The sequence below is a fragment of the Shewanella vaxholmensis genome (genome assembly GCF_031932135.1).
Lineage (GTDB): Bacteria > Pseudomonadota > Gammaproteobacteria > Enterobacterales > Shewanellaceae > Shewanella > Shewanella hafniensis.
Map to the genome: position 1 here is coordinate 1 of NZ_JAUOEV010000006.1, position 115,343 is coordinate 115,343.

General features: G+C 47.3%; 103 protein-coding genes (1 of these 103 running past the window's edge). 66 read left to right on the forward strand and 37 right to left on the reverse strand.

Going from position 1 to position 115,343, the window contains the following annotated elements:
• Positions 1–750: restriction endonuclease (locus Q4Q46_RS07250; protein ID WP_311905599.1), on the reverse strand; the 750-nt coding region annotated here is incomplete at its 3' end.
• Positions 751–1,470: 720 nt separating this feature from the next.
• Between Q4Q46_RS07250 and uvrD the strand changes: the two genes are divergently transcribed.
• Both uvrD and ubiA read left to right on the forward strand, forming a co-directional pair.
• A complete protein-coding gene (uvrD, locus tag Q4Q46_RS07255; protein WP_259504428.1) occupies positions 1,471–3,639 on the forward strand; it encodes a DNA helicase II in 2,169 nt (722 codons plus the stop codon).
• Between the two features lie 139 nt (positions 3,640–3,778).
• Complete coding sequence (ubiA, locus tag Q4Q46_RS07260) at positions 3,779–4,639, forward strand: 4-hydroxybenzoate octaprenyltransferase (RefSeq protein ID WP_311891018.1); 861 nt, start codon at positions 3,779–3,781, stop codon at positions 4,637–4,639.
• Here the strand turns inward: ubiA and torT are convergent.
• Positions 4,636–5,718, reverse strand: a complete 1,083-nt coding sequence (gene torT, locus Q4Q46_RS07265; RefSeq protein WP_311905600.1) for a TMAO reductase system periplasmic protein TorT — start codon at positions 5,716–5,718, stop codon at positions 4,636–4,638. The two genes, ubiA and torT, sit on opposite strands and share 4 nt — an antisense overlap.
• Before the next feature lie 334 nt (positions 5,719–6,052).
• Between torT and Q4Q46_RS07270 the strand changes: the two genes are divergently transcribed.
• From Q4Q46_RS07270 to Q4Q46_RS07285, 4 genes are all read left to right on the forward strand, one after another.
• Positions 6,053–6,448 carry a VOC family protein gene (locus tag Q4Q46_RS07270; RefSeq protein WP_012197687.1) on the forward strand — a complete coding sequence of 132 codons (396 nt, stop codon included), beginning with the start codon at positions 6,053–6,055 and terminating at the stop codon, positions 6,446–6,448.
• Positions 6,449–6,482: 34 nt separating this feature from the next.
• Complete coding sequence (locus tag Q4Q46_RS07275) at positions 6,483–7,532, forward strand: NAD(P)H-dependent flavin oxidoreductase (protein WP_311905601.1); 1,050 nt, start codon at positions 6,483–6,485, stop codon at positions 7,530–7,532.
• A gap of 221 nt (positions 7,533–7,753) precedes the next feature.
• The gene (locus Q4Q46_RS07280) at positions 7,754–8,671 is read left to right on the forward strand and encodes a TlpA family protein disulfide reductase (RefSeq protein ID WP_311891014.1); all 918 of its coding nucleotides are present in this window, start codon (positions 7,754–7,756) and stop codon (positions 8,669–8,671) included.
• Between the two features lie 85 nt (positions 8,672–8,756).
• Positions 8,757–9,839 carry an AI-2E family transporter gene (locus Q4Q46_RS07285; RefSeq protein ID WP_063883686.1) on the forward strand — a complete coding sequence of 361 codons (1,083 nt, stop codon included), beginning with the start codon at positions 8,757–8,759 and terminating at the stop codon, positions 9,837–9,839.
• 3 nt (positions 9,840–9,842) lie between these two features.
• On the opposite strand, the gene Q4Q46_RS07290 is transcribed toward Q4Q46_RS07285, so the two are convergent.
• From Q4Q46_RS07290 to Q4Q46_RS07310, 5 genes are all read right to left on the reverse strand, one after another.
• On the reverse strand, positions 9,843–10,139 hold the full coding sequence (locus Q4Q46_RS07290) for a helix-hairpin-helix domain-containing protein (protein WP_011845653.1): 297 nt from the start codon (positions 10,137–10,139) through the stop codon (positions 9,843–9,845).
• Between the two features lie 124 nt (positions 10,140–10,263).
• Positions 10,264–10,842, reverse strand: coding sequence for a nucleoside triphosphate pyrophosphohydrolase family protein (locus tag Q4Q46_RS07295; protein ID WP_311905602.1), 579 nt, complete (start codon positions 10,840–10,842; stop codon positions 10,264–10,266).
• Positions 10,843–11,035: 193 nt separating this feature from the next.
• Entirely contained in the window at positions 11,036–11,620 is a 585-nt protein-coding gene (locus Q4Q46_RS07300; protein ID WP_311905603.1) for a TlpA family protein disulfide reductase, read from the reverse strand.
• A 35-nt stretch (positions 11,621–11,655) separates the two neighbouring features.
• The gene (locus Q4Q46_RS07305) at positions 11,656–12,069 is read right to left on the reverse strand and encodes a cytochrome c-type biogenesis protein (RefSeq protein WP_311905604.1); all 414 of its coding nucleotides are present in this window, start codon (positions 12,067–12,069) and stop codon (positions 11,656–11,658) included.
• Complete coding sequence (locus Q4Q46_RS07310; RefSeq protein WP_311905605.1) at positions 12,069–14,135, reverse strand: heme lyase CcmF/NrfE family subunit; 2,067 nt, start codon at positions 14,133–14,135, stop codon at positions 12,069–12,071. The genes Q4Q46_RS07305 and Q4Q46_RS07310 overlap by 1 nt, the downstream gene beginning before the upstream one ends.
• 510 nt (positions 14,136–14,645) lie before the next feature.
• On the opposite strand from Q4Q46_RS07310, the gene sirA reads away from it, so the two are divergent.
• From sirA to Q4Q46_RS07370, 12 genes are all read left to right on the forward strand, one after another.
• Positions 14,646–16,775, forward strand: coding sequence for a dissimilatory sulfite reductase SirA (gene sirA, locus Q4Q46_RS07315; protein ID WP_311905606.1), 2,130 nt, complete (start codon positions 14,646–14,648; stop codon positions 16,773–16,775).
• 58 nt (positions 16,776–16,833) lie between these two features.
• Positions 16,834–17,277: a rhodanese-like domain-containing protein gene (locus Q4Q46_RS07320; protein ID WP_012090330.1), complete on the forward strand. Its 444-nt coding sequence runs from the start codon at positions 16,834–16,836 to the stop codon at positions 17,275–17,277.
• Positions 17,278–17,370: 93 nt separating this feature from the next.
• Positions 17,371–18,150, forward strand: coding sequence for an FKBP-type peptidyl-prolyl cis-trans isomerase (locus Q4Q46_RS07325; protein WP_012090329.1), 780 nt, complete (start codon positions 17,371–17,373; stop codon positions 18,148–18,150).
• Positions 18,151–18,227: 77 nt separating this feature from the next.
• Positions 18,228–18,902: a tetratricopeptide repeat protein gene (locus Q4Q46_RS07330; protein ID WP_268649839.1), complete on the forward strand. Its 675-nt coding sequence runs from the start codon at positions 18,228–18,230 to the stop codon at positions 18,900–18,902.
• Between the two features lie 86 nt (positions 18,903–18,988).
• Entirely contained in the window at positions 18,989–19,696 is a 708-nt protein-coding gene (locus Q4Q46_RS07335; RefSeq protein ID WP_311898512.1) for a 4Fe-4S dicluster domain-containing protein, read from the forward strand.
• Between the two features lie 2 nt (positions 19,697–19,698).
• On the forward strand, positions 19,699–20,646 hold the full coding sequence (gene nrfD / locus Q4Q46_RS07340; RefSeq protein ID WP_063883673.1) for an NrfD/PsrC family molybdoenzyme membrane anchor subunit: 948 nt from the start codon (positions 19,699–19,701) through the stop codon (positions 20,644–20,646).
• Positions 20,647–20,762: 116 nt separating this feature from the next.
• On the forward strand, positions 20,763–21,254 hold the full coding sequence (locus Q4Q46_RS07345) for a nitrous oxide reductase accessory protein NosL (protein WP_063883672.1): 492 nt from the start codon (positions 20,763–20,765) through the stop codon (positions 21,252–21,254).
• Positions 21,255–21,264: 10 nt separating this feature from the next.
• The gene (gene nosD / locus Q4Q46_RS07350) at positions 21,265–22,551 is read left to right on the forward strand and encodes a nitrous oxide reductase family maturation protein NosD (protein WP_311905607.1); all 1,287 of its coding nucleotides are present in this window, start codon (positions 21,265–21,267) and stop codon (positions 22,549–22,551) included.
• Positions 22,548–23,585 (forward strand): ABC transporter ATP-binding protein, encoded by a 1,038-nt coding sequence (locus Q4Q46_RS07355; RefSeq protein ID WP_311905608.1) that lies wholly within the window; start codon positions 22,548–22,550, stop codon positions 23,583–23,585. Before nosD ends, Q4Q46_RS07355 begins: the two co-directional genes overlap by 4 nt.
• Complete coding sequence (locus tag Q4Q46_RS07360; protein ID WP_126492854.1) at positions 23,582–24,457, forward strand: ABC transporter permease; 876 nt, start codon at positions 23,582–23,584, stop codon at positions 24,455–24,457. The genes Q4Q46_RS07355 and Q4Q46_RS07360 overlap by 4 nt, the downstream gene beginning before the upstream one ends.
• Before the next feature lie 220 nt (positions 24,458–24,677).
• The gene (locus Q4Q46_RS07365) at positions 24,678–25,961 is read left to right on the forward strand and encodes a winged helix-turn-helix domain-containing protein (RefSeq protein WP_126492852.1); all 1,284 of its coding nucleotides are present in this window, start codon (positions 24,678–24,680) and stop codon (positions 25,959–25,961) included.
• A 236-nt stretch (positions 25,962–26,197) separates the two neighbouring features.
• Positions 26,198–28,312 carry a M13 family metallopeptidase gene (locus Q4Q46_RS07370; protein WP_311905609.1) on the forward strand — a complete coding sequence of 705 codons (2,115 nt, stop codon included), beginning with the start codon at positions 26,198–26,200 and terminating at the stop codon, positions 28,310–28,312.
• Between the two features lie 51 nt (positions 28,313–28,363).
• On the opposite strand, the gene Q4Q46_RS07375 is transcribed toward Q4Q46_RS07370, so the two are convergent.
• The gene (locus Q4Q46_RS07375; protein ID WP_311905610.1) at positions 28,364–30,757 is read right to left on the reverse strand and encodes a fatty acid cis/trans isomerase; all 2,394 of its coding nucleotides are present in this window, start codon (positions 30,755–30,757) and stop codon (positions 28,364–28,366) included.
• Between the two features lie 262 nt (positions 30,758–31,019).
• Here Q4Q46_RS07375 and Q4Q46_RS07380 point away from each other — a divergent pair, with 262 nt between their 5' ends.
• Positions 31,020–31,649 carry a flavin reductase family protein gene (locus Q4Q46_RS07380; protein ID WP_311905611.1) on the forward strand — a complete coding sequence of 210 codons (630 nt, stop codon included), beginning with the start codon at positions 31,020–31,022 and terminating at the stop codon, positions 31,647–31,649.
• Between the two features lie 222 nt (positions 31,650–31,871).
• Entirely contained in the window at positions 31,872–32,753 is an 882-nt protein-coding gene (locus Q4Q46_RS07385; protein WP_006084283.1) for a LysR family transcriptional regulator, read from the forward strand.
• 19 nt (positions 32,754–32,772) lie between these two features.
• On the opposite strand, the gene Q4Q46_RS07390 is transcribed toward Q4Q46_RS07385, so the two are convergent.
• From Q4Q46_RS07390 to ubiD, 3 genes are all read right to left on the reverse strand, one after another.
• The gene (locus tag Q4Q46_RS07390; RefSeq protein ID WP_259577728.1) at positions 32,773–34,464 is read right to left on the reverse strand and encodes an amidohydrolase; all 1,692 of its coding nucleotides are present in this window, start codon (positions 34,462–34,464) and stop codon (positions 32,773–32,775) included.
• A gap of 697 nt (positions 34,465–35,161) precedes the next feature.
• A complete protein-coding gene (fre, locus tag Q4Q46_RS07395; RefSeq protein ID WP_006084281.1) occupies positions 35,162–35,872 on the reverse strand; it encodes an NAD(P)H-flavin reductase in 711 nt (236 codons plus the stop codon).
• A 114-nt stretch (positions 35,873–35,986) separates the two neighbouring features.
• Positions 35,987–37,468 carry a 4-hydroxy-3-polyprenylbenzoate decarboxylase gene (ubiD, locus tag Q4Q46_RS07400; RefSeq protein WP_006079949.1) on the reverse strand — a complete coding sequence of 494 codons (1,482 nt, stop codon included), beginning with the start codon at positions 37,466–37,468 and terminating at the stop codon, positions 35,987–35,989.
• 159 nt (positions 37,469–37,627) lie between these two features.
• On the opposite strand from ubiD, the gene Q4Q46_RS07405 reads away from it, so the two are divergent.
• Together Q4Q46_RS07405 and Q4Q46_RS07410 are read left to right on the forward strand one after the other, a co-directional pair.
• The gene (locus Q4Q46_RS07405; protein ID WP_311905612.1) at positions 37,628–38,437 is read left to right on the forward strand and encodes a hypothetical protein; all 810 of its coding nucleotides are present in this window, start codon (positions 37,628–37,630) and stop codon (positions 38,435–38,437) included.
• Between the two features lie 109 nt (positions 38,438–38,546).
• A complete protein-coding gene (locus tag Q4Q46_RS07410; RefSeq protein WP_311905613.1) occupies positions 38,547–39,770 on the forward strand; it encodes an MFS transporter in 1,224 nt (407 codons plus the stop codon).
• 88 nt (positions 39,771–39,858) lie between these two features.
• On the opposite strand, the gene Q4Q46_RS07415 is transcribed toward Q4Q46_RS07410, so the two are convergent.
• The 4 genes from Q4Q46_RS07415 to arfB all read right to left on the reverse strand — a co-directional run bounded on the left by Q4Q46_RS07415 (position 39,859) and on the right by arfB (position 42,249).
• Complete coding sequence (locus tag Q4Q46_RS07415) at positions 39,859–40,536, reverse strand: SDR family NAD(P)-dependent oxidoreductase (RefSeq protein WP_311905614.1); 678 nt, start codon at positions 40,534–40,536, stop codon at positions 39,859–39,861.
• 81 nt (positions 40,537–40,617) lie between these two features.
• Positions 40,618–41,067, reverse strand: coding sequence for an acetyl-CoA carboxylase biotin carboxyl carrier protein (gene accB / locus Q4Q46_RS07420; RefSeq protein WP_259528010.1), 450 nt, complete (start codon positions 41,065–41,067; stop codon positions 40,618–40,620).
• A 35-nt stretch (positions 41,068–41,102) separates the two neighbouring features.
• A complete protein-coding gene (gene aroQ, locus Q4Q46_RS07425; protein ID WP_006084274.1) occupies positions 41,103–41,543 on the reverse strand; it encodes a type II 3-dehydroquinate dehydratase in 441 nt (146 codons plus the stop codon).
• A gap of 274 nt (positions 41,544–41,817) precedes the next feature.
• Complete coding sequence (gene arfB, locus Q4Q46_RS07430; RefSeq protein WP_220591225.1) at positions 41,818–42,249, reverse strand: alternative ribosome rescue aminoacyl-tRNA hydrolase ArfB; 432 nt, start codon at positions 42,247–42,249, stop codon at positions 41,818–41,820.
• Positions 42,250–42,385: 136 nt separating this feature from the next.
• Here arfB and Q4Q46_RS07435 point away from each other — a divergent pair, with 136 nt between their 5' ends.
• The 7 genes from Q4Q46_RS07435 (at position 42,386) to Q4Q46_RS07465 (ending at position 50,548) form a co-directional block, all read left to right on the forward strand.
• Positions 42,386–42,751 (forward strand): SpoIIAA family protein, encoded by a 366-nt coding sequence (locus Q4Q46_RS07435; RefSeq protein WP_011845671.1) that lies wholly within the window; start codon positions 42,386–42,388, stop codon positions 42,749–42,751.
• Between the two features lie 36 nt (positions 42,752–42,787).
• Positions 42,788–42,997 (forward strand): DUF3012 domain-containing protein, encoded by a 210-nt coding sequence (locus Q4Q46_RS07440; protein WP_006079957.1) that lies wholly within the window; start codon positions 42,788–42,790, stop codon positions 42,995–42,997.
• Positions 42,998–43,199: 202 nt separating this feature from the next.
• The gene (locus Q4Q46_RS07445) at positions 43,200–43,643 is read left to right on the forward strand and encodes a hypothetical protein (RefSeq protein WP_311905669.1); all 444 of its coding nucleotides are present in this window, start codon (positions 43,200–43,202) and stop codon (positions 43,641–43,643) included.
• Positions 43,644–44,011: 368 nt separating this feature from the next.
• Positions 44,012–45,469, forward strand: a complete 1,458-nt coding sequence (locus Q4Q46_RS07450; RefSeq protein ID WP_311905615.1) for a TolC family protein — start codon at positions 44,012–44,014, stop codon at positions 45,467–45,469.
• A gap of 10 nt (positions 45,470–45,479) precedes the next feature.
• The gene (locus tag Q4Q46_RS07455) at positions 45,480–46,802 is read left to right on the forward strand and encodes an efflux RND transporter periplasmic adaptor subunit (RefSeq protein WP_311905616.1); all 1,323 of its coding nucleotides are present in this window, start codon (positions 45,480–45,482) and stop codon (positions 46,800–46,802) included.
• A gap of 30 nt (positions 46,803–46,832) precedes the next feature.
• A complete protein-coding gene (locus tag Q4Q46_RS07460; RefSeq protein ID WP_311905617.1) occupies positions 46,833–50,054 on the forward strand; it encodes an efflux RND transporter permease subunit in 3,222 nt (1,073 codons plus the stop codon).
• A gap of 170 nt (positions 50,055–50,224) precedes the next feature.
• Positions 50,225–50,548: an antibiotic biosynthesis monooxygenase family protein gene (locus Q4Q46_RS07465; RefSeq protein ID WP_311905618.1), complete on the forward strand. Its 324-nt coding sequence runs from the start codon at positions 50,225–50,227 to the stop codon at positions 50,546–50,548.
• Positions 50,549–50,641: 93 nt separating this feature from the next.
• Here the strand turns inward: Q4Q46_RS07465 and mscL are convergent, their stop codons facing one another.
• Positions 50,642–51,052, reverse strand: a complete 411-nt coding sequence (gene mscL / locus Q4Q46_RS07470; RefSeq protein ID WP_220591220.1) for a large-conductance mechanosensitive channel protein MscL — start codon at positions 51,050–51,052, stop codon at positions 50,642–50,644.
• Between the two features lie 217 nt (positions 51,053–51,269).
• Complete coding sequence (locus tag Q4Q46_RS07475) at positions 51,270–52,214, reverse strand: LysR family transcriptional regulator (RefSeq protein ID WP_006084264.1); 945 nt, start codon at positions 52,212–52,214, stop codon at positions 51,270–51,272.
• A gap of 94 nt (positions 52,215–52,308) precedes the next feature.
• Here Q4Q46_RS07475 and Q4Q46_RS07480 point away from each other — a divergent pair, with 94 nt between their 5' ends.
• From Q4Q46_RS07480 to Q4Q46_RS07510, 7 genes are all read left to right on the forward strand, one after another.
• Entirely contained in the window at positions 52,309–53,367 is a 1,059-nt protein-coding gene (locus Q4Q46_RS07480) for an HlyD family secretion protein (RefSeq protein ID WP_311905619.1), read from the forward strand.
• 1 nt (position 53,368) lies between these two features.
• Positions 53,369–54,997, forward strand: coding sequence for a DHA2 family efflux MFS transporter permease subunit (locus tag Q4Q46_RS07485; protein WP_311905620.1), 1,629 nt, complete (start codon positions 53,369–53,371; stop codon positions 54,995–54,997).
• A gap of 163 nt (positions 54,998–55,160) precedes the next feature.
• Complete coding sequence (locus tag Q4Q46_RS07490) at positions 55,161–55,616, forward strand: GNAT family N-acetyltransferase (protein WP_311905670.1); 456 nt, start codon at positions 55,161–55,163, stop codon at positions 55,614–55,616.
• A 60-nt stretch (positions 55,617–55,676) separates the two neighbouring features.
• Positions 55,677–56,003 (forward strand): putative quinol monooxygenase, encoded by a 327-nt coding sequence (locus tag Q4Q46_RS07495; RefSeq protein WP_311890991.1) that lies wholly within the window; start codon positions 55,677–55,679, stop codon positions 56,001–56,003.
• Between the two features lie 28 nt (positions 56,004–56,031).
• Positions 56,032–56,919: a radical SAM protein gene (locus Q4Q46_RS07500; RefSeq protein WP_259520528.1), complete on the forward strand. Its 888-nt coding sequence runs from the start codon at positions 56,032–56,034 to the stop codon at positions 56,917–56,919.
• 469 nt (positions 56,920–57,388) lie between these two features.
• Complete coding sequence (locus tag Q4Q46_RS07505; protein ID WP_311905621.1) at positions 57,389–58,084, forward strand: cysteine hydrolase family protein; 696 nt, start codon at positions 57,389–57,391, stop codon at positions 58,082–58,084.
• A gap of 91 nt (positions 58,085–58,175) precedes the next feature.
• Positions 58,176–59,183, forward strand: a complete 1,008-nt coding sequence (locus Q4Q46_RS07510) for a GlxA family transcriptional regulator (RefSeq protein ID WP_311905622.1) — start codon at positions 58,176–58,178, stop codon at positions 59,181–59,183.
• Positions 59,184–59,429: 246 nt separating this feature from the next.
• Here the strand turns inward: Q4Q46_RS07510 and Q4Q46_RS07515 are convergent, their stop codons facing one another.
• Complete coding sequence (locus tag Q4Q46_RS07515; protein ID WP_259577767.1) at positions 59,430–60,296, reverse strand: LysR family transcriptional regulator; 867 nt, start codon at positions 60,294–60,296, stop codon at positions 59,430–59,432.
• A gap of 99 nt (positions 60,297–60,395) precedes the next feature.
• Between Q4Q46_RS07515 and Q4Q46_RS07520 the strand changes: the two genes are divergently transcribed.
• From Q4Q46_RS07520 to Q4Q46_RS07560, 9 genes are all read left to right on the forward strand, one after another.
• Positions 60,396–61,007: a LysE family translocator gene (locus Q4Q46_RS07520; RefSeq protein WP_311905623.1), complete on the forward strand. Its 612-nt coding sequence runs from the start codon at positions 60,396–60,398 to the stop codon at positions 61,005–61,007.
• A gap of 501 nt (positions 61,008–61,508) precedes the next feature.
• Positions 61,509–61,874: a metalloregulator ArsR/SmtB family transcription factor gene (locus Q4Q46_RS07525; protein WP_311905624.1), complete on the forward strand. Its 366-nt coding sequence runs from the start codon at positions 61,509–61,511 to the stop codon at positions 61,872–61,874.
• A 148-nt stretch (positions 61,875–62,022) separates the two neighbouring features.
• Positions 62,023–63,018 carry a permease gene (locus tag Q4Q46_RS07530; protein ID WP_012090296.1) on the forward strand — a complete coding sequence of 332 codons (996 nt, stop codon included), beginning with the start codon at positions 62,023–62,025 and terminating at the stop codon, positions 63,016–63,018.
• Positions 63,019–63,027: 9 nt separating this feature from the next.
• Complete coding sequence (locus tag Q4Q46_RS07535; protein WP_006079976.1) at positions 63,028–63,264, forward strand: thioredoxin family protein; 237 nt, start codon at positions 63,028–63,030, stop codon at positions 63,262–63,264.
• Positions 63,265–63,506: 242 nt separating this feature from the next.
• On the forward strand, positions 63,507–64,520 hold the full coding sequence (locus Q4Q46_RS07540) for an ArsJ-associated glyceraldehyde-3-phosphate dehydrogenase (RefSeq protein ID WP_311905625.1): 1,014 nt from the start codon (positions 63,507–63,509) through the stop codon (positions 64,518–64,520).
• Between the two features lie 10 nt (positions 64,521–64,530).
• Positions 64,531–65,799, forward strand: a complete 1,269-nt coding sequence (gene arsJ / locus Q4Q46_RS07545) for an organoarsenical effux MFS transporter ArsJ (protein ID WP_259523083.1) — start codon at positions 64,531–64,533, stop codon at positions 65,797–65,799.
• Positions 65,800–65,805: 6 nt separating this feature from the next.
• Positions 65,806–66,690: a DUF2927 domain-containing protein gene (locus tag Q4Q46_RS07550; RefSeq protein WP_259504377.1), complete on the forward strand. Its 885-nt coding sequence runs from the start codon at positions 65,806–65,808 to the stop codon at positions 66,688–66,690.
• A 117-nt stretch (positions 66,691–66,807) separates the two neighbouring features.
• On the forward strand, positions 66,808–68,250 hold the full coding sequence (locus Q4Q46_RS07555; protein WP_006084249.1) for an MBL fold metallo-hydrolase RNA specificity domain-containing protein: 1,443 nt from the start codon (positions 66,808–66,810) through the stop codon (positions 68,248–68,250).
• A gap of 290 nt (positions 68,251–68,540) precedes the next feature.
• A complete protein-coding gene (locus Q4Q46_RS07560) occupies positions 68,541–69,917 on the forward strand; it encodes an alanine/glycine:cation symporter family protein (protein WP_006079981.1) in 1,377 nt (458 codons plus the stop codon).
• Between the two features lie 85 nt (positions 69,918–70,002).
• Here the strand turns inward: Q4Q46_RS07560 and Q4Q46_RS07565 are convergent, their stop codons facing one another.
• Positions 70,003–71,358: a flavohemoglobin expression-modulating QEGLA motif protein gene (locus Q4Q46_RS07565; protein ID WP_063883966.1), complete on the reverse strand. Its 1,356-nt coding sequence runs from the start codon at positions 71,356–71,358 to the stop codon at positions 70,003–70,005.
• 278 nt (positions 71,359–71,636) lie between these two features.
• On the opposite strand from Q4Q46_RS07565, the gene Q4Q46_RS07570 reads away from it, so the two are divergent.
• Positions 71,637–72,599 (forward strand): PDC sensor domain-containing protein, encoded by a 963-nt coding sequence (locus Q4Q46_RS07570; protein WP_311905626.1) that lies wholly within the window; start codon positions 71,637–71,639, stop codon positions 72,597–72,599.
• Between the two features lie 182 nt (positions 72,600–72,781).
• Here the strand turns inward: Q4Q46_RS07570 and Q4Q46_RS07575 are convergent, their stop codons facing one another.
• Positions 72,782–72,958: a PA3496 family putative envelope integrity protein gene (locus Q4Q46_RS07575; RefSeq protein WP_006079984.1), complete on the reverse strand. Its 177-nt coding sequence runs from the start codon at positions 72,956–72,958 to the stop codon at positions 72,782–72,784.
• A gap of 324 nt (positions 72,959–73,282) precedes the next feature.
• On the opposite strand from Q4Q46_RS07575, the gene Q4Q46_RS07580 reads away from it, so the two are divergent.
• The 4 genes from Q4Q46_RS07580 (at position 73,283) to rimK (ending at position 78,677) form a co-directional block, all read left to right on the forward strand.
• Positions 73,283–75,436, forward strand: a complete 2,154-nt coding sequence (locus tag Q4Q46_RS07580; RefSeq protein ID WP_311890106.1) for a CHASE domain-containing sensor histidine kinase — start codon at positions 73,283–73,285, stop codon at positions 75,434–75,436.
• Positions 75,433–75,867: a response regulator gene (locus Q4Q46_RS07585; protein WP_006079986.1), complete on the forward strand. Its 435-nt coding sequence runs from the start codon at positions 75,433–75,435 to the stop codon at positions 75,865–75,867. Before Q4Q46_RS07580 ends, Q4Q46_RS07585 begins: the two co-directional genes overlap by 4 nt.
• Positions 75,868–75,876: 9 nt before the next feature.
• Positions 75,877–77,610, forward strand: coding sequence for a putative bifunctional diguanylate cyclase/phosphodiesterase (locus Q4Q46_RS07590; RefSeq protein WP_311905627.1), 1,734 nt, complete (start codon positions 75,877–75,879; stop codon positions 77,608–77,610).
• A gap of 161 nt (positions 77,611–77,771) precedes the next feature.
• Complete coding sequence (rimK, locus tag Q4Q46_RS07595; protein WP_006079988.1) at positions 77,772–78,677, forward strand: 30S ribosomal protein S6--L-glutamate ligase; 906 nt, start codon at positions 77,772–77,774, stop codon at positions 78,675–78,677.
• Between the two features lie 100 nt (positions 78,678–78,777).
• On the opposite strand, the gene Q4Q46_RS07600 is transcribed toward rimK, so the two are convergent.
• The 4 genes from Q4Q46_RS07600 to Q4Q46_RS07615 form a co-directional block, all read right to left on the reverse strand.
• Positions 78,778–79,470: a TorF family putative porin gene (locus Q4Q46_RS07600; RefSeq protein WP_311905628.1), complete on the reverse strand. Its 693-nt coding sequence runs from the start codon at positions 79,468–79,470 to the stop codon at positions 78,778–78,780.
• 290 nt (positions 79,471–79,760) lie between these two features.
• Complete coding sequence (locus Q4Q46_RS07605) at positions 79,761–80,033, reverse strand: HU family DNA-binding protein (RefSeq protein WP_006079990.1); 273 nt, start codon at positions 80,031–80,033, stop codon at positions 79,761–79,763.
• Between the two features lie 148 nt (positions 80,034–80,181).
• The gene (locus tag Q4Q46_RS07610) at positions 80,182–80,979 is read right to left on the reverse strand and encodes a response regulator (RefSeq protein ID WP_311905629.1); all 798 of its coding nucleotides are present in this window, start codon (positions 80,977–80,979) and stop codon (positions 80,182–80,184) included.
• Between the two features lie 83 nt (positions 80,980–81,062).
• Positions 81,063–81,443 (reverse strand): hypothetical protein, encoded by a 381-nt coding sequence (locus tag Q4Q46_RS07615; RefSeq protein WP_006079992.1) that lies wholly within the window; start codon positions 81,441–81,443, stop codon positions 81,063–81,065.
• A 129-nt stretch (positions 81,444–81,572) separates the two neighbouring features.
• Here Q4Q46_RS07615 and Q4Q46_RS07620 point away from each other — a divergent pair, with 129 nt between their 5' ends.
• A complete protein-coding gene (locus Q4Q46_RS07620) occupies positions 81,573–82,082 on the forward strand; it encodes a DUF4240 domain-containing protein (protein WP_311905630.1) in 510 nt (169 codons plus the stop codon).
• Between the two features lie 12 nt (positions 82,083–82,094).
• Here the strand turns inward: Q4Q46_RS07620 and Q4Q46_RS07625 are convergent, their stop codons facing one another.
• Positions 82,095–82,400 carry a hypothetical protein gene (locus Q4Q46_RS07625; RefSeq protein WP_311905631.1) on the reverse strand — a complete coding sequence of 102 codons (306 nt, stop codon included), beginning with the start codon at positions 82,398–82,400 and terminating at the stop codon, positions 82,095–82,097.
• A 135-nt stretch (positions 82,401–82,535) separates the two neighbouring features.
• On the reverse strand, positions 82,536–82,844 hold the full coding sequence (locus tag Q4Q46_RS07630) for a hypothetical protein (RefSeq protein ID WP_012090285.1): 309 nt from the start codon (positions 82,842–82,844) through the stop codon (positions 82,536–82,538).
• A 277-nt stretch (positions 82,845–83,121) separates the two neighbouring features.
• Between Q4Q46_RS07630 and Q4Q46_RS07635 the strand changes: the two genes are divergently transcribed.
• Complete coding sequence (locus Q4Q46_RS07635; RefSeq protein ID WP_006084240.1) at positions 83,122–83,646, forward strand: DUF3016 domain-containing protein; 525 nt, start codon at positions 83,122–83,124, stop codon at positions 83,644–83,646.
• Between the two features lie 66 nt (positions 83,647–83,712).
• On the opposite strand, the gene Q4Q46_RS07640 is transcribed toward Q4Q46_RS07635, so the two are convergent.
• Both Q4Q46_RS07640 and Q4Q46_RS07645 read right to left on the reverse strand, forming a co-directional pair.
• Complete coding sequence (locus tag Q4Q46_RS07640) at positions 83,713–85,470, reverse strand: GGDEF domain-containing protein (protein WP_311905632.1); 1,758 nt, start codon at positions 85,468–85,470, stop codon at positions 83,713–83,715.
• A gap of 160 nt (positions 85,471–85,630) precedes the next feature.
• The gene (locus Q4Q46_RS07645; protein WP_311905633.1) at positions 85,631–85,939 is read right to left on the reverse strand and encodes a prephenate dehydrogenase; all 309 of its coding nucleotides are present in this window, start codon (positions 85,937–85,939) and stop codon (positions 85,631–85,633) included.
• Positions 85,940–85,987: 48 nt separating this feature from the next.
• Between Q4Q46_RS07645 and Q4Q46_RS07650 the strand changes: the two genes are divergently transcribed.
• Complete coding sequence (locus tag Q4Q46_RS07650) at positions 85,988–86,890, forward strand: TraB/GumN family protein (RefSeq protein WP_311890111.1); 903 nt, start codon at positions 85,988–85,990, stop codon at positions 86,888–86,890.
• Between the two features lie 34 nt (positions 86,891–86,924).
• Here Q4Q46_RS07650 and Q4Q46_RS07655 read toward each other — a convergent pair whose 3' ends face one another.
• The gene (locus Q4Q46_RS07655; protein WP_311890112.1) at positions 86,925–87,698 is read right to left on the reverse strand and encodes a methyltransferase domain-containing protein; all 774 of its coding nucleotides are present in this window, start codon (positions 87,696–87,698) and stop codon (positions 86,925–86,927) included.
• A 415-nt stretch (positions 87,699–88,113) separates the two neighbouring features.
• Between Q4Q46_RS07655 and Q4Q46_RS07660 the strand changes: the two genes are divergently transcribed.
• Positions 88,114–88,944, forward strand: a complete 831-nt coding sequence (locus Q4Q46_RS07660; protein ID WP_106651707.1) for a MaoC/PaaZ C-terminal domain-containing protein — start codon at positions 88,114–88,116, stop codon at positions 88,942–88,944.
• A gap of 80 nt (positions 88,945–89,024) precedes the next feature.
• Here the strand turns inward: Q4Q46_RS07660 and Q4Q46_RS07665 are convergent, their stop codons facing one another.
• A complete protein-coding gene (locus Q4Q46_RS07665; protein ID WP_311890113.1) occupies positions 89,025–89,915 on the reverse strand; it encodes an aldo/keto reductase in 891 nt (296 codons plus the stop codon).
• Positions 89,916–90,119: 204 nt separating this feature from the next.
• Here Q4Q46_RS07665 and Q4Q46_RS07670 point away from each other — a divergent pair, with 204 nt between their 5' ends.
• Complete coding sequence (locus Q4Q46_RS07670) at positions 90,120–91,877, forward strand: formate--tetrahydrofolate ligase (RefSeq protein WP_311905634.1); 1,758 nt, start codon at positions 90,120–90,122, stop codon at positions 91,875–91,877.
• 122 nt (positions 91,878–91,999) lie between these two features.
• On the opposite strand, the gene Q4Q46_RS07675 is transcribed toward Q4Q46_RS07670, so the two are convergent.
• Positions 92,000–93,649, reverse strand: a complete 1,650-nt coding sequence (locus tag Q4Q46_RS07675) for a mechanosensitive ion channel domain-containing protein (protein ID WP_311890115.1) — start codon at positions 93,647–93,649, stop codon at positions 92,000–92,002.
• Positions 93,650–93,894: 245 nt separating this feature from the next.
• Here Q4Q46_RS07675 and Q4Q46_RS07680 point away from each other — a divergent pair, with 245 nt between their 5' ends.
• A complete protein-coding gene (locus Q4Q46_RS07680; RefSeq protein WP_006084232.1) occupies positions 93,895–94,224 on the forward strand; it encodes a hypothetical protein in 330 nt (109 codons plus the stop codon).
• 115 nt (positions 94,225–94,339) lie between these two features.
• Here Q4Q46_RS07680 and Q4Q46_RS07685 read toward each other — a convergent pair whose 3' ends face one another.
• Complete coding sequence (locus Q4Q46_RS07685) at positions 94,340–94,465, reverse strand: hypothetical protein (RefSeq protein WP_106651706.1); 126 nt, start codon at positions 94,463–94,465, stop codon at positions 94,340–94,342.
• Positions 94,466–94,755: 290 nt separating this feature from the next.
• Here Q4Q46_RS07685 and Q4Q46_RS07690 point away from each other — a divergent pair, with 290 nt between their 5' ends.
• From Q4Q46_RS07690 to rraB, 6 genes are all read left to right on the forward strand, one after another.
• Complete coding sequence (locus Q4Q46_RS07690) at positions 94,756–95,046, forward strand: ABC-type zinc uptake system zinc chaperone (RefSeq protein ID WP_311905635.1); 291 nt, start codon at positions 94,756–94,758, stop codon at positions 95,044–95,046.
• A gap of 82 nt (positions 95,047–95,128) precedes the next feature.
• Entirely contained in the window at positions 95,129–96,313 is a 1,185-nt protein-coding gene (locus Q4Q46_RS07695) for a hypothetical protein (protein WP_311905636.1), read from the forward strand.
• Positions 96,297–97,205 carry a metal ABC transporter solute-binding protein, Zn/Mn family gene (locus Q4Q46_RS07700; RefSeq protein WP_311905637.1) on the forward strand — a complete coding sequence of 303 codons (909 nt, stop codon included), beginning with the start codon at positions 96,297–96,299 and terminating at the stop codon, positions 97,203–97,205. Before Q4Q46_RS07695 ends, Q4Q46_RS07700 begins: the two co-directional genes overlap by 17 nt.
• A 4-nt stretch (positions 97,206–97,209) precedes the next feature.
• Entirely contained in the window at positions 97,210–98,010 is an 801-nt protein-coding gene (locus tag Q4Q46_RS07705) for a metal ABC transporter permease (RefSeq protein ID WP_006084227.1), read from the forward strand.
• A gap of 161 nt (positions 98,011–98,171) precedes the next feature.
• A complete protein-coding gene (locus tag Q4Q46_RS07710) occupies positions 98,172–98,915 on the forward strand; it encodes a 1-acylglycerol-3-phosphate O-acyltransferase (RefSeq protein ID WP_311905638.1) in 744 nt (247 codons plus the stop codon).
• A gap of 40 nt (positions 98,916–98,955) precedes the next feature.
• Positions 98,956–99,366, forward strand: coding sequence for a ribonuclease E inhibitor RraB (gene rraB / locus Q4Q46_RS07715; RefSeq protein WP_012090273.1), 411 nt, complete (start codon positions 98,956–98,958; stop codon positions 99,364–99,366).
• 80 nt (positions 99,367–99,446) lie between these two features.
• On the opposite strand, the gene Q4Q46_RS07720 is transcribed toward rraB, so the two are convergent.
• Together Q4Q46_RS07720 and Q4Q46_RS07725 are read right to left on the reverse strand one after the other, a co-directional pair.
• Entirely contained in the window at positions 99,447–100,433 is a 987-nt protein-coding gene (locus tag Q4Q46_RS07720) for a sensor domain-containing diguanylate cyclase (protein ID WP_106648221.1), read from the reverse strand.
• 18 nt (positions 100,434–100,451) lie between these two features.
• Entirely contained in the window at positions 100,452–101,447 is a 996-nt protein-coding gene (locus Q4Q46_RS07725) for a response regulator (protein WP_006080020.1), read from the reverse strand.
• 542 nt (positions 101,448–101,989) lie between these two features.
• Here Q4Q46_RS07725 and Q4Q46_RS07730 point away from each other — a divergent pair.
• A complete protein-coding gene (locus tag Q4Q46_RS07730) occupies positions 101,990–102,796 on the forward strand; it encodes a crotonase/enoyl-CoA hydratase family protein (RefSeq protein ID WP_311905639.1) in 807 nt (268 codons plus the stop codon).
• Positions 102,797–102,831: 35 nt separating this feature from the next.
• Here the strand turns inward: Q4Q46_RS07730 and Q4Q46_RS07735 are convergent, their stop codons facing one another.
• Both Q4Q46_RS07735 and rapA read right to left on the reverse strand, forming a co-directional pair.
• Complete coding sequence (locus tag Q4Q46_RS07735) at positions 102,832–103,734, reverse strand: DUF3530 family protein (RefSeq protein WP_311905671.1); 903 nt, start codon at positions 103,732–103,734, stop codon at positions 102,832–102,834.
• 257 nt (positions 103,735–103,991) lie between these two features.
• Complete coding sequence (gene rapA / locus Q4Q46_RS07740; RefSeq protein ID WP_311905640.1) at positions 103,992–106,898, reverse strand: RNA polymerase-associated protein RapA; 2,907 nt, start codon at positions 106,896–106,898, stop codon at positions 103,992–103,994.
• A gap of 406 nt (positions 106,899–107,304) precedes the next feature.
• On the opposite strand from rapA, the gene Q4Q46_RS07745 reads away from it, so the two are divergent.
• The 3 genes from Q4Q46_RS07745 to Q4Q46_RS07755 all read left to right on the forward strand — a co-directional run bounded on the left by Q4Q46_RS07745 (position 107,305) and on the right by Q4Q46_RS07755 (position 115,166).
• Complete coding sequence (locus tag Q4Q46_RS07745) at positions 107,305–108,699, forward strand: PhoH family protein (protein ID WP_006080025.1); 1,395 nt, start codon at positions 107,305–107,307, stop codon at positions 108,697–108,699.
• A gap of 215 nt (positions 108,700–108,914) precedes the next feature.
• Complete coding sequence (locus Q4Q46_RS07750; RefSeq protein ID WP_311905641.1) at positions 108,915–112,631, forward strand: response regulator; 3,717 nt, start codon at positions 108,915–108,917, stop codon at positions 112,629–112,631.
• Between the two features lie 120 nt (positions 112,632–112,751).
• On the forward strand, positions 112,752–115,166 hold the full coding sequence (locus Q4Q46_RS07755) for a zinc-dependent metalloprotease (RefSeq protein ID WP_311905642.1): 2,415 nt from the start codon (positions 112,752–112,754) through the stop codon (positions 115,164–115,166).
• Between the two features lie 20 nt (positions 115,167–115,186).
• Here the strand turns inward: Q4Q46_RS07755 and Q4Q46_RS07760 are convergent, their stop codons facing one another.
• Positions 115,187–115,343: the 3' portion of a protein kinase domain-containing protein gene (locus tag Q4Q46_RS07760; protein ID WP_011845712.1), read on the reverse strand. Its footprint extends 1,652 nt past the window's final position; 157 of the gene's 1,809 nt are visible here — the last part of the coding sequence; the start codon falls outside the window, past its right edge; the stop codon is at positions 115,187–115,189.

The following is a 115,343-nucleotide window of genomic DNA, read 5'->3' on the forward strand; positions in this document are numbered from 1 at the left end:
AACTAGACTGTTTCCCCGACCAAACGCATGTAATCCTTCTTCAGTAAAACCACTATTACTCACGAATAAGCCTCTTGACCAAGCTGCTTTATCTTGAACTTTAGCGTTAAAGGAACGTAAATCAGCAGCGTTTACCGGCAAATTGGTCCATTTTGCCTCAAGAAGATATGTTTCCCCATCAAACTCAAAGCTCCCGTCAATTTGCTCGCCGAGCAAACGGAAAGATGCTCTACCAGACATCCCGCTTACATCAAAAAGATTTTTAAGGAAAGATTCAAACGCGTAACCTCTAGGATGAGGATCCATTGCTGCCAGTTGCATCAGAGCTTCCAGTAATTCTTTGGCTGTACTTTCATCAATTGCTTCATCATACGGAACGAATGATGATTTACTATTATTCACTGGGGCTTTCCCGCCAAGGCGAACCAAGAGTTCATTAAACTCTGATACTAACTCTGGTTTTTTCTCGTCGATGCTCGCTCGTTTCCGTTTAGTCTCTCGATACTCCCACAACGAAGCTAGCACTCTCAAAACTTCTTCTGTTTCAGATTTTTTTAAATAACTGCGCAGCCTCTTCCCTTTACTTGTACCTGTATCGCAGAACCTATCATCGTCGATGTTTATTCCTAGCTCATCATTAAAAAACTCAGAGTACGTTTGATTAGAGAAATCTAAAACATACCCGCCTCCCATTTCAAAGATGTAATCTAGCAAATCGAAATCTAGCCTTTTAAGTGAATATGTAGTCATAAATAATCCTTATTTTTTCTTAGTATATAAGCATCGATTTCGATACCTGCCTAACGTCTTAGTATTTATGCGCTGCGCTGTTTGCAGTGGATAAATCGCTTGTTGGACTTGTCCGCTGCCACATCCATGTAAATGGGTAAGAATGATGCCGATAAATCTGAACGCTCAATATAAAACAATAACTTAATTCACTTTTGTTCAGTGTTCAAGTAACGAAAAGTCACTTAGCAACAAAAAGGCTTACAAGGTAGGGTTCCAAGAAATTAACTAGCTACCATCTTTAAATTTACAGAGTGTATGCTCGTAAGAAAGGGTTCAGATTACTATCGGGGTTGGTAAGATTAAGCACTGTCATGTAAGTGACCGTTGACGGCATGGATGCCGTCGTCGAGCCCTCAGGGATGAGTTAATGGCGTGTCACTGGAATGACAGTGCTTAATCGTTGAAACAGAATGATGAACACCCTCTCTATGAGTCATTAATACAGCCTTGTATTTGTTCAATTCCTACCCTAAAAACAAAGTTCTGTTACCGAAAAGCTGGATTCCCGCCCACAAGTATTGCGTGAATGACAGTGCTTAATCAATGTCGTCATTACAACACAAGCGCAAAGCAAGATGCGGCAACTTGTCATTCGTCTTGTGGCTCTTGTCTTGAGGATCAAGCGCGCAGTCGAGTTTTCTTCTGTTATAATGCCTCCTCGATTTTTTGGAGGCGAGAATGGACGTATCTTCTTTACTAGACGGCCTGAATGATAAGCAGCGCGAGGCTGTCGCGGCACCGCAATCTAGCATGTTAGTGTTGGCGGGCGCGGGCAGTGGTAAAACTCGGGTGTTGACCCACCGCATTGCGTGGCTGATGCAGGTTGAACAGCAGAGTCCTTACTCGATTCTCGCGGTGACATTTACCAATAAAGCTGCGGCTGAGATGCGCGAGCGAGTTGAAAAAGTCGCTGGCACTAATATGGGCCGCATGTGGATTGGCACTTTCCACGGCTTGGCGCATCGCTTGTTGCGCACTCACTTCCAAGATGCGGGTTTACCGCAAAGCTTCCAAATCCTCGATTCTGACGATCAAGTGCGTTTGATCAAACGTATTCTTAAAAGCTTGAATTTGGATGAGAAACAATATCCTCCACGCCAAGCTCAGGGTTATATCAATGGTAAAAAAGACCAAGGATTACGCCCTAAACATATCGATGCGGGCGGTTTTCCGCTTGAGCAAAATCTGTTAAAAATCTATCAGGTTTACCAAGAGTCTTGTGATCGCGCTGGTTTAGTCGATTTTGCCGAAATTCTATTACGCGCCCATGAGTTATGGCTCAATAAGCCGCACTTGTTGGCCCATTATCAGGACAGATTTAAGCATATTTTGGTGGACGAGTTTCAAGATACCAACGCGATCCAATATGCGTGGATCCGTGTGCTCGCCGGTCAAACTGCCAATGTGATGATAGTGGGTGATGACGACCAATCGATTTACGGCTGGCGCGGCGCTCAGGTTGAAAACTTACATAGATTCTTAAAAGATTTCCCGAGTGCGACTACGATTCGTCTCGAGCAAAACTATCGCTCTAAGGGCAATATTCTTAAAGCTTCCAACGCCTTAATCGCTAATAACCCAGAACGTATGGGCAAAGAGTTGTGGACGGATGAAGCCGATGGCGATCCAATTTCGCTCTATTGCGCCTTTAATGAAATGGACGAGGCGCGCTTTATTGTCGGTCGAATTAATGATTGGCACGAAAAGGGTGGCAATCTCAGCGATTGTGCGATTTTATATCGTTCTAACGCTCAGTCGCGGGTATTGGAAGAAGCCTTATTACACAAAGGCTTAGCTTATCGAATCTACGGCGGTTTACGCTTCTTCGAACGCCAAGAAATTAAAGATGCCATGGGTTACCTGCGGCTGATAAATAACAAAGACGACGATGCGGCTTTTGAGCGTGTGGTTAACACACCGCCCCGTGGCATTGGCGATCGCACTTTGGATATTTTGCGCTCCACGGCGCGCCAGCATGAGTTAACCCTGTGGCAGGCGAGTGTGCGTTTGCTCGACGAGAAAGTGCTCGCGGGCCGCGCGGCGAATTCTGTGCGTGGTTTCATGGACTTAATCATGACGATGCGTGAAGACACTCAAGATATGGTGCTGTATCGCATGGCCGATACTGTGATCCAAGCTTCGGGTCTTAAGGCCATGTATGAGGCCGAAAAGGGCGAAAAAGCCCACGCTAGAATCGAAAACTTAGAAGAATTAGTCACGGCGGCACGTACCTTCGAAATGCCAGAAGAGCTAGAGGACATGGGCGAACTTAACGGTTTCCTCTCCCACGCGGCGCTCGAAGCAGGCGAAGGTCAAGCCGATGCCTTTACCGATGCGGTGCAGCTAATGACGCTGCATTCTGCCAAAGGACTAGAGTTCACTATGGTGTTCATGGCGGGCGTAGAAGAAGGGATCTTCCCGAGTAAAATGGCACTCGAAGAGGGCGATAGACTCGATGAAGAACGCCGTCTCTGCTATGTGGGCATGACCCGCGCGATGGAAAAACTCTACATTACCTATGCGGAATCACGGCGCATTTATGGCCGCGAAGATTACGCTCGGCCATCGCGTTTTATCAAAGAGATCCCACCGCAATATGTGGATGAAATCCGCCTCAAGGCGCAGGTTTCAACCCCAATGGCGAATAATCGTTTTAGCACTCAAAAGTCGGCTGCCACAAACGATACCGGTTTTAACGTCGGCCAACGAGTCAATCACCCTAAATTTGGTGAAGGCAAGGTGACCAACTTTGAGGGCAGCGGTGCCCAAGGGCGCGTGCAAGTCAGCTTTACTGACTTTGGCAGCAAGTGGTTAGTAGTTGCTTACGCTCGTTTAGAAGCGCTGTGATGACTGACATCATCGCGATAAATGTCAGCTTTTTGTGACACGCTTTTAGGGGATGAATTCGCATCGGGTGAAGCATGGGTATATGATGCTAAGCCTGAAAACCGAGTGGAAACTTGAGGGTATTGGGAGTACCTAGTTAATGAATTTAAAGCAAAAGTGGGATGTGTATTCCCGTCTTACTCGAATCGACCGCCCCATAGGTACGCTATTATTGCTGTGGCCATGTTTGATGGCGCTAATGTTAGCTGCGGGTGGCATGCCGGATCTTAAGGTCTTGGTTATCTTCATTATTGGCGTAGTGATCATGCGTGCCTGTGGCTGCATTATTAACGACTATGCCGATCGCGATCTCGACTCTTTTGTTGAACGCACTCGATCACGCCCGCTAGCCAGTGGCGAAATCAGCACCAAAGAAGCGCTGATACTGTTCGTCATTTTAGGTTTATCCGCTTTTGGTTTAGTTTTATTACTCAATGGATTAGTCGTTAAACTATCCGTTGTTGGCATTATCCTCACGATTATTTATCCCTTCACTAAACGCATCACCAACATGCCGCAGATGTTTTTAGGCATAGTGTGGAGTTGGTCTATCCCTATGGCTTATGCCGCGCAAACGGGTGAAGTGCCGATGGAGGCTTGGTGGTTATTTGCCGCCAATTGGTGTTGGACTGTCGCCTACGACACTATGTATGCCATGGTCGATAGGGACGATGATTTAAAGGTGGGCATTAAATCCACTGCGATTTTGTTCGGTGAATATGATCGCCAAATCATAGGGTTATTTCAGCTTGCCGCCTTGGCTTGTTTTATCGCCGCCGGTTGGAGCGCTGACCGTGGTTTGCTGTATGGTTTAGGCATACTGACTTTTGTCGGTTTTAGTACTTACCAGCAAATGCTGATTTTTGATCGTGAACGAGCCCCTTGTTTTAAAGCCTTCCTCAATAATAACTGGGCAGGTTTAGCCTTATTTGTTGGGCTGGGTGCGGACTATTTGATTTAACGAGTACCGTTTACGCTGGGCAGATCTTGATGGATCATCCATTGATTTTCCGGCGCTAATATTTGTTCTAAATCGATTTGGTGGATGTTGTCTTGGGAGATGACCTTGATAACAGGGCTCACTCTGCGGGGATAAGGCGCACCTTCGAGTGCGCGCACCGCCAGATCGATAGCAATGCGAGCCTGCAATACCGGTGAGTCACTGACTGTCGCGAGTAGCTGCTTTTTCTGCACTAATTCTATAGTTTGCGCATTAGAGTAAAATGCGATGACTTTGCCGGTTTGATTCCGGCGTCCATCTAAAAAGCGCGCCGCGAACGTGGCCGCCACCGCATTGGCAATTACATAATCTACGCTTTGTTTTGCAAGTACTTTTCGCACCAAATCCGCTTGAACAAATAACTCCGTCGTACCGTAACCGCCTTCAATTGTGTCGAACTCTTGTTTAGCTGCCGCCCGTCTAAATCCTTGTTCCGCCGCCATCACCCAAGATGCACCCTTAGGCCCAGGAAACCACGCCACCTTAAGCTTAGGTGACTCCTGATTGATAGCTTCTCGCTGCTGCGCCGCAATATATTCTGTCGCCGCAACGGACATATCTTCAAAGCTGACTAAGGAGCGACTCGTGAGTTTGTCGGTCGCGATACCATTGACTAAATCGATAACCGGAATGCCCGCAGCGCTGAGTTGTTCAATATCCGCAATCAGTCCGTCAGCGGTATTGGCGGCAATAATATAAGCTTGAGCCTTGAGTGCATAACAATCATGGAGTAGCTGTTTTTGCTGCTCAATCTTGTCATATCCACCAGCATCATAAATGCCAAGCGTTACCCCTTGGCGCTCGGCTTCTTGTGATAATCCAAAGGCGACGCCCCACCAATATTGATCTTTCCCGTGGGGAAGTAAGGCGCAGATCCGCCATGCTTGATTGGCCTTAGTGAGTGGCGTGTAGAGGGTCTTTTGACCGTCGGCAATGACATCGGCGGGATACCAAGCTGCCTGCACTGCAAAGACGAAACAGCTAAGGGTTAAGAGGAGGCATATCCTGAGGGAACGGGCGAAGAATGCAGTCAAGTGCATAGGCTCATGATGTTAAGTGAACAGTGAACTAAGCATAGAACAAGGATCCGTAGTTGCTTAATCATAGTTAAATAAAGCTAATTTATTGTTTAATAACAAGCGTAAAGCAGTACTGTTATGGTTTGGCCGCAAAGATATAAAATGACTTAAACGCCATGGGGCAACGCATCTGCAGGCTTTACGCTTTGGCTCGTTCACTGAATGCTTAAGTTTACATTTCACGTTGAAGGCTTAATGGCAGCGGGCTAGTTTTCGCCCTCGTGCTTAGTCTATAGTCATTGGCTTATAGTGGTTTTTTATGATCAATTTCATGCTTAGGTAACAAGGAGTCGTTATGTTTATTCCGCCAGGATTTTCACGGGTTAGCCCGTATATGATTATCAACAATGCCGATAGTTTAGTGGCCTTTATGCAAAAAGCCTTTGATGCTAAAGCGCTACATATTTCCCATCGATTGGATGGCAAAATAGCCAATGCGCAGATGCAAATCGGCGACTGCCTATTTATGTTAAGCGAGGCGAGTGAAGCGTTTCCGCCAATGCCAGCATCCTACTATTTGTATGTGGCAGATGCCGATAAATCGGTAGCTCAGGCGCTTGCTGCTGCGGGCGAGTTAATCATGGAAGTGGCGGATAAACCCTATGGCGATCGCCAAGGTGGAGTGCGGGATCCCGTGGGTAATCTGTGGTGGATCTCCCAACGTTTAGCCGCAGGGCCATATCAGGATTGATCGTCAAGTGATAACCAGTCAAAGGAGATGATGTATGCCGTGCCAGTTAACCCGATTATTTGGAATCGAATTGCCAATTATTCAAGCGCCGATGGCGGGTGTTCAGGGCAGTGCCTTAACGATAGCCGTGTCGCAAGCCGGTGCGTTGGGAACTTTGCCCTGCGCCATGTTATCCCTTGAAGCCTTAGATGCCGCATTGACACAGATCCGCGCCCAAACGACTAAGCCCATCAATGTAAACTTCTTTTGTCATCACGAGCCCGAACCGCAAGCGGCGAAACAAGCTGCATGGCTCAAGCAACTCGCGCCTTATTTTGCTGAGCTGGGTATCCATCCTGATACCCAAACTGCGGGAGCACAACGCGCGCCCTACACAAGCGCTCAAGCTGAAGTGTTAGCCAAATTCAAACCTGAGGTTGTGAGTTTTCACTTTGGTTTACCCAATGAAGACTTGTTGCTGGAGATAAAGTCTTGGGGATCTAAGATCATCTCGACGGCGACCACAGTGGAAGAAGCGCTCTGGTTAGAAGCGCGTGGCGTAGATGCCATTATTGCGCAGGGTTTAGAAGCGGGCGGCCATAGGGGACATTTTTTATCCGATGATTTAACCGAGCAGCTCGGCACTTTTAGTTTATTGCCGCAAATCATCGCCGCCGTGGATATTCCTGTTATTGCAGCGGGTGGCATAGTCGATGCCAAAACCGTGCGTGCCGCTATGGCGATGGGCGCTTCGGCGGTGCAAGTGGGGACGGCCTATTTACTTTGTCCTGAATGCACCACCAGTGATATTCACCGTGCCGCCCTGCAGAGTGAGGCGGCGCAACATACGGCTCTGACTAACTTATTTTCCGGTCGCCCCGCCCGTGGCATAGTGAACCGTTTTATGGCAGAACTTGGACCTATCAATAACGCCGTACCGGATTTTCCGCTCGCCTCAAGTTCCGTCGCAGGATTGCGAAGCGCCGCCGAGCAACAAGGGTTCGGTGATTTTAGCCCGCTCTGGTGCGGCCAAAATGCAACCGGCTGTCAGACTATTCCTGCCGCAGAGCTAACAAGACAATTGGCGTTAGGCTTGATAGTTTAAGATGTTGTATTAATAGACGATTAATACTCATTGATATGCTCACCAAGGCTTACATTTTACATGGCTAAATTAGCGGATTGTTAGTTTATACTCACTGGTTAAAGGTTGGCTGCTGGGTAGACTGTCACTCCCTTTAATTATGTATTTTCTGTGTAAATGGCTGCAAATCACTGGCCCCATAGTCGTGGATGCGAGTGATCTATCAATTTAAGGAAAACACTATGTTGTTACGTCAAATCATTGTTATGTGCCTTGCCGTCGTGAGTTTTGCTACGTTTGCGGGCGACAAAGCCTATCAAGATATTGCACTTAAAACCTATCCCGATCAGCAGCAAGTGACCTTAGCCAGCGTTGCGGGTAACAAGCCGATATATCTAAAGTTTTGGGCAACTTGGTGTCAGCCCTGTATGGAACAAATGCCGCATTTTGAAGCCTTACAGAAGAAGTATCAGGACAAGATTAATATCGACGCAGTGAACATCAATATTAATGAAGAGCAACCTAAGATCGCTGACGTTATCGCGCGCTTCGGGCTAACTATGCCAGTGTGGTTGGATAATGAAGGTGAGTTGGGTGTGGCTTTAGGCTTGGTCGGCACGCCCTATAGTGTATTAATCAATCGTGCCGGTGATGTGGTTTACACTAGCCACGAGTCAGATGCTAATTTAGATAAATTTATCGATATGTTGGCGAATGGCCAAGAGTTGACCGCGCAGACAACAGAGGCGCCTAGTGCCGAGCAAACGGCTAAGTTACTCAAGCCTTGGGAACAAGGTGAGCATCTACTCTTTTTCACCGCAACTTGGTGTGATTGGTACTTGGCAGAGAGCCGTCCAGAAATGTCGAAAGAGTGTATTGCCGTCCAAAAAGGCTTAAATAATCTCGCGCAAAAAGTGCCGAATAAAGCGTGGCACGGTGTGGTCAATCACCTGTGGACAGACGATAAAGCACTCGAAGATTTTAAGCAGCTTTATCAGACTAAAATCGATTTTAGTATCGATGAGTTAGGCGTGTTATTTAATCATTTTAAAATCCGCAATATCCCGACGTTACTTTGGGTTAAGGACGGGAAAGTCATTCAGCGCATTACCGATTTTAGTCAACCAGAGCAGCTCGTTAAGCAACTCTCGGCGCAATAAGCTCATTTCAACTGTTAGGCTTTTGATAGAATGCCGAGTGTTTTCGATCTTATCGTTGGATTGTATTGTGGGGAGTGTTATCACTATGACGCCGATTTTCAGTAATGCCGCTATTGGTCGTAGTTTGTTGGTTTTGCTCTTGTGTGCTGGCGTATTCTTTTTTATCGATTTTTTAGTGCCCGCCTTAGCTGCATTGATTGTGTGTTTTTCGAGTTGGCCTCTTTATCAAAAACTATTGGCAAAATGCGGTGGTCGTTCGGCGTTGGCGGCAACCATTGCCCTATGTTGTATTGTGCTCGGGCTGATTATCCCGCTGGTGTTTGTATTTTCCTATGCGTTACAAGAAATTAGAACTTGGGTTGATTGGTTGGTGTTTACTAACCAACATGGTTCGCCCGTGCCCTTGTGGATCAAAGATTTACCTTGGATGGGTGAATGGTTAACCCTGCAATGGCAGCAATTTATCGGTGAACCCCACGAGCTAGGCAAAATCATCAGTGCCATCAGTGGTCAGAACCTGAGTGGCATTTCCCGTTGGGTGCTGCAATTGGGCTGGAACACACTAGGCCTGCTACTGACCTTACTTTTTATGTTGATCACGTTGTTTTTCCTCTATAAAGATGGCGAGCAAGTGGCCAAACAGTTAGATATTGTCGGCGAGCGAGTATTGCCCGCCCGCTGGCATAGCTTCTCCCGTGTGGTGCCAGCTACGGTCAGTTCGACGGTGATCGGCATGACGCTTATCGCGATTGGTGAGGGCATAGTGCTGGGGATTGCCTATTGGATTGCGGGTGTGCCATCGGCCGTGGCTTTTGGGGTGTTAACCGCCTTTATGGCCTTGGTTCCCGGCGGCGCGCCAACCATGTTTACCTTGATTTCACTCTATCTTGTCGGCACTGGCGATATGACGGCGGGCGTCGGCTTGTTCCTTTGGGGCAGCATAGAGCTGTTTATTGTCGATAAAACCTTAAGGCCTAATCTTGTCGGCGGACCGATTAAATTGCCTTTCTTACCGACTTTTTTCGGGTTGATCGGCGGTGTGAAAACCATGGGTTTTGTCGGTTTGTTTGTCGGCCCAGTATTGATGGCCTTGCTGGTGGCAATTTGGCGGGAATGGTTAAGGGAAGAGCCTGAAATAATACAAAGTGATAAACAGGCGGGAAGCTAAAAGCTAAGGTTTAGTCTGCCCTAAGGTATTTTTACGCTCATCGGTGTAAAACCACCAAGGTTTAGCATCTTCGCCCGCCATAAAACGGGTGATGGAGATAAACACATCGATCATGCACGGGTCGTGTCGCTGGCCCGTTTTGTTACACAGGGTTTGATACAGGTCGTAGGGATTTTGCCCCAGCAGTTGCTCTGGTTTATCTATACCAAGCAAACGTAAATCCGCCGCACAAGCTTTGCCAATATTCGGCAAATCAGTTAATTGCTTCACCTCGGCACGCACTACTTTCGCAGGATTCATACGGATTGCCTCGTTAAAACACACGCTGAAAAGTCATTACTGCAGGATAATCGCTTAGGCGAGATAATTGCCTTGGCTAAATAAGAGCCTGCAAATAACAGGCTCATAAACAAAGCTATCAAATCTAGGCTTTAACCAGTGTTGTCAGATCTGCTGGGCGGTAGTATACCGATTTTAGTACCTTACCTTGGCGCACCACTTTACCCGCCATTTCTACATCTTTGGCGCATTTGGCTATGATGAAGTCGCCTTTTTTGCTGCCGACAATTTCAACACCTTGCTTAGCATAAAAGGCAACTGTCTCAGCCAGTTCTTGCTCGTTGCGGCACACTTTGCTCATGTTGCTCGAATGTACTTCGTCCCAGCAGGCGATAAAGTCAATTTCACGGTTTTTAGCCACACACAGCAGTAAGTCAATCAGGTAGCTGATTTCGAGTCTGTCGGTCATGGCTTGTGCGCCTAAATGCACTAAACGTCCCATTAATACATACACAGAATCGACAATGGCATCGGCCTGCTCGATACGGCTATCGGCTTCGGCAAGTTCAGTTAACTCTTCAATAATCAGCGAAGTATGTAAAGTGTCTGCCTTGTCATCTAAGGAATCAACATCATTAACGGGCAAGTCGAAGGTGCTGCGAAACTCACTGATATCACGATATAAGTGGTCATAAATAGGTTGAGTTAAGCGGGTGAGTTTCATCTGGATAGCCTTGGGATCAATAAACAATAAGTAGTTGGCGGCAATTTTAAAGAAATGCGCCGCAGAATACAAAGCTCAGGTATTTGCTCTTAAGTGTAAAAAATACCCGCTGCAAATTCGGGTGCAGCGGGTTTCGGCAAATGTAGGGTGGGCTACCGAACGGAGATGTAAACTGGCTTTTAGTACAAAATGATTACTGGCCGTATTTAGCGATTAATTTATCAAGATAAGGGATGACGTCTTTATCGCCCCAATCGAGATACCCGCGTACGAAACCAACAAGATTACCTTTAGCATCAAAAAAATACGTCGCAGGAACGACGTTTGCAGGAATGATCTGTTCTATGTTTTGTGTTGGATCGAACCAAGTTTGGTAGTCGCTAAAATTATGTTGAGTGAGGAAAGGTCGCACATCCTTAGGTTCCTCATCGATGGAGATTGGGACTATGGCGATATTTTTCCCTTGATATTCTTGTTTAAGATGTTGAAGCTCTGGGATTTCACGCAGGCAGGGGGCGCACCAAGTTGCCCAAAGATTAACGAGAACCAGTTTACCTTGATGTTGTTTTAGGGTTTGAGTTTTTCCCGCTTCATCAATGAAAGGCACATCCGGTACGCCGCGTGCGTGCTGCATTTCAACGAAGCCTCTCATTACCCTAGGTTTAGGAATCGCTTCGCCAGTGTCGTAAAGCTTATTCTGTAATGAATGGGCTTGGACTGCGTTGTTTAACAGGACAAAACTGCATAGCAGAATGAGTCGCATAGAGCATAGTTTCATGGTGAATCCTTAATTTGAGATAGGGAACTCAGTGCTCAGCGCTTAATGAGTCCAAGGCAAATACCTACACCGAGTAATAGCAAGAGTAGCGGGCCAAACCAAAGTGCGACCGTAGAGCCTTTCAGTTCGGGTTGATAACGAATTTTTTCACCATAGCGCTGTACCATAAAAAAAATGATTTCATCTTGGCTATCTCCTTGTTCTAACATGGAAAAAATTTGAGCTTTAAGCTCATGTGCGATAGGGGCTTGTGATTCAAACAAGCTTAGATTTGTTGCCATAGGACAGCGAAGCAGTTTACTGATACCCATAGCTTGTTGTTGATGAGCAGTGTTAGAGACAGGTTGCTCTTGCGCCATAGCGAGGAATGCAGTCCCGCCTAGAAACAGCGTGGTAAAAAGCAACCAGATAAAAGCACTGAGGTAAGGTGAGCGAAATAATGGATTCATTAGGCAAGCATTTCCCTTTGCAATGAATGGGATGAGTTAGGTAAGGCTGCTGGTTTCGGGTAATAACTCAGGCTGCGAGTAGGCCAAGCGGCGACAGTTCCACCTAACATCATTAGCAGTGCCCCAAGCCAGATCCAACTGGCAAGGGGTTTATAGCTGATGCGGATCAGGTATTCGTTATCACTAAGTTGCAATCCCATCGAGACATAAATATCCCGCCATAGGCCGTGATCAATACCAGCATGGGACATTTCCATGGCATTGCTTTTGAAGGTTTGTCGTTGTGGGGTGATATAACCTAGTACCAGCTCATCTTGGGCTGTATCACGGATACTGATATTGGCTTGAATCGCAGTAAAACTCTTGGTCTCGATATTCTCGGTACTTTCATAAACTAAGACATAACCCGCTAACGGCTTACCTTGGCCTGGGCCCATTCTTAGCAGGGCTTCTTGTTCAAAGAAAGAGACGGCCGTCGCACCTATTATAGTTACAGCCACGCCTAAATGAGCAAGCAGCATGGCCATGAGGCGTCGTTTAGGGAGAGGCTTAGCTGTATTTATATTTTCTTTAACAGGCTGTTTATTTTGGTGATTTTTATTTTTTAATCCTAATGCTGCTATCAATGTTAATAATAAGCAAACGAGTAACCAAAGCGCTGCTGCAGTGCCAAGTAATAGAAATAAATTGTTGCCAGTTGCTGCCTGTAAGCTTATCCACAGAGCTGCAGTTAAGATCAGTGTACCGGGTATGATCAAAGGCTTAACTTGAGCTTTGGATGCTTTTTGCCAACCAGCTAAAGGGGCGACACCCATCAAGAGTACGAGTAAGAAGGTCAGAGGTACAAAGATCGCATTAAAATAAGGGGCACCGACAGAAAGTGTACCTAAACCAAGTAATTCATAGAGCAAGGGATAGAAGGTACCGAGTAGAACGGAAAATGCCGCTACGACTAATATTACAATACCGAGTAGCAACAGCGTTTCTTTACTGAAAATGCTATGCCGAACTGAGTGTCTGAAGTTATTGGCTTTAAGTGCAAAGGTGAGCAGAGCTACGCTAACAAAAAGTATTAATAAACAGAGGATTGACATACCACGGGTAGGATCAGCGGCAAAGGCATGCACCGATTGCACTATGCCGGAACGTACCAAAAAACTGCCCAGCAAACTGAGTGAGAAAGCTAATAGGCACAGCAGCAATGTTGTGATTTGAAAGCCATTAGTGCGTTTCGTCAGAACAATGGAATGGACTAATGCTGTAGCGACAAGCCAAGGGATAAATGACGCGTTTTCTACAGGGTCCCAAAACCACCATCCGCCCCAGCCCAGTTCGTTATAGGCCCACCAAGAACCAAAGGCATTGCCACCAGTAAGGAAAATCCACGCCAGTAACACCCAAGGGCGAAGGTAATCGAGGTGGCGAGCAGGTAATTTGCCCCCAATGAGTGATGCCAGTGCTGCGGCAAAGCAAACCGTTAGCCCGACATAACCTAAAAACAGCATTGGTGGATGCAGTATTAAGCCAATGTCCTGCAATATGGGGTTAAGGTCGCGTCCTTCGACTGGAATGTTTGGGAGTAAGCGGGCAAAGGGATTGGAGGTAAAGAGTAAAAACAAATTAAAGCCGAGGATCACTAAGGCCAAAATAGCGAGAACTCTGCCAAAGTAAGCCCTATCAGCCTGTAAATTGGCGAGCTTGGCGTTATGCGTCGCTTGACGCCAATTGATCACCGCACCCCACAGGGCAATGGCGAACACCCAAAATAACATTGAGCCTTCGTGGCTGCCCCACACCGCCGCGATTTTATAACCGAGGGCGAGCTGACTATTAGAATGATTGGCAACATAGGCGACTGAAAAGTTATCGGTAATAAAGCTAAAAATTAAGCTAAATAATGCTGCCAGCAAGGTAAAAAAGAGAGCGTAGAATAATTTATTGCCAAAGCTGATTAGGTAAAAGTTATTCCGGTAGCTACCGATTAAATGATGGCTAGCCGACAATAATGCCAACACAGTACTCATGATCAGCAATATGTGCCCTAGCTCTGGAATCATATTTGTCATAGATATTTCCTGCATAGCATTGGTTGTCGAATCGCATTAATTCTGGAATTAATAATGGGTTAACTTTTTTAGCGGTTAATCGCTACTAACTTATTTATTTTTATTGTTGCCTGGCTAAATTGGATATTGAGTCTTTAACCATTTAACGATTGACTCGCAGGGTAGCTGAGTTTTTGTGGAAGGAATGTGATCTGTCTCGGCATTAAAATGGTCATTTATGACTTTGTTTATTTTTGAAAAATCAAAGCCATTTTTAGATTTTTTTAGAGTTCAAAAAACATCTTTTAGATCTAATTAACTACTGTTTTTCATTGTTTAAGGTGTTGATTTGTTATGATTTAATTATTTTGGCTCCTCTTGATTTCTGAATTAAAATTTAATGTGCTCTAGCGCAGATTTTTTGTTTTTCCACTCCGTCATCATGCAGCCACTGGTCAATTGTTTATGTCGTTCAGTGAACAGTTAGGTTCAGTGGAGAATATAAAACTAATGATAAATTAGGAGTGAATGATGAAGCGATGGAAAATCAAAACAGCCTTAGGCGTGCTGTTTTGTTTAGGTTCTGCCGTAAGCGCTACCACAATCGCATCCGATGCTAAATCGGATGGTAAAGTGGTCCCTGGAGTGGGTAATAAACAGCAATCCCACTATACTCAAGATATTTTGGCTAATCCCAATTTAAATGACAATTTAATGGAGAAATCCCGTGGTGTTAAAACACTGCAGGATTATATTGTTCAAGAGCAAGAATTATTTGATTTTTTATTTGAAAATCACCCCGTTTTTAAATATGACGCGGAAGGTCGATTAAAGGGCACTTATAAAGTCAGTGACCGCGGTGAAGAATATTTACACGGTGGTGACAGTGTTGCTTACAGTAAACACAGTAAAGAAGTGAACTCAACTGATGGCACCGCTGTACGTTATAGTGCCTATAACGATGGTCAACGTCCAAAAGCACTGCAATATCGTTTAGGGGCAAAATCGATTTTAGATTTCCCTAACAAGTTTGTTGGCCCCGAAAAATGCGGTGAGTGCCATGGTCCGCAATACGAAAAATGGAGACGTTCACGTCACTCTAAGACGATTCGCTTCCCTGGCGAACATCCAGAAGTCGATAACGACCTGAAAAAAACCATGTATACCACCAAAGATACCTCGATTCTGCCATCGGGTATTACGCCAGACGCTATCTATGCAACTGTGGGGACGCCACGTACCAAATATGGTTTTATCGACGCCTATCTGGTGCGCGGTACTTACCACGTGAAAGACGGTCTGCTGAAAGATGGCACTGGTACTATGGTCGCCGGTGGTAACCAATTCTCCCGCGGTTGGGCTGAGTGGTTAACCCCTGAAATGGCTGCAAAAATTAACAAAGCTATCCCAAGTTTCCCTGTCAAAATGGAAGATTTTGGTACCAGCGGTTCACACCAATGGGGCATGAGCTCATACGGTGCTAAGTACGAGAAGGAATTCCTATTCCAACCAGCTAGCTCCTATTGCGAAATGTGCCACAGCTTTAAGTTTGACTTCCAAACTAAAGATGAATTCTTCGCTGCCTTAGGTAACCCAAAAGAGCTGCAAAAACACACGATTTCTAAAGGGATTACCTGTGAAGAGTGTCATGGCGCAGGCGGCCACTTAGACGGCGGTATTGGTGGCGGTATGCCATCTAACTGTGAACGTTGTCACCAACGCTTCAATTTTGTTGAAGAGCTAGCTGAAACGCCACAGGGTAAAGAGAAACTGGAATATGCCTTCAACGTGAAGATGAAATCTTCTTGCCCATCTTGCGGTACTGAAGGTTCGCAAATGTTTGCCTCTGCACACTATGACAAAGGCATGCGTTGTTCAACCTGTCACGATCCACACGAAGTGACTGATGGTGATTGGAAATCTGGTACTACCAAGCCAAAAATCATCAAAGAGTGTACTGACTGTCATACGGCTCAAGCCGAGATCGCCAAGAACACCAACACCCACAGCAACCAAACTTGCCAAAGCTGTCACATGCCAAACATGGGAAGCTGTGAAAACTTCACTGCGATCCAATTCCCAGATATGGCGGGCTTCGACAACGTGCGTAAGTCACACATGTGGAAGATTGATGTCGACCCACTGCGTAAGACCCTCAACCCACCTGAAGGTAAGTCGCGCGATGCGACGACCAAGGGCTGGACTGTGGCGAAAGATGAAAACGGCTACAACTACCTCGACTTGATGTGGACCTGCGCCCGTACTTCAGCTTCAGACCACGATGTGACCGAAAACAAAGGTTGTCATAGCCAGTTCCAATCTGAACTTGAAGTGGGTCTGCACTTTGAAGACCAGATGGAAATCTATGGCGAAGTTCAAAAGTGGCAAAAACCAGTTAAAGAAACTTTTGCCCTAGTAGAACAAGCCCTTGCCCGTATCGACAAGCTGTTAGAAGTCACCAAGCTGTCGGTTGAAGACAAGACGCTAGTGTTGATGTTGACCGACAAAGCCCAAGATGTTGTTCGCCTGATTAAGGCTGACGGTTCATGGGGTGCGCACGGCCCAAGTTACTCACTGAAACGTCTTGATGCTGCCTTAACCTATGTGACTCAAGCCCAAGCCATTATCGATGGTAAAGGTCTGAGCGCACAGAAAATGTAGTTCGACTCGAGTCTAACTTGTCCCCGACACACCCGTGCCGGGGAATATACGAGGCCAAATGATGAATAACGTGATCCGACAAAGCCTTATCGGCGGCTTAATGGCTCTGAGCTTAGGGGGCATTAGCCTACCCGCCATCGCAGGGGGAGGTTCTGATATCTCTGAAGCGCCCTATAACGAAATTCAGTTAAATCCTATTTCCATGCGGGAAGCTGAAACCTTAGTCGGCAAGCAAGAGGTTTATTTTTTCGACGTAAACACGCTGGAAATCTGGGCGGAAGGTTTTGTCCCCGGAGCGGTTTTTTTCAATGTTCAAAATTGGAGAGAGTTACTTCCAAAGAATAAAGATGCGGTGATGGTGTTCTATTGCGCTAATCGCCTTTGTACCGCTAGCAACATGGCCGCTCGGGAGACCATGAAGCTAGGTTACACCGGAGTTCGCCATATGGCCGATGGTATTTTCGGTTGGCGTATGTCCGGAAGAGCAACAGAAAAACCATAGTAATCAAATAAATATTTTAATCGGTTATGGGTAATGCCCATACGTTTTCGGCTAACGCACTAAGCCCAAGGGCTAAATAGAAGAGAATATAAAATGAAAACATCTATGCCAACGTCTTTTATCCCAAAAACCATCACAGTGGCGACCTGCGCCGCACTGTTTGTATCTATGGCGAGCTTTGCCGCCCCAAGCCTTAAAACCGATGCAGAAAAAGCGTCTTACAGTATCGGTGCATCCGTTGGTAACTACATTTCTGGCCAGGTTTATAACCAAGTAGAACTGGGCGCAGAAGTGAATGTGGACTTAGTTGTTCAAGGTTTTGTGGACGCGCTGAAAAAACAACAGCAATTAACCGATGAAGAAGTACTGACATACCTCAATCAACGCGCCGAAGAATTAAATCAAGTGAGAAAAGCCAACGCTGAAAAATTAGCTGCTGAAAATATCAAAGCGGGTGAAGCCTTTCTTGCTGAAAACAAAAAGAAGTCTGGCGTCAAAGTGACTGATTCTGGTCTGCAATATGAAGTGCTGGTTACGGGCGAAGGCAAAAAGCCTAATCCAGAAGATGTGGTGACCGTTGAATACGTCGGCAAGCTTATCGATGGTACTGAATTTGAAAACACCGTTGGCCGCAAAGACCCTACGCGTTTTGCCTTAATGACAGTGATCCCCGGTTGGGAAGAGGGCTTAAAACTGATGCCTATGGGCTCTAAATACCGCTTTGTCATCCCCGCAAACTTAGCCTATGGCAATGAATTTGTGGGTGAAATTCCACCGCAATCTACCTTGATCTTTGAAATCGAACTGAAAAATATCGAAAAGCCAAGTGAGAAAAAAGAAGCCCGCATGATGGGCATGATGCCTGCTCACTAAGAGCAAACATCGGGGACTGAGCGTTTAGTTTTGTTCGCTCAGTCATAAGCTTGGAGCGGCAAACAAAGAGGTTAGGTATGGCAAGTTTAGGGTTCACCATCGCACTCCTATTAAGCGGATTTGTTGCTTGGATTTTTTGGCAACACGCACGCTTAAACCAACTGCAAACCGTGGCGAGCTTGCCTCTAGCCTCCCATGGGTTGCCAGTGCTGTGCAGTGGTGTATTGCTTGTCATGACGCTCGCCATCTACAGCCAAACGGGGCGTTATCAGGATTGGGATAAGGGCATAGTCAATGAGCATATTGACTACTTAGTCGCTGCCGACATCACCAAAGCCCAGCGTCTCGTGGATGAACAACCACAAAACCCGTTGGCATTACAGGCGCTTGCCCAGGCTTACAGCGCGGGTGGTTTATATAGCGATGCGGTGCAGACCTTAGACAAGTTGCTTGCGCTAGTGGGTGAGGACGCCGAGGTGCTCGGCGCTAAGGCCAATGCCCTGTATTACCGCGATGCGCGCCAAATGACGCCGCAAACCCAAGCGCTGATTGCACAGATCTTGGCGTTTGCGCCCTTTGAGCCACAAACCCGCATGTTACAGGCCACCGATGCGTATCTGCATGGGCGTTACCAAGAGGCGATAGACCATTGGCAGGCACTACTGTCACAGCCAACGGCAGAGATTAATCGTGAGGCCATTTTAAATGCCATTGGCAAGGCCCAAAGCAAATTGAATGAAAGTGGATATTAATCAAGTCGCTAGCCATTTTCAGGCATGTAGGAACGATAACGATATAAATAAAAACGTCGGTATAAAACCGATAGATGGAGGATGTTGTGAGTGAAAATATAGAGAGACGGAGGTTCCTTAAAAGCGCTGGCATGTGCTCTTTGATGTTAACGCCTTTAGCCGGGTGTTCGGTCAAAGAAGATGCTGACAGCGCCCATAAGCCCCATTACGTCATGGTCTTTGACCAAAATAAATGTGTCGGTTGTGGTGATTGTAAAACCGCCTGTAACCAAGCAAACAACTTACCCGCGGGTGTTTCTCGGGTGATCCTTGAGCAGCAAAGTGGTCGTGTTGAAGGTCAAGCCTGCCCTCACTGTGGCAAGATGAGTTGCGACTGTGAGCGTAAGTTTGTGCGGGTTTCCTGCCAGCAGTGTAAAAACGCCCCCTGTGTCACTGTTTGCCCAACGGGCGCCGCGCACCGCGACGCCAAAACCGGCATTGTGACTATGGATGCAAGTAAATGCGCGGGCTGCAAATATTGTATTGGCGCATGTCCTTACAATGCACGTTACATCAACAAAGAGACGGATGTGGCGGATAACTGTGACTTCTGTTTGCATAGCAAGCTGTCTAAGGGCGAGCTACCCGCCTGCGTACAGAGCTGTAAGTACGACGCGCTGATCTTTGGTGATGCCAATGATCCTCAGTCCTATGTGAGTAAGTTATTGGCGGTAAAAGACTCAGTGCGGATTAAGCCGCAGTTTGGTACTGAGCCGAGCTTACGTTACATACCAATCGTCAAACTGGGAGTGTAAATATGGATACCAGTATGGAATTTACCCTCGGCTTATCCCAAGGCGTTGCTTGGCCTTGGCCGATTGCAGTGTATTTATTTTTCGCGGGGATTTCGGGCGGGGCGTTAACCATTGCGCTGGCGCTGCGTTTTTACCTAGGCCAGGTTGAAAACACCGCCTTCTTAAAAGCCGCGACCTTGCTGTCCTTTGTCACCATTAGCTTAGGGATGTTATGTCTGGTACTCGACTTGACTAACCCCTTATTCTTTTGGCGAATTTTGGTGTTCTATAACTTAAATTCTGTGATGTCGATTGGTGTTATTGCGCTGTCGGTGTATATCCCGTTAGTGGCAGTGGTAGCGCTTTTAGCCCTCGAAAAAGAGCTGATGGTCATCCCACAATTGAAGTTTTTAGCGCCAATTATTGCCAAGTTAAAAGGCTTTAGACGCCCAATGGAAGCGCTCGTTTTAATACTGGCGTTATCAGTATGTGCTTACACAGGCTTCTTGATTTCTGCGCTGATCCGCTTCCCACTGATCAACACCTCGGTACTCCCAGCACTGTTTATTGCCTCGGGTTTATCCGCGGGTGGCGCCTCGGCCAAAATGCTGGCGGTGTGGTTATTTAAAGAACCCCTGCACAGCGGCGAAATGAAGATCCTACACGGCGCCGAGTGGCCGATTATGTTCGCCGAAGCCATGTTTATTTTCATGATCGCGACAGCACTATTAACGGGTAATGCCGGTGGTCAATTTGCTTTTGCCGCTTTCCATGAAGGTGTGTGGGCGAGCGTATTCTGGATTGGTGTTGTGGGTATCGGCTTTGGTGCGCCACTGCTACTGAACTTTGCGACGGGTAAACATTTTAGCCATTCGGCCAAAGCGTTTTATATGTCGGGAATGTCTGCGGTGGTGGGCATGATGTGTCTACGACTCTTCATCCTGTTAGCGGGTCAAAACTACGCGATTTAACTATGTACTAAGGCCTCGGCCTTTGATGAACCATTTTTTATCAACCCTCGTCGCAAGAGGTCTGTCCCTGCAAGGTGCCTTGGCGAGGCGTTGATATTTTTCAAAGGATTAACAGCATGAAAAAGTTCTTTGGGTTGTTACTACTCGCTCCTTTGTTATTAGGCTGCAATAAGAGTGAAGCGACCGATCACCAACATAAAGCCGAGATGATCCACGAGCACGATCGTTGCCATCTGTGCGGTATGGTGATCACTAAATATCCTGGACCAAAGGGGCAAGTACATCTTAAGGCCGAGAAGATGGTACCTAAGTTTTGCTCTAGCCGCGATATGTTTAACTTTGCCTTACAGCCTGAAAATAAAAGACAAATTGCTTACATGATGGTGCATGACGCCGCGATAACCGATTGGGAACAGCCTGATGATGGCGCCTTTATCGATGCCGCCAGCGCATTTTATGTTTACGGCACCAGTAAAAAGGCCGTGATGGGGCCAGCAGTCGCACCTTTTAGCACTAAAGCCGCCGCCGAAGCCTTTGCAAAGGAATACGGTGGACGCGTATTAACCTTTAACGATATCACCCTCGAATTGCTCGCTGGCGATAAGTAGGCGATTGCTCATGCTGCGTTTATTGCTTATCTGTTGGCTCTGCACCTTATCCTTTATCGGGGTAGCGCAGGAGCTAAGGGTTAAAGATACCGTCTCTTTAACCCAAGCATTAGCGCAGGCGCAGGATGGTGACACGCTCGTACTTGATACCGCCGTGTTTGAAGGCAATTTTAATGTTACCCGTTCCATTCATATCAAGGGCGAAGCGGGCGCGGCCCTCGATGCCCTGCGCCAAGGTAGCGCCCTCACCATTACTGCACCCAAGGTGATTGTTGAAGGGCTTAATATCCGCCATTGGGGACGGGATCTTTATTACCATGATGCGGGGATCCTGCTATTACCGGGGGCAGACGAGGTGCTTATCAAGGGCAATCGTCTTGTCGGGGATGGCTTTGGGATTTATGGCGAGCAACTTGCTGCGCCGCGCATCATTGAAAACAATATCAGCGGTAATGGCGCCATTTATGTGTTGGATCGGGGTGACGGTGTCTTTCTCAAGCATGTGAGTGCGCCCCAAGTGCAAGATAACCATTTTATTTTTGTCCGCGATGGCGTGTATCTCGAGTCGGTGACGGACAGCCAAATTCACCATAATCAATTCGCTAAGTTGCAATACGCCATCCATTACATGTACACCCGAGGCGATGAAGCCGCGCACAATCAAGCTATCAACGTCGATGGCGGTTATGCCCTGATGAGCTCAAAGCAAATCTACCTGCACCATAATCACGTTAGCCAAGCGCGGGACTTTGGTATTCTGCTCAATATCACCAACGAGTCCCATATTCAGGCCAATACCGCCACAGACGTTAAGCATCCCCAAGGTTCGGTGGAGCTGGGTAACGAAGGCAAAGGCATTTTTATTTACGCTGCTCAAAATAACCGTATTCAAGATAACGAGTTTAGTCATAGCGATACTGGGATCAGTATGGCCATGGGCGGAGAGGAAAACCGTCTTTGGCATAATCGAATCATTGCGAATCAAAACCAAGTGAAATATGTCGGCGACACACAGTTAGAGTGGAGTTATCAAGGACAAGGCAATTATTGGTCAGAATACCAAGGCTGGGATCTGGATCTAGATGGGATAGGTGATTTGGCCCATAGGCCCAATGACAGCTTAGACAAACTATTTTGGCTTTATCCTGAAGCAAAACTGTTAATGGAAAGTCCAGTTGTTTTACTGCTGCGTTGGGTTGAACGCCAATTTCAACCCCAAATGACGACGGGGATTATCGATAGCTTTCCCTTAATGCAATCGGTCTCGCCCGCACTTATTGATGGAGGTTCGCAATGAATCAGACTTTCACATTCTCGACGAATAAGCCTGTGGCTAGTGCTGATATTGCCGTTAAAGCGATAAATGTCAGTAAGTTTTATAACAACTTTAAGGCATTGGAAGACGTGAATTTTGAGGTCCTAAAAGGCCAAGTTATCGCACTCCTTGGCCATAATGGTGCAGGTAAGTCTACATTACTTAAGCTTATTTTGGGATTGCTGACACCCACAAGTGGCCAGATCCAAGTTCAAGGACATAATGTGGGATCTATGAGTGCCAGGTTGAGCTTATCTTTAGGTTATTTACCTGAAAATGTGAGCTTTTATGACAACATGACCGCTTTCGAACTACTCGGATATTTCGCTAAGCTTAAGGGTGTTGCTCTTACAAAAGTACATGAATTACTTGCTGAATTTGGTTTAGACGCCGCTAAAGATAAACGTCTGAGTACATTTTCCAAGGGAATGCGGCAGCGTCTTGGGCTCGCTCAGGCAATATTGGCTGATCCTCAGGTATTGTTACTTGATGAGCCGACTGTCGGTCTAGATCCCTTAGCATCGGCTTTTCTGTATCAAAAAATAGCCCAGCTTAAGGCTAAAGGCTGCGCAATTATCATCAGTACCCATGAGTTAGGATTAGTGCAAGATCAAATGGATCGGGCTTTGATTTTAGGTCGAGGACGAATGTTAGCTTCGGGAACCTTAACCGCCCTAAGAGCTGCGACTCAGTTGCCAAACCATCTCTTTTTGCATTCCTTATCCCACACTCAAAGGCAAGAGGTACTTGCAGATCCTATTTTAGCGGGATGTATTGAGACGAGTTCGGCGCAGGGATTAAAACTGGCAGTACCGCAGGAGCAAAAATCAGGCGTTTTACATCATCTATTACAAAAAGTGCCGGCAGGGGATTTTTCTGTTGAGCCCTCGAGTTTGCAGTCTGTGTTTCATTACTATATGGAAACCGTTTGTCATTCTCAGCCTCAGGTTTTATCTACAGATACCATGCAAGTAACACATATGGCTCAAGGCGTTAAGTGGGAGGCAGCCGTATGAGTCAATCAGAGGTTTGGCAGTGCGGCCATTTAAGTGCCCTAAGTATAGTGAGTACCATAGCTGCCAAGGAGTTTAAGGACAATTTGCGTAATCGATGGTTATGGATGATGGCGGGCATATTGCTGCTGCTTTCCCTCAGCGTGAGCTTTATGGGTAGCGTAATATCGGGCAGCTTAGTGATACTTGATCCTGCGCAGATCCTTTCTGGGCTTGTTACTTTATCGGTATTTATGCTGCCATTAGGCGCGATCTTGTTGAGTTATGACAGCTTTGTTGGTGAGAAAGAATCTGGCACTTTATTGTTATTACTAACATATCCATTGGAGCGTTGGCATCTTGTCTGCGGCAAGTTTTTGGGCCATGCGTGCGTGATGGCTATCGCCTGTATCTTAGGTTTTGGTGTGACTGGATTATTACTGATACTACTTGGCGATGCTCAGGCTCAATTCGCGATAGTTATCGGATTTATCCATTTGATAATAAGTAGTATTTTGCTGTCATTAGTGTTTGTTCTATTGGGGTATTGGGTTAGTTTGTGTGTGCGAGAAAAAGCTAAGGCATTGGGGATGTTACTTATTTTATGGTTTGTGCTCGTGCTAGTTTATGATCTTATTTTGCTCAGTGTTTTGGTTGGAATGAGTGAAATGCTTAATCGCAATCTATTTAATCTACTCATTCTACTGAATCCTACCGACTTGTTCCGTGCCTTAAATTTGCTTGCCACATCGTCGGATACACTAGCAGCTAAAAGTAGCCTTTCCTTAATCGCGCAAACTGGATTGGTATTACCTATGATGTATGGTTTGTTAGGCGGCTGGATTATTGTTCTATTATTGGGGTGCTCTTGGGTCTTCAAACGTCAAGAAATTTAGTTTAGCAAATCCTGTATTAGTCTAATTTTGTGCTTATTAAACAATAACTAAACTGAGTATGCAGTCACAGTATTTTATGTTGTTAAAAAGTAAAATAAACCATCTTAGATAGGTGGCTGCAAGTCACAGTGCTTTTGGGAACAACATTGTCCCAATATGCTTGCCCGCCGTTAGCGCGATCATACCTTATCTACTTTGGCTGAGTTTTCAGGCGTTTAACATGCATAAAATCACTTCATATTTATTGTTAGATGAACAGGCTAAAAAACTAGTTGATCAAGTGCATGGCACATCCATAGACCTGACCTTTTCTGAAGCGGCTATATTGGTACTCTTGTTATCTTCCCCCAACGCCATATTGACGAAAGAAGCCTTGTTGCAGGTGGGGTGGCCAGACCGCGTCGTTGCACCGACTTCGCTAACGCAGTGCATTAGCACCCTAAGAAAAAAGCTCGAACCTTACACCGAAGTACAGCTTAAAACCGTTGCGCGCCGCGGTTATCAGTTGCATATCGCTGAGCAATCCCATGTAAAGATGTTGGCCATAAACGATGCCGATGCAATCCGCGATGCTTTAGTTGGCGTATCGGCTTGGACCAAATTTGCGGGTATTGCCTTCTTGGGCCTTATTTTGGCGATCGTCTGGTATATGAGCGATCACCATGCAGTGGTTAAACAGGTGGCTAAGTGGCATGCCGATAAATACATCAGCCTCAATATTGGTGGGACTCTAGGAACGGCGCAAACTTTCTATATTGGCGATGAGGAGCATTTACATCCTTCTTGGTGGCAAAAACATTTGGCGCCAGAGGGAAACCATATCAGCAGTATCAAGTACTTCAGCGCTTTTGCAGCAACGGATGGTAAAAATTATTCCATGGCGATTTGTCCTGAGCTGGACGCTGAGGCTTGTACTGGTCGCGGCATTATTAATATCACGGCAATAGATGCGAAACCTGCAGGCTTAAATATGGCGGAATTTATTCCACTGAGTCAAAAGATGGAGCAGCGGATTCGCTATAACCGCATTGTCCTCCCAGCGGATGACAAAGGTAAAGGTGAACTACTTGAGCATAATTATCACGCGGATATCTATTTTCCTGTCGCGGGTGAGCTCTTAGTTCGGAACGATCTCAGCATGTCTCTGGTTTATGAAGGGGAGAATCGGGGAAATTTCTATTCAACCTCTTGTATAACAGATCAAGATTGCTTAACAACACCGATTAAATACACGATCCGCGGTGAGTTTGAACAGTATCAAACTGAGATTAATGATCTTAAAGTCGATGTTTTCTATGTAAAAGTGCTACAAAAAGAGCTGACAAAACCGGACGAAGTGAGCCACTCTGCCATGCAGTTTTATCGTGAAATTCGTAAGCATGATATCCGCGATGAACATTTATTCTATTATCGTGTTTATCAAAATGAGCATACGGCCGTATGGATTATTCCTCAAATGGGACAAGTGCTTGCATGGACTCAGTACACTCAGATTAAATTATAGAGTAGCTGTTAGCCAAACTTGATTAAGCCGACATAAAGTCGGCTTTTTTGTGTCTGTAGTTAGGCGAATCTGTGACGGCACTAAGCGATTGGTTTAGACGCTGTGGCTCAGAATGTTTGCATTAACTTTTTATCATAAAAAGTGGCTTTGTTTTACTTCTTCATTCAGAGCCAGTTACACTGCCAAACCTAATCATCACAAGATAAATACAATAATAAAAGAAAGAGGAGCCATTCATGTCGGACCGTCTTATTCCCGCGCTGTTACTGTCTACTTCAGTACTGACGGGGCTCACTGCTTGCAGTGATAACACCACAGAAAACACAGTTAAAACCAGCGAAAGCGCACCTAAAAGCCAAGACGTTGCCGCTCAAATGCCGGTAGGTATTAATGTCGCGGCTATGTCGCCAACGGTAAAACCTGGGGATGATTTTTATACCTACGCCAATGGCGAGTGGATGAAAACGACGATGATCCCAGCCGATCGCTCCAGCACTGGCGCTTTCCTTGTTGCCTTTGAAGCGACTGAAAAGCATAAAACCAGTTTGATTGCCGAACTGGTAAAAGCGCAGCATACGGCGGGTAGCGACGAAGCACGTATCGCCGATTTCTACAAGGCTTACACAGACACTGCCGCCATTGATGCCGCTGGAATGAAACCTGCAGAGGCGGATATCGCCCGTTATGAGGCCATTGCGAGCAAGCAAGATTTATCCGCAGTATTAGGTGAAAACCTGCGCGCAGATGTTGACCCTCTCAACGCAACTGATTTCCATACCGAAAACCTGTTTGGGATCTTCGTAACCCAAGGTTTAGCCACGCCGGGCGAAGTTTTGCCTTACTTTTTGCAGGGCGGTTTAGGCTTACCTGAGCGCGAATATTACCTGTCTGCCGATCCTAAAATGGCCGACATTCGCAGTGCTTACCGTGCTTACATTGAAACCTTGCTCAAAGATGCGGGCGTGAGCGATGCCGCTGCCCGTGCCGATCGTATTTTTGCCCTTGAGAGCAAGATCGCTGCCGCCCACGCTAGCCGTGAAGATAGTGAAGATTTCGCTAAATCTTCGGGCGTGTGGAGCCGTGCTGACTTTGATGCTAAAGCACCGGGCATCGATTGGACTGCTTTCCTCGCGGCAGCACAATTGGGCAATCAGCCAAAATTTGCAGCCTACCATGCGACGGCGATTACGGGACTTTCTGCGCTGGTGGCCTCTGAGCCTTTAGAAGCTTGGAAAGATTGGCTTGTGTTCCACCAGATCAACAGTCACGCCGATGTGTTGCCATCGACCATCGACAATGCTTCGTTTGCCTTTAACGGCACTAAGCTTTCTGGTACGCCAGAACAGCGCGGCCGCGATAAACGTGCTTTAGCTGCACTCGATCAATACCTAGGTGATGCCGTAGGCCATGCCTATGCCGAGCAATATTTCCCTGCTTCGGCCAAGGCTGAAGTCAGCACTATGGTGGATAACATAGTGGCTGCTTTTGGTCAGCGAGTGGAAAAACTCGATTGGATGGACCCTTCCACTAAGAAAGAAGCCTTAGCGAAAGTGGCGACTATGGCAGTGGGCGTGGGTTATCCCGACAAATGGCGCAACTACGACAGCTATGCTGTGACGGCGACCAATGCCTACGCGAATGCCATCAATGGTGAAAAAGTAGAGTACAGCCATCAGCTCGCCAAGATTGGCAAACCAATGGATAAAGGCGAGTGGTGGATGACACCGCAAGTGGTGAATGCGGTGAACTTGCCCGTGCAAAATGCGCTTAACTTCCCTGCGGGTATTTTACAGCCACCATTCTTCGATGCTAAGGCCGATGCGGCTTACAACTATGGTGCGATTGGTGCTGTGATTGGCCATGAAATCAGCCATAGCTTTGATAACAATGGTGCGGCATTTGACTCGACTGGCGCTATGCGTAACTGGTGGACGCCGGCTGACTTTGCCCAATTTGCTAAGCAAGGCGATGCGTTGGCAGGGCAGTTTGATACCTATGCACCTTTCCCTGATTTACACGTCAATGGCAAGCTGACCTTAGGTGAAAACATTGCCGATGTGGCGGGTTTAGCCGCGGCACTTGATGCGTACCATGCCTCGCTTAACGGTAAAGAAGCCCCAGTGATTGAAGGCTTTACGGGCGATCAACGCTTCTTTATCGGCTTTGCGCAAACCTGGGCGACTAAGATGCGTGATGAAGCGCTGCGGGCTCGCGTCGCTACCGATGGCCATGCACCTGGCATGTACCGCGCGCTGACAGTGCGTAACTTAGATGCTTGGTATAGCGCATTCGATGTTAAGCCTGGCGACAAGCTGTATTTAGCCCCTGAAGATCGCGTTAAGATCTGGTAAGTTTACTGGGTTGATTTGAAAGCAAGGGGAACGCTAGCGTTCCCCTTTTTATTAACGATTTTGCAGGCGGTTGTAATCCAGCCAACCGCTTTCTATCGGGTGATTGTCGAAAAATATCTGATTGAGTTTGTCACTAAAGGCCCAAAAGGTGGGATCGCTACGGCGTACAGCCGCAACATCGAGCAGTGCCTCATAGTCTTTTTCGGTTTGCATTTGCTCTACCGCCGCCACGATTTTAGGTAAGTCCTGTTCTTTCACCAGCCAGAAGGCTTCTGGGTAACTGCCCAATAAACCATGCACTAAGGTGACATCATCCTTTGCAGGTTCGCGGTTGCTGGCCTCATTAAACAGGCTCGAAATATTACGATGAGCGCTATTGCGAACTAAGGTAAAGACCTCGGCTTTACCCGCTTTTTCAGGCTCGACCATGATCATGGTTAGCTCAGGTAACAGGGTCGCTTGGGTACCTTTTAATCGACCTAAAGCCTGCAACAGCGCCTTGCTGTTAGCTTGCAAGTTACTGTTTTCTATTTGATATCGATTCGGCTGTACCTTAGCGACTTTCTGCCCGAGTTTTTGATACAGTTCGCCCTTGAGGTCATCGCTATAGTAGAGCACGCCCGTGGGCTGATTAAAGGTGTTGATATCCCCCGCGATAAACGCCGTGAGCTGAGTGCCAGCCCCTTGATACCAATCACTAAACTGTTTGCGCCTTTCCTCCTGCGGTAACAAAGTTAGGAAATTTGATTCCCCTTCCATGCGTAAAAAATCCATGTATAAGCGAGTTAAAAGCTGGTGGCCGTAGTTACCATACACATCGAAACCTGCGACCAGTAAATAGTGAATACGCTCCAATAAGGCGTAATCGATAATCCAAGCGGTTTTGGGCGGCTCACCGACTAAACCTTTGACCACAGTGGCATTATCGAAGTGGCGAAACACTGTCAGGCTAGCATTATCATTGTTGTCGTCGCCATCCCAGAGCCCGTCTATGGTGAGGTGTTGGCCGTTTTTAAACTTCTCGTTTAAGAACTGATTTCGTGCCCGCATATACTTACCTTGCTTGGCGGCATATTTCACCCAAGTTACGGCGAGTGCAGTGCTTTCTTCCTCCGCTGGCATTCGTAGGTTTTCAATCTGGGAATGGTAGAAGGTCCTAAAATCCGTGTCGTCCATATAATCTGGGGTAACAAAGTACACCCAGAATCTGTCGTTAATCACATTGAGCGCCACCTGACCACGGCACACTGGGCCTTTGATAAAGCCCATAATGGTGTCTTGGGCGCGGTTCAGCATAAAGCGATAGCGCGCACCGGCAGGAATTTGAATAAAGGCTTCGAAGGGATTGGCCGCAATGCTCGGCTGGTAGCTCGGCAGCTGAGTCACTGAGTAATCCGCATCGATAAACCATTGCTGCCAGTCGTGCAGCAAGCCGGAATTTAAGGCATAGGGGATGTGGGTTTTATCGACTATGGTCGCCCGATAAGGTCGAAAACGGTAATAGACACGTTCCACCTTAGGATCGTCGAAGGGGCGACGGGAGGCGATAATATCCAGCGCTTGCCCCGGCGGCGTCCTCGAACGCACTAACTCGAAAAACAGAGGCTGGGCGTTCGGTTGATTTAAAGATTCAAAATATAAGTGGAAGGCAAACAAATGCTCGTAGATGTAGCGTGCGCTTAATTGGCTCTTTAAACTGTCGCCGTTTAAAAATTGCTCCCAATGGGTGATTTCCGTAATAAATTCAGGGGCTAGCGATGGCGCGAATGGCAATGGCGCACCTTGTTCGAGCCAATGCATCAACACTTGATGTTCACTCGCATTCAGCGCTGGCAAGCCATATGGCATACCCGCAAACGGTTGGCTTTGCTCGTATTTGTCCATTTCCTCTAGGTTGGCGCATTGTTGAACTCTGTCGAGGCTGAAATCAAAACGCTTATCTAAAATCTTGTCTTCGGGCAGGGGATGCATTTGCTTAAGTGTGAGCATTCTGGCCAATACTGAGGCTTGGGTATTGGCTTCTGGAGTTTGATTGCGCTCGTTTAACATGGGGTAAAACCCGCGTTGACGCCAAGCTTCTGGGGTAAAGGCATCGACAAATAAGCGATTGGGCGTGGCGGCGACTAAACGTGTGCCTTGATAGACTTTTTCCTTACTCGCTCCGCGTTCTATGCCTTCGCTTGAGGTCATTTTGAGCTGGCAGGGAGCATCGTAGCAGGCATGGCACACCACGCAGCGGCTATTGAGGATTGGCTCAACTTGTGTGTGCACAAATTCGGCCTGTTGAACAAATTGGTTGTTAAGCTGTGCATTCTCGATGCGCTTTTGAGGTGAGCTAGTGCCAAACAGAGCATTGAAATCGATTTGCGCTACACTGGCACAACCCGTCGCCAACAGCACTGTGGCCAATAACAACCTTTTCCATATTCTTTTTATCGCATCCATTCAGGACTCCTTTATTTGCCACCTAGCAGAGTTAGCCATTTAGCCCACTGATCAGCATCACTTTAGCAGAAGAGTGTGTTGGATCTAAAATTTGCAGCCTGATTTTATCCTAGCTCTCGCTTAACTTATGCCGCAGAGTTTTGGCGACATCCAAGGAACTTAGGTAAGATAGCGACCATAAAAGTGTGCCAGTGATGGCTGTGTTAATCGCTCAAGTCACGGTTGTGGCAATAACAATGTGGCAATAACAAAAGGATCAAGTATGACCGCTGATAACCGCTATTTTTACGAACCGAGCAAAGGCCATGGTCTTGCACACGATCCTTTAAATGCAATTGTGGGTCCTCGACCGATCGGCTGGATTTCATCACGCAATGCCGAGGGGCAACGCAATCTCGCCCCTTACAGCTTTTTCAATTGTTTCAATTACAAACCGCCCATCATTGGCTTTGCCAGCACAGGTTGGAAAGACAGTGTCGCCAATATTGTCGAAACAGGGGAGTTTGTGTGGAACCTCACCACTCGCGGCTTAGCCGAGAAAATGAATCAAACCTCCGCCATGCTGCCACGCGGTCAAGATGAGTTTAGCTTTGCTGGACTCACTGCCAAGGCGGGCACGATTGTTAAGGCCGATTTAGTGGCTGAAAGCCCAGTGAATTTTGAATGTAAGTTGTCGCAATGTATTCAACTCAGCGCCGCCAATGGCGACAAGATTGATACTTGGTTAGTGTTAGGTGAAGTGGTGGCCGTGCATATCGCCAAGCATTTACTCAATGCCGAGGGGATTTATCAAACCGCACTTGCCGAGCCCGTATTACGTGCCGGCGGCCCATCGGCTTACTATGGGATCTCCGAAGATCTGCGTTTCGATTTACATAGACCACAAGTGTAGGGGGCTGCTCAGGCGCCGCAGGGCTGTGGGTGTTCAAACTTCGTTTGAGTTTTGGGCATTAGTTTAACTTTTAACTTTTTAAATCAAAATCTAAATCTAAGTCGTGGGGCTTCACATCTGATTTTTAACAAAGTGTCTTGCATAGGTAAGTTAACATTGTGATTCCGTCTGACGGGTATTAAAGTCAAGTGCACAACGCGCTTATAAAATAGTAGAGCACATTTGAATATTCAACGAGTTAAAGCATTTGTATTGACGACTCAACTAGGCTCAGTTTCAGCCGCCGCTCGCGCTCTGGGAAAACGTCAGCCGCAAGTGAGTCAGTGGATTGCCGATCTAGAAGTCGACATCGGTGTGGATTTATTTGAGCGTAGTGCAAATCAAGTGGCACTCACTGCGGGAGGTGAGCATTTACTACCTAAGGCTATTTTAGCCTTGGCCCAATGGGAACAATTTACTCAATCGGCGACCCATTATGCTGAGCTTGGTAAAGGTCGGTTAGTGTTGGGGGTTGAAAATTATATTCCTTTAGAAGTCTTACGTTCGACGATTCAGCGCTATTTAATGCAGTTTCCAACGCTGGATTTTGTCTTAAAAGTGGATACTTTCGATGCTTTACACAGCGCTTTTTTATCCAATGATATCGACCTTTTACTGTTACATGAAACGGTTGAATTACATCAATCTCAATCGGGTTACTGCCGCCTTGGCGAATATCAAGAGGTAATGTTGATATCTGGACAGCATGCATTAGCTTCACAGCAGGTAATCGACCCCGCACAATTAGCGCCCTATCGTGAATATATTTGGGCAGGAGGGCAGACTGAAAGTGATGATCTCGAAGTCGGATTTAGTGGCCATTATTGCCAAATCCCCGATCTTGCTTTGTTAAAGTCCTTACTTGCCGAAGGGGATGGATATAGTTTTTTGCCGTTATCTTTAGCGCAGACAGAAATCGACAGTGGAAGATTAAAAGTTGTCCAATTGAGTAGTGAATTTGCGCCTATGAAGCGGCGGCTCGAAATGCGCTGGCATCATGGGTTTGAGGCCAGCACCTTAGGGTCTTCTTTGCTGACGTTAATAAAAGAGCAACTCAGCAAATAATTAGATTGATACTGGATTACTATTGATCATTGAGATCGAACACTAGCTCCCCCTCTAACCACGTCATTAAAATTTGAGTGTCAGCAATTTGTTTTGCTGTAGCTTGGGTAATGTCTCGCTCTAATACAACAAAATCGGCAGATTTCCCTAGCACGATAGAACCAGTAATGTCACTTATGCCCAAGGCGTTAGCGGGATTTATTGTATAGGCTGCAATAGCACTGTGAATATCGGTGATGCCTGCATTTTGCAGATAGACTGCGTTAGCAATACCAACGAGTGGATTGATATCATTCACATTCCAGTCACTACTTAAAGTTACATTCGCGCCAGTCTTGAAAATAGGGTTAATAGGTAATAAAGCATGAGCTCGTTGCTTACCGATAAAAGGGATCGCCCACTCATGATCTTGCGCAGCAATGTAATCGCTACCCAATTGGAAATCGGCATCGACTTTTAGTGAGGCAAAGCGTTTGATATCTTGGGGAGATACCATTTCTAAATGCGTCATGGCATAAGGGCGAGTAGCTCCCTGAGATCGTAAAGTTTCAATAGCATCTAAGGTGTTGCGTACCCCTGCATCACCTATGGCATGAATATGTGCCCCGTATCCAATTTTGTTGAGTTCAGTAAGCCACCACGTCATTTTACTGGCAGGAACATACTCGAGTCCCCTAGGAAGTTCGGGGGTGTAGCTCCAATCATAGGGGGCTAATGTACTGGCAGTACCGTTTATGATGATGCCATCACTGTAGATTTTGACCTGATTGATGAGCAGCAGACGTTGTTTATCATCAGAATGGATTTTTTTAAAGAAATCAAGCTGTGTTTGGGGTTCATCGGCAGGATAAATCCAAGGGCGTAGACTGACTCTGGCGGTTAATTCATCATGACTTTCGACGGCTAGCCATGTCTCTAACCAGTCACGTTTCCAATAGAGTCGTCCATCACCGATAGTCGTTATCCCGTGCTCGGCAGCAGCTGCCAGACCATTTAATAAACCTTGATAATTGGCTTGTTGTAGATTGGGTTGTGATTTCCATGCTTGTTCCATCACAAGATCGCCAGCATTATCGAATAAAATACCGAGAAGTTTACCGCTTTCTTCATCTTTGAGGATCTTGCCGCCTTGCGGATCGGCTGTATGAGCGCTTATCTTAGCTTTGGCTAATGCAAGGGAGTTGACCCACATAGAATGGGATGTTTGCTCCATAATAACGACAGGATTATCGGGGAAGATTTTGTCTAATATTGCCAAAGGAGTGGGGCCATTCTCTTGCATTACTACACTGAGTTGATGGCCATAGCCGAGTAACCACTCTCCCGTTTCCAACTGATTTTTACAGGAGGTTAATGTGCGGATATAGCCGTTGAGATTAGTTTCATCATCCAGTAAACAGTCGCTACCTATTTCACTCGCGGCTTCAAACACATGATTATGGTTATCAATGAAACCAGGTAATAAGTAATGACCTTTTAAATCGATGACTTTGGTTTGATTGCTCACGTGATCCATGGCGTTAATGCTATTCCCAATGTAGACAATTTTGCCATCCTTAATGGCTAAACTAGTCGCTTGATCATGGCCATAGACGTGGGTATTGGTGAGTAAAGTATCTGCAAGTTCGTCGTTTGCACAGGCAGATAGGGTGAATAATCCCGTTAAGGCTAAGCATTTAACGAGTTTGTGTGGCGTCTTAGTCTGTTTCATTTGTACTTGAATCCCATGTTGCGTCAGCTATTGACTCATTATGGGATAATTCCACAATAGTGAAAGTTAGTGACTATCAAGAAAATGAGATACCCATGGGAAAAGACTGATAAGCCATATTTTTGTTGGTACATTGTGACTGGTTACTATGGTTTTTTGCGAAAAAGAAAGAGCGGACAGGCATACATTTTATGCTAAAGGTTACGCCAATTTCCCTGCGAAAGTAAAAAGATAGGACAGGAAAAAACTCTTTTGGGATAAACAGTCGACACCGAGATCACAGAAGTTCACCTTCCCCTGCGAAGTTGCTAAAGGGCGTTGAAGAAAATAGCGTGACGCAGACAGGACGTCTGCGTCGCTTTCGGGGGGAAGGGACGCCCCATCGGAAGCGTTAACTATTTTCGAATAAGCACGAAGCCAGTCACTAATGCATGTAACTTCGCTAGGGGCGTCTTGGAGAATCCAAGGAGGATAGGACGAGCAGTCCTCCTTGGTCGGGTGTGGGTTGAAGACCCACGACTTTAATCTTTTGCTTAAGCAGCAAATAATCTTTGGATAAGCAGGTTTACTGAGTGGATGTATCCACAAAAAGTGAAATACGGCGTGACGTATAAAACAAAACCCCAGTAAAAACTGGGGTTTATTATTTAAGCCTATGCTGGCAAAGGTTAGCCAGCCAAGCATACAAATTATCGTGTTATTTGATAAACGCGAACGCATCACCGTAGAGATGCGCTTCCTCTACACCAATCTCGCGGAAGATTTCCCGTGCTGCACCCACCATATCGAAACGGCCGGCGATGTAGATGTCGTAGCCATTTAAGCTGACAAAATCTTGCTTGATTTGCGCTAACAGATTGGCGGTTTTACCTTGCCAATTGGCTGGGGCTTCTTCGATCACTGGGACGAAGTTCAACCAAGGGTGGGCATCGTGCCATTGGCGGGCGATGGCTTCAAAATACATGGCATCTTGGGTGCGGCAACCCCAATACAGGGTGGTTTTAACCTGTTGGCCAATGGCGATTTGGTGCTCGACGATACTTTTAATGTAAGAGAAACCTGTGCCGCCGGCGATTAAGAGGCGAGGGCGTTGGCTTTCGTGGCGCAGGTGGGCTTCGCCGCCTGGGGCTTCGATATCGATAGTGCTGCCATCAATGGCGCAGGCTTTCAGGCGCTCGACCACTTGCATTGGGTAGCTTTCACTGACAGCGGCGCCAATGTGTAATTCGATCAGCTCGGCGTTTGGCGCTGACGCGATAGAGAAGGGACGTTTATCTTTTTCACCCATGACAACACATAAGTATTGCCCCGCTTGGAAATCGAAGGCGGTTTCTGGCCTTAACAATACTTGATATACGGCATCGTTAAATGGGCTAACTTTCTCTATCTTACAACGTATGGTTTTCATCAAACTTCCTTTGCACCTTTCTTCAACATTATGTGTCTAGGTGTCGCTTTAGCGGCCTGTTATTGGCCTATTCTCTTGGCTTAAGCCGATATTTGAGTAACGGCTTAAGCTGAATTATAGGGTTGGGCTGTCGTCTATGCCTAACTCATCCCAGATTGAGTCGATCTTTTGTTTTACTTTTGGATCCATCACGATTGGCGTGCCCCATTCGCGGTTGGTTTCGCCTTCCCACTTATTAGTGGCATCGAGTCCCATTTTTGAGCCTAAGCCCGCGACGGGTGAGGCAAAATCGAGGTAGTCGATCGGGGTGTTTTCGATCATCACGGTATCGCGTTTAGGGTCCATACGGGTGGTGATCGCCCAGATCACATCTTGCCAGTCACGGCAGTTCACATCTTCATCGACGATAACAATAAACTTGGTGTACATAAATTGGCGTAGGAAAGACCACGCGCCCATCATCACCCGTTTGGCGTGTCCCGGATATTGTTTGCGAATGGAGATCACTGCCATGCGGTACGAACAACCCTCAGGCGGCAGATAAAAATCAACGATCTCAGGATATTGCTTACGCAAAATCGGCACAAACACTTCGTTTAATGCAACTCCAAGCATGGCGGGCTCATCCGGTGGACGGCCTGTGTAAGTGCTGTGGTAGATGGCATCTTTACGGTGAGTGATGTGGGTAACGGTAAATACTGGAAACTTATCGGTTTCGTTGTAGTAACCCGTGTGATCGCCGTAGGGGCCTTCTTCCGCCAGTTCCTCAGGATCGATATAGCCTTCGAGGATGATTTCACTGGTGGCGGGCACTTCTAAGTCGCAGCTTAATGCCTTGCAGACTTCGGTACGTTCACCGCGCAGTAAACCGGCAAAAGCGTATTCGCTCATGGAATCGGGGACTGGGGTGACGGCACCTAAAATGGTCACAGGATCGGCGCCGAGTGCGACGACAACAGGATAACGCTCACCGGGGAATTGTTGTTTAAAATCAGCAAAGTCTAACGCGCCGCCACGGTGAGATAACCAACGCATGATCAGCTTGTTTTTACCCAGTAATTGTTGGCGATAAATACCTAAATTCTGGCGACTCTTGCGCGGGCCTTTGGTGATGGTTAAGCCCCATGTCACCAGTGGTGCTACATCGCCCGGCCAGCAATGCTGAATAGGTAATTGGGTCAAATCGACTTCATCGCCGGTTTTGATCACTTGTTGGCAAGGGGGATTGCGCACTGTTTTTGGCGGCATATTCAAGGCTTGCTTGAACATAGGGATCTTAGCTATCGCGTCTTTAAAACCCCGTGGTGGTTCGGGTTCTTTTAAAAAGGCTAACAGTTCACCCACTTCGCGCAACGCTAAGGGATCGTCTTTACCGAGCGCCATGGCCACACGTTTTGGTGTACCGAACAGGTTTACCAACACGGGCATGTGATGATCTTTGGGATTTTCAAATAATAGCGCAGGGCCCTTAGCGCGTAATACGCGATCGGCGATCTCTGTCATTTCTAAATGAGGATCAACTGGGTAGCTAATGCGTTTGAGTTCGCCATTGGCTTCCAGATGATCAATAAAGCTGCGTAAATCCTTAAAACTCATGTGGAAATAGCCTCTGCAATGAAAATCCGTGTGGCGCGCACTATAGCATTTTTCTGTTTTAGGGTTAACCAATTCAGTGATCTTCAAGCTTAGGAAGCGTAAAATGGATGCCAGTAAGTCACGATTGATCTCGTTTACGCCCTTTATTTCGAGGTTTATATGAATATCCCAGTAAAGTTTACTCAAGGAAAGTGTGTTCAAAGTCAATCACATGGCGTGCATAAGCGGCCGCTAAAGTGCTTGGTTTTGTCGCTGGCTGTGGGGATATCGCTCTTGGGCGCGCTCAGTATGTCGACTGCGGCGGTTGCCGGAAATCGGGACCATTCGGAGCACGGCGAGCGCCAAGGTCATCGTGATAGCCACAGCCGTGGAGAAAGTCATTACAACAATCGTCATGACAACCATTACGATAACCGCCATGTGCGCAACGATAATCGCCACTATCGTCCCTACTACCGACCTTATTACCCTTGGGGTTTAGGACTGGGTTTAGGGCTCGCTACGGGTTGGGGTTCTGGCTGGAATGTTGGTTATGGTGTGAACCGCCAGTGGAACAATGATTGGGGCTGGAATACTTCGCGTGACGCTTACGCTCGAAATTACTGGAACTCGCCCTATTCGGGCATAGGATTGTCGATTCCTATGCGCTACGACGATGAACCTGTGGCGATTTCTGCGCCTGTGCGGGTCACAACCAGCATGCAATATTCTGCGAGTGAAGGCCGTATGGTATCGAGTATGCCTGCAAATCTGGCCGGACAAACGAACGGGCAACTGGTGTCGCAAGCTAGTAACGTCACAGGCAAAACAGTTGCGACTCCGCGTCCACGGGCGGCGCACAGTGTGTCTAGCTTGCCGAGTAATGCCAGAATTGTGCAGCAGGATGGCCGTACACTTTACGAGTGGCAAGGCACGCTTTATGCCTTCGACTGGAATAGTCAAACCTATCAAGAGCAGTTAGCACGATAGATTCAAATCACTTAATTACTGAAAATCGGAGCCCCATAGTGGGCTCCAATTTATTTTTAGCACTTAACTTTTTAATTAATATCATTTTATAGAATAGCGGAGAAGACGTTTGGACATTGCTCAAAATCAGGCAGCTCAAAATAAGGCTAAGGGAGCCAGTACTCTGTGGGTGTTGCTCGCCTTAGCGCTTGGCACATTTGCCTTAGGTACCACAGAGTTTGCCTCCATGACTTTAGTACCTTACATCGCTAGCGATTTAGGGGTGGAAGTTGCCCATGTGAGTTATGCCATTAGTGCCTATGCGTTGGGAGTCGTGATCGGCTCACCGATAATTATGGTTTTGGCTGTTCGGGTTAGGCGACGAACGCTGCTGATTGCTTTAGCTGCGTTAATGGCGATTGCCAATGGCTTAAGTGCGTTAGCGCCATCATTGAATTGGCTAATCTTTTTCCGTTTTCTCAGCGGCTTGCCCCACGGTGCCTATTTCGGCGTGGCTATGTTGCTCGCCGCCTCTTTAGTGCCGCCAGAAATGAAGGCTCGCGCCGTATCGCGGGTAATTATTGGCCTTACACTGGCGACGATTATCGGTGTGCCGTTTGCGACTTGGATGGGGCAAACCGTGGGCTGGCGCTCGGGCATTGGCATAGTGGCGATTTTGGCAACGATTACCGCTGTGATGGTGTATTTTTTAGCGCCTGATCAAGCCGTGGCCGCTGATGCGAGTCCAAGGAAAGAGCTACAAACCCTGAAGAATCGTGAAGTCTGGTTGACGCTTGGCATCGCGGCCATTGGCTTTGGCGGTATCTTCTGCGTGTATACCTATCTGGCCGAAACCTTAATCCAAGTGACACAAGTCGAGCCGTTTAAGATCCCGATCATGATGGCGGTATTTGGTATTGGCGCAACATTGGGCACTTTAGTTTGCGGCTGGGCGGCGGATAAGTCGGCCTTAGCGGCGGCGTTTTGGTCGTTAGTGTTAAGCACTGTGGTATTAGCGATTTACCCGAGTTTGACCGGACATTATTGGGCGCTGATGCCTGTAGTATTCTTTGTCGGTTGTGGCTTGGGACTTGCCACCATAGTGCAAGCAAGATTGATGGATGTGGCGCCCGATGGGCAGGCCATGACAGGTGCGTTAGTGCAATGCGCCTTTAATCTTGCCAATGCAATTGGCCCTTGGGTGGGCAGTTTAGTGATCCTGTCTGGACAAGGGATTGCCGCGACAGGTTATGCGGCGTCTTTGTTGTCATTAGGAGGACTTATGATGTGGTGGCTGACCCACAGGGAGAGTCGCCGCGCGGTGAGCTTAAACACAGCCAATTGCGCTGACTAGCAAGCGAATCACTCAGGTTCGAGGTGCTGCTATCCTGCGTCTCGAACCTGGCTTGTGCTCAATCCGCTAACCTCTATTTCCGCTAGTTCTAGGCTCTTTGTATGGTGATATCGGCGATATAACCGTGCTGGGTGGCGATTAATGCTTGTTTGAGCATACCTGCGGCTTCATCGGCGGACATAAAGCTGGTGGTATCTAATGTTTTACCACTACTTGGCCAAAAGCCTGTATCCATGCCGCCGGGATACACGGCAATCAACTTCATTGGGCTTTGTTTCAGCTCTAATCGCACCGACTCGATAAATCCTCGTACCGCCCATTTTGCCGCGCAGTAAGTGGATTCTCCTGCTTTGGCGGCAAGCGCTGCGGTGGACATAACCACAACCATAGTGACCGCTTGATCTTTATAGCGTTTCACTAGCTCGCGCACCAACAGAATCGTTGAGGTGACATTGTTATTGAGCAGGCTGTGGATATCGCTGGCAGTTTGGGTTTCAATCGCCCCAAAGTAGCCGCTGCCCGCACAGTGGATCACGGTTTTAGGGGCTTGCGTCAGGCCATCGAACAGGGCTTCTAGACTCGATTCACTGGCGAGATCGGCGGTGATCGCGGCGATAGGCTTGTTGGAGAAGGGCGTTAATGCATTGGCGACGGTTTGTAGACGCTCGGCATTGCGGCCTGTGAGTGTTAGCGGTTCATTTTCTTTGGCGTAGAGCGATGCTAGTGCCGCGCCTAAACCACTGCTGGCGCCGGTAATTAATATCATAGTGACCTCGGTTAATGCTGCCTTTGCTTGAAAACCGCAGCTTAAACTCAAGTGCGCTTCAATTCATGATAAGGCGAGCGGTTAGATTAAGGTAAATAGTGGTTGATCGAATGCCACTTCATCGCCGTCTTTGGCCCAAATAGCGCTGACCACACCATCGCGCTCGGCTTGGATGGGATTCATCATTCTCATCGCTTCGATAATGCAGACAACTTCACCTTGGCTCACCTTTTGGCCGACTTTAACCAGCGGCACATCATCAAGTTCTGCCGCCGCGTAAAAAGTGCCGACCATAGGCGAGACTTGCACAAAACCTTCCATACTTGGCGAAACGGCGGTTTGCTTTGCCTGTGTATGTAAAGGTGCCACGCTTGCTGTGGCTGGCGTTTGCGATGACTGCACATTGGCTGGCATAGGGCTGTAGCGGGTGATGCGAATTGATTCTTCACCTTCGGTGATCGCCAGTTCTGCTATGTCAGATTCTTGTACTAACTCAATGAGTTTTTTAATTTTACGAAGATCCATTGCCATTTATCTGCCCTTGCGAAGCACGCTATTGAATGGGATTACTGTGGCTGGTTGAGCCGCTTAATGGCTGCCGCCAGTGCAAACTCATAACCTTGTGAACCGAAACCGCAAATCACGCCTATCGCCTTATCGGAAAAATAGGAATGGTGACGGAAGGCTTCACGGGCGTGCACATTGGATAAATGCACTTCAAAGAACGGAATTGCGACGCCAAGCAAGGCATCACGCAGCGCAACGCTAGTATGGGTAAAGGCGGCGGGGTTGATAATAATCATTTGCGCATCGGTCGCATGAATCGCGTTGATCAACTCAAACTCGGCATTGGACTGAATATGCTCGAGCTCAACTTCCGCCAACTTTGCCTGCTGATTTAACTCCGCCACTATGTCGGCCAAGGTTTGATGACCATAAACGCTGGGCTCGCGGCGACCTAAGAGGTTGAGATTGGGGCCATTGACGAGCAAAATTTTGTGACTCATTGCGCTTTCCTTTACGACATGCCTTGGGATTAAAGCTGGGAGGCATTTTTTAGTTTTGTTGATAGGTCACTAACTTAACCTGTTCAAATCGATTTTGCATTATCCGTTAGTAGATTGTGTGCGAGCTGATCATGTGCGAGCCGATTATATCTTTGACATCTTGTGCCATTGTTGGCTGGGTTTAATTGCGGTTATTTCTCTGGTACCGATTTAGCAATTGCCTAAGTTGGCTGTCAGTTGAGTTAATTGTCATCTAAGTTAACTGTCACCTAAGCTAATAGTCAGTCTTTTGCTGACGCATGGCTTTAGTGGCGCCTTTTTGTTTCTTGGACTCTAATCGCCGCGTTTGGCTGCCTTTAGTTGCGCGGGTAGGGATGCGTTTTTTCTGCACTTCACCGACACTGGCGACTAAGGCGATAAATTGCTCCAACGCCGTTTGGCGGTTGGCATCTTGGCTACGGCTCGCTTGGCATTTAATGATGATTTTGCCGCTTTTAGTGATGCGGTGATCGGCCTTGTTGAGCAAGCGTTCTTGGTAATACTCGGGTAATGATGAGCTTTTAATATCGAAAATTAGCTGCGCAGCGGTGGACACTTTATTTAAGTGCTGACCGCCTGCGCCACTCGAACGGATAAATTGCCACTCGATTTCATTTTCCTGAAGTTCCACACGGTTTGAGATTTTTATCATGGCAAACTTAGGCATTTTTCAGCATGGATTGAGAAGCCATCAATAATCACTTATGGCTTTTCAATAGATTTGTTATCATCGGGCGCATTCTTTGCCATTGCATTGGTCAAGGCCATTGCTTGCAAAAGTGTTCTCGATTCGGAGTGCCTCTATGTTATGCCAAATCCCCGATATTGCTAAGGGTGTTATCAGTCTTTTTGCCAGTGGCCGACTATCCTCCACCGATTATCGGACCCGTTTACAGCCGGCGATTAAGAGTTATCGTAAGGATTGGGGCCAAGTTTGCCTGTATATTGAGGCAGATGTGTTACTCGAGGGCTGGGAATTTGAGTCACTCACAGGTAGTGGTGAAGTCCAATTACCTAATTTTGAAGCCTTAGTATTTGTGGGCGGACCTGATTGGGTGGGAAATGCGGTGCGCTTACTTGGTCCTTTTATGCAGGGCGAAGTGGCATGGTTTCCCCTAGAGCAGAAAACCAAAGCGATTGCTTGGATCACTAAGCGTTCGAATATCTAATGGTCTAATGTAGACCGTATTTACAAGGAATGAAGTATGTCTTTATTTAAATCGCGCGCTTTTTCTAAGCAAAATGTTTCAAAAATCAGTGCTATTGCGTTGGTGCTGGCGTTTACCGCTGGTCTGAGTGCCTGCGCGCCAGAAGTGGGTAGCGATGCTTGGTGTAAGCAGATGAAAGATAAGCCGTCTGGCGATTGGACTGCTAATGAAGCCGCAGATTACGCTAAACACTGCGTGTTTAAATAAGTGTTGCGTGTTTAAATAAGCACTGAGTATTTAAGTCAGCGTTAGCCTTTAGAGATCACAGCTTGAAAGACTTTGCTTGCGAGCTGTGAACTTATGTTTATCATACGGGTCAGATGTTCCGTTATCCGTTATCCGTTATCCGTTATCCGTTATTTGCTATAGGTGATATTTGAATTCTACCGCTAAGCCATTTTTTACTCGAATGGTGACCTTACTGATAGCCATTATCGTGCTGCAATTTGCTGGCGCGAATTTAGGTGCGCATCAGTTACATGCGGGCAATGGCGCGGAAGAAGCCGATAATCATCCCCATCTGCAATTTAGCGCCCAAGTGACCACTTTGGCCCAATGTGTCGATTGCGTTTGTCCAAGCGAGCAAGCCCTAGGTTTTGCTGACTATACGGGTGTCACGAGTCATCATGCGGGTGAAAACCAAAGCAACGAATTGCATTCCCACTTAGTGAAAACCACTGAATTACAAGATTTTGACCTGTGCCTCGATTGCCAATGTCATGGCGGCCATGTGGCGCTGTTATCTCCTGGGCTAAGCCAGCCTGTACAAGCGTTAGAAAGCGTCTTTCTCGCTGCCAATGTATCCTATTTCCAGCCCGATAATTTACCTAAGTACCGTCCTCCAATAGCTTAATCCCCCAATATCCAGCTTATTCCTCGGTCTAAAGATCTTGATTCATCTTCTTGGATCTCAATCTATTTCGCCGCGCGATAAGCCTTTTATATTCATCCCCCAAATGCGATTTAACTGATGCTCAGCAGCGTGAGTTGTTGTACCAGCCATCGGCCTTTTAGCCATGGGATGTGTTGGTTATGCATAGCTTAAGTTACGCATAGTGTTAGCTATGTTTACTTAGCGGGATGATTCGAACGGCGCTTATTTGCCATGCCCAAACGATAGGATTGCTTTGCATTGAGCTATTTCACATGAAGCTCGAATCTAGCAGTCACGCTTTGGGCGCAAAGTCAGCCGATCCACATTCGATATTGTTAGGATTTGCGATGAACAAAACGACTCTCGCCCGTACCTTGGCTTGCCTGTTTCGATCGGGCTTGTTGAGCTGCGGATTAGTATTGGCCGCCGGATTGTTAGCCTTTGCCCTCGCGGCAGAAAATGACACTCTTGAAGTCTTACTTGAAACCAAAGCCATTGAAACCCAAGCCCCTGAAGCCGAGGTGTTTAAGGCTAAATCACTGGGTTTGCCCGCCAAAGAAACCGACACGCCATATGTCGCTTTAGGCCAATGGTTGCCCGCGTTACTCACACAGTTCAATCAGTTGCCTGAAGTGCAGGCGCAGCTTACACGACAGCAACAAGCAGAGCTTGCCATTCAGGCGGCGGATCGCGCCGTGTATAACCCTGAGCTTGGGCTTAACTATCAAAATGCCGACACAGATTCCTACAGCTTAGGCCTGAGTCAAACCTTAGATTGGGGAGATAAACGCGGCGTGGCGACAAAACGTGCCGATCTTGAAGCCCAAATCCTGTTCGCTGATATAGGCTTAGAGCGTAACCAAATGTTGGCCGAACGCTTACTGGCGCTGGCAGAACAGGCGCAAAGTCGTAAGGCGCTGACTTTTGCCGAGCAGCAACTCAGGTTTACTAAGGCGCAGCTCGGTATTGCCAAGCAGCGGTTGGCGGCAGGAGATTTGTCTAACGTCGAGCTGCAATTGATGCAACTCGAGTTAGCAACCAATACCGCCGATTATGCCTTAGCCGAGCAGGCGGCTTTAGTGGCCGACGGCAAAGTGATTGAGTTGCTTGGGGATAATAATCTCGCCTTTAGTGAGTTCATCAAAGAGATCCATGTCTTCGTGACTCAGGCTAAGCAAGCGCCAGCGCCCGAGTTGGGCACCTCTAAATCAGCCTTGCCAGCATTGACGAGCGCTTACCTACAAGTGCTGTTGGCGCGAGTCAATGCCATGCAAGTCAAGGCTGATACGTCAGCGGACCCGACCATTAGTCTAGGCGCTGAAAAGGAGGGTACGGACAATAAGCTCGGTGTCGGTGTATCAATTCCTCTGCAAGTTCGCAATAACTACAGTGAGTTACAAGCAGTGGCTGATAAGGGCATCGCGATCGCGGAGCAAGGCTATCTTGCCCGTGAGCGAGTACTTACCGCCAAGCAGAAACACGTCCTCTACGCGTTACCGCGTTTACTTGAGCGTTACCAAGACTGGCGCGAGTTAGTACAAGTGTCCGGTGCCAAAGCCGCTAAATCCTTAAGCCAACAATGGCAGGCGGGCGATGTGAGTACCAGCGAGTACTTGCAGAGTCGCCGTCAGTTGGCCGCCAGTTATTTGGTGGGCTTGAACCTAGAAACGGCCATTTATCAGAGCTGGTTAACGTGGATGGGCGAAAGCGGTCAGCTTATGCCCTTTTTGAATGGTACGGCTGAACAGATCAGCCAAGCACCTTCACACATGCCAAATACCGCCGCGCGTACAGTAAACCCATGAGGTAACCCAAATGAATTCACATAATCACTTTAACGCTATCAAGTCTTATCCAGTTGTACTGTCAGAAACTGCTGCGCCTGACATCATTGCGTCTCAAATCACAGCACCTGAAATCATTGCGCCTCAAATCACAGTACCTGCAAAGCGGCAGTTCACGCTGTCGACACTCGCCCTCGCATTATGTGTGCTCGGCTCTGCTGCGCTTTTCACATCCCAACCTTCATGGGCAGGGGATGATCACGGTTCAGCTACTCAAACTGAGCAAGCGGATGAACACGGTGCACAGGCGCTGAAATTGACCCAAGTGCAGCAAGCATTGGCGGGCATTAGCTTATTACCCCTGTCGAGCGATAGCTTGAATATCGCCAATTTGAATCTGGATATTAGGGCGACGGCGACCTTAGTGGTGGATCGCGATAGAACTGCCACCCTTGCGCCACAGCTCGATGTGCGCGTGTTAGCGCGCCACGTGGTGCCGGGGCAAGAAGTCAAAAAAGGTGAGCCTTTACTTACCTTGGGCGGCGCAGCCGTTGCGCAGGCGCAGGCGGATTACATCAATGCCGCTGCCGAATGGAGCCGAGTCAAACGCATGAGCGAAGGCGCGGTTAGCGTTAGCCGCCGTATGCAGGCGCAGGTGGATGCCGAACTTAAACGGGCGATTTTAGAGGCGATTAAGATGACGCCCGCGCAAATTCGCGCTCTGGAATCGACGCCCGAAGCCATCGGTAGTTATCAACTTTTAGCGCCGATTGACGGACGAGTGCAGCAAGATATCGCCATGTTAGGCCAAGTATTTAGTGCGGGCACGCCGTTAATGCAGCTGACCGACGAGTCTTATTTATGGGTTGAGGCGCAGCTAACGCCAACCCAAACCGCGCATATCACTGTCGGCAGTGCGGCCTTAGTGCAAGTGGGGGATAAAACGCTGGCGGGCAAGATCATAGGTCGCTCCCATGAACTCGATAGCGTGACTCGCACCGAACAAGTGCTGGTGAGTATGCCCAATCCTGATCATGTGCTGCATGCGGGGCAATTTGCCGAACTCTACTTTGCCAATACTGTCGCCAACTCTGCTGATAAGGCTGGTGGAATCGTGCTGCCCGATGCGGCGCTCACCCGCAGCGGCGATGGCGACTGGCAGATTTTTATTCAAGATGAAGATGGCTTCGAGTCCATTGAGGTAGAAGTGGTGCAGCGTCAGCGCGGCTTGAGTTTAGTGCGCGGCGCTGAGCTTGAAAAAGCCCAGCAGGCACAACTCAAGGTCGTGGTGGCTGGCGCATTTTTCTTGGCGTCCGAGCAGGCGAAAGCAGGCTTTGATATCCATAACCATTAATGTCGCCACTGAACGCTTGAGGAATTTTCTATGTTACAAAAGTTAATCGAAGCCGCGATTAAAAATCGGCTGTTAGTGGTGTTGGCCTTGCTCGCCATGATAGTGGCAAGCGTGGTGATGCTGCCTAAATTGAATCTCGATGCCTTTCCCGATGTGACTAACGTGCAAGTGACTATCAATACTGCGGCCGAAGGGTTAGCCGCAGAAGAGGTGGAAAAGCTCATTAGTTATCCGGTGGAATCGGCCATGTACGCCTTGCCGGCGGTGACAGAGGTACGTTCCTTGTCGCGTACCGGCTTGTCGATTGTGACTGTGGTATTTGCCGAAGGGACGGATATTTACTTCGCCCGTCAGCAAGTGTTTGAACAGTTGCAAGCGGCGCGGGAGATGATCCCAAGCGGCGTCGGTGTGCCGGAAATCGGCCCGAATACTTCGGGATTAGGACAGATTTATCAGTACATTCTGCGCGCTGAACCTAGCTCAGGTATCGATGCCGCCGAGCTGCGCAGTTTGAACGATTACCTTGTAAAACTCATCATGATGCCCGTTGGCGGCGTGACTGAAGTCTTGTCCTTTGGTGGTGATGTGCGCCAATACCAAGTGCAGGTAGACCCGAATAAATTGCGCGCCTATGGCTTGTCGATGGCGCAAGTCACCGAGGCATTAGAGAGCAATAACCGCAACGCTGGCGGTTGGTTTATGGACCAAGGCCAAGAGCAACTTGTGGTGCGCGGCTACGGCATGTTGCCCGCAGGTGAACAAGGCTTAGCGGCGATCGCACAGATCCCGCTTACGGAGGATAAAGGCACGCCCGTGCGGGTGGGTGATATCGCTCTGGTTGATTTTGGCAGTGAAATCCGTGTCGGCGCTGTGACTATGACGCGCCGCGATGAGGCTGGCAACGTACAAAACCTCGGCGAAGTGGTGGCGGGGGTCGTGCTTAAACGCATGGGCGCCAACACCAAAGCGACTATCGATGATATCGGCGCGCGGGTGAGTCTTATCGAGCAGGCCTTGCCCGATGGCGTGTCTTTTGAAGTGTTTTACGATCAAGCCGAACTGGTCGATAAAGCCGTGACGGCAGTGCGCGATGCGCTGTTAATGGCCTTTGTGTTTATCGTGGTGATCTTGGCGCTGTTCCTCGTCAATATCCGCGCGACCTTGCTGGTGCTCTTGTCTATTCCTGTGTCTATCGGGCTCGCGCTCATGGTGATGTCCTACTATGGATTGTCGGCAAACCTTATGTCGCTGGGTGGTTTAGCCGTGGCGATTGGTATGTTAGTCGATGGTTCTGTTGTGATGGTGGAGAACATTTTCAAGCACTTAACTCAAGCTTCTAAGAGAAAGCCGGATCGTCGACATTTGCTGGAGGCGAGGGCGCGCGCCGATGGTGAGGCAGACCCATATCATAGCGATGAGGACGGTGGTCAGCAGGCCAATATGGCTGTGCGCATCATGCTCGCGGCTAAAGAGGTGTGCAGCCCAATCTTCTTCGCGACGGCGATTATCATAGTGGTATTTGCACCCTTGTTTGCCCTCGAAGGCGTTGAAGGCAAGCTGTTCCAACCTATGGCGGTCAGTATCATTCTTGCTATGATATCAGCGCTGCTTGTGGCCTTGATTGCCGTGCCAGCCCTTGCTGTGTATCTGTTTAAGCGCGGTGTGGTAGTCAAACAAAGTGTGGTCTTAGCGCCGCTGGATGCGGCTTATCGCAAGCTACTGACGGCAACGCTTGCTAGGCCAAAGGTAGTGATGCTCAGTGCCTTATTGATGTTTGCTTTGAGCCTCTTATTGCTACCAAGGCTGGGTACCGAATTTGTGCCTGAGCTGGAGGAAGGCACGATTAACCTCAGGGTCACGCTGGCACCAACCGCGAGTTTGGGCACGTCTTTGGCGGTCGCGCCCAAGCTTGAAGCTATCTTGCTGGAGTTTCCCGAGGTGGAATATGCCCTGAGCCGCATTGGTGCGCCTGAGCTTGGCGGCGATCCTGAGCCTGTGAGTAATATCGAGGTTTATATTGGACTTAAGCCAATATCTGAATGGCAATCGGCAAGTTCGCGCTTAGAGCTGCAACGCCTGATGGAGGAAAAACTCAGTGTGTTCCCCGGACTCTTGCTGACTTTCTCGCAGCCTATTGCGACTCGGGTAGATGAATTGCTCTCGGGGGTAAAAGCCCAGTTAGCGATCAAAATCTTCGGCCCAGATTTAGCGGTATTGTCGGAAAAAGGCCAAGCGCTCACCGATCTTGTCGCGAAAATTCCCGGTGCCGTGGATGTGTCATTAGAGCAAGTGAGTGGAGAAGCGCAATTGGTTGTGCGGCCAAAACGCGAGTTATTGGCGCGCTACGGCATTAGTGTCGATCAAGTGATGAGCCTTGTCAGCCAAGGCATTGGCGGCGCGAGTGCAGGCCAAGTGATTGACGGCAACGCAAGATACGACATCAATGTGCGCCTCGCGGCCGAGTTTCGCACTAGTCCTGATGCGATTAAGGACTTGTTACTCAGCGGCACGAATGGCGCCACTGTGCGCTTAGGCGAAGTCGCCAGCGTCGAAGTGGAAATGGCGCCGCCGAATATTCGCCGTGACGATGTGCAGCGCCGAGTGGTGGTGCAGGCCAACGTGGCGGGGCGTGATATGGGCTCTGTGGTGAAAGACATTTATGCTTTAGTGCCACAGGCGGATTTACCCGCGGGATATACAGTGATCATTGGCGGCCAGTATGAGAATCAGCAGCGAGCGCAGCAAAAGCTGATGCTAGTGGTGCCAATTTCTATCGCCTTGATTGCCTTGTTGTTGTACTTCTCCTTTGGTTCATTCAAGCAAGTGTTGCTCATCATGGCGAACGTACCCTTAGCCTTGATTGGCGGCATAGTGGCTCTGTATGTCAGTGGCACTTATTTGTCAGTGCCTAGCTCAATTGGTTTTATCACGCTATTTGGGGTGGCGGTGCTCAACGGCGTGGTGCTGGTGGATTCGATTAATCAGCGCAGGCAAAGCGGCGAAGCACTCTATGATTGTGTTTATGAGGGCACAGTTGGGCGTTTGCGACCCGTATTGATGACGGCACTGACCTCGGCCTTAGGCTTGATCCCGATTTTATTATCATCGGGGGTTGGCAGTGAGATCCAAAAGCCGCTGGCAGTGGTGATAATTGGTGGCTTGTTCAGCTCCACGGCGCTGACCTTACTCGTCTTGCCGACCTTGTATCGCTGGCTGTATCGCGGCGATAAGCGCATTGATGAGCTCGGTTAATCACAAGTAAGCCGTCATCGTGGACAATAACTTGTTATGTTTCGGGTTATTGCCTTCGTTGTAGGCAGGGTTATCACATTGACTAAAACTCTAAAAATCAGTGAGCTAAAGAGTGATAGATGGGCTAGTCTTAGAGTCGACATTAAGGACATTCATTTCTGGAGAACATTATGATTGCGGTAATTTTTGAAGTCATCCCGACAAAGGAAGGGAAGGAAGAGTATCTGCACGTGGCGGCTGAAATGCGCCAATATTTAGAAGGTCGTACGGGGCTGATCTCGATCGAACGTTTTCAGAGTTTAACCGACGATGGCAAAGTGCTGAGCCTGTCGTTTTGGGAAGACCAAGCTTCTATCACCCAATGGCGCAATCAGATGGCCCACAGTATTGCCGAGCAAACGGGCATAGTGCCGTGTTTGTTTAACTCTTACCGCATTCGAGTGGCTGAAGTGGTGCAAGATTACAGTGAAACTGTGCATATTGAAGTTGAGTAATCGTTTATCTGCTTGATGTAAAACATCGCCGATATAAAAAACAAAACCCATCGAGTTCGATGGGTTTTTTATGATCTGCGCTTAAGATTTGGCTTATTTTTCTTGCTGAGCTTTCAGTAGATCGCGGATCTCAGACAGCAGTTCTTGATCTTTAGTCGGTGCAGCGGGTGCTTTAGGTGCTTCTTCTTCCTTGCGTTTTAGGGTGTTGATGGCTTTTAGACCCATAAAAATGGCGAAGGCGATAATCGTAAAGTCGATAATAGTCTGAATGAATTTACCATAGGCAATCACCACAGAAGGCGCGTCGCCTTGAGCAGCCTGCAGCACTATGCTCAAATCACTAAAATTCACTCCGCCTAAAATGATACCAATCGGTGGCATTATGATATCGGCCACGAAGGACGAGACTATCTTGCCGAATGCGGCACCTATGATGATACCAACGGCCATGTCGATCACATTGCCACGGGACGCAAAAGCCTTGAACTCTTTAATTAAGCTCATTAGGTTTCCTCCAAAATTGAGATTAAATGTTAAATTTTATTATGCAAACTGTATCAGGAAAACCTAAGGTCTTTTGCTGCCTGTTACCTTGCCAAGCTTATAGAGGCTTAAGGATTAAGGCAATTATGACATAGCGGATTTATCCCTATGGCAGCGATTGAAGCTTTACAAAGTTATAGTTGTTACTGTTTTGATCGCTTTATTTGTTCGATTTTGTTTATTCGCCCTGATCGGCTTGGCCGATAAAATCGGGCACTTCCAATACTTGCGATCCCCAACGTTTAAATAATGCGGAATAGATGAACTCGATAAAGACGCGGTATTTTCGGGGTAAGTAGGCACGCTGTGGATAACTGAGCACGACCTTAGTTTGGACCATAGGATAGTCATCAAGCAGCGGGATTAAGTAGCCTTTTTCTAATGCTACTTGGGCAATGATTGAGGGCACCGCAGTGATCCCAAGCCCCGCAATGGCGGCCTCGCGGGCTAAAGTGACATTGTTTACCGTCAATTGAGTCATGGGCTCGGCGACAATCCAAGTTTTGCCATCGAATAACTTCCATGCTCCTTCAATATGCGCCGACTGTAAGCGGATCGCTTTATGTTTGGCTAAATCCTGTGGCACTTTTGGGGTGCCGTGCTCGGCCAAATAAGCAGGGCTTGCCATTAACGATTTATGGGCGTTGACTAAGGCATAGCTTTGCAAGCGAGTGTCGCCCGAATCGGCAATTTGAAATAACAGATCGATACCTTCTTCTATGACATCGACCTTACGATTGGTCAGTTCAGCCTCTATGGTGATATCGGGGTAAAGCGTTAAAAACTGAGCGAAAATCGGCCCTAAAAACAATTGGCCTAATTCAATCGGGCAGACAATTTTTAGATTACCTTTAATCAATTGTTGCTGGGCGCTGAGCTGATTTTCTGCGCTCTGCAGATCGGTGAGGATCTTATTGATCCTATTGTAATAACTCGATCCTGCCTCGGTGAGTTTTAGGGCTCTGGTGGTGCGAAATAACAGTTGTGTGCCGGTATCGGCTTCGAGTTCGGCTATCTTACGACTGACGGTTGCCTTAGTGATCCCAAGGGCTTTGGCGGCGCCAGTAAAGCTGCCTTGTTCGACCACTTGAGCGAAAATTTGCACGCGATTGAGATCCATCATTGTTACACCTGTGAAACAGTGGGTTGATTTTTTACTGGCTAATAAACTTAGTGAGACAGTAGTACACTAGATATCACTAATCAAGGAGTCATTCATGTCCAAAAGTAAACTCATTATCGCCGTTCCACTGTTACTCGCTGCGGTTGCGGGAGGCGGTTATTACTGGTGGACACAGGTACGTTTTATCGAAACCACTGATAACGCTTATGTTGAGGCCGATATTTCCCATATCAGCGTTAAAGTGCCCGGCTACGTCGTGTTAAGCGATGTGACCGATAACCAGCATGTGCAAAAGGGTGAGCTATTAGCTCAGCTCGAAGATAACCAATTTAGCGCCAAAGTGAGCCAAGCCGAAGCCTCACTGGCAAGTTCAAAGGCGGACTTGCAAACCCTAGCCGCTAAGGTGGAGTTACAACGGGCGTTAATCACCCAAGCCAGTGCCGGTGTTGTGGCGGCTGAGTCAGATAAAATACGTGCACAGCAACAATTGAGCCGCTCGAAAAAGCTTAAAGTCAGTAATTACAGCTCCCAAGATGATGTCGATCAACTGCAAGCGGGATTCGATTCTGCCGCCGCCCGTCTCGATGAAGCCAAAGCCGTGTTAGTGGCAAAGCAACGCGAGTTAGCGGTGTTTAATGCCCAATTAGATCAGGCGGGTTCTGTGGTAGAACAGGCTGATGCGACCTTAGAATTAGCGAAAATTCAATTAAATGATACCCGTGTGACCGCACCTTTTTCTGGGGTGATAGGTAAACGTGGCGCTATGGTGGGGCAGTACGTGCAGCCCGGCCAAGCACTCTACAGTTTGGTTCCGGATGGGGCAGTGTGGATCACGGCGAACTTTAAAGAGACCCAGATCCAACACATGCAACCAGGACAGTCGGTGCAGGTCAGTCTCGATGCGTTTCCCGACAAAACCTTTATAGGTGTTATCGATAGTCTGTCACCGGCGTCCGGAGCCAAATTCAGTTTACTGCCGGCGGAAAATGCTACAGGTAACTTCACTAAAATCGTCCAACGTATTCCCGTACGTATTCGCTTAGATTTGTCTGAGGCAGAAGCGCACATGCTACCGGGCTTAAGTGCGGTCGTGAAAGTGGATACAGCGTCGGGCCTTGTAATATCGGCAATCGCTGCAAATACAGGTCGTTAGTATGAGCGCAACTGGCTCTATCACTGCGTCTGCCGATATGGAGACGCAGGGCATCAGTCTACTTAAAAAGCCTAGCGATTATGAGCGTGGCAGTCGCCGTTCATGGATCGCGGTATTTGGTGGTTTGATCGGCGCCTTTATGGCGATCCTCGATATTCAAATCACCAATGCATCGATGAAGGAGATTCAAGGCAGCCTTGGAGCAACGCTCGAAGAGGGCAGTTGGATTTCAACCGCGTATCTGGTTGCCGAGATGATCGCTATTCCACTCTCTGGTTGGCTCAGCACGGGATTGTCGGTCAGGCGTTATCTGTTATGGACTACAGCAGCCTTTATCTTTGCTTCTGTGCTTTGCTCAATCGCGTGGAACTTAGAGGCCATGATCGCCTTTCGGGCGCTACAGGGCTTCTTTGGCGGCGCGCTGATCCCGCTGGCCTTTAGGCTTATTCTTGAGTTTTTACCCGATAACAAACGTGCCGTCGGCATGGCGTTATTTGGCGTGACAGCCACCTTTGCGCCTTCAATCGGCCCAACCTTAGGCGGTTGGTTGACCGAGCAATTTAGCTGGCATTATCTGTTTTATATCAATGTGCCACCGGGCTTGTTGGTGATGGCTATGTTGGCCTACGGTTTAGAAAAACAGTCGGTCGTTTGGGATAAGCTGAAGAATGTCGATCTGGCGGGCATAGTCACTATGGCGCTGGGCATGGGTTGCCTTGAAGTGGTGCTTGAAGAAGGTAACCGCAAGGATTGGTTTGGCTCGGAACTCATTCGCAATCTGGCCATTATTGCCGCCGTGAATTTGGTGTTGTTTGTTTGGATCCAGCTAAGGCGTAAAGAGCCGTTAGTGAATTTGCGCCTGCTCGGTAAGCGTGATTTTGTGCTCTCAACAGTTGCGTACTTTTTACTGGGGATGGCACTCTTTGGCGCGATTTATTTGATCCCGCTTTATCTATCGCAAGTTCATGATTACACACCGTTAGAAATTGGCGGCGTGATTATGTGGATGGGATTTCCGCAGCTATTAGTCTTGCCTTTAGTACCAAAATTAATGGAGCGCTTCGATAGTCGTTATCTCGCTGCCTTTGGTTTTTTAATGTTTGCCATTAGCTATTACATGAATAGCCAGATGACCGCAGATTATGCAGGACCGCAGATGATCGCCTCGCAAGTGGTGCGGGCCTTAGGTCAGCCTTTTATTCTGGTGCCTATTGGTATGCTCGCGACTATGCATTTAAAACCCCATGAAAATGCTTCGGCGTCGACGGTATTAAACGTGATGCGTAACTTAGGCGGCGCCTTTGGTATTGCGCTGGTCGCGACCCTATCAGACACGCTGGCGCGCGGGCATTTGGCCCATATTAAGGAATCCTTACCCGCAGTGAGCACGCAGGCACAGGACTATTTAGCCCAAAGCGCAAGCATGTTGCAGGCGGGTGGTTCAGATCCCTATACCGCCGCCGCGCAGGCGAAAGCTTTGCTGGGCAAAACCATGAGTCAGCAAGCCTATATTCAGGCCTATAACGATGTGTTTTACATCATGGGTGCTCTGCTACTTATCGCTGTGTTCGCCGTGCTGCTGATCCGAAAACCGACTGGGCCTGTGGCCCACGATGCCATGGTCGAGTAATAACGTTTTTTGTTATCCTGTTGTCGCCATAGATTTCCCCAGATCTATTGGTTTACGCAACAGCTTTGCGCCTTAGTCCTCGCGGATTAAGGCGCTTTTTTATGGTCTTTATGCTGTGGTAGACTCAAAGCTCTTTTTCGATGATTTACAGAGGGATAATCGTTTGCAGTGGCAAAATCTTACATTTAATCAATTAAATGCCAATATCCTATACGACATATTGAAGTTAAGAGTCGATGTGTTTGTGGTTGAGCAGACCTGCGCTTATCCTGAGCTTGACGATAAGGATAGGCACCCAGAAACCCAGCATTTAATTGGCTTATCGCTAGACGGAGAACTGCTTGCCTACGCGCGTATTTTACCGCCGGGGCTGAGTTATCCAGAGGCGAGTATCGGCCGCGTGGTGGTATCACCAGCGGGACGAGGCAAAGGGCTAGCCATGCCTTTAATGCAGCACGCCATCGAATCGGCATTGACGATTTGGCCCGATGTGGGGATCCAAATTGGCGCTCAAGATTACCTTAAAGCTTTCTATCAAAAGCTCGGTTTTGTCGCCTGCTCTGAGATGTATTTAGAAGATGGAATTCCCCATTTAGATATGCGCTATCAGCCAGCGTAAGCGGCTATCAATATAAGCAATGCGTGTAAGCATCCAAATTAAGCCAATTAAGGAACCGAAATGACGACTGCAACGGACTATAAAATCAATCAACAACAAATTGCCTGCGTGGCAAGTTTTCTGGCTAAAGAGGGCAAAACTGAAGCGCTCATCGCCGCGCTTACGAGCCTTATTCCTGACACGCGCCGCGAAGCGGGTTGTATTCGTTACGAACTCAATGTGAGCCGTGATGAACCGCGCCGCGTGACGTTTGTAGAAAAGTTTGTCGATATTGCCGCCTTCGATGAGCACTGTGCTAAAGACGCCATTCAACATTATTTCCACCAAGTGATGCCCGAATTGGTTGAGTCGTTCCATGTGGAAACCTATCACCAAATCATTGTTTAACCGTGAGACCAATTATTAGGAGCTTGCAGTGTTGATTAACTATATCGAGCCTGTATTTAGACCGCCATCCGAATGGAAGTCATTGATACTGCAAGTGACTAATGGTTGCAGTTGGAATCAGTGCAGCTTTTGCGACATGTATACCCAGCCGCAAAAAGCCTTTAGGGCACAAAAGCTCGACAAGGTTGAGCAGGATATTTTGGCCGTTGCGCAGTCTGGCGCCCCCGTTTCTCGGGTATTTTTGGCTGATGGCGATGCCATGAGTTTGCCCTTTGCGCGTCTCGAAGCGATTTGTGAGCTTATCAACCACCACTTGCCGCAGGTTACGCGCATCAGCAGTTACTGTTTGCCGCGCAATCTGAATAATAAAACCCCAGAGCAGCTCGCACGTCTGCGCGAACTCGGGCTGTCTTTACTCTATGTGGGTTGCGAAAGTGGCGATGACGAAGTGCTCGCCAAAATCCAAAAGGGCGAAACCTTCGAATCATCCTTAGCGGCACTGCTTAAAATCCGTGCGGCGGGGATGAAGTCATCTGTGATGATCCTCAATGGTTTAGGCGGTGTCGCGCTATCTCATCAACATGCGGTTAATTCGGCCACGCTAATGAATGCCGCCCAGCCGGATTATCTCTCTACTTTAGTGGTGACTTTACCCTTAGGCACAGAGCGAATGGACGCGGTATTTGGCGGTCAATTTCAGTTGCCTGATCAAATGGGCTTGTTTCAAGAAATGCATACCTTATTGGAGTATTTGGAATTAGAACAGACGATATTTAGATCCGACCATGCCTCTAATTACCTAGTGCTCAAGGGCGTATTAGGTAAGGACAAGGCGAAATTGCTGGCACAGGTTGCACTCGCCATCAATGCACCGCGCAGCATTCCCCTAAGACAAGAATGGCAGCGCGGACTGTGAGTGTATGATTTTGCAGGGGTTAGCATAGTTGGTAGCCCCTGCGGTGTTAACTGAGTGAACGCCCCCTTGCTTGTAACTGCCCCAGAGCCGCAGGGTATCGTTTGCATGCATCGCATCGATACAATGTCGTGATGTCACATCAAGCTTCAACATTTGTGGTCCGACATCGCTGCCACATAGTCAATCACTCATTCTCAAAGCGAACCAAGCTGATATTGCAAATAGGCAGTGATGCCGCATCGTTGAGGTCGGTGTTGAATGTTATAGCGCTGTGCTGCGCATCTAAATCCGCGAAAAATATCACCTTGGTCGTCTGGTTGATGGCCTAAGTTGTTCGATGCGGCCACTTTGGCCCAAAAGTACTGTTTTTCGTCACAAAGCCGCCTATTCGTATCGTTAAGCGCTCTGCATAATGCCCGCATCACTTGGCAATACGGCCCGTGACACAGAATATGCAAGGATATTTACGATGAAAAAAGTAGCAATATGCAGTGCTCTGGCACTTTCGATGGCGAGTGTAACGGCCAGCGCAGAGACAAGCAATAAAGTATCGGCTCCGACAATTCGCACCATGACTCAGGCGCAAGCGCCAACTGAACTGAATGCGAACACGACAGCTGTGTTGGTGATTGATTTTCAGAACGAATATTTCACTGGCAGCATGCCGATCCCGAACGGCAAGCAAGCGTTGGGCAAAGCCAAGCAAGTGGTTAAATTTGCGCACCAGAATGCGATGCCAGTTTATTTTGTGCGTCATTTAGGACCCGCTGCTGGGCCACTATTTGCGGAAGACAGCGTTAACGCTGAGTTTCATCAGGATCTACAACCGCTAGATATTGATTTTGTTATCAATAAGGCGACGCCGAGTTCGTTTGTGGGAACTAATCTTGATCAACAACTGAAAGAGAAGGGCATCAAAACACTGGTGATTACTGGGCTGATGACGCACATGTGCGTGTCGAGCACAGCGCGTGATGCTGTGCCTATGGGTTATGATGTGATCATTGCAGAAGACGCCACCGCCACTCGCGATCTTGCAACTTGGGACGGATCTATCGTAGATCACGCCACGTTGCAACGTGCTGCAATAGCGGGTGTTGCCGATGTTTTTGCTGAGATTAAAACTACTCAAGCGGTGCTCAACATGCCTGTGGTGCGACTATAACGGCCAACAACCGCAAGATACCCGTTAATACATAAATGAGTATTAGCTGGTATCTTTGAGTGAGCGACATTAAGGATAGTCTGAGCCGACGATGATAAATACGATGAACCAGAGTGAGATAGAAGCAGCTTCAAAAGTGACCATAGCCATAGTGGTCTTTGATGGGATCATTCCATTTCATCTGTCAGTTCCCTATGAAGTCTTTGAAAAAGTGCTCAAGGCCGATGGCACGCCCGCCTGCGAAATCACCATCTGCGCCGCCACACCTGGAATACTCAAAACCAGCGCAGGCTTCTCGATGATAGTTGAAAAGGGGCTGGATGAACTAAGCTCAAAAGACATCATCATAGTGCCGAGTTGGGATGACCCAGCACACGAGCCAGAACCCTGTATTATTAATGCCTTGCAGCAAGCGCACGCCAATGGATCACGCATCATAGGCCTGTGCATGGGCGCTTTTGTTGTGGCTGCCGCTGGGTTACTCGACGGACGTTCCGCCACCACCCATTGGCGCTGGGCACAATGTTTCCGTAATCTGCACACTAATGTATTTGTCGATGAGAAGGTGCTGTATATCGATAATGGAGATGTGGTCACCTCTGCGGGCACTGCCGCGAGTATTGATTGCTGCCTGTATATCGTTCGGCAAATGTGGGGATCTGAAACGGCTAACGCAGTCGCTCGTCATCTAGTAGTGCCACCGCACCGCCAAGGTGGTCAGGCTCAATACATAGATATTCCCGTTCCAGCCGTTAATCAGCGCGAGCCTTTATCCGCTATCATGGATTGGGCGATAGCAAATATTGCATCGCCGCTGACGGTTGACACTATGGCTGAGAAAGCCTGCATCAGTCGCCGCCATTTTACTCGGCGTTTTCAACAAGCCACAGGTACCAGCTTTTCACTCTGGTTGGTTAATCAACGGCTTATTATGGTGAAACGATATTTAGAAACGACAGATCACTCCATCGACCGCATCGCCGAACAAGCCGGCTTCGCTTCTACCACCTCACTTCGGCGCCATTTTCGTCAACAGTTTGATATTTCCCCATCGAATTACCGATTTGTATTTAGGGGGAAGAGTAAGGCTAGCGAATGAAAGTTGTTTTATCATTAAAATCTGAACTGACTTTGATGTGATGACTTATCAAGGTTTAGGTGAGTCACTAATCCCCCGCTGTTTTAACAGACTGAACTTATCTCAGCTTGAGATTTCCTCTAAAACCTAACTGACGCATAGGCATGGTCTGTCTGCTCGCTGGGTAAAAAATCAGTGATTAAGGTGATGTGAGATTTGAACGGCTTGGGATATTTCTAAGTTAGCGTTCCATACCTAAAATCTGAACTAAGGAGTTTCTGGTTGGCATAAAGACATGGTTTTTTCTAACCACGTTAAGAACTCTAATTCATTGCTTCCCAGTCTTTCTGTATGACTGAGCAGTACGTACTTATGTCTGGATTGAGTAAATCCAAATGGAGCTACCAGTCTCCCACTTTTCAAGTCATCTACTATAAGAGGATATGATCCAATCGCAGCCCCTAAACCGTCAACTGCTGCCTGTAAGCAGAAATAGAAATGCTCAAAGGATTTGGACTTGTTCGTATAAAAGGTATGTGTTGAGCGTGATGACCAATCTGACCATGCAGAAGGTCTCGTTTCACTATGAAGAAGAACAATATCACCTAAGTTGTTCTGAGATTTTCTCCAATATTCAGGGGAAAAAACAGGACCAACCCACTCATTGACTAAGTTGTGCGCCGTATATTCAGGGCTAATATCGAAGTCATCGCGCCGAATGGCTAAAGATAATCCTGTTTCATTTAAATCTACAGGTCCTCCAGCGGTTGATAGCCGAACATCAATACCCGTAAGCCGAAAAAAACTGGCCAGTCGAGGCATCAGCCAGCGCATCGTTAATGTTGGTTCACAGGAAACTTCGAGATGTTTGTTACTTTCCCTTGTTAACTTCTTAATTCCATTATCTAAAGCATTAAAAGCAATGTCAGTGTACTGCTTGAGCAATTCACCTTCCTGCGTTAGACACATTCCTCTGCCTTGCTTGTAAAACAGCATCTGCGATAGATGACTCTCCAGCAATTTAATTTGCTTACTTACTGCTCCGTGAGTGATATGAAGTTTCTCTGCTGCTTTACTGTAATTCGATGACTCTGCCGTAACATGAAATACATAGAATGCTTTTAAATGTCTCATCTGTGACTTTTTCTCACATTTAGGATGCCTTTTTTTCGATTATAACTCATCAATAAATCTATACAATTATCTCAAACTTATGAAAAGTGAGGAGATAAAATGGAGTTATTAAGTTTTGCAGTGTTTGGGCTTTTAATCGTGGTAAGTCCTGGAGCTGACTTTGTTTTGGTATTTAAAAATAGTGCAATCTATGGCAGAAAAGCAGGCGTTTTAACGGCTCTTGGGATAGGGATAGGTGTTTGTGTACATATTACCTATTCTGTTATTGGGATCAGTCATTTAGTTTCTCAAAATACGGTTTTATTTAGCATAGTGAAGTATGTTGGTGCAGCGTATTTAATTTATCTTGGTGTGACAGGATTAGTCAGTTCTAAGTTAAATCTAGACTATGAAAAAACAAACGTTCAACCCACACAAACTAGAAAGTATATATTTCAAGGTTTTTTATGTAATACATTGAATCCTAAGACGATGATTTTCTTTATTAGCGTCTTCAGCCAACTCATTTCATCTGATAATGAAAGCATGTCTTTCGCCATTACCTATGGTTTTTACATTGCTTTTTTACATGCAGCTTGGTTTTGTATAGTCACTTACCTAGTGACATCAAAACACGCGAGTAACATGCTTAAAAAGTTTGGTCATAGAATCAATCAGGCGTGCGGTTTTGGTCTCATTGCTTTTGGCGCGATACTGTCAACCAATGCCTAAACGACACCTTTCACACCTTAAGGAAATATGTTGTAAATTCAGTGGAACCTACAATCACTAAATAATGAATTTATCTCATTTCAGTGTAATTACTTTTTAGCTAAATGGACTGCTAAAGGATTAGTTAGGATTGGCATTGTTTCACCAGTGACCTTTTAAAACAGGGATATTTGAACTGAGCCATCATGGATACTTCTTGTAAAAGAAACTGATGGTGAGTCACTGGGAAACAATGACAATGAATGTCGCACAATTGACGATAAAGTTATCTTGCTAGAGCAATAGACGTTAGCTGAACAATAAGTAAAAACTGCACCTCTATCGGATAGCGTTCAACAGTCTTTTCGATAATATTTTCATTGAGTTGTATCAATTCTGATTTCAAATAATCAATCCTTCCCGTCAATGCATCTCACATTTCTGTAAAAAATAACTCAACACATACGTTTTTTCATATATATTATTTACCATATATACTCCAATCAACTTTGGGAGCAATCGATGCAACCTGTCGCATTTTTTAAGGCACTTGCCGATGAGACTCGGCTTAAATGCCTACTGCTAATCCAGCGTGAAGGTGAACTATGTGTGTGTGAGCTGATGGCTGCGCTGTCTGAGAGTCAGCCTAAGGTCTCGCGCCACTTAGCCCAGTTGAAAAAGGCTGGATTGTTGGTCGATAGGCGTCAAGGTCAATGGGTGTTTTATCGGATCAATGCTGAGATCGCGCCTTGGTGCCAGCAGGTACTTGGCCAAACCTGTGATGATAACGACAGCTTTTTGCAGGATAACGTGCGTAATCTTTGTCAGATGGGCGGTCGACCCGATCGCGTTACGGCCTGTTGCAAAGCGACTGCTGTTAAGCAGTAGTGACAGGGGGGCTGTGATAAGCGGTGCTCTGCCATTTCGTGCTGAGTCTAAGTGAGTAGAGTCTTAGTCAATTGTGAGTTTAGGGTCGAGCAGACTCGCGCGATTCTAGCGATATTTAAGTAAGTAAACCGTCAGTGTAGGGATCAATATGTTCCAAATATTTACTGATTTTGCGACTTGGCTAGTGTACGGCGTGTTTGGCCTAGAGGCGGGTTCGGCCTTGGGCGGAGCTGTGCATTTTTTTGTTGAAGATGTCAGTAAAATTTTCGTATTGCTGGTGGTGATGATTTATTTCATCGCCTTGCTGCGGGCTTCCTTAGATGTTGAGCGAGTTCGAGATTATTTAGCGGGTAAGAATAAGGGAGTAGGTTACTTGCTGGGGTCGATTTTTGGCGCCATTACGCCTTTTTGTTCTTGCTCGAGTATCCCTGTCTTTTTAGGTTTTACCTCGGCCGGGATCCCCCTTGGGATCACTATGGCCTTTTTGATCACTTCACCTTTGATCAATGAAGTCGCCGTCCTGCTGCTCATGAGTTTACTCGGCTGGAAATTTACCTTGCTATATGTGGCTGTGGGCATGACAGTGGGTATGCTCGGCGGACTATTGCTAGATGCGATTAAGGCCGAGCGTTGGTTGCAGTCCTTCGCCGCCGAAGCCCTCGTTCGTGGACGCCAGATGGCGGCATCGAATGAGGTTTCTACCACTGAGCGGGTCTTATCTTTATCTGAACGTCATGAATTTGCTAAAGCTGAGGCGCTTGAGATTTTTGGCCGCGTCTGGAAATGGGTCATTATCGGCGTGGGTCTTGGCGCTGCCTTGCACGGTTTTGTGCCTGAAGGTTGGGTTGAAACCCATTTAGGCCAAGGCCAATGGTGGTCTGTGCCTGCGGCCGTGTTAGTCGGTATTCCCCTGTATTCCAATGCGACTGGCATCATTCCTGTGATGGAAAGTTTGCTGGCGAACGGCCTGCCTATTGGCACTACGCTGGCGTTTTGTATGAGCACAGTGGCTGCCAGTTTCCCCGAATTTATTTTACTGAAACAAGTGATGCAGTGGCGCCTTTTGGCGGTGCTGTTGGTTGTGCTATTGACGGCATTTACGTTAGTAGGTTGGATTTTTAATTTTGCAGCACCGTATCTTTAAGGAAATAACATGAAACAAGTCAAAGTATTAGGTAGTGGTTGCGCTAAATGTAGTAAAACCGCCGAGATGATTGCGGACATATCAGAAGAAATGGGCGTGGATGCGATTGTGAAAAAGGATACAGATCCTCAAACCCTGTTGAAATTTAAAGTGATGAAGACGCCTGCGGTAGTGATCGATGGTGAGCTCATACACAGCGGATCAGTACCGACCCGTGACGAAATTGAAGGATGGTTAAGGGACTAAGTTGTAGTCAGCTTTAGTCAATCAAGGCTCACGGCTGCTCGTTCGCCAAGCGCATGAGTAAAGGGACATAAGTTAGCGATATAAGTTAAGAAACATAAGCTAAAAAATACACGCCATTGCCATACTCAGTCTCAGTCTTTGGCAATGGTGGTGTTATCGTTTAAGTAAACCGTTAGTAGCGTTAAGAAAATATAAAAAATTAAAGACATAAAAATTTAAAATCAACATATTGGAATATCATCATGGCAATCAAAATCGGCATTAATGGCTTTGGGCGTATGGGGCGTTTAGCACTGCGCGCGGCATGGGACTGGGATGAGGTGGAGTTTGTGCAGGTCAACGATCCCGCAGGTGATGCCCATACATTGGCACATTTACTCGAGTTTGATTCTGTCCATGGTCACTGGCGTTATCCCGTGACGGCGAATGCCGATGAGATCCAGATCCAAGATAAAATCATTCGCACCACGCGCAATAAAGTCATCGCCGATACCGATTGGTCCGGTTGCGATGTGGTGATTGAAGCCTCCGGCGTGATGAAAACCAAAGCGTTATTGCAAGCTTATTTAGATCAAGGTGTTAAGCGGGTGGTTGTCACCGCTCCCGTGAAAGAAGAAGGCGTGCTAAACGTAGTGATCGGGGTTAATCATCAGTTATACGATCCTGCCATTTATCCTATTGTGACCGCCGCATCTTGCACCACTAACTGCCTTGCGCCTGTGGTGAAAGTGATCCACGAGCAGATCGGCATCAAGCACGGATCTATGACCACGATCCACGATATTACTAATACCCAAACTATTCTCGATGCGCCGCATAAGGATTTACGCCGCGCCCGCGCCTGTGGTTTGAGTTTAATCCCTACCACCACGGGCAGCGCGACTGCGATTACCCATATTTTTCCTGAGCTTAAGGGCAAACTTAATGGCCACGCCGTGCGGGTGCCACTGGCTAATGCTTCGCTGACCGATTGTGTGTTCGAGCTTGAACGCGCCGTTACCGAAGCAGAAGTGAATGCGCTACTTAAAACCGCCGCCGAAGGTGAGCTTAAGGGCATTTTAGGTTATGAAGAGCGGCCGCTGGTGTCGGTGGATTACAAGACAGATCCGCGCTCAAGCATCATAGATGCGCTCTCGACCATGGTGATTAATGGCACTCAACTTAAACTCTATGTGTGGTACGACAATGAATGGGGCTACGCCAATCGCACCGCTGAGCTTGCCCGTTTAGTCGGCCAGCTTGATTTGCCGCGCTAGGAGAGCTCAATTGTTTGCCGCCAAGCCATTTGAACAACTGATGCAATTGCCCGCTGCCGTGCGGCAATATTTGTTGATCACCTTCAATTATTGGAGTTTTACCTTAACCGACGGCGCACTACGGATGTTAGTGGTGCTGCATTTTCACGATCTTGGCTACAGTCCGCTGGCGATCGCTATGCTGTTTTTGTTCTACGAGATTTTTGGCGTAGTGACCAATCTGATTGGCGGCTGGCTAGGGGCGCGTCTAGGGTTAAATCGCACCATGAACTTAGGCCTTGGCATGCAAGTGTTTGCCTTAGCCATGTTGTTAGTGCCGGAGGCGAGTTTACCTTTGTGGCTTGCAGGCGTGCCTTGGGTGATGGCGGCGCAAGCTTTATCTGGGATCGCCAAAGATCTCAATAAGATGAGTGCCAAAAGCGCGATAAAACTGCTGGTGCCAAAAGGCGAGCAGGGCAAACTTTACCAGTGGGTTGCCTTATTAACGGGTTCTAAAAATGCCCTCAAGGGCGCGGGATTTTTCCTCGGCGGCGCTCTGCTTGCTTTGCTCGGGTTTGAGCTGGCAATCGCCGCTATGGCGATCATGCTTGGACTCGTATGGTTACTCAGTTTAGTGATGCTGAAAAAGGATTTAGGTAAAGCCAAGAATAAGCCTAAATTTACGGAGATTTTCTCTAAGAGTCGCAGCGTGAATATTCTCTCTGCGGCGCGATTATTCCTGTTTGCCGCCAGAGATGTGTGGTTTGTGGTGGCGCTGCCCGTGTATCTGGCTAGCCAATTAGGCTGGGATCATTGGGCTGTGGGCGGCTTTTTAGCTTTGTGGGTTATCGGTTACGGCATAGTGCAAACCTTAGCACCTAAGATCACGGGCAATCGCCAAGCCCAAAGTCAGTTAACTGATACAGCCCCCGATGGTCGCAGCGCGTTAATTTGGGCCAGTATGTTGGCCTTTGTGCCAGCGCTGATTGCCTGCTCGATACAGTTTAGTTTTTATCCCGAGGCCAGTTTGTTGTTGGGTCTCATGTTATTTGGTGCCCTGTTTGCGGTGAACTCATCGCTGCACAGTTACTTGATTGTGAGTTACGCCAGTGAAGATGCGGTGTCGCTGGATGTGGGTTTCTATTACATGGCCAATGCTATGGGGCGTTTAGTCGGCACTGTGCTGTCTGGCTTAGTGTATCAAGCCTATGGTTTAGCTGCCTGTTTGTGGATTTCGACCGCTTTTATCGGCATCACTGCTATGATTTCGATTAAGTTACCTCGGCAAGTTGCGGAATAAGTGCCAATGCAAAAGCGCTTCAAGGCATCAACATACTACTTCAACAGGTTAATGTTACCTGTGCGTCTGCGGTGTTTAGGATGCAGTGGGTGTTTTATCCTAGGTTTATTCTTTGCTACTACTTGTCCTCTTTACGCCGCTCAAACGCAGCCCGCGTTAATTCCAGCATTAACACCCGTAGCGGATTGGAAAAACTTAACTTACATCACCCAAGCCTTCAGCGAAATTGCCCTTAAAAATGAGTATGACGTGGCGAAACACCGGGTGCGTAAGTGGCGCATTCCGGTACGAGTGTTTGTCGAACATCAAGTGGGCGACAGGGCGCTGCACACCCAATTAGTACGGATGCACTTAGCGCACTTAGCCGAGATTACGGATCATGATATTCAGCTGGTGGATACGCTCTTGGATGCGAATCTGCACTTAGTGTTTACCCGTCAATCCCAATGGGAGAGTGAAGTTACCCGCTTAATGGGGCCAAGTTCGGCGAAAAATGTCCACGGCTCAGTGTGTATGGCCAAGTTTGCCCTTAATGCTAAGAGTGAAATTGAACGCGCATGGGTGATCATTCCCGTCGATCAGGCGCAAATGCACGGTAAGTTAGTGGCTTGCGTAGTTGAGGAAATCACCCAAGTACTTGGGCTACCCAATGATTCTGAAAAAGTATTCCCCTCCATCTTTAACGATAAAACCCCGCAGGATTTACTTACAGGGCTCGATTTCATTCTGCTAAAACTGCTCTATAACCCGAGTATTCGCGCTGGTATGACGGCCGCTGAGGTCAAAGCGCCGTTGCAGTTCTTGCTCGAACAATGGCAGCGTGATGGCACACTTACCCATGCCGATAAAACCGTGCGTCAAGGCCAGTTATACCCTTTATTAGGTTATTGATGCTTGAGTGTTACTGCGAAAGTTGACATTGCTCGCATGCGACCAATTAATCCTTTTTCTTTGAGTAATAAGGGCATAGTCTAGCTTTATACAAGGTAAAAACGTTGGAGGGACACCATGCGAATGACACTGCAGTTTTTAGGAGCGACAGAGGAAGTGACCGGCTCATGCCATTTACTCTCGGTCGATCATGAACACTTATTACTCGATTGTGGTTTGATCCAAGGTGGTAAAGCGGATGAACTGCGTAATCATGATCCCTTCGCCTTCGACCCTGAGTCTATTTCCGCTGTTGTGCTCAGCCATGCCCATATCGACCATTCAGGGCGTTTACCACTCTTAGTCAAAGCGGGTTTTGATGGGCCAATCTACACCCATAAAGCCACGGCAGAACTGTGTGCCATCATGCTCAAAGATGCGGCCATGCTGCAGACTCGCGACACCGAAAGGGTCAATAAAAAGCGCGCTAAACATGATCTTGAACCCCTAGAACCGCTCTTCACCGTCGAAGATGCCGAACAGGCCATCACCCAATTTGTGCCGCTGGAATACGGCCAAGTAACTCGGGTCATTCCCCATGTGGATATTTGCCTCTCAGATGCGGGGCATATTTTAGGTTCTGCTTTGGTTGAATTGTGGTTAGGCGAGGGTAAGTCCCAGAAAAAAGTCGTCTTCAGTGGCGATCTTGGCCGTGCGGGTATGCCGATTTTACGCAATCCGACATTAGTGGATACGGCGGATTTAGTGTTAATGGAAAGCACCTACGGCAACCGTTTCCACCGCAGTTGGACTGAAACCTTAGCCGAGTTGAAAGACATTTTTGCGAAGACAGTCAACGAGAGCCAAGGCAATATCTTGCTGCCAGCTTTCTCGGTTGGACGGGCGCAGGAATTATTATATCTATTTCATTTATATGCTAAAGAATGGGATCTCGGCCGCTGGAAAATCTGCCTAGACAGCCCCATGGCGATTGAGGCGACTCGCGTCTACGTCAATAATTATCCGCTGATGGATGAGGACTTTAAACGTTTTACCCGACAACATCCTGGGCAGCATCCGCTGTTGTCGAATGTCGAATTTATCCAGACGACCGAAGAGTCGATGGCGCTGAACGAAGTGCATAAAGGATTGATCATTATTGCGGGGAGCGGCATGTGTAACGGTGGGCGTATTCGTAGCCACTTAGAACACAATTTATGGCGTCCTGAATGCGATGTGATCATCTGTGGTTATCAAGCACTCGGCACACCGGGACGCGCCTTGGTGGACGGTGTTGAGGAGCTGACTATCCACGGAAACAGCATTAAAGTCGCGGCAAAATTACACACAGTTGGCGGGCTTTCTGCCCATGCGGATCAGGCTGAGTTATTGCGTTGGTATCGCCACTTTGAAGGCCAACCGCCGCTGATTTTAGTCCACGGAGAACCCGATGCGCAGCATGGATTGGTCGATGTGGTTAACCAAGATCCTAAAACTAAACCTCAAGCCACCGCGATTGCGACCCATGGCGACAGGTTAGATTTAACCGCGCTGCCACAGTTAGTGTGGAAACCCGCTTAAGTTAATTATCCTACTTAGCGGCGTACTGCTCGAGAGGCTCCCTGCATCATCAATGCGGGGAGTTTTTATTTATGTTGCAAATCAATATCTCACCGCTCGGCAACGACTCTGCGTGCCAATCCATTTCAGATAAATTCGCACATGATTTAGATTTCCAATTGTTAACTATTCGTTGTAATCTGAGGTGCAACTGTTAGATTGGCTCCTTGATATGTCGTGTTCGTTAGGCCAAGTCCTAATCCGACGGCGTCAGTCAAACTATAACAATAACAAGCAATCACGAGGTTTGAATGGAAGCGATTACGGAGTTTGTTGGCCTGATTAATGGCTTTGTCTGGGGCACACCTATGTTGGTGATGATCTTAGGCGTTGGTTTGTTTCTTTCCCTCGGGCTGAGATTAATGCCCATTCTGAAGTTAGGCACAGGCTTTAAGTTACTCTGGTCTGGCCGTATTCCCGATAAAGATAAAAATGTGAAAGGGGATGTGAGTCCGTTTAATGCGTTGATGACTTCCCTTTCAGCCACCATTGGTACGGGTAATATTGCAGGTGTGGCGACGGCAATTTTTGTCGGTGGCCCAGGCGCGTTATTCTGGATGTGGTGCACCGCATTAGTGGGCATGGCGACTAAGTATTCTGAGGCCGTGCTGGCGGTTAAATTCCGTGAAGTGGACGATCAGGGAAACCATGTCGGTGGCCCTATGTATTACATTAAAAATGGTCTCGGTAAAAAGTGGGCTTGGTTGGGCACACTGTTTGCGATTTTTGGATCACTTGCTGGCTTTGGTATTGGCAACACAGTACAAGCCAACTCAGTGGCAGCAGCATTAAGCAGTAACTTCGGCGTTCCGGCTTGGGTGTCTGGCGTGGTGATGATGTTGCTCGTGGGCGCGGTATTGATGGGTGGCATTAAGCGTATCGCTGAAGTTGCCGGTAAGTTAGTGCCGTTTATGACGATTTTCTATATCACTGCTGGCCTTGGTGTGTTGGTAGTGCATATTCAAGACGTACCAGCGGCGTTCGCCCTAATTATTCACAGCGCTTTTAATCCAGTGGCAGCCCAAGGTGGTTTTGCAGGTGCAGCTGTGTGGGCGGCGATTCGTTTTGGTGTGGCGCGCGGCGTATTCTCCAACGAAGCGGGTTTAGGTAGTGCGCCGATTGCCCATGCTGCGGCACAAACCAATAATCCCGTGGCGCAGGGGCTGGTGGCTATGCTCGGCACCTTTATCGATACTATCGTGGTCTGTTCGATTACAGGGCTGGCGATTGTGGTTTCTGGCTCTTGGACCTCGGGTGAAAATGGCGCCGCGCTGACGTCATACGCTTTCTCCCATGCCTTGCCTCTGGGTAATTATATCGTGGCTATCGCCTTGTCTATTTTTGCCTTCACCACCATTATTGGCTGGAGTTTCTACAGCGAAAAATGTGTGCAATATCTCTTTGGTATCAAAGCGGTAAAACCTTTTAGGTTGCTATGGACCATAGCCGTGCCACTAGGCGCGGTGAGTTCATTGGATTTTATCTGGTTATTAGCTGATACCTTAAACGCCATGATGGCCATTCCTAACTTAATCGCCTTGGCACTGTTAAGCCCTGTGGTCTTTGGGTTAACGCGGGAATACTTCATTAAAAAGCGTGCCGATGAAGCAGCAAAGGCCCAATCTTAATCTGATGAATAAAGTTGAGTCACGTTAGAATAAAAAAGCTCACCTAGTTGTGAGCTTTTTTATTTAAATCAATAACATTTACGTATTAATCCGAGTTGTTGTCGAACTCAGTATCGTCGAGTAACTCAAAGGTTGGTTCGACGTTTGGTAAGTCTTTAAACAGGCGAGTGAAGTGACGTTGTACGCCTTTCAAATCGATTCCAGCTAAGCCTGAGGCAAAACCAAACCAAGCATAAAGACCACTAAAGTTATCGAACATGGGCGGTAAATATTTCGGTGTCGTCAGTATGCCTTCTTGGCAAGCTTGGTATAACACTGGGATATCTTCGATCGCCAATTTACCGAGGAACAACATAGGGATAAGTTCGGGAAGGCCTGAGGTGATGGCGCTGCGGATAAAGTTAATGTTTTCCACATAGCCGCGCACATAGGAAATATCCTTAGTGAAGAAGCTGCCGCCTTCTACCATACCCCCACGGAAAACCCTTTGGGTGACGCGATAACTGTCGGTCGCGCTCAGGTTTAATCCTCTGAAATAATTAAATACTTCAATAAAGTCGGCGCCATTTTCCGCCATGTCGACAGCGGCGACACGGTCGCTAATACGCCGAGCTCGTCCCGGATTTGAACTTAGGGTCAGCATTTCCAGTAAAACAGCTAAACCCTCTTGAGTCGCGGCTACCCGCGGCGAACCGACACTGAGCCAAGTGGCGTGGGGTTGGGCTCGACCATTTAGCGTTGTGCCGACATGCACCCAACCTTCGTGAACCTCGTATACATTGAGATCCGACTCGCTGAACATGGCTTTGCTATTGAGCTTAACGGTATCGCCACCCACAGCGGCATCGGAGACGATACCGTCACTGAGGCGCACGCGCATGTCATCGCTATGGAAGTATTTCTCTAAACGTTGACTGAGCACGTGAACCGCTTCGGGTGCGCTAATAATCTTAGGGTGATGTTTATTCATGTGTCTCGCTGCCGGCAGCGAGAAGATATAACTGAGTTTATCGCCTAACTGACGCAGCGTATGACGATCGCCGTGCAATCTGTGACTCGCGCTGCCGTATAATTCTTGGCTAAGTTTACCAAAGGTCGGCGTGCCTCTGTTTTCGAGCATATCGACCACAAGGCGATATTGATCGACGTTAGCCACCAATATCTTGCCGAGTTTATCCCGTTTACCTAAACGTCTATGGATATCCTGTTTGAGGGAGGCGAGTTCTGCGTGGGTTTTGACGGGGTCAAAAGGTAAGGCTATGTTTTGATAGAACTCTTGCTTGATAGCCGGAAGTACAGTGCCCTTATTCGAGAGAAAGCGCTCCTCCATTTCCCGCGGCCATTTGATGGCATCTAAGATTTTTATTGGCGTTTGGATGCGAATTAATTCATCGGAAAAACGGCGTAGATCTTGTTGATATTGGGCTAACGACTCAGACATTCCCGTATATCCTGCAGGTAATTTCAGCGAGAGAGATGTGGCTAATCATAGCCTTAAACCTCATTTATTCATATTGATTCGCTGGCTAGCCGAGGAAATATACCGATTACATAAATTAACTGTTATCGGTTTTGTGAATCATTTTGGTGCACCTGCGACTATTTTAGCGCTGTGTTTATGAGCCATAAATTAGTAACTATTTGTTTAATAATATTTTATTGATATGGCATTAAAGCTGCTTTGTTCTGGGCTTAGAAATCGGTTGATTGGAGCGAAACATGGCAGCGATGAGTTATTTGAGTGTGATCGAGCGGTATCACGAATACGAAGCCACAGTACATGAACTGATGGAATCGATTTTAACTGGGATTGCCGACGCCGAGTTATTTAAACAACCTAAGGTCGATGTCAAAGCGATGAAAGGAATCGCGAAGAGCTATCCCTTTGTTGAGCTGATGTATTTACTGGATGGCCAAGGCTTGCAGATCAGCCAAAATATCGCCGTGGTAGACCATCAGATCGAGTTAATTCCGTTAGGTGGCAATCGCGATCGCAGCCAAAGACCCTATTTCATTAATCGTGATGAGTCCGATGGCGTGAACATTACGCGTCCCTATTTATCCAATGCCAGTGGTAATCTATGCCTTTCTGCCTCCTTAGCGATTTATCAACAGGATCAAAGACTGGGTTATTTAGTGGTGGATGTGGACTTGACCCGTTTGATTGAATTTATGATGGGCGACAGTGCACGGCGGCGTGTAACGCCAGCATTTAAAGCGGTTTATGGCGTGATAGTGGCTGGGTTGTTTGTGCTGGTCACTGTATTGCTCTGGACCGCATTGCGGGATATTTACGGACTCTTTACGGTCGAGCGAATTGGCCAAGATCCGCTGCAACCTTTTGGGATCATTATTTTTATGACGTTAGCATTAGCGATTTTCGATCTCGGGAAAACCATTCTCGAAGAAGAAGTCCTAATGCATAAGGATATCTTTCGCCACAGCTCAACGCGGCGAACCATTACGCGGTTTGTTTCTACCATCCTTATTGCCATTTCCATTGAGGCCTTATTGACTATGTTCAAGGCGTCACTCGGTGAGAAACAATATATTGAACCCGCGATCTGGATGATGTTAGCCGTTGTCGGTTTACTCGTAGGATTAGGTGCTTACGTTTATTTAGGTGCTAAGGCCGAATGGTTGCTGATTAAAACTCAAGCCTATAAAAGCGGTAAAAAGTGACAAGGATGATGTAGCTTTGAAGGTGGTGATTAAGAGGGCTAAACAAAGTCACACCCAGCACTGAGGGCTGGGTGAGATATTAGGTCTGAGTGGACACGAACTGTGTGAGTTCTAGATAAACACTCTGCGATTTAACGCAGCATCACCCTAATTTTGCCCACTAGATAGTGAGATCAAATAGGCTAGAAAAAATCGTCATCTCCTAATGCCCGCTTTAACTCCGCCCGTTCGAGGTAGTCTTCTAAACGCTTTTTGACTTCACGTCTATGTTGCATTGCCTCGGCAGCTTTGCTGTTTCTCGGTGTGGTCATTGCCTCAAGTTCAGTATCGTTGGGCACGACTTCAGTAATATGAGCCATAACGAATTCCTCTTGTTGTTCCTAACGACTTTCTAACTAAAAAGAGTATGGTAGAAAAGCAAATAATTTTGTGAGTCAGGGTGAAAAATTCTTCCCGTGTGCCGGATGATTCAGCTTGCCGCTGTTTGGCTTAAGCCTGAGGCTACAATTGGATATTTGATTAATTCAGTTCTTGCTTATTTTGTGATTGAGAGCACAACAGTGTCATCGATATATTCGGGTTAATTCCGAGTTAAATAGTAGGATAAACTTGAATTTAGACATATTTACAACAACACTTGTAACTGTGTTTATTGCTGATAGTTTGCTAGGGAATTGGCTCAAATGGACAAGGATGAGTTTTCTAAACTGCATAGCCCATCAAATAATATCTATTTTAGCGTGCTGAGCTCTAGCTGGCTGATGATTATCGCTGCTTTACTTTTCATGGGCATTTCCTGGTATGTGCTGGAGCAATATCTTAGAGATAGGGGTGAAGAGCGTTTCGAAAACAGTGTGCAAGAGTTAACCGAAGCGGTGAATCGCAGAATGCTTGCCTATGAGCAAGTCTTACGCGGTGGTGTTGGCTTGTTATTATCTTCAAATGATGTGACCCGAAAGGAGTGGCAAACCTATGTTGTCAATGCGCATTTATCTGAGTATTACCCAGGTTTTCAAGGCCTTGGCTATGCTCAGTTACTTAAGCCTGACACATTAGATAACCATGTCCAACACGTTCAGGCCGAAGGCTTTAAAGATTATAAAGTATACCCAGAAGGCGTACGTGATCAGTATTGCGTGATCTTGTATTTAGAGCCTTTTGATTGGCGCAATCAAAGAGCCTTTGGTTATGACATGTGTTCCGAGGCTAATCGGCGCAAAGCCATAGATCACGCCATTAGCACTGGCCAGCCAACTATCTCAGGCAAGGTGGCCTTAGTTCAAGATACGCCCGAAGATGCTCAAGCGGGTTTCTTGATGTATTTACCCATTTATCAAGGAACGGTGGCAACGGAGGTTGAACGGAAACAACAGGCGATTGGACTCGTATATGCGGCGTTTAGGATGGACGACCTCATGCAAGGGATTATGGGAGATCGATTCTCAGGTTTGAAACTTGCTATTTATGAAAACCCGCAGGCAAATGCAGACAGTTTAATGTTCACTAGCAGTAAAGTACTGCCAAATCAAAAAGATGTGTTTTATCAGTCACAGACCGACTTGATTGGCGGTAGGCAGTGGCGCTTGGACATTTCATCACAATCGCGTTTTATCTCAAGATCGGAAGAGACCCAAGGTATCTGGCTGCAATTTATCGGTTGTGCATTCATTTTGGCATTGTTTTACTCGGTGCTAATCATGGCGCGTAATCGATATAAAGAGTCATTACTTACCTCTGAGCTAATCGCGAATGAAAAACGCTTTAGACTCGTCATTGAAGCCTCTCCAAGCGCACTGTTTATGGTGGATAAGGCTGGAATTATTACATTGGTAAACACCCATGCCGAACGTTTATTTGGTTATGCCAGAGATGAGTTACTCGGCCGCTCTATCAATATGTTATTGCCAGACGCGCTGAGGGATGTGCACCAGCAGCACATGAATAATTACTTAGTGCAGCCGATTGCGAAAAATATGTCGATGCGGGATGACTTATTTGGCTGTTGTAAAGATGGCAGTCGACTCGCGATAGAAGTGGGGCTGACGCCTATTCATTTCAGTAATGGCATTTTCATTCTTGCGACAATTAACAATGTGTCTGAACGTAAGCGCATTGAAGTTCAGCGTGCAGAACACATGCAAGAGCTTGAGCGCATCAATCAAGAACTCGACCGTTTTGCCTATATCGCTTCCCATGATTTGAAATCCCCGCTACGGGGTATCGAGCAGTTAACCTCTTGGCTAACAGAGGATTTATCCGATAACACCAATGAAAATGTGCAGAAATATCTCGGGCTGATCCAAAGCCGTATTCACCGCATGGTGTTATTGCTCGATGGGCTATTGATGTTCTCCCGTATTGGCCGTGTCGATACTGAAACCACTGAGGTCAACAGTCGGCAACTGGTTGAAGATATGTTTGCGCTCGTTGCGCCACCTCAGGGGTTCGAATTAGTCCTCAAAGGGGAGTTTCCGAACTTCCATACCGTTCGCGCCTTGTTGGAATTAGTGATACGAAATTTAATCAGTAATGCCATTAAGCACCATGACTTAGTTACAGGTGTCATTACCGTTTTATGTGAGAGTACAAGTAAACATTATCTATTCAGTGTGTTGGATGATGGGCCAGGTATTTCGAGTGCCTATCAGAATAAAGTCTTCGAAATGTTTCAAACACTTAAACCTAGAGATGAAGTCGAAGGCAGTGGTTTAGGTTTATCACTTGTGAAGAAAACAGTTGAAAGTTTAGGCGGTAATATTCAACTCAAATCGCAGGGTAGAGGCTGTTGTTTTTACTTTACTTGGCCTAAGCACATAGTGAAAAAGGAGCTTTTATGAGAGCAGCAGATCAATATCAACAGGTCACTATTTTATTAGTTGATGACGATGATGTGGATTACATGGCCGTGCAGCGGGCGATGAGACAGCTTAGGTTACTCAATCCTTTAGTGCGCGCACGGGATGGCATTGAGGCACTCGCAATTCTCACCAGCTTAGACACAATTAAAGGCCCGTATCTAATTTTACTCGACCTTAATATGCCAAGAATGAATGGCTTTGAGTTTCTTGAGCGGATACGTTCAGATCCTTCACTTTCATCATCTGTCGTTTTTATGCTCACGACGTCGAGTACCGATGAAGATAGAATGAAAGCCTATAGCCATCATGTGGCTGGCTACATGGTTAAAACTGACATAAAAGACGGTTTTAACAATATTTTTAACATGCTTGAAGGTTACTGGCGAATAGTCGAGCTCCCATCCGCATAAGGTGAGTATATGGATTTACTACTGATCGATGATGATGAAGTCGATAGAACGGCAATTATCCGAGCACTTAGACAGTCGAAATTGACGTTTAATGTGATCGAAGCAAATTGTGCATTTGATGGGTTAAATCTTGCTTTAGAACGCCATTTCGACGGCATTCTATTGGATTATTTATTGCCCGATGCCAATGGGTTAGAAGTGTTAATTAAGCTCAATGCCATGACGCAAGATCAGACTGTGGTCGTGATGCTGAGTCGCTATGAAGATGAGAAATTGGCCCAGCGCTGTATTGAATTAGGTGCGCAGGATTTTCTGCTCAAGGATGAGGTTAATTCGCGGATACTAACCCGTGCGATTCGCTACGCAAAACAAAGATCTTCAATGGCATTGGCGTTACGTAATAGCCATCAAAAACTCAAAGAGCTGGCCGAGCACGACTCGCTCACTAAGTTGGTTAATCGTTATGGCTTTGAACTGTGTCTGAATCGAGCGATTGCAAGGGCGAAACGCTGTCACGATTATTTGGCTGTTATCTTACTGGATCTCGATGATTTTAAGGCGATCAATGACACGTTAGGCCACCAAACGGGTGATGTGCTGTTAGTTCAAGTGGCGGCCAGATTAAGTGAAGTGCTGCGTGATGGCGATATTATTGCCCGTTTAGGCGGGGACGAATTTGTCGTACTGGTGACGGATAACGATTATAAATATTTCCCCATGATAGTGGCCAATCGACTGCTAAAAGTCTTTGAGGACGTGTTTTGTCTCGGTGATAACGACGTGCTTATTGGTGCCAGTATCGGTGTGGCTTTTTATAATGAAGCGGCTTCGAATAGTTCTGAATTGATGAAATGCGCCGATATCGCCATGTACCGTGCTAAAAAGATGGGCCGAAACCAGATCCAGTTTTATTCCGAAGCCTTAGATAAAGAAGTACGCTACCGTAATCATATCGAGTCAAGTTTACGTATGGCCTTAAAAAGAAATGAATTTAAGGTCCATTATCAAGCACAGGTTAATGCGAAAACCCATCAGCTGGTGGGGATGGAAGCCCTTATCCGATGGCAGCACCCAGTGGATGGTATTATCGCACCAGATCAATTTTTGCCCATAGCCGAAGAAATTGGATTAATGGATGACATTGATGATTGGGTGCTTGAACAAGCCTGTACCCAGGCACAGGTTTGGTTAGCCCAATTACAGCCCCTAGGCCAAGAATTCACTATCGCAGTAAACCTTTCAGCCTCTCAAATTGGAAATGAGAACCTGTTTGATAAAATCGTGCATACACTGACGAAGACAGGCCTGCCTGCTGGAGCATTAGAGCTTGAAATTACAGAAAATTGCCTTATTGAAGATCCCCATGAACATGCCAAAGTGCTCGATAGAATCGCCGGATTAGGGGTGCGTTTTGCCCTCGATGACTTCGGGACGGGTTTTTCGTCATTAGAACACATCAAACTGTTTCCGATCAGCGTGCTGAAAATCGATAAAAGCTTTGTCGCTTCCTACGATAAGGATGAAAAAGACACCCGATTGCTCGCTGCTTTACTCAACTTTGCCTATGGGTTTAATGTTATTTCTGTGGCGGAGGGTGTTGAAACGTTTGAGCAAGCAGAGTTTTGTACTGCTCGCCATTGCACTGTTTTACAAGGGTATTTATTCTCGCGCCCCTTAGATGCCGCGGCGTTTGAGGCCAAGTATATTCTGCCACTACTAACCCAAACTCAGCTCCCAGTGTGAGAGGTCTCGAACTATTTCAATAGCATAGTGATTTCGTCTGGTGAGGAATATTTTCTTGCTTTACACTGAGCAATAGACAAATATCAGCCCCTTTTTCTGTCGCTGTGCTTTTAGTGCTGCAGAACGGTTTATTCACTCATGCTTAAGTTGGTCACTCAGCAATGAAAATAGGTATTTTATCCCAATTCCCCCAGTTGTATTCGACGCAACGTTTAGTGGAGGCTTGTCAAAGCCGCGGACATGAAGCGGTCGTGATCAATACGCTGAACTGCTACATGAATATTAATTCCATTAAACCTAGCATTCATTATGAAGGCACTGAATTAGTTGGTTTTGATGCCATCATCCCGCGTATTCATGCCAGCGTGACTTTTTATGGTTGTGCCGTTGTACGTCAGTTCGAAATGATGGGCGTGTATGCCGCGAATGATTCGATCTCCATTGCGCGTTCTCGGGACAAATTACGGGCGCTGCAATTACTCTCCCGCAAAGGGATTGGTATGCCTGTGACAGGCTTTGCCAATAAGCCAAATGATATCCCCGACCTCATCAATATGGTGGGCGGCGCTCCGTTAGTCATTAAGTTACTCGAAGGTACTCAAGGGATTGGCGTGGTATTAGCCGAGACGAAAACGGCTGCTGAGAGCGTGATAGAAGCATTCTTGGGGCTGAAAGCGAATATCTTAGTGCAGGAATACATTAAAGAATCCAATGGCAGTGATATTCGTTGTTTTGTTGTCGGTGACAAGGTCATCGCCTCTATGAAGCGACAAGGACCCGAGGGTGATTTTCGCTCCAATCTGCATTTGGGTGGCTGTGGTGAGGTGGTTAAAATCACTGCAGTGGAACGTAAGATGGCGATTGCGGCGGTGAAAGCGATGGGATTGGTGGTTGCTGGGGTGGATATTTTACGTTCTAACCGTGGCCCTCTGATCCTTGAGGTGAATTCGGCTCCCGGCATTGAGGGCATTGAGCAAACCACAGGGATTTCAGTGACTGAGCCCATTGTTGAATATATCGAGAAAATGGTCGCAGCCCGTAAAACCAACAGGCCCATCATTGCCTAATGGATGATTGCGCTAAAACAACGCCACCATTTAAAGTGGCGTTTTTTATGCTTATGGCTTAGAGGTTAGCACTTAGACGTAAGACCCTAAATGTTAGACCTTAGAGATCAAAGCTGTAGGAATAGCCGAGTACCAGTTTGGCATCATCATCGGTGAGATCGGTATCAGAAATCATAAACGACACTGTGCCCATGCTGGTATCTGCGCTGAGTGTGACGTTATAGTCGGCATAGTTATCTTCGCCAAACCAAGATTGCACAACATCACCGCTTGAGTAGCCATAGTGTACTGATAAGCTGAGCTTTTCAGTGAGAGGCACAGAGACAGTCGCGGCAAGATAGCTAAGATCTTTATTATCTAACGGATCGGCGGCGACATCGTCATCTGCATTGATGACATGGGAGTAACCCAGTTCAAGCCACTTCCAAGTCACTGCAGCATGGAGTTCACCAAAATCAATGCTGCCAGGAGCGTCTGGATAGGCGTAGTAGAGGTAGCCAAAGTCGTAGCTGATGTCTTCGGTAATACTGCCGCCATAACCCGCGTAGAGATCCAGTTCGTAGCTCGTATCGTCACCAAAATCTACATTCGATGCCCAAGTGCCTGCATAGAAGCCAGAATCATGGCTATAGTCAATCCCACCTTGGATTGCGACCGCATCTTTAGTTTGAGTCGCGCCGCGCCATAGGTAATTAGAGGTACCACCAATGTTGCCTGATACGGCTGCAAAGGCATTGCCAGCCAGTAACATTCCCGTCGATAAGGCCAAAACGCTGTACAGTGATTTCTTCATGCTCATCCCCTCGATTGACTTATTTATCGATTCACCAGTGGCACACTTAAGTAAGTAGTGGTCATTAGTGCATCTTGGTTTTTTTCTAAGAAGGGATTTGCTAATCACATGCCACTATTACAATTCTATGTAAAACAAGATATTAGAACATCAAGTGTTAATAAAATGTTTTTATTTGCCAGTTTATGGGGCAGAGGCGCACTCTTGTTGTGCAAAAAATATTCAGCGTTTCACTGGGATAGGGCAAAAAAAACGCCTCACAATGGAGGCGTTTTTTTGAATTTTCTAGCTTAGTTTACGCTGTCGCGTAGGGTCTTACCCGCTTTAAACTTAGGTACAGTCGCTTCAGCGATTTGAATTTCTTTACCTGTTTGTGGGTTACGGCCGGTGCGAGCTGCACGAGTCGCAGTTTCAAACGAACCGAAGCCTACGATGGAGATTTTGTCACCATTTTTCATTGATTCGGTAATGGCTGCTTCAAAAGACTTCAATGCGCGTGCGGCTTCTACTTTCGTTAGATCGGCATTTTCTGCAATTTTGGCGATAAGTTCAGTTTTGTTCATTTTTATTGTCTCTTCTTTCCGTAGATTTATTTGAAATAAGCGTGCCTAACATGCCATAAGGTTTAGCGCTTGGAAAGTCTTTTGCGTCTAAGGTGCCGCAGGATGTTCGGTAAAGCGCAGAATATTTGCTCAGTTCGTGACTTAAGTTTTATTCTTCTAAAAGTTGATAGAGTAATTTTTTTACCAATTTGGGTTCAAAGGGCTTGTCGCATAAGGCATTCACACCCGCTTGGGATACATTGCTGAGATGGGTATCGTTGGCTTCGGAAGACACCATCAAGATGGGAATATGTGATTGTTGGCTTTCATTACGGATATATTGAGTCAGCGCAAGGCCATCTACGCTTGGCATATTGTAGTCAGTGATCACTAAGTCAAACATATTGTTTTTCATCAACTCTATGGCCTGTGCGCCATCTTCGGCCTCGGTAATCAGTTTCATCCCTAGGTTACCGATAGTGCGTTTAATAACGTTTCTTGCCATGCGGCTATCATCGACCACTAATACGCGCACATCCTGCACATCGAAATTACTGAGGTCGAGTTCATCGTGGCTGAGCAGATCGATAGTGGCATTTAAGGCTGTGGCTAAATGCTCGGCACTGAAGGGCTTAGGCAGGATAGCGACCACACCCGATTGGCGGAATATCTCAAGTTGCTCACGGCGACACTCGCTCGAGACCAGCATAAATTGAATATCTTTGCAGTCAGCGCTAGCCCTTAAGTAGCCTAAGAGTTCGATGGCGGTGCCATCATCAAAATGCATCGCGCTGGCGATAAGATCGGGTTTGTGGCGAGCAATAATATCTTTAGCCGCTTCAATATTTTCTGCGGTTTGAATGCTGAGAATACCTTCCTGTTGTAAGCGTTGAATAATAATTCGACGCTGGATATCTGAAGGTTCTACCAAAAGAATGGAAAGTTCACTGGGCGATAAATGGCTCATAGTCTACTTCAAGTTAAGAGTCGCAAGTATTTTATTGGGTCGCTAAACTACGCTATTAGTAACAGCTTAGCAACAAATGTCCATTACTGCGTTTGACGGGTCAAATAATGACTCGTGACCTTAGAAAATGCGATCCAATATTGCAGGAGTAAAATGACAATAATGCTTATCGTCAGCGGCAACATAGGAATATTGTGACCAGAAACAATCACTTTTACATCTTCAGGGGTAATACGATAGGCAATAATCGCTGTGATACCTAGGGCAGAAAATCCTAAGGTTTGCATGCCGATATAAATCTTCAATACTAAGCTCGACCACGGCGTGCGCATCATTATGCCAACGAGCACGGGGAGTACGCCCAGGGTAAATACATCAAAGGATTGCGTTGTCACAGCCCGTAAAAGTGCGGCAATGCTGAAGAGGCAATATAAAGAGATCAGTAGCATAAGACGTTTAGGCATAGATGTATGTGTAGACAGGTAGCGAAGAAGATGAGCAAGTGTAGGAAATGCCCTAATCCGAGTCCAGCATAACCTTAATATCGTGTAGAATATGCCTTTTTTGCTAAAGGCTCTATATAGGTGAAGTTTATGACAGAAGTTGAGTTTTGGGGTTTAGTCACGCGAACGGAAGCGGCGCAATCGCAGGAGTCTTTGACTCAAGCACTGAAGCAGAAACTCGCCGAACTGAGTAATGAAGAGTTAAAAGCCTTCGATAAAATATTTGGTCAGCAGATGCGCCGTAGCTATTTGTGGTCGGTTTGGGGCGCGGCTTACATTATTACGGGCTGTGATTCTGAATATGCCTTTGCCGAATTCAGGTGTTTTTTGATTTCACTCGGCAAAGAAATCTACGATGGTGTGGTTAATCAGCCTGACACTTTAGCGCGTTTAGCCGCTTGGCCAGAGCGAGACGCCTATGCTTATCCCTTTGTGGATGAATACGATCTTATTGCAGGGCAATTATACGAAGAAAGAACCGGTGATGAGTTGCCCTTTATGCCATCGGGCAAGGCGACGCCCGCGGGGAAAAAATTTAGCACTAAGCCCAAGGATTTAAAGCTGCAATACCCTGAGCTCAGCGCCCGTTTTCCATTTTAATCTTGCAATCGCTTATGAGCGTAAACAGGCATTGGTTGTCACATCGAAGGTCATGCCGTATTTAGGGCAGATATCATTCATAAACTCATGTTCCTGTGCGGTTAATTGCTGAGAAAAATCTTGCTTAAGCTGCTCAGCCATTTGGGTTTCAGCCGCATGTTGCGTCTGAGCCAATTTGCTAAAATGAGTGTTAACCGCCTGTTGTTGGCTGATGGTCAATGGTGCCGCATGGCTTGAAAGACTTATGCAAGTTCCGATCGTTAGCAGGGCTAGTAAAGCAAATTTACGTGAGTAAAAATTTGATGTTTTTAGGTTCATAGGTAAGCTCCAAGTTAAAAATTACGTTTAACACGTCAGTTCTAAATCGTGCATCCTTAGACGGTAAAGAAAACGAGTTGTGCTTTGAGGGGCTTAGCTTATTGTATAAATATTGAACCTATGCTGAACGGTTAGTTAGCGCTCATTTTTCATTTCTTTGCATTGAAACCCTTGCTTGCGAGTATCGAACTGGCACATAGAACCACATTCCCAAGGTACATCGTCGTAGAAGGCTGATTGTTCGCGTGCAAAATCGCGGCAGGTCTCATAGCTGTCAAAGTTATCGGTTTTTTTATACTTCCCCGAGTCATAGCCATGGTTATAGATAAAGGCTGACCATGTTTTAGGGCCGGTATTTTTATCACTCGGGGAGATAAACCAAATCGCACTAACTACGCAGGTAAACAGGATAAGAATGAACACAGGTACAACGGGGAATTTCATTTTTATTAAGTGAGCCATGTAAACAATAGCGGAAGGATAACGTTTTTTTTGTGGTTATGCGCGTAAAATGTTCACAAATTGATAACTATGCACTTACTTAGTGCAGTCTCGATACAAAAAGATACGTGTCAATTGTGGTTGTTCTATAAAATTTACTCATTTATACAAAAGCTTACACTGCGTTAGCTGTACTTATATCAGTTTTGCGTTAAGCTCTAGTTCAGGTTAGATTTTGTACTGTGGTTTCCAGAAAGTTATCTAGGCCTTGGAGGCAAATATGAAAATTAAGTCCCTTTTACTCGCAGGTGTATTAAGTTGCAGTGCGGCTTGGGCAGCCGACGAAGCGCCTGTGAATCCCGTCACCGAAGATGGCGTGGTTAAAATTGTTTGGCAAAGTCCTAAGGATTTTCGCGATATCAAATCATCCGGGGAAATCCAATCCCGCTATGAGAAGCGCTTATTTGAGACGTTAACAGAAAATATTAACAAAGAAGCCGCGAAGATTTTAAAGCCGAATCAAAAGCTTGAAATGACCATTACCGATGTTGATCTGGCGGGTGATATGCGCCCAACCTTTGGTGCGACCGCTAATGATTTGCGGATTATTAAAGACATTTATCCACCGCGTATAACTTTTTCCTATCAAGTGTTAGAAAACGACAAAGTGATTATTGCGGGTGATGAAAAACTGTCGGATATGGGCTTTATGGATGGAATTAAATCTTTAACCGATAAACCTTTTATCTACGAAACCAAAATGTTGACTGATTGGTTAAAGAAGACGATTGCCCCACAACTTTAATCGTCAATCCTTCAATTGTTAAATCGGTCACTTAAGACTTAAGACTTAAGACTTAAGACTTAAGACTCAAGCACTGAGCGCTTGAGTTTCGATAGTAAGGTGATTTTCTAACAGGTAAAATCCGTTATTTGCGGATTTTGCCTGTTTTTTTGCCCGGGCACTTAAGGTCGACAGGCTATGTTCATTGGCGTTAAAGGTCAGTGCTGGTGGCAAGATACCCACGCACAGGCTGATCAATTGATGGTAGCAGGCTTCGCCTTGTCTATCGTCGGCGAGCATCTCTTGGGCTTGCCAATGCTCGGCGCTGTAAAACAAATGCTTATGGGTTTCAAAGTCCGCTAGAATTCGTTGGCAACGGCTGATCATATGTTCACAGGTGCTGATAATCACAAAGTCATCGCCGCCGACATGGCCGACAAAACAATTGTCGCTTTTATACTTCAGTAACAGATTCGCCACTTCACAAATCACTTCATCGCCGCGACAAAAGCCATAAATATCGTTATAGGGCTTAAAGTTACACAAATCAAAATAGGCCAGATAAAAGTGTTTCTTTTGGATCTTAAGGCGTTTTAATTCCTCTTGAATGGGCACATTGCCCGGCAAGTCTGTCAGAGGATTCGCGTGGCGGGCCATCTTAATTCTGTGCTCTGTGATCCTTTGCAGTAAATCTTTGGTGTGGCCTATGCCGAGTAGTTTGCCACGGCGAAGGATAATGAACTGCTGAGCAACTGTATTGGCCGTCTCTGAGGTCAGCAATTGGCTCACTGTAGATAAGGGTTCGTTGGCTTCAATTTGGATAACCTGCGGGTCCATCACTTCACTTACGGCATGATTTTCATGCAAGGCACGACCATAGGGCGTACTGAAAAGCTCGAGTAAGGTTGCGCGGCTGATAATCCCCAGCGGTAACTGATTATCGACCACAACCACCGCCTGCAGTGCGGGTTGCGAGCTAAAGGTGTCACTTAAAAATTTGAGTTTGAGTGTGGATGCAACTGTGATGGCATTTGTGCACAGGCTTTCGGCGGATTCGCTGTATCTAGGTTGAATTTGGGTATTGTTTGGCACTAAGGTCGCTTTCATCGCGCGGCAGGGGAGCACTTCTGGACGCCCTAGCAAATAGCCTTGGCAATAGACGATACCCAGTTGTTTGAGTACGGCTAATTCCTCTTGCGTTTCAATCCCTTCTGCTATCACTTTGCAGGTTAAGCTTTGGCATAACTCCACAATCGAGCGGACAAACTCCTGTTTGACAGGGGTCGAATCAATTTCATGGATAAAGTGGCGGTCAATTTTGACATAGTCGGGCGACAATTCTGACCAGAGCCTTAAACCGGAATAACCTGCGCCTAAGTCATCGATGGCCGTTAAAAAACCTTGGCTGCGATAATGATTCAAGCAAGATTTAAGTAAGTCGATATCATCGGCGGGATATTGCTCCGACAGCTCAATCACCACCTGCGATGGCGCTATGCCGAGTTGTTGCAACAGCTGTAAGGTCATGCCCTTGGGGTGCGCAGGGTCTAACAACGCCTTGGGCGAGATATTGATAAACAGCTTGCCTTGGAACTGACGCAGCTTAAATTGTTCGAGTGAAATGCGCCGACAAAGGGTTTCTAACTCGCTTAACTTGCCTTCATGCTCGGCGGTCTGAAATAGCGGCACTGGAGAGTATAACGGGCTGTGTTCAGGGCCGCGGCTCAAGGCTTCAAAACCGTGGATCTTATGTTCTAATATATTGAAAATTGGCTGAAATAAGGGACTGATTGCCGCTTTAGAAATTATTTTATCGAGCTCTTTAGCCAAATCTAAACTTGTCATTACGTCAGCCCCTTCGTCTATGTGAGCGGAGTCTATGACTTAGAAATGACAAAATGATGACAATTTTGAGGGCGCTTAGCGTTAGCTATGCGGGGGGGTTGAATGGATAGCAGATGAAAAGAGCTGAAGACTACTGGCGAGTTTCAGCTCTTAATCAAGCTTAGCTTTGCATCTTAAAGGCCTGCAATGTTTGCAGTAACGCACCGAGCTGGCGCACATAGGTTTCGAGTTCTTTAGCATCGAGCGCCTCATATTCTTCCATACGAGTTAAGTCATCGACCAACTCTTGTACATAGGGCAGAAAACGATTACTCGAAGCGATAAAACCTTGTTCTGCCGTAAATATGCTGGTGAAGTTTCCATGGCCAGCTTTCTTTAGCTCATCTAACTTAGCGTCGGCGTCTATGGCTTGGCGATAGGCGATTTGAAGATTCTCTTTCAGTTGCTCTATAACCTTGGTATGTGGCATAACAGCGTCTCATTGCAAAATTTGCAGGAATTATAAGGGGCAAAGGATATGGCAACAAGCCAATGGCGATTAATTGCAGCAATCTGTTTTCTGGCGTTGACGGGTTGGAGCACCAAAGCGGTGAGTGCCGAAACCGATAAGCCGCCATTTTATCAAGTGCAATGGCAAGGAAAGAGCGCGTATCTACTGGGCTCGATTCATATTGGACGTGCCGATTTTTATCCATTACCCACCCAAATTGAAACCTCGCTGGGCAAAGCGAAGGGCTTAGTCGTGGAAGTCGATATGAATAAAGCCGATAGCAATGCCTTGCTGCGCCAATACGGCCGCGCCGATAAAACCAAAGGTTTAGATTGGCAGAGCCGAGATAAACAAACGGTTGAGAGCATGACGCCCTATTGCGCTGCCACGGCCAATGTTTGCCAGTCGATTCAATCCTTCGCGCCTTGGCTGCAAGCCACGCAACTTAACTTAATACGTTATAACAACTTAGGTTACAGCACGGATTATGGCGTTGATATGCAGTTGATTGCCCGCCATGCGGCTTTACCTGTGTATCAGTTAGAAACCGCCGAGTCGCAATTTCAGTTATTAGCGTCCTTTGATAGCCAAGCGCAGTGGTCTATGGTGCGTGAGGCGATTAGTACGTCGGATGCAGACCTTTTGTCGTTAATTGCGGCTTGGCGTTCGGGTAATGAAGCTGAGCTTGATAACATAATGCAGGAGCAAATGGGCGGCGAGGACGACACTGAAATGCTAGAGAAAATTCTCTGGCGGCGAAACCATGTGATGGCCGACGGCATTATAAAATTAATGGGCTCGACTGACGTGGCTTCACCATTATTTGTGGTGGTTGGTGCGGGTCATGTGGTGGGCGATAAGAGTGTGGTGCAATTGCTAGAACGAGCAGGCGCCAAAGTGAGCGCCTGCTGGAAACAGACCTGCGAGTAATCGTTTAGGATACTGGGTTTATAACCAAGCGCATTTAAACTGCTGGACTCTGCCCTAAAAAGTGTACATATCGACCTAACGAAATATAGGGCTCGCGTTGCGAATACTCGAGCTCCATTTGCAGCAGTTTTTGATAATCGAAATCCACTGGCTGACTTTTTTTCAAATAGTCGTGGATCACCCGCACGCCAGACTGACAGATGAGTGACATCTGCCACTCGCTAAACCAATCTTTAACCTCTTGAATATAAAGTGGGTGCGTGGGTGTTAGCCGCACTTTCTTCTTTACTTTTAAATCTGCGGCGACGTAATCGAAATTGCCCGACACTAAGGCATGAAAGCGCATGGCTTCTTTGTTGTAAAACATCAAAGAGAATAATCCCGCGGGTTTAAGCATAGTGAGTAGGCCCGCCATCGTGGGCTTAGCATCCGTTAACCATTCGACGACTGCATGGCACAATATAATATCGAAATAGCCATGTTGCTCGACCGACAGAGCTTGGATAGGCGCATGGATAAGCTGGATAGCTAATGGTTCAGGCGATGCATCTATCTGCTCTTGCGCTTGCGCCAACATCTCCGCCGAGATATCGCACAGCACCACTTCGTGGCCGAGGCGGGCTAATTTCTGGCTAAAGTAACCAAAACCACCGCCCGCATCTAATACCCTGAGTTTTCTATCCCCCAGTTTTGCTAGCGCAGGTGCGAGGTCGCGCCACAGTACAGCTGCACGAATGTCGCCTTTAGGCGTACCATAAATATTTTTCGCAAATTTTTGCGCGAGCTTATCAAAATTCTTATCTTGCACGTGATAACTAGGTTAAAGAGAGTGGAACGATAGTGTGGCACAGACGTAAATTTTTCGCACTCAGGAGATGTTATCGCCGAGCCGAGATGGGTAAATTTGTATCATAATATTTTAATTTATTGATTTTATTAGTAGTAATTATTCCTACTAAACTTAGGGATACACAGAACTCTGTCCTCTGGGTTATAATCACGCCGTTTTCGACAAACCTGACTCTATAGCTATCCATTCGGTGAGTCAGCATCAGCCCTTATTAAGACGCAGCGTTGCCTGTTTTACACTCGTTATCAACTTGATTGAGCAGACGTTACTCGTCTGTGCGGGGTAATTTATGGCAATGCATTTATGTGCCAAGGGATAGTTAATTAAAAGGTACTCAGACTTGAATAATGCATATTGTGTTGAATTGAACGCGATGCCGTCGCTGTTTTCTCTTTATCGCAAGATCTTCTTTGGCCGTAAGCCGGGTTGGGATCAGCAACCGCTGCCCTATATAAAGGTGACTGCGCCACATGTGACTGTGTCTGAAACTAAAGTAAGCCAATATGCGCAGGTGTGTGGTTTTCAATTTGACGGTAAAGTGCTGCCGCCAACCTATTTGTATGTGATGGCATTTCGCCTGCATGCGGTGATTTTTACCCACGATGGCATCACTTTCCCGCTGCTTGGGATGATCCACCTAAAGAACCGCATTCAAGTATATCGCCCTGTAACGGTTGACGAGACTTTCTCCCTCGAGTGCGCCTTGACGACGAGCCGTGAGACTGATTCTGGCTTAGAGTTTGAATTTGTGTCTAAGGCGTTTGTAGGTGAAGAACTCGTTTGGGAATCGCTTTCCACCTATTTATATCGTATCGATGTCGCTGGACGTCGGGTTCGTCCACCTAAAGCCATTGATATGGCGTGGGAAACGCCACAAAGCTGGAGTTTGAGTGAAGATTTAGGTCGTCGTTATGCTAAGGCATCTGGTGACTATAACTTGATCCACTTGCATCCTGTGCTCTCAAAGCGTTTTGGTTTTGATCGCGTGCTCGCCCATGGTATGTGGTCTAAGGCCCGTTGTTTGGCTGAGTTGATGCCAAGCATTGGCGATCGTCCATTTACTGTGGATGTGACCTTTAAACTGCCACTCTTGATGCCTGCCGATGTTGGATTTGGCTATGAGCAGAATGCTAATAATATGGTATTTGAGTTACGTGACAGCAAAGGTCGTCGCCCGCATTTAAGTGGCGATGTGCAGTTTTAAGTCGCATTCAATAATACATACAACAACGGCGCCTTCTGGCGCCGTTGTTGTTTATGGTTGTTGCGTTTGGGAGGTAAAAATTAAGGTACGCTGTGACCCATAGATGCCTGCCAAATACTGAACCATTGCTGGCGATCGAGCTGGATCTCATTGGAGGCAACGGCGCGCTTTATCCGCTCGATATTGCCACTGCCGATAAGTGGCACGGGTCGGCTTGGTAGCATACGAACCCAGGCATAAATCACTTGGCTGATATCATGAGTTCCTACTTGCTCGGCGATGAGCTTGAGGGTTTGATGCAAGCGAACCGCCTGTGGGTTCGTGGTTTCAAAAATCTTTCCGCCTGCTAAGCACGACCAAGCCATAGGCCGAATACGACGTTGCTGGCACAAATCGAGCGTACCGTCGTGTAAGGTGCTCATCGCCAGTGGCGAGAGTTCCACTTGATTGGTGACTAAAGGGGCATCTAAGCGCGATTGCAACAAGGAAAACTGTGCATTAGTGAAGTTCGATACGCCAAAATGTTGTACTTTACCTGCTTGCTTGAGGCTCTTAAATGCCTCGGCGACCGCATCAGCGTCCATTAGGGGATCGGGTCTGTGGATCAGCAGCAGATCTAAATAGTCAGTATTGAGCTGTTTAAGGGAATGCTCGACGCTAGCAATAATATGCTCACAGGAGGTGTCGTAGTGATTAACATAGCGCTCAGGGCGGCACGCAAACGCGGGTTTAATGCCGCATTTACTGACAATTTGCATCTGTTGGCGCAGTGCTGGCTTTAAGGCTAATGCCTCGCCAAACAAGGTCTCGCATTGATATTCGCCATAAATATCAGCGTGATCCACAGTGGTCACGCCTAGTTCTAGATATTGCTCAATCAGGTTAAGGCGCTGCATGGGCGTCATGTCCCAGCTTTCCATTCGCCAGAAACCAGCAACAAATTCAGAAAAAGTGAAATGGGACTCGCTCATGCTGTTCCTCTTTGGGACTGTTTGCTTTTGATTTATAGGGCGCAGGGCAAAATATTTGATGCAGATTAAGGAATCGCTCATTAACCCTTTCGATGGCTATATATCTTAAAGCCAATCACCTAATATCCGCCCTATTCAATGAGTGTTGTGCTTAGCAACCCCTCATACTAAACCAAAGCGTATCTGAAAGGGAGAAATCGACGCATGCTGACAGATATGGATATTTCGAGTCGCGCAAGCCTTAAAAACATCACCGAACTGGGCACCGACTTAGGCCTGTTACCCGAAGAGATGATGCTATTTGGTCACACTAAAGCCAAGGTGGAGCTTAGTGTGTTGCAGCGTTTAGCGGGGCAACGCAAAGGTAAATTGATTATCGTCACCGCAGTTACGCCTACACCCCACGGCGAAGGTAAAACGGTGACGAGCATTGGCTTAACACAATCGTTAAATGCCATAGGCCAAAAGGCCTGTGCTTGTATTCGTCAACCCAGCATGGGACCTGTGTTTGGGGTGAAAGGTGGTGCTGCGGGTGGCGGTTATGCGCAAGTGGTGCCCATGCAGGAGATGAACTTACATCTCACGGGCGATATTCACGCCGTCAGCAGTGCCCACAATTTAGGGGCGGCGGCGATTGCGGCGCGGCTATTTCACGAGGCGCGCTTAGGTAAATCAGAATTTGAAGCGCAATCCGGACAAGCATTTTTGGCTATCGATCCCAAGGAGATCCGCTGGCATCGAGTAGTCGATCATAATGATCGCTGCCTTAGGCAAATCCAGGTGGGCTTAGGCGACAATAACGGCCCAGAGTACGGATCTAGCTTTGATATTACCGCCGCCTCTGAGTTGATGGCGATTTTAGCTTTAAGTCATGATTTGGCGGATATGCGGGTGCGGATCGGTCGTTTAGTGTTGGCCTTAAATACCCAAGGGCAAGTGATTACCGCCGACGATTTAGGTGTGGCTGGCGCGATGACGGCCATCATGGCCGATGCGATAAAGCCGACGTTAATGCAGACCTTAAATGGCTCGCCTTGCCTGATCCATTCAGGGCCCTTTGCCAATATTGCCCACGGTAACTCGTCAATTATTGCCGATGATATCGCCCTCAGGCTGGCGGACTTTGTGGTGACTGAAGGCGGTTTCGGCTCGGATATGGGCTTTGAAAAGTTCTGTAATATCAAAGTACGTCAATCGGGGCAGGCGCCAGCCGCCGCTGTATTGGTGACGACTGTAAAAGCGCTGAAGGCCAATAGTGGCTTGGCATCTGAGGCGGATAGCAATGTATCAAATATCCATGTGCCAAACATAAGCGCGATAAACAGCAATGCCCCTGATCAGTCTCGACTCGAAGCGGGCTTTGCAAATTTAAACTGGCATATCAACAATGTGGCGCGTTATGGCGTTCCTGTGGTGGTGGCTATTAATCGTTTCGCCACTGATTCTGATGCTGAGTTACAATGGCTAACGGAAGCCGTCAATGCGAGTGCTGCCTTTGGTTGTGAAATTAGCGATGCCTTCAGCCAAGGGGAAGCGGGCGCTATCGCCTTAGCGCAAACTGTGGTTCGCGCCGCTGAAACTAAGAGTCAGTTCAAGCTGTTATATCCTGATGAAGCCTCATTGGAGGCTAAGTTATCCACCTTAGCCGAAGTAGGCTACGGCGCTAAAGGCGTGAGTCTGTCTATCGAGACGAAACAACAGGCGCAGCAACTGACCGCGCTTGGCTATGGACATTTGCCTTTGTGTATGGCTAAAACGCCGTTATCCATTAGCCACGATCCTAGCTTAAAGGGTGTTCCTAAGGATTTTGTGGTGCCAGTGCGAGAGTTAGTGTTACATGCGGGGGCGGGATTCATTACCGCCTTAGTGGGTAATGTGATGACTATGCCAGGACTTGGGCTGAAACCGGGATACTTGAAAATCGATATTGATGCCAAAGGCGAGATAGTCGGTTTGGGCTAACGTTTAGATTCAAAACTAACTGTGCTGAGATAGAAAAGGGCGAGCTGACAGCTACGCCCTTTGACTCAGTTAACGTGCTAATACTGTTTTAGTGCTAACGCTTTAGTGCTGTTTTAAAACGGTTATTTCGTGGTTTGATAGATATGCACATCGCGCTGCGGGAACGGAATGCTGATCCCTTCGGCGTCGAAACGCATTTTCACTTCACGGGTAATGTCCCAATACACTTCCCAGTAATCTTCCGGTTTTGCCCATGGGCGCACGATAAAGTCCACCGAAGATTCTCCTAGCAGATGCAGTTTAATCGTCGGCTCTGGCAATGGCTGTACTTTAGGATGGGCCTCGACGATGGATTTGAGAATCGCTTCAGCATGTTCTATGTTGTCGCTGTAACCAATACCAAATGTCATATCCACCCGGCGTTGGTGCTCGACCGTGATGTTGTTAATAGTGTCGCCCCAAATCTTATTATTAGGAATAATAAGACGTTGGTTATCCATGGTTTTAATCGTGGTCGAGACCAGACTCATGTGGCTCACTCGACCCGTGACGCCAGCGGCGTTGATCAAGTCTCCCACATCGTAGGGACGATAAATTAAGATCATCATCCCAGAGGCAAAGTTCGACAGGGTATCTTGCAAGGCAAAACCAATAATCACACCCGCGATACCAAAGCCTGCGAGCAGCGGCCCAAGTTCGATCCCAAGTTGAGACAGGGCGATCAAGAGTCCGATAGTAAAGACGGCTTTGCCTGATAGCGAAGTAAAGAAGTCTTGTAATAACTTGCTCAAATTCAATTTAGAATTGCTAACAGTATTCTTCACTATCTGTTTGGCTAACTTACCAGCGAGACCCGCGATAAATAAGATCAAGCAGAATACAAATAACTTAAACACGACCGTAGGGCCATGATTTATCGCTTGTTCCTGCGCCGTGTTCAGCCATTGCTCGATTAAGCTTGAGGCCACATCAAAGCTCAACACATCCTGAGTAATATCGCCTGACACACTGAACAAGGTCTTTTTCAGTGCGGCAGTATCTTGGCCTAAAGCATCGAGTAAGTTTATGTCGATATTTAAGCTTTGGCTATTTTGGGCTAAGCGTTCCTTTAGCATCATCACGTGGCTGGTTTGCGCCGACGTAACGTCTTTACCCGCACTGGTTGCGGTATCGACCGCAGTTTGCAGTTGCTGCTGAGTGTAAGTCACTAAACTTTCGAGCATATCTGCACGCGCAATTAAAATTTGCAGCAGTGACTTTTGCGCTTCACTAATATCTTGGCCAACTTGTTCGAGCCAATTGAGTGTCTCGAGTTGTTGTTTGTAATAGGTGTCTTTGTCTAATTCGCGCTTAGAGATATCGAGCAGAATCGCATCATCTTTACCTGAGCCTAATTGCTGCTCTAATTTATCAATGTTGTCATCGATATAGCTATCAATCTGTTGGATGTAGTTCAATTGCCCTTGGATCAATGGCTGCAGAAAAACACTGTCGATCGGTGTTGCTTCGAGCAGATCTTTAATCTTATTACGTAACTGTAAGGTTTTGTTTTGAATGCGATATTCGACAATCGTCTTCAACTCACCTTTTGCATGTTTTAGTTTATGGATATCGGTATCGATAGCCTGTTGCAACATAGCCAGTTCAGCTTTGACCGCCACAGGTGTGGTTGATGTGTTATCGGTTACCGCGACAGGTTCGGCTTGCGTTGGAGATGAAAGGCTTAACAATGGAATAAATAGGGCAAACACTAGAGCGAGGTAGCGATGCATAGGAATGGTCTTAAGTTGAAATATGTTTGGTTATGATAGTGGCTGCCGGATTGACTGTAAAACGCCGTCGCGTGAAATTGGCCTCGGAGCTAAGGTTTTTTGTAGTAGGGGTGTATTAGGCTTATTGCTGGGCTCGTGGCTTTACCCGTATCTTCGACAATATTAGCCTTTTATCAGTATTTGCTGGCCGTAGTCTGGCAGGGATCTGGTAAACTTGCGCATCGCTATTTAGGAATCGTGTTTTCATGTTGTGTTCCCATTGTAATCAGTACATCAAGGTCAGTGATATCACCCAGCAAAGAGGCAAAGGTTTTGATGCCCAAGTGCGTTGTCCCCACTGCACCGCTTGGTTAGGCCGCAGCCCAACATTGGCTAAGCTTAAGTTATTGGGCTTTTATTTGAGTGTGTTTACGGCGGGATACAGTTATTTCGATGCCTCAGTGCGGCACTTTGCGATCCCTGTGATGATTTTTTCGCTGATGTTGTTGTTTGTGAGTCACTTTATGGACCAAGTGATCACCATTGAAGCGCCGGAACCCGTCGATGATAGTGACCAAAGACAAAAGTACCGATAACAAGAAGACAATTTGTTGAGGCACAAATGAGTCGAGCGCCTTTAGCGGGCGCTCAAGGTATAGCGAAGCAGGTGTTTATTGTGGCGAATTATCGCCGTCGCGAGTGGGCCTTTGCTTACTGAACGACTTGTTCTTGGGCCGCTAATGAGTGCTCAACGTAGTAAATGCCACCAAATATCACCACGCTGAAAATCACTATCCCTAAGATAATCCCTAAGTTTTCACGAAAAAATGCTAGCATGTGAGTTGCCTTTTGGTGGTTGAAAATGGACGCCATATCGAGCTCAATTTTGCCGCTGTGCTCGCTGACATAAAAACTAAATACACTATAGTTACACTCACTTAAGCTAATCTTAAATGCACTCTTTTAGCTGCATTCCCGCAAGGATTCGCCGTAATGGGCGAGGCAAGTTGTCGCTAAGATTACCCACCTCAAATATCTTGTAACCTTTTGCAAAGTGATTACCTTATTGCAACTTGCTATGGCCCTGACATAGACTTATGCAACTTTTTAACTATGGGGACGACTGAGTGAGACTTAAACGTCACATTAGACGCACGATTTCGATATGGCTTTCGGCCATCTTGATATTGCTGTCTTTTGCCGCCTCAGCCCATAGTGTGACCCATCTTGACGATGGGGCTAAGACCCACTGTACCCTGTGCTTCCATCAGCACCAGCTCAACAAGATTCTATTGACCCAACCGCTGACGCTTAATTTAGGCGTACAGCATTTCGATGTGGTCGAATTTGTTTTACCCCCCTCCATTTCTAAACACGTCAGTGTTTATCGCAGTCGTGCGCCTCCTGTCACGCTCTAAATCAACTCAAACATTTTAACTTATTGTATTTCTTGATGACTTTATATCAGTCGTCGAGTGCTAGTTGTATTTTGGAGATATCATGACTGTTTTAAATACCCGAATTTCTTTGGTGGCTTTGGCGTGTGCGTTTGTATCGCCTAGCTTATTGGCTGAAGATTCGAGCCTCACGAACCCAGCGATCAGCGCCGTATTAAATGGTTACTATCAAACGGGTGAGCGCCCATTAGCCGAGAGTCCAGATGGCTTTGGTTTAGGCGAGACTGAACTGGCGATGAGTGCCAATATCGATGATATGTTTTACGGTAAAATCACCGCAGTAGTTGAAATGCATGACGGTGAGACTGAGCTGAATCTTGAAGAAGCCTTCATTCAAACCATGGCGATGTCAGCGGGATTTTCTATCCGTGGTGGCCGTTTCCTATCGGACATTGGTTACCTCAATAACCAACATTTACACACAGATTCTTTCACCGACCGTCCAGTGGTTTACCGCGCATTTTTAGGCGGCCATTATTTCGATGACGGTATACGTTTCAACTACGTAGCGCCAACCGACTTGTATTGGACTATGGGCGTTGAAGCCTTTAAGGGCGACAGTTTACGTGCCGCCGATGAGCATGGTGAACGTGAGTTTAAGAAGGTCGGCGTTTATACCTTGTACTCAAAAATCGGTGGCGACATAGGCGATAACAGCTCATGGCAAGCGGGTTTAAGTTACCTGCGTAACGAGAATGGCCAAGTGACTGCCCATGAAGAAGGCGAGCATGAAGATGAGCATGACCATGGTGATGAGCACGCAGGTCATAGCCACGCCGCATCGTACACAGGTAAAAATACCTATGGTGCTGATTTTGTTTATAAGTGGGCGCCTAACGGTAACTACAAATATCAGAATCTTACCGTGAGCGGCGAGTATTATCGGGTGAGCGATTTTACCCCTGTCGATCTGCATCCAGAGGATGCGCCAAGCCAAGATTACCACCAAGGTTGGTATCTGAGCAGTGTGTACCAATTCACGCCTAGCTGGTCAGCGGGTGTACGTTATGGTGAAGCGGATACCCAAGAGCTCCATGGCGATCATTTCCATGGGCAGAAGTTGAAAGAATCTGAGGTGAGTTTGGCTTGGCACTCTAGCCACTTCTCGACGGTTCGTTTCCAGTATACCAATCAAAAGGGTACTAACTTCGACGGAATTGAAGACGATAACATCTTCACTATTCAATACATTATGTCTCTGGGGGCTCACGGTGCGCATCAATTCTAATTTAGCTAAATTGGCCGCAGTGGCCTTATCTGTCACTTATACCGGTTTGGCCCACGCCGAACTGAACGTGTTTGCCTGTGAACCTGAATATGCAGCATTAGCGAAGGAGCTGGCTCCTACGGCGAGCATCTATTCGGCAACAACGGCATTGCAGGACCCGCACCAAGTGCAGGCGCGTCCGAGTTTGATCGCCAAAATGCGTCAGGCGGATCTTGTGGTCTGCGCCGGTGCCGATCTTGAAGTGGGTTGGTTGCCTATGCTGCAAATGAAGTCGGCAAACGCGAATGTGCGCTCGACCGATCAAGGCTTATTTTTCGCCGCCGATCAAATCGAGACTTTAGATAAGCTGGCCAGCGTCGATCGCAGCATGGGTGATGTGCATGCCCAAGGTAATCCACATATCCATTTTGACCCGACGCGGCTGTTCAAAGTCGCCACGGCACTGAGTGCTAAGCTGACTCAGTTAGATCCTGCTGGCGCGGCCGATTATCAAAAGTCACTGGCAGATTTTACTACTCGCTGGCAAGCAGCAGTCCCGCGTTGGGAAGAGCAAGCTAAGGGATTACAAGGTAAAAAAGTGATCGCTTACCACTCAAGCTTCAGATACTTATTCAACTGGATTGGTATCGAGCAAGTGGCAGATTTAGAGCCTAAACCGGGTTTAGCTCCGACTAGCGGCCACTTAGCGAGTCTGCTGACGCGTGCTGAGCAAGGGGATATTCTGGCGGTGGTCGTGGCCTCTTATCAGGACGAGCGCGGTGCAAAATGGCTGGGTGAAAAAGCGAACTTGCCCGTGGTAATGCTGCCTATGTCTGTGGGTGGTAACGATAAGAGCCAAGATTTATTTAGCCTCTATGACAGCGTGATTTCCCTCTTAAATGGAGTGAAATAAACCTATGTTTGATCTTGAACTGATGTCGATTCTGTTGCCTGCATTGGCAGCGGGGATCTTAGTGTTGTCGACGCATATTGTACTTGGAAGACAAGTACTTAAGCGTGGCATCATTTTTATCGATTTAGCGATAGCGCAAGTTGCCGCCTTAGGCGCGATTGTCGCTCACATGGACCACAGGTTAGAAGACATGCCGTTTGCTAATGTGTGGATGCCAGCGCTGTTTGCCCTCGCGGGCGCAGGGTTTATTGCTTGGTTATCTAAGCGGATGGCGGGTGAGTTGGAGGCAATGATCGGCTGCTTTTATGTGTTGTCTGCGGTAGCGGCTATGTTGCTGCTGGCGAACGACCCACACGGCGCCGAGCTGTTAAAGCAATTGATGTCAGGTCAGATCCTGTGGGTGAGTTGGTCACAACTGATTTTGCCGGCAGTGGTATATTCACTGGTGCTATTGGCGATATTCCTGCGTCCCCAGATGTTGGATGGTGCAGGGTTCTATCTGCTATTTGCGCTGGTCATTACCTTGTCGGTTGAATTAGTGGGCGTTTATCTGGTGTTCAGTACCTTGATATTGCCCGCTTTAGCACTGAACAAGTACCGCGGTAAAGGTCGGTTATTTTACGCTTACCTCGTCGGTTTGTTGGGTTATGTTCTAGGATTAGTCCTGTCGGCGACGTTAGATCTGCCCAGCGGTGCGGCGATTGTCGCGACTTTGGCCGTGAGCGCCTTAGTGATCCGTTTTGTGTTAGCTAAAGTTGCGCCTCAGGCAACGGGATCTGAAATCCTGCCAAAGCACCACGCTTAGATAAATATTGATATAAAAGCCCATAGATACACTGGATTTTCAGTATATCGATGGGCTTTTTTGCTTGCTTGTTAGCAAGTCAGCTTACAGATGTAAACAATATATTGAGTCCCAAAGCCATGGTGGATATACTGTCGCCACTTTTATAGTCGGAGTAAATCGTGCTTTTAATCGTCAGATCAATGCTGTTGGCGGTGTCATTGTTGCTTGCCTTTATTTTTGGTGGCTTAGTGTGTTTATTAAGACCTCGGCACCGCGACAATGTACATATGTTCGCCAAGATCTTCTCATCGGTCGCTCCGATCCTTGGGATCAAAGTGATTGTACGTCGACATAAAGATGTGCAGGATGGCCCCTATATTTTCCTCGCAAATCATCAGAATAACTTCGATCTGTTTACTCATACGACTGCGGTACCTAAAGGGACTGTGAGTTTGGGTAAGAAGAGTTTGGCGTGGATGCCATTATTCGGTCAAATCTATTGGTTGTCAGGAAATATTCTGATCGACCGCAAAAACCGTCACAGTGCCTTTGATACTATGGCTAAAACGGTTGAAAAAATTAAGCAGAAGAATCTATCCGTATGGATTTTCCCTGAAGGTACACGTTCGCGTGGTCGTGGTCTGTTACCTTTTAAAGCAGGAGCTTTCCATACTGCAATCGCGGCGGGAGTGCCAGTGGTGCCAGTGGTTGCTTCGTGTCAGAGCCATATTAAGTTAAATCGCTGGAATAATGGTGTCGTCATCATCGATATGATGGCACCTGTGCCGACCGCAGGTTTAGATAAAGCCGATGTGAAAAACTTCTCTGCGCAAATTCATGCCAGCATGTCGGCGAGATTTGCTGAGATAAATCAAGAAGCGGCAGCACTTATGGGTAAAACTCTCGCGAGTGATGACGTATAATGCCAATTTGAGCCAGATTTACCTTAACGGAGACAAATCCATGTCTATTGAAAGTCAGTTAAAAGCCCAACTTGCAGAGAATCGTGACATAGTGCAAGCCCTGCTTGACGATGGCTCAGAGCCTGATGCGGAATATGTTATTGAGCATCACTTTTCATCGACCAATTTCGATCGTCTCGAAAAAGCCGCAGTAGATGCCTTTAAATTAGGTTTTGAGGTAAATGACGCTGAAGAGATGGAACTGGAAGATGGTTCAATTATTTTCTGTTTCGATGCTGTCGCGCACCACAAGCTAGATGTTGAATTACTGGATAAAGCCGCAGAACAACTGCTGCAATTAGCGGTAAAACAGAAAGTGGAATATGACGGTTGGGGCACCTATTTTGTCGGTGATGAAATGGATGACGAAGAAGATGAAGACGACGAAGAAGATGATGGTTTCCCTCATTAATTCGCGCGTGAATATCTAATCTATATCCGCTTTAAATAAAAATGCCCATCTATGATGGGCATTTTTATTAGGTAGATATTTTAAGTTTGGCTGATTTTTTTCGCAGTTGTACTGGTATGCAGAACGCTGCAATTACGGCCTTTTTGCTTGGCTTCGTACAGCGCTTTATCGGAGCAAGAAATCCAGCTTGAGCTGCTGGTGATGTGGGAACCAATTTCGCATACACCTAAACTCACAGTCACAGAGATCTTCAAGCTTTCATACACTATGACGGATGCGGCGATTTTTTCCCTGAGCCGCTCGGTAAAGTTCATCGCATCTGCGCCGCTGGTTTTGGGCAATACAACCGCAAATTCTTCGCCGCCATAACGTCCGGCGCAATCGGTCTCACGCAGGGATTGGCTGAGTAAGTGGGCGATATGCTGGATCACTTTATCACCCGCCAGATGACCATAGCTGTCATTGATATGTTTAAAGTTATCGATATCTATCATCACTAAACTTGCCATGCCTGAGTAGCGGGCATACATGTCGTACTCATGGTCTAAACATTCTTGCCAATGACGACGGTTATGCAGCTGAGTCAAACCATCGGTTTGGCTTAGGCGCTCGAGTTGCTCGTTCGCGGCTTTAAGTTGTAACTTGTTGATGGCAATATCAGTCACATCATAAATAATCACGCTGATATGGGTCACTTGCCCTGTAAGCGATGCCAGTGGCAACAAGGTCACGTTTTGGTACATGTAGTCTGCACGGCCTGTGATCGGGCGGTAGTTTTTAAATTGGAAAACGTATGGCCTTTGTTCCCAGCTGATAAAGGCACGGTTTTTAAGCATAAAAACCGATTCCATTTTCTGCTTTAACCAAGTGGCGGGCAGATCGGGGAAGCGGGTAAACAAGTTTTGACCTTTGATCGAATTAGGGGAAACACCGCTGTGATTCTCCATAAAACCGTTCCACAGCTGGATATTGTAATGGCGATCTAATACCACTAATCCCACCTCTATGGTTTGCACCATATCGATGAGCCAGTGTAGTTCGTTCATTGCGCTTTGGTCATTTGACATAGGATAAAATCCAACTGGTTAATCGAGTAAATAGCCGAGTTTATAGCTAAGTGTGGGGATAGAATCCTCGGTGAAGAGCAGTAACAAATCGCATTGAATATTATGATCTTCAATCCGATAGTTGATCTCCATAGCCAAAGTTCGCTGCCATTTTTCTGAATTATCATGGATCAGATCGTTAACCGTGCAGTGCCGTCCTAGCACGACAGGGTGAGCCTGACTAAATTTCATGTCGAGCTGTTCAGAAATGCCGTTAAGGAAGGCGCCGATCAGCACGTTTCCGGTATCGATCAGCACTTCTATCTCAGTATTTTTATCTTCAGGATTGGCTAATCCCATCAGCTTGGCCATGTCTTTAAAGCTGGAATCATGGAACAAAAGCAGGGCCTCTCCCGCAATCCCCGCCCCGATAAAACCTTGGCAAAGTGCCGATACGGTCGAGCTTTCTTCCGTGGCTTTGAGTGCCATGGTCAACTCACTCACCTCAAGCACGTTCACATTGGGGATGGGCAGCAACACGAATACATCGAGTAACTTAGCTAACAGATCGGCGGCGCGTCCCATGGCGACGTTGGCAATTTCTTGGCAAGCGTCACGCATGTCGACTTTGATCATCGGGACTTCGTCGGCGATATCTTTCTGCGTCAGGGTTAAGATGCCGTAATCTTGCAAAATGTTGCTGATGGCATCGGCGCTAACGGGTTTTTGAATAAAATCTAATGCGCCTAAGGCTTTGACTCGCTCGTGAGCTTTGATTTGAATGTCGCCAGAGACCACAATGATCAGCGCGGGGAGATCCTGCTGCTGCACGGTTTGCAGTACTTCATAACCGTCCATCACTGGCATGTTGAGATCGAGAAATACCACTTCGCCTTTTCCGGCTCGGATAGCATCAAGGCCTTCGGCACCATTGGTCGCATAAGTAATTTCCACATCCCACTCTTTTGGGAGCGTGCGGGCCATTTGCTTACGCGCCATGGCGGAATCGTCACAGATGAGTACAGATATTGACATGCTGACTAGTGATCCTTATTTGCCCATTAATTGAAGATAACACTTATTTTTCAGGTCCGACTGACGAATTGCGTTCTTCGGGCAAGTCTGATTTATATCTTCTAGATGTAACTTATAGATATTATTGATTAATTTCGTTTTTTCGCTGACATTAAAATTTGACTCATTATTGAATCACATGATGCAAAATCTTAAATCGAGCAGGCTAATTTTTAGCAAATAACAAGGATGTAGCGCATAAAAACGGACGACTGAGTCCATTTGTTTGCGGCTTTATCCTTAGCGGCAAGTACAGTGCTACATAAGTGTCGATGTTGGCGGCGAGGTAACTTCATTGCCGAGTTCGATAAGTCTATCTCATCGAAAGATACATTAGGATTACCGCACGTAGTGGCGACAGCCTAACATAAGTTGCCTTCAGTCCATGTTTGAATTGGCAATATTTTGACTCAAGTCAAAAAACAGGCTCATGTTATATCTTTTAGTGAATTATTCCAAACGTGTTAACATTTATTCTGGACTGACCAGTAACGGAATATTTCATGAGTGGCCAAAGTGTACAAGTCAAAATCGATGATGGCATCGCCTATGTGTTGCTTAATCGTCCTGAAAAAATGAATGCGATTAATTATTTAATGTTTAGTGAGCTCGACCGTGCGATTAAAAAGATCAAATCCAATCGTGGGGTGCGAGCGGTGATCCTCTCGGGGGCGGGTGGCAATTTTAGCTCTGGACTCGATGTCAAAAGCGTGATGTCGGCACCCATGCAGGCGGTAAAATTACTGTTTAAGGGCTTACCGGGGAATGCGAACTTAGCACAGCGGGTGTCATTAGGTTGGCAACGCTTGCCCGTACCTGTGATTGCCGTACTTGAAGGCTGTTGCTATGGCGGCGGTATGCAACTCGCCTTGGGCGCAGATGTGCGCATCGCTAGTCATGACTGTAAGTTATCGATTATGGAAGCGAAATGGGGACTCGTGCCCGATATGGCGGGGTTGGTCGCGTTAAGGCAAATCATGCCTAAGGATCAAGCCATGCTGCTGAGCCTGACGGCAAAAGTGCTTGAGGGCAATGAAGCGCAGGCCTTAGGACTCGTGACGCAAGTGAGCGAGACGCCGATGGAAGTGGCTCAACAATTGGCGCAGCAACTGATGCAAACCTCACCGGATGCAGCAGCGGCCATCAAACTCAGTATTAACCGTAGTTGGACGGCTTCGGTGCGGAGTCTACTTTGCCGTGAGTCGATTAGTCAGATTCGCTTGTTGTTAGGCAAAAATTGCAAGATAGCGGCGACGCGCCAGCTCAAAGATCCACAAAAACCCTATCAAGATCGCCAATCGGGTTGGTAGTGCTATTTGGCTCGAATTAGTTGGAATCGTGGCGTTTACTGCGCGCCGCTCATGCGTGCGGCAAAGCCTTTAATCGCATCTAAGCAATTCTGCCACGCGCTCTCGTTGTCTAAATTGAGCGCTAAGCGGGTTTGGCGATAGTTAGGGCTTTCTAAGGTTACGGCTAAAACCTTACGGTTAGCGGCCGTTTCTAATGAGGCGGGGTGACCGTCTGGCGATTGGATATCTAAAATCGGTAAGGTGAGTTTCGCCAGTTGCTCCGCGAGTGCTTGATTGAGCTTTTCGTCCTCACGATAGGGATTGATGACGATTAGCACATCGGGATCGGCAATTTTCTTCTGACTTAATAAGCTAATCAATAATCCAGCGCTTTGGTCGGCGGTGATCAAAATGCGTTTGCCCGCATAATCTGCGCCGACCGCATCTAATTGCGACATGCTTTGGACCAGAAAGTCTTCCTGCTCTTGCAGATGTTTGCTGTTATCTTCGGGCTTGATTTTAGGGCTAGGTTTGTTGGACGGTGAACTTAATTGCGCGGCGCCGGGCGAGGTGACTTCGGTGGCGGCGGTGGCAAAATTGGCCGCAGGCAGTTCAGTTGGCGGGGTTAAACTTAAGCTGGCCCAACCGGCAGGATTGATATTACGACGGACAAACGCCATCAATCCCGGTGCATCTGCCGTGCCGTTGGTGGCGGGCAGAATGATCGCCGCACCGAGTTTCTTTTTTCCTTCCCATGGCCGTACTAACAAATCGTAGGGCTGATTGTCTATGGTGATTTGTTTGACTTCATTCTCAGGTAAATAGCGGTTATTTAATTTTTTGGCACTGACTTCTGCTGGCGTTGGCGTTGGCGTAGCTGTTGCTGGGTCTGCCGCGCGGGAAGAGATGGTTGTGAAACCAAGTAGGAGGCAAAAGAGAAGCGAAATAATGCGTGCCATAGAATTGATAACCACCTGTGTAGTCTCATTAATTCATCAGTGCTTGAGTATAACCTGAACAATTACCAAAAAGTGAACTTTCCTCGCCAAAGAGTGACGCCTCATCATTTGGGATAATCACGTTAATTGGGAAGACGCTGCTGAACATCAACAGCCGCTTATTATAGAAAACTACTTTGAATCGAAAGCCACAGGGCATAAAAAAGCCCAACGCTGAGGCTGGGCTAATTGATTGAAACCTACTGTTCCGCTTGGGTTTATACGTGGCTGACGAGCACCATACGGATCGCATCGAGTTGTAACTGGCTGGCATCCAGATAAGTGTTTAACTCTTGCATTTGATTGCGCAGGTATTCCAATTCTTCCTCACGGATATTGGGGTTTACCGCCTTGAGTGACTCTAAACGACTCAGCTCTGTGCTCAGTTGTTGTGTCATTTTCTCTCTGGCTTGGGCGACCATTTCATCCACAACCACTTGAGCATATTCCTCACCCTTAGCAAATAACGGATGCAGAATTGGCTGAGATGCGGTGACTAACTTGCCGCCAATGTGACGATTCACCGCGCTCAATTGCTTATCGAAACTGGCGTAATCCACTTTAGCCGACAGGTCGTTACCGTTTTTATCCAACAACACGCGAATGGGTGTAGGCGGTAAATAACGGTAAAGCTGGCTCGACTTAGGTGCTGAGGCATCGGCCATGTAGATGAGTTCTAAGAATAAGGTACCTGCAGGCAGGGCTTTATTTTTTAGAATTGCGACGCTGGTGGTGCCAGTTTCTGAACCTGTGATCAGATCTAGCCCCGTTTGCACCAGTGGATGCTCTTGGGTGATCAGCGCAATATCATCGCGAGATAACGCTGTGTCACGGTCGAAGGTCACAGTCACGCCATCTTCTGGCAAGCCAGGGTAGGTTGGGAACATCATGTGCTCGCTCGGGCGCAGAATGATTGAGTTTTCACCCTTATCTTCTTGATCGACACCGATAATATCCCACAGACGGATCACTGAACCGATCAAATGGGTATCACCATCATTCTGGGCGAGGCGTTGGACGATAGCCATTGCCTTCTCGCCGCCGTGTGAGTTGATTTCCAGCAGTTTGTCGCGGCCTTGCTCCATGGCGTGCTTGAGTTCTTTATAACGGCTCTGGGTGTGATTGAGCAGGTTTGTCAGCTCGTCGCTGTCATCAACCACAAGCACGTTTAACAGATCTTCGGCAAATTCACTGTAAAGCACATGGCCACTCGGACAAGTCAGTTCGAAGGCATTTAGCCCTTGGTGATACCACTGCATCAAACGTTCTTGGGCGGTGTCTTCAAGGTACGGCAAGTGAATTTGGATATCATTTTTCTGGCCGATACGGTCTAAACGACCGATGCGCTGTTCCAATAGATCTGGGTTTAGCGGCAGATCGAATAGTACTAAGTGACTGGCAAACTGGAAGTTACGGCCTTCAGAACCAATTTCAGAACAGATCAACGCCTGTGCGCCGCCTTCCTCTTGGGCAAAGTAAGCGCCGGCTTTATCGCGCTCGATAATCGACATGCCTTCGTGGAATACCGTCGCTTGAATCCCTTCGCGGGTGCGCAGAGCTTCTTCTAAACTCAGGGCGGTTTCCGCTTGGCTGGCGATGATCAGCACTTTTTTGCTGCGGTGTGATTTTAAGAACTCAATTAACCAATCCACACGGGGATCGAACTTCCACCAACTGGCGCTGTTATCTTCAAATTCTTGATATAACTTTTCAGGGCTAAGGGCTTGCGCCGCTTTCGCCTCTAATGACTTGTGTCCGCCCATCATGCCACTGACGCGTGCAGCAGTTTGATATTGATCTGGCATGGCATGGGGATAAGCGTTAAAGAAACGCTTTGGAAAGCCTTTTACCGAGGCACGGCTGTTACGGTATAACACGCGGCCAGTACCGTGACGGTCGAGTAATTCTTGCAGTAATTCGCTGCGGGCAGCATGTTGTACTTCGGCATCAATACCGTCGGCTTGGATTAAACGAATACTTGGGCTGATGTCTTTTTCGCCCAGTAATTCGGTCAAGCTGTTGATGGCGGCATCGGATAATTTAGCGTTGCCAGCTAAGGCTTCGGCGGCAATGGCGACGTCTTTATAGCTGTCTTCTTCGGCTAGGAAGGCATCGTAATCGTAGAAACGATCTGGATCGAGCAGGCGTAAACGGGCGAAGTGACTCTCATGGCCAAGTTGATCCGGCGTTGCGGTTAACAGTAACACGCCTGGGATCACTTCGCTTAATGCTTCAACCACTTGATAGGCGCGGCTTGGCGCTTCTTCGGTCCATTCTAAGTGGTGCGCTTCGTCAACCACTAACAGATCCCAATCGGCATCTAGGGCTTGATCAAGACGTTTTTTCTTACGCAGTAATTCGAGTGAGCAAATCACTAACTGTTCTGTGTAGAAAGGATTGTCGTGATCGGCATAGGCTTCTACACAACGATCTTCATCAAATACCGAAAAGCGCAGGTTAAAGCGGCGCAGCATTTCCACTAACCACTGATGGCGCAGAGTATCGGGCACGATAATCAGAATGCGTTCGGCGCGGCCGGTCAGCAGTTGTTGGTGAATAATCAGACCTGCTTCAATGGTTTTACCTAAACCCACTTCATCGGCTAACAGTACGCGCGGTGCATAGCGACGCCCGACTTCATGGGCAATCCACATTTGATGCGGAATAAGTCCTACGCGTGGACCTTGCAAACCAAGCAGGTCCGATGAGGCCAGTTTATGGCGCAACATTTGGCACTGATAACGCACACCAAAACGGTCGAGGCGATCGATTTGGCCAGCGAATAAACGGTCTTGGGGTTTATTGAAACGAATATTGTGGTTCAGCAGGGTTTCACGCAGGGTAACTTGCTCGCCTGTCTCACTGTGAATGCCGTGATAGATCACTATCCCGTCTTTCTCGGTCAACTCGCTGACCGCAAGGCTCCAGCCTTCATGGCTTTCAACCGAATCGCCGGGATTGTATATAACGCGTGTCAGAGGGGCTTCTGCTCGGGAGAACATGCGGTTCTCACCCGTGGCAGGGAATAAAACAGTGACCATACGGCCTTCTACTTGAACCACAGTTCCTAAACCAAGCTCTGACTCGGTATCACTTATCCAACGTTGACCTAAGGCGAACGGCATCTTAAATTCTCATTTCTAGGCGGACTCTAACAAAGGGCGCGTATGTTATACCAATACTCGTGATATTTAAATCGCCCTCTCACCCGTTAGAGCCTAATTCCCAGAGTGCTAGATTACAAATTGTACAAGCGACAAAATTGTCGTGCCAGTACATGAAATTGTCACGCTAATGTCACATCCGCGGTTATACACTGCCTCGAGTCTGTATGGTAAACAATGGTTGCTGTATTGTTATCTCGTGAGTTTGGTGCCAATATCAACTTAAGGTTTAAGTGCAAGTAAAGTGCTATCGACTTGAACCTTATGATCATTCTTTGCCATATGCTTTGCCAGTAATAGGAGTTGTGTAACTTTTATTGAGACTCAAAAGTTTGTTTAAACTTTAATGAAGCACTCTGGAGGCGCCATGGAACAAGACGACAGAAAGTTGTTTGTACTGGATACCAATGTGTTACTACATGAACCTTTGGCGATCTATTCGTTTAAAGAGCACGATGTGGTCATTCCGATGACAGTGCTAGAAGAGTTGGACCAGATTAAAGATCGAAAGAGTGATGTGAGTCGGGATGCTAGAGTTGCCATCAGGGCATTGGAAGATACCCTAGGTGGTGAAACCACCCCAGAGCAGATTATCAATGGTGTCCCTTTGCCCAGCCGAGAGGGTCATGCCGATGCGGTCGGTTCGCTCTCAATCTTCCCTGATCACCTTGTTGATTTTACCTTAGGCGCCCTGCCGGGAGATGGAAACGACAATCGCATTATCAACACCGCCCTACATCTGCAAAACCTGCATCAACCCCGTACCGTTGTTTTAGTCACCAAAGATATCAATATGCGCCTCAAAGCCAAGGGCGCGGGCATTCAATTGGTTGAAGATTATCGAACTGACCAGTTGATCGATGATATTCGCTTCCTCAGCAAAGGTTTTTACCAGTTCGAAGGTAATTTTTGGGAGCACTTGAACAAGGTCTCCACCGAGCGCCACGGTAGACACACAGTGCATGAAGTGCCGCTCAAAGATCTTGAAAATGATAAGTTTTACATCAACCAATACCTTATCGACACTGAGTCTGATTTTTGCGGTCGCGTTACCGAGCGCACAGACACCCATCTGCACATTTTAGATCTTGGTCGTGAGCGAGTGAAAAACCTCGAAGCTTGGGGCGTTAAACCTAAAAACGTCTATCAAGGCATGGCGTTGCAAGCATTGCTCGATCCCGATATCGATCTGGTGATCTTAACCGGCCCCGCGGGTTGCGGTAAAACCTTGCTCGCCATGGCGGCGGCGTTGGAACTTGTGGTCGAGCGCAATCGCTACGACAAAGTGATCGTCACCCGTAACACCCCAGAAATCGCCGAATCTATTGGCTTCTTGCCCGGCACCGAAGAGGAGAAGATGATGCCGTGGCTGGCCGCTATTACTGATACGCTCGAAGTGCTACACAAGAATGATGTTAATCCCACGGGTAGCATGAACTACATCATGGAGAAGGCTAACATTCAGTTTAAGTCGATTAACTTTATGCGTGGGCGTTCGATCCAAAACTCCATCGTGCTACTGGATGAATGTCAAAACCTCACCGCCTCGCAGATCAAAACCATGATCACCCGTATGGGCGAGGGCACAAAGCTGATTTGTTGCGGTAACTTAGCGCAAATCGACTCTAACTACTTAACTGCAGTGACCTCAGGTTTAACCTACATTGTTGAACGTTTTAAAGACTTTGAAGGCAGCGCCAACGTGTATCTCAATGGCGTGGTGCGTTCACGCTTAGCTGAATACGCCGAAGAGCATCTGTAAAGCAGGTCGGTTTAATTTAGGGTAATGACTAAGGCCTCAGATATGGAGGCCTTAATTTGATGGAGTAGTAGATTTTTAATCGACTTATCAGTGGTATGAGTAGGCTTTATCTGACAATTATTTTATGTGATTGGCAGTTCCTTCCTGCTACTATATGGAGCTCATAGTTTTTGCCGCCGTAGGCTGAAATTAAGCGCTGCAATCAAGGGTAGTGGATGAAATCGAGTGAGCCGGATCTCCAACTAAAATCGCCGATCCAGAAGAACTACAACCGTGCCGTTTTTTATACGTACATCGGCGTTATCGTCATGTCTTTGTTGACCGCATGGATGTTTTTCGACCGCCAAAAAGCACAGCAGATGGAGCAGCGTGAAGAGCAGGTTCAGCGCCATGTATTGCAAATCGATTTGCTACTTGAGTCGAGCATTAGAGCGGTAAAAAGCTTACGCAACGTTGCTGTGGATCATTTACGTTTGGGCGAACTCGTACGTAAAGAACGCTTACCCCAATACGGTAAATTCAACGAAAGCGGCCAGTATTTTACCTTAGAACCTAGCTACGCCCAGAGCGGTGAGCCTTTTACTAACATGGGTAGGATCACTGGTGCAGGTTCCCTCGATGGCCGCAGCGACAAGTTCTATCAAGAGCTTGAGATGTTGTTTGAGCTGTCACTGTCATTCCCCGTCGCCAAAGAAGCCGCCCCGAAAGCCTCGGCAATTTATTACCTGTCAAAACGTAGGATTATGTCCTACTTCCCTTGGTCGAATGACGATCAACGTTTTAGGGACGAATTACTCAACAAGAAACAGTTTCAATACGCCACCCCGGCAATGAACCCGCAGCGCAGTGTGTTCTGGAGCGAAGCCTATGTCGACTCCACGGGCAAAGGCTTATTGACCACTTTAGGTGTGCCTGTTTATTTGGACGATGAGTTCATTGGCTCAATTAACTTAGACATGACGCTTGCCTCGTTAGCACGGCAAATTCGGGTCTACTTTAAGATGCCGGGCACAGTGATTTTGCTCGACCAACAGAACAATATTTTATCCCACAGCGATTTTGATAGCTCAGACATCAATCGGGTTTATCACATCAGCCAACGTATTCCCTCTGAGCTGCATTCTTTACCTGAATCGGAATTGTTCGATGCCCACGACGGCATCATTCGTAACGGCTATTACATCCACTCGGTTGCGCTGCATAACGCGCCTTGGCGTTTACTGTATTTACAGGATGAAGACGACTTATTCCAAGACTCGTGGGAAAAACTGCAGCTGACCTTTATTTTAGTGGTTATCGCCCTGTCTGTGTTGGTGACCATAGTGCATTGGCAGACGCGTCGATCTTTTGTGAGCCCTGCCTCGCGACTACTGTCGCACCTTGAGGGCTGCTCGCAAGAGCCGCGTAAGCCACCGGAGAAAATCACCCGCGGCTGGGAACCTTGGTTCTTGCTGGTGAGTCGGATTTTTGAGGAAAACAAACAATATACCCACCATTTAGCGGAGCAGAATAAGCGGCTCGATAAGCTAGTGGCGCGGCGTACTGAACGCTTAAAAGACACCACAGAGCGGCGTGAACGCGAATATGCGCTGCTACGATCCCTGCTTGATTCGATCCCCGAAGCCATTGTCTTTAAAGATAAAGAAGGCAACTATTTAGGTTGTAACAAAGCGGCTGAACGCATGCTTGGTTACACAGAGAGCGAGATGATAGGTTTATCATCTGAGGATCTGACCTCGCCAGAAATGGGCATTCGTATCCGCGCCGAAGACGAACAAGTCCTAAAAGATCGCACGCCGCTGCGCTACCAAGAAAAGGTTGAGCTTGCGGGTAAACCTGTGCTGCTCGATACCCTTAAACTGCCTTTCTATAATCGCCGCGGCGAACTGCAGGGCCTGATTGCCGTGTGGCGTGATGTGACGCGCGAATACGAATCCGCCGAACAATTGCGCCTGTCCGAAGAGCGTTATCACTTAGCTATGGATGCGGTGGAGGATGGCCTGTGGGATTGGTATTTAGACTCTGAACAGATCATTTGTAACCCAGCCTATTATTCTATGTTGGGTTACAAAACCAATGAGTTCCCCGCTCTTGTGTCGACGATTGATGAATTATCCCATCCCGACGATCGGATTCGCGTCGAGGAATACCGTGCTCAGTATCTTGCTGATCCCGTCGGCGCTTACGAAATCGAATTCCGTATGTTAGGTAAAAATGGCGGCTATCACTGGGTGTTATCCCGTGGCCGTGTGGTGGAGTTCACCGCCGAAGGCCAGCCTAAGCGTATGCTCGGTACCCATAAGGATATTACCCGCCATAAGAGTAACGAAGTGGCGCTTTTGGAAGCCAAGCAAGACGCCGAATTAGCTAACCTCTACAAGAGTGAATTCTTGGCCAACATGAGCCATGAGATCCGCACGCCGATGAATGCCATTATCGGTATGTTGCAGTTGGCACAGCGCACCTCGTTAACGGCGCAGCAGAAAGATTACCTCGAAAAAGCTGGTTTCTCGGCGCAATCGCTGTTGAGGATCATCAATGATATTCTCGACTTCTCTAAAATTGAGGCGGGTAAGTTGGAGCTTGAGCGGGTGCCATTCCCGCTGGATAAAGTGCTCGATCACGCCCTTGATCTCAATGCGCTCAAGGCACAGGAACAGGGCGTTGAGTTACTCTTGTATGCTCCAGTGACGGCGGGACTCATTCTTAAGGGCGATCCACTGCGTTTAGGCCAAGTGCTGATTAACCTGTTATCGAATGCGGTGAAATTTACCCAATCTGGCGAAATTGAGCTGGGTTGTGAAGATGTCGGCGAGCGCGATCATCGTATTACCTTGAAGTTCTGGGTGCGCGATACCGGTATCGGCATAGGTAAAGATCAGCAGGATAAGTTGTTTGATGCCTTCGCCCAAGCCGACGGTTCAACCACCCGCAAATACGGTGGCACTGGCTTAGGTTTATCGATCAGTAAGCATCTGGTGTCTATGATGGGCGGTAAGATGCAAGTGCAGAGTGAGCTTGGGGTCGGCAGTACCTTTAGCTTTACCATCAGCTTTGAAATTGCCGAAGCCGCTAAGATTGAGCCTTTGGTCGTGCCGGAAAAACTCAATAGTTTACGCACCTTAGTCGTTGACGATAACCCGACTGCACTGCAAATTTATTCGACCTTGATGCGAGATTTCCACTTCGAAGTCGATACCGCTGCCAGTGGCGCCGAAGCACTTTATAAACTGTCGCGGGCGCCAATCGATCTGCTATTGCTCGACTGGATGATGCCAGAAATGGACGGCAGCGATGTGGTCAGCGCCATAGATACTATGGTCGCCGAAGGCCGCTTAGCGAAACGGCCTGTGATTATTATGATGACGGCCTATGCAGCAGAGCCTTTGCAGCATGAAGTCGATAGTGCCAATGTGTTCGCCGTCCTGCAAAAACCCTTCAAGGCATCGAGCCTGTTCGATGAGATCATTGCCGCCTTTGCCGATGAGCCGAGATTGAATGTGGTTCAGCCTATGGTTGAAGTCCAAGTTGAAGACGGCGAACACACAGGTTTAGTGCTGCTGGTGGAAGATAATTTTATCAATCAGCAAGTGGCCACTGAACTCCTTAAGAGCGCTGGCTATGAAGTGGTGCTGGCCGACAATGGTCAAGTGGCGCTGGATACCATAGACTCGCGGCCGTTTGATGCCGTGTTGATGGATATTCAAATGCCAGTGATGGACGGGTTAACCGCTGCAAAGGCACTGCGTGAGCGTTTTAATGCCGATGAACTGCCTATTATTGCCATGACAGCCCATGCCATGTCGGGCGACAGGGAAAAAAGTTTAGCGGCGGGGATGAATGCCCACATCACTAAACCTATAGTGCTCAACGAATTATTTGAAACATTAAATCACTGGATCAAACATAAGAACCAGCATCAGAATCGTTAATTTATTTGCTCGGGGCCAGTGATGGCCTCGCGTTATTTACTGTAAATCAATCGCTTGAGATCAAGATTCATCGATAACTTATTAAGGTAAATAACGCAGCCAGCCGTATCAGGAGGAAAGATGAAACCCCAAAGTTTAGCCTTAGCCTTATCCTTATCCATAGCGCTGTTAGGATTTCCCACCGTTACCGTCGCAGCCGCCGCGCCTAGCGCCAAGATCATTAAGCAAAGCCAAGAGGCGAAAGGGTTTCTTAATCTCTATTACGAGGAATCTCAGGGAGAGTTATACCTTGAGGTCAATCGCTTAAATCAGCCTTTTCTCTTGGTCACTAGTTTGCCGCAGGGCGTAGGTTCGAACGACATTGGTCTCGATCGCGGCCAACTGGGTCAGACCCGCATGGTGCAGTTTGAGCGCCAAGGCCCCTATATTTTACTCAAGCAACTCAATACCCAATATCGTGCTAATACCACTGACGCCGCCGAGCAAAGAGCGGTTGCAGAAGCCTTTGCCGATTCTGTGTTATGGCAGGGTAAAGTGATTGATGGCAAGCCAGATCTGGTGGCGATCAACGATCTGGTGCTCAATGATTTACACGGCGTATCTTCCGTATTGCAACAAACAGAGCAGGGCTATTATCGGCTGGATCTGAGCCGTTCTGTCATCCTACCCAAAGGGATAAAATCCTTTGAGAAAAATGCCGATGTGGATGTGCAACTCACCTTTAAAGGCGATGTCGCAGGCGCACAGGTCGCACAGGTAACCCCCGACGGCACCTTAATGTCGGTGCGGATGCGTTATTCCTTTGTTGAGCTTCCCGATACTGATTACCAGCCGCGGGCTTATCATCCTATGAGCGGCTATTTGTCCGATGAGTATCAAGACTATGCGACGCCCTTTGATCAACCTTTAGTGCAGCGTTTTATCCTGCGCCACCGTTTACAGAAAGTGCATCCTGGCCCTGCGCCAAGTGAAGTCGTTAAACCTATTACTTATTATCTCGATCCCGGTGTGCCAGAGCCGATACGTTCGGCCTTGCTCGATGGCGCGCGCTGGTGGGAGACTGCTTTTACTCGCGCCGGATTTATTAACGGCTTTAAAGTTGAGTTATTGCCGGTAGATGCCGATCCGCAGGATATTCGCTACAACATGATCCAATGGGTGCACAGGGCGACGCGGGGTTGGTCCTATGGCGCCGCACTGACCGATCCTCGCACCGGTGAAATCATTAAGGGTCAAGTCACGCTCGGCAGCTTGCGTGTGCGGCAGGATTACTTGATTGCCAAAGGCTTAACCGCTGGCTGGCAGGATAGAGTGGCGGCCGAGAAAGCGGCGACAGCCTTGTCGCTGGCGCGTATTCGCCAACTGGCCGCCCATGAAGTTGGCCATACCTTAGGGCTTGATCATAACTTTGCCGCTTCGACCAATCAGGATGCTTCTGTGATGGATTATCCCCATCCGAAAATCCAGCTAAAGGGCAATGATATTGATATTTCAACGCCTTACACTACAGGTGTTGGCCCTTGGGATGATTTTGCTATCGCCTATGGCTATAGCGAACAAGGCGATGCTCGCACCCAACAAGCGTTGCAAGTCGACTTACTGGCCGATGTGGCGAAACGTGGCTTACGTTATATCGGTGAGGCCGATTCTCGCCAAAAGGATGCGAGTCAGGCCTATGCCAGTTTGTGGGATAGTGGTGACGATCCGATCGACCAGTTGGGTAAGCTCGATAAAATTCGCACTAAGGCGATTGCGGGTTTCTCCAGTGCGGCCTTGTTATCCAATGAGCCACTGGGCGAGCTAGCCGATGCCTTTGCGCCAATTTATTTGCTGACGCGTTATCAAATCGATGCGGTTGCTAAGTTTATTGGCGGCACTGACTATAACTATCAATCCATAGGTGAAGGTAGCCGCTGGAGCTATATTGCGCCGCAATTGCAGTTAACGGGTTTAGACGCACTGCTTAAAACTTTAGATGCGGCGAGTTTAACTGTGCCGCAATCCTTGCTCGACAGTTTAGTGCCAAAGGCGGGGAATTATCATGTTACGCGGGAATCCTTCGACTCAGGTTTAGGCGCAATTAACGATCCTCTCGGCATGGCTGAAGTATTTAGCCGTCATACTGTTAGCTTGCTATTGATGCCTAAACGTTTGAACCGTGTCAGCCAAGCATCCATGGCAGATAGCGAGCAGTTATCGGTGACAACATTACTGGATAAGTTATTCGCGGCGACCTTGTATCAAGAGGACAAGCTTGGGCTGGTCGAAGGTGTGTGGATGCGAGTGAACGCTGTGGTGATTGATGAAGTGCTGGCAACGTTGCACGATCCTCAAACCTCACCAGAGGTGAGGGCTGCGATCAACGATCGCGCTCAGTTTGTGATTAAGCAATTGAAAGCGAAGTCGAATCGAGCCAATGCAAGTCTTGCTGCCCATTACACTTGGTTGCAACAGGGTCTGGCTGCGGGCTTAACCGATGCTAAAGTTAAGCTGATCCCTAAGCCATTGACCTTACCGCCGGGATCACCGATTTAATCTGATGAATATAGGCGCCATTAGGCGCCTATTTCTTTTGGATTTTTCGGATAAAAGTGATCGGCTTTACGCTCTAGATGGGTAAAGCGGCGGGTGTTTTTGTAGGGCAGTTTCATAAAGCCCGACACGCCGTGGCCTTGGATTTTGCCGACATGATGCAAGATGCGATCGAGACTG

Excerpts from the sequence above, each read along its gene's own strand:
- uvrD (WP_259504428.1), top strand. The coding sequence starts at position 1,471 with ATGGACGTATCTTCTTTACTAGACGGCCTGAATGATAAGCAGCGCGAG.
- ubiA (WP_311891018.1), top strand. The coding sequence starts at position 3,779 with ATGAATTTAAAGCAAAAGTGGGATGTGTATTCCCGTCTTACTCGAATC.
- torT (WP_311905600.1), bottom strand. The coding sequence starts at position 5,718 with ATGCACTTGACTGCATTCTTCGCCCGTTCCCTCAGGATATGCCTCCTC.
- Q4Q46_RS07270 (WP_012197687.1), top strand. The coding sequence starts at position 6,053 with ATGTTTATTCCGCCAGGATTTTCACGGGTTAGCCCGTATATGATTATC.
- Q4Q46_RS07275 (WP_311905601.1), top strand. The coding sequence starts at position 6,483 with ATGCCGTGCCAGTTAACCCGATTATTTGGAATCGAATTGCCAATTATT.
- Q4Q46_RS07280 (WP_311891014.1), top strand. The coding sequence starts at position 7,754 with ATGTTGTTACGTCAAATCATTGTTATGTGCCTTGCCGTCGTGAGTTTT.
- Q4Q46_RS07285 (WP_063883686.1), top strand. The coding sequence starts at position 8,757 with ATGACGCCGATTTTCAGTAATGCCGCTATTGGTCGTAGTTTGTTGGTT.
- Q4Q46_RS07290 (WP_011845653.1), bottom strand. The coding sequence starts at position 10,139 with ATGAATCCTGCGAAAGTAGTGCGTGCCGAGGTGAAGCAATTAACTGAT.
- Q4Q46_RS07295 (WP_311905602.1), bottom strand. The coding sequence starts at position 10,842 with ATGAAACTCACCCGCTTAACTCAACCTATTTATGACCACTTATATCGT.
- Q4Q46_RS07300 (WP_311905603.1), bottom strand. The coding sequence starts at position 11,620 with ATGAAACTATGCTCTATGCGACTCATTCTGCTATGCAGTTTTGTCCTG.
- Q4Q46_RS07305 (WP_311905604.1), bottom strand. The coding sequence starts at position 12,069 with ATGAATCCATTATTTCGCTCACCTTACCTCAGTGCTTTTATCTGGTTG.
- Q4Q46_RS07310 (WP_311905605.1), bottom strand. The coding sequence starts at position 14,135 with ATGACAAATATGATTCCAGAGCTAGGGCACATATTGCTGATCATGAGT.
- sirA (WP_311905606.1), top strand. The coding sequence starts at position 14,646 with ATGAAGCGATGGAAAATCAAAACAGCCTTAGGCGTGCTGTTTTGTTTA.
- Q4Q46_RS07320 (WP_012090330.1), top strand. The coding sequence starts at position 16,834 with ATGATGAATAACGTGATCCGACAAAGCCTTATCGGCGGCTTAATGGCT.
- Q4Q46_RS07325 (WP_012090329.1), top strand. The coding sequence starts at position 17,371 with ATGAAAACATCTATGCCAACGTCTTTTATCCCAAAAACCATCACAGTG.
- Q4Q46_RS07330 (WP_268649839.1), top strand. The coding sequence starts at position 18,228 with ATGGCAAGTTTAGGGTTCACCATCGCACTCCTATTAAGCGGATTTGTT.
- nrfD (WP_063883673.1), top strand. The coding sequence starts at position 19,699 with ATGGATACCAGTATGGAATTTACCCTCGGCTTATCCCAAGGCGTTGCT.
- Q4Q46_RS07345 (WP_063883672.1), top strand. The coding sequence starts at position 20,763 with ATGAAAAAGTTCTTTGGGTTGTTACTACTCGCTCCTTTGTTATTAGGC.
- nosD (WP_311905607.1), top strand. The coding sequence starts at position 21,265 with ATGCTGCGTTTATTGCTTATCTGTTGGCTCTGCACCTTATCCTTTATC.
- Q4Q46_RS07355 (WP_311905608.1), top strand. The coding sequence starts at position 22,548 with ATGAATCAGACTTTCACATTCTCGACGAATAAGCCTGTGGCTAGTGCT.
- Q4Q46_RS07360 (WP_126492854.1), top strand. The coding sequence starts at position 23,582 with ATGAGTCAATCAGAGGTTTGGCAGTGCGGCCATTTAAGTGCCCTAAGT.
- Q4Q46_RS07365 (WP_126492852.1), top strand. The coding sequence starts at position 24,678 with ATGCATAAAATCACTTCATATTTATTGTTAGATGAACAGGCTAAAAAA.
- Q4Q46_RS07370 (WP_311905609.1), top strand. The coding sequence starts at position 26,198 with ATGTCGGACCGTCTTATTCCCGCGCTGTTACTGTCTACTTCAGTACTG.
- Q4Q46_RS07375 (WP_311905610.1), bottom strand. The coding sequence starts at position 30,757 with ATGGATGCGATAAAAAGAATATGGAAAAGGTTGTTATTGGCCACAGTG.
- Q4Q46_RS07380 (WP_311905611.1), top strand. The coding sequence starts at position 31,020 with ATGACCGCTGATAACCGCTATTTTTACGAACCGAGCAAAGGCCATGGT.
- Q4Q46_RS07390 (WP_259577728.1), bottom strand. The coding sequence starts at position 34,464 with ATGAAACAGACTAAGACGCCACACAAACTCGTTAAATGCTTAGCCTTA.
- fre (WP_006084281.1), bottom strand. The coding sequence starts at position 35,872 with ATGAAAACCATACGTTGTAAGATAGAGAAAGTTAGCCCATTTAACGAT.
- ubiD (WP_006079949.1), bottom strand. The coding sequence starts at position 37,468 with ATGAGTTTTAAGGATTTACGCAGCTTTATTGATCATCTGGAAGCCAAT.
- Q4Q46_RS07405 (WP_311905612.1), top strand. The coding sequence starts at position 37,628 with ATGAATATCCCAGTAAAGTTTACTCAAGGAAAGTGTGTTCAAAGTCAA.
- Q4Q46_RS07415 (WP_311905614.1), bottom strand. The coding sequence starts at position 40,536 with ATGATATTAATTACCGGCGCCAGCAGTGGTTTAGGCGCGGCACTAGCA.
- accB (WP_259528010.1), bottom strand. The coding sequence starts at position 41,067 with ATGGCAATGGATCTTCGTAAAATTAAAAAACTCATTGAGTTAGTACAA.
- aroQ (WP_006084274.1), bottom strand. The coding sequence starts at position 41,543 with ATGAGTCACAAAATTTTGCTCGTCAATGGCCCCAATCTCAACCTCTTA.
- arfB (WP_220591225.1), bottom strand. The coding sequence starts at position 42,249 with ATGCCTAAGTTTGCCATGATAAAAATCTCAAACCGTGTGGAACTTCAG.
- Q4Q46_RS07435 (WP_011845671.1), top strand. The coding sequence starts at position 42,386 with ATGTTATGCCAAATCCCCGATATTGCTAAGGGTGTTATCAGTCTTTTT.
- Q4Q46_RS07440 (WP_006079957.1), top strand. The coding sequence starts at position 42,788 with ATGTCTTTATTTAAATCGCGCGCTTTTTCTAAGCAAAATGTTTCAAAA.
- Q4Q46_RS07445 (WP_311905669.1), top strand. The coding sequence starts at position 43,200 with ATGGTGACCTTACTGATAGCCATTATCGTGCTGCAATTTGCTGGCGCG.
- Q4Q46_RS07450 (WP_311905615.1), top strand. The coding sequence starts at position 44,012 with ATGAACAAAACGACTCTCGCCCGTACCTTGGCTTGCCTGTTTCGATCG.
- Q4Q46_RS07455 (WP_311905616.1), top strand. The coding sequence starts at position 45,480 with ATGAATTCACATAATCACTTTAACGCTATCAAGTCTTATCCAGTTGTA.
- Q4Q46_RS07460 (WP_311905617.1), top strand. The coding sequence starts at position 46,833 with ATGTTACAAAAGTTAATCGAAGCCGCGATTAAAAATCGGCTGTTAGTG.
- Q4Q46_RS07465 (WP_311905618.1), top strand. The coding sequence starts at position 50,225 with ATGATTGCGGTAATTTTTGAAGTCATCCCGACAAAGGAAGGGAAGGAA.
- mscL (WP_220591220.1), bottom strand. The coding sequence starts at position 51,052 with ATGAGCTTAATTAAAGAGTTCAAGGCTTTTGCGTCCCGTGGCAATGTG.
- Q4Q46_RS07475 (WP_006084264.1), bottom strand. The coding sequence starts at position 52,214 with ATGATGGATCTCAATCGCGTGCAAATTTTCGCTCAAGTGGTCGAACAA.
- Q4Q46_RS07480 (WP_311905619.1), top strand. The coding sequence starts at position 52,309 with ATGTCCAAAAGTAAACTCATTATCGCCGTTCCACTGTTACTCGCTGCG.
- Q4Q46_RS07485 (WP_311905620.1), top strand. The coding sequence starts at position 53,369 with ATGAGCGCAACTGGCTCTATCACTGCGTCTGCCGATATGGAGACGCAG.
- Q4Q46_RS07495 (WP_311890991.1), top strand. The coding sequence starts at position 55,677 with ATGACGACTGCAACGGACTATAAAATCAATCAACAACAAATTGCCTGC.
- Q4Q46_RS07505 (WP_311905621.1), top strand. The coding sequence starts at position 57,389 with ATGAAAAAAGTAGCAATATGCAGTGCTCTGGCACTTTCGATGGCGAGT.
- Q4Q46_RS07510 (WP_311905622.1), top strand. The coding sequence starts at position 58,176 with ATGATAAATACGATGAACCAGAGTGAGATAGAAGCAGCTTCAAAAGTG.
- Q4Q46_RS07515 (WP_259577767.1), bottom strand. The coding sequence starts at position 60,296 with ATGAGACATTTAAAAGCATTCTATGTATTTCATGTTACGGCAGAGTCA.
- Q4Q46_RS07520 (WP_311905623.1), top strand. The coding sequence starts at position 60,396 with ATGGAGTTATTAAGTTTTGCAGTGTTTGGGCTTTTAATCGTGGTAAGT.
- Q4Q46_RS07525 (WP_311905624.1), top strand. The coding sequence starts at position 61,509 with ATGCAACCTGTCGCATTTTTTAAGGCACTTGCCGATGAGACTCGGCTT.
- Q4Q46_RS07530 (WP_012090296.1), top strand. The coding sequence starts at position 62,023 with ATGTTCCAAATATTTACTGATTTTGCGACTTGGCTAGTGTACGGCGTG.
- Q4Q46_RS07535 (WP_006079976.1), top strand. The coding sequence starts at position 63,028 with ATGAAACAAGTCAAAGTATTAGGTAGTGGTTGCGCTAAATGTAGTAAA.
- Q4Q46_RS07540 (WP_311905625.1), top strand. The coding sequence starts at position 63,507 with ATGGCAATCAAAATCGGCATTAATGGCTTTGGGCGTATGGGGCGTTTA.
- Q4Q46_RS07550 (WP_259504377.1), top strand. The coding sequence starts at position 65,806 with ATGCAAAAGCGCTTCAAGGCATCAACATACTACTTCAACAGGTTAATG.
- Q4Q46_RS07555 (WP_006084249.1), top strand. The coding sequence starts at position 66,808 with ATGCGAATGACACTGCAGTTTTTAGGAGCGACAGAGGAAGTGACCGGC.
- Q4Q46_RS07560 (WP_006079981.1), top strand. The coding sequence starts at position 68,541 with ATGGAAGCGATTACGGAGTTTGTTGGCCTGATTAATGGCTTTGTCTGG.
- Q4Q46_RS07565 (WP_063883966.1), bottom strand. The coding sequence starts at position 71,358 with ATGTCTGAGTCGTTAGCCCAATATCAACAAGATCTACGCCGTTTTTCC.
- Q4Q46_RS07570 (WP_311905626.1), top strand. The coding sequence starts at position 71,637 with ATGGCAGCGATGAGTTATTTGAGTGTGATCGAGCGGTATCACGAATAC.
- Q4Q46_RS07575 (WP_006079984.1), bottom strand. The coding sequence starts at position 72,958 with ATGGCTCATATTACTGAAGTCGTGCCCAACGATACTGAACTTGAGGCA.
- Q4Q46_RS07580 (WP_311890106.1), top strand. The coding sequence starts at position 73,283 with ATGGACAAGGATGAGTTTTCTAAACTGCATAGCCCATCAAATAATATC.
- Q4Q46_RS07585 (WP_006079986.1), top strand. The coding sequence starts at position 75,433 with ATGAGAGCAGCAGATCAATATCAACAGGTCACTATTTTATTAGTTGAT.
- Q4Q46_RS07590 (WP_311905627.1), top strand. The coding sequence starts at position 75,877 with ATGGATTTACTACTGATCGATGATGATGAAGTCGATAGAACGGCAATT.
- rimK (WP_006079988.1), top strand. The coding sequence starts at position 77,772 with ATGAAAATAGGTATTTTATCCCAATTCCCCCAGTTGTATTCGACGCAA.
- Q4Q46_RS07600 (WP_311905628.1), bottom strand. The coding sequence starts at position 79,470 with ATGAAGAAATCACTGTACAGCGTTTTGGCCTTATCGACGGGAATGTTA.
- Q4Q46_RS07605 (WP_006079990.1), bottom strand. The coding sequence starts at position 80,033 with ATGAACAAAACTGAACTTATCGCCAAAATTGCAGAAAATGCCGATCTA.
- Q4Q46_RS07610 (WP_311905629.1), bottom strand. The coding sequence starts at position 80,979 with ATGAGCCATTTATCGCCCAGTGAACTTTCCATTCTTTTGGTAGAACCT.
- Q4Q46_RS07615 (WP_006079992.1), bottom strand. The coding sequence starts at position 81,443 with ATGCCTAAACGTCTTATGCTACTGATCTCTTTATATTGCCTCTTCAGC.
- Q4Q46_RS07620 (WP_311905630.1), top strand. The coding sequence starts at position 81,573 with ATGACAGAAGTTGAGTTTTGGGGTTTAGTCACGCGAACGGAAGCGGCG.
- Q4Q46_RS07625 (WP_311905631.1), bottom strand. The coding sequence starts at position 82,400 with ATGAACCTAAAAACATCAAATTTTTACTCACGTAAATTTGCTTTACTA.
- Q4Q46_RS07630 (WP_012090285.1), bottom strand. The coding sequence starts at position 82,844 with ATGAAATTCCCCGTTGTACCTGTGTTCATTCTTATCCTGTTTACCTGC.
- Q4Q46_RS07635 (WP_006084240.1), top strand. The coding sequence starts at position 83,122 with ATGAAAATTAAGTCCCTTTTACTCGCAGGTGTATTAAGTTGCAGTGCG.
- Q4Q46_RS07640 (WP_311905632.1), bottom strand. The coding sequence starts at position 85,470 with ATGACAAGTTTAGATTTGGCTAAAGAGCTCGATAAAATAATTTCTAAA.
- Q4Q46_RS07645 (WP_311905633.1), bottom strand. The coding sequence starts at position 85,939 with ATGCCACATACCAAGGTTATAGAGCAACTGAAAGAGAATCTTCAAATC.
- Q4Q46_RS07650 (WP_311890111.1), top strand. The coding sequence starts at position 85,988 with ATGGCAACAAGCCAATGGCGATTAATTGCAGCAATCTGTTTTCTGGCG.
- Q4Q46_RS07660 (WP_106651707.1), top strand. The coding sequence starts at position 88,114 with ATGCCGTCGCTGTTTTCTCTTTATCGCAAGATCTTCTTTGGCCGTAAG.
- Q4Q46_RS07665 (WP_311890113.1), bottom strand. The coding sequence starts at position 89,915 with ATGAGCGAGTCCCATTTCACTTTTTCTGAATTTGTTGCTGGTTTCTGG.
- Q4Q46_RS07670 (WP_311905634.1), top strand. The coding sequence starts at position 90,120 with ATGCTGACAGATATGGATATTTCGAGTCGCGCAAGCCTTAAAAACATC.
- Q4Q46_RS07675 (WP_311890115.1), bottom strand. The coding sequence starts at position 93,649 with ATGCATCGCTACCTCGCTCTAGTGTTTGCCCTATTTATTCCATTGTTA.
- Q4Q46_RS07680 (WP_006084232.1), top strand. The coding sequence starts at position 93,895 with ATGTTGTGTTCCCATTGTAATCAGTACATCAAGGTCAGTGATATCACC.
- Q4Q46_RS07685 (WP_106651706.1), bottom strand. The coding sequence starts at position 94,465 with ATGCTAGCATTTTTTCGTGAAAACTTAGGGATTATCTTAGGGATAGTG.
- Q4Q46_RS07695 (WP_311905636.1), top strand. The coding sequence starts at position 95,129 with ATGACTGTTTTAAATACCCGAATTTCTTTGGTGGCTTTGGCGTGTGCG.
- Q4Q46_RS07705 (WP_006084227.1), top strand. The coding sequence starts at position 97,210 with ATGTTTGATCTTGAACTGATGTCGATTCTGTTGCCTGCATTGGCAGCG.
- rraB (WP_012090273.1), top strand. The coding sequence starts at position 98,956 with ATGTCTATTGAAAGTCAGTTAAAAGCCCAACTTGCAGAGAATCGTGAC.
- Q4Q46_RS07720 (WP_106648221.1), bottom strand. The coding sequence starts at position 100,433 with ATGTCAAATGACCAAAGCGCAATGAACGAACTACACTGGCTCATCGAT.
- Q4Q46_RS07725 (WP_006080020.1), bottom strand. The coding sequence starts at position 101,447 with ATGTCAATATCTGTACTCATCTGTGACGATTCCGCCATGGCGCGTAAG.
- Q4Q46_RS07730 (WP_311905639.1), top strand. The coding sequence starts at position 101,990 with ATGAGTGGCCAAAGTGTACAAGTCAAAATCGATGATGGCATCGCCTAT.
- Q4Q46_RS07735 (WP_311905671.1), bottom strand. The coding sequence starts at position 103,734 with ATGGCACGCATTATTTCGCTTCTCTTTTGCCTCCTACTTGGTTTCACA.
- rapA (WP_311905640.1), bottom strand. The coding sequence starts at position 106,898 with ATGCCGTTCGCCTTAGGTCAACGTTGGATAAGTGATACCGAGTCAGAG.
- Q4Q46_RS07745 (WP_006080025.1), top strand. The coding sequence starts at position 107,305 with ATGGAACAAGACGACAGAAAGTTGTTTGTACTGGATACCAATGTGTTA.
- Q4Q46_RS07750 (WP_311905641.1), top strand. The coding sequence starts at position 108,915 with ATGAAATCGAGTGAGCCGGATCTCCAACTAAAATCGCCGATCCAGAAG.
- Q4Q46_RS07755 (WP_311905642.1), top strand. The coding sequence starts at position 112,752 with ATGAAACCCCAAAGTTTAGCCTTAGCCTTATCCTTATCCATAGCGCTG.